The organism is Hymenobacter sp. HD11105, from assembly GCF_054051685.1.
Window position 1 is genome coordinate 572051 of the sequence record NZ_JBSWBR010000001.1, and the last position, 114211, is coordinate 686261.

Consider the following 114211-nt stretch of genomic DNA (forward strand, 5'->3'; position numbering starts at 1 on the left):
ACCGTGGGCAACTAAGTCAAATCCATCAATAACCGAAACACCCGCCAAAAAGCTCCCCAGCACCGAAATCCGGTAGTGCGGAAGCTACTCCAGCTTTGACTGATTAGCGCACGTATAGTAGCTTCCCTTATTCAAAGCTGTATACCTGCCCTGTATGCTTTCCGAACCCACCTATCTGGCGGCCCGAGTAGTAGCCCCAATGATTGAAGCCCACTTTGCCCGGCACCGTGCGGCCGCCAGCGTCGAGCAGGCAATTCATCTGGGGCCACCGCCGTCGGCGCATATAGTAGAGGTGATGATTGACGTGGCGTTTTGGGCTAGTCTGCGCCGGGAGGAGGGGCACCCACCCAGAATCTCGCTGGCTTTGCTAGAGCCCGCGCAGGCGGCTCAGGCCGTGGAGTTTACCAAGCGCCGACTTATTCCTTATAACCTGCTCAAGCTGGCGCCCGCCGTGGAAAAGCCGGGCATTCACTTAGGGGTGTGGTACGATGAGCAGGGCCTCTACGTGTGGGGCACGGCTACCGGTACGCCGCCCCTGAGCTTTGTACTGGAGGTGATTGAGCCCGGCCTGCTGGTAGCCAAGCACCGCCGCGCCGATGGCTTCGGCAAGTTTGTGAACGTGGCCATCCTGCGCGGCGAGCAGCTTCAATTGGTTGATGCGGAAAACACGGCCGTCGACGACTGTCCGGCGCTGCAGAAGTTTCTGCCAGAGCCGGGGCTGCCCGATGCTTCCGGGGAAATTGATAACGTGCTGGTAGAGCTGGCCGGCGTCATGCGCAGCCACGGCCGGGGCGGACTAGTGCTAGTAGTGCCCACCGAGTCGAATAAATGGCAGGAGTCGATTGTGCACCCCATGACGTATCCTGTGCTGCCCGTGTACACCGGTATTGCCGAGCTTCGGCAGAAAGAGCAAGCCAAATGGCAGTGGCGCGAAGAAATTCAGCGGGCCATTGGCATTGTGGGGGGCTTTACGGCCGTAGATGGGGCCACTATTATTACCCGCGACTACCATCTGCTGGCCTTTGGAGCCAAAGTAGCCCGCGCCAAAACCAGCGCGCCCGTCGATAAAATGGTGCTGACTGAGCCAGTCGTGGAGAGCGAGGCCAAGTATATGCACCCGGCCCAAAACGGCGGCACGCGCCACCTAGCCGCCGCTCAGTTTGTGTACGACCAGCGCGACGCTGTGGCTTTGGTGGCGTCTCAGGATGGCTTCTTTACTGTGTTTGCCTGGTCGACGGCGCTGGAAATGGTGCACGCCCACCGCATCGATGTGCTGCTGCTGTAGCATATGTTGCGCTGAATGACTACACGCAAAAGCGGCCTTAGGCCCTGTATTTTACATTTTATAATGTGCTTTTAATCTGATAGCGAGAAACTTATGCTCGGTTTTGCGTAAACCCTACAGTTGAGGCAGCAGCTAATTAAGAGTAGCTCGCCGATTGTAGTCAGGTTTTACCTTTACCCCATACCTAATGAATAAACGTCAATTATTCAGTGCTTCTATACTCCTTCTAGCGGGCCTCAGTGCCGCCTGCAACCGCTCCGGCCAAGAGCAGCGCGCTCAGGCTCAGGATGAAACCACAGCCCAGACCACAAACCAAAACGGCCGCACGCCACTCGAAACCCGGGAGGCCAACGTGCCCGACCAGCGACCTACTTTCCCCGAACAAAACCGGGCGCCGGGAATCAGCTCCAATGTAACTTTTGCGGTGACGGTGCTGGCTAAAGAGCTTAAAAACCCTTGGGCCGTGGAGCCCCTGCCCAACGGCGACCTGCTGATAACCGAGAAGCCCGGCCTGCTGCGCATAGTATCGGCTAAGGGACAGGTAGGAGAGCCCATCAAGGGTCTTCCCGCCGTGTACGCTACCGGCCAGGGCGGCCTGCTCGACGTAGCGTTGAGCCCAAGCTTTAGCACCGATCAAACTATCTATTGGTCGTTTTCTGAGCCTCGGGGCGATAAGGGCAACGCAACCAGCGTGGCGAAAGGCGTGCTCTCGGCCGACCGCCGGAGCCTGAGCCAAGTGCGGGTAATATTCCAGGCGCTGCCGGCTTATGATGGCGACAAGCACTATGGTTCCCGCCTCGCGTTTGGGCCCGATGGCATGCTGTACGTAAGCCTCGGGGAGCGGTCAGACAAGGAAATCCGGCCGCAGGCCCAGCAGATGAACAGCCACATGGGCAAAATCCTGCGCATCACCCCCGACGGCAAGCCGGCCCCCGACAACCCATTTGTCAAACAAGCTGGCGCTCTGCCCGAAACCTGGACGGTGGGGCAGCGCAATGTGCAGGCTACGGCTTTTGATGCGCAGGGGCAGCTTTGGTCCATAGATATGGGTCCGCAGGGCGGCGACGAACTAAACCGCATTGAGGGCGGCAAAAATTACGGCTGGCCCGTGGTGACATTTGGCGAAGAGTACTCCGGCGAGCCTATTCCCAACTCAGTTACCACCAAGCAAGGCTACGTAGATCCTGTTTACTACTGGGACCCCGTGATTTCTCCTTCGGGAGCCCAGTTTTATTCTGGCGACGCCTTTCCAGCCTGGCGCGGCAACTTGTTTGTGGGCTCACTGTCTGATCGGGAACTAGTGCGCCTTCAAATTGAGAATGGCCGCGTGACGGGCGAAGAACGCCTGCTCTCCGACCGTAAGCAACGCGTCCGCGACGTGCGCCAGGGTCCTGACGGCGCCTTATACATCGTAACGGATGCGGCTGACGGCGAATTGTGGAAAATTGCCCCCCAGGCCGGGACCTAAGCCCGAGAAGAGCCTATTGGGGACAAATTGTATCTGTTTATCTACTTTGAATAACTAAAAGCCCGCCGAGAATAAAATCTCGGCGGGCTTTTTCGTGCTGATTTGGTCTGGGAATTCAGGGAAGTTATTCTTCGAAATTCAGGTTTGTTGGCGTGGCCGACATTTGCCGCAGATCGGTGACAGGCACGCTTGCATCAACCACCTCGAAGCTTAGATTGTCGAACCAAATCTGGCCGGTGGCATGCAGCAGCGCACCATAGGCAATATTGGAGGCTTGAGCCGGTACATCCAACACGATTTCGTACTTCTGCCAGTCAGTGGTGCCCTTCACGGGGCGGTTGCTCATGTTGTCGAAGGCCAAAGATTTCTGGCTGCCCGCCTGATCGACGCGCAGCCACAGGCCGGCCCAGTTTTTTACATCCTTAGATTTTACATAGCCAGTCATGCGCACGCGCTTGCCCAAATACTGTCGGGCGGAGCTTGCCTGCATAAGGGTACCAAAACCGTCAATATCTGCCTCAATAGATTTGATGGTAGCAGCCTTTTTACCAGTTTGCCCTGCGCCCGCGTCGATGCCCATCTCATACTTTTTGGGCTGGCTGCCGGCCACAAACCAGCCGGCCGGAATATCAAACGAAAATAAACTCACGGCAGCGCCTACTAAGAGGCAGCTTCTAAGAATGGCAGTTCTCATAAGAGTATCAGGTTAACGTGGATAAGTGTAGGTAGGCATAAGATAAGCGTTTGAGCGAGAGTGTCCTAGCCGCCAATAGCATTGCTGGCCCAAACGTGATAATAGAATAAATGGGCTGCGTTTTTATAAGAACTCACTGCTCGTCACGATCTAAGAGAGCGGCGCGTACAGGCAGAAACTAAGGCGAAAGTTGACACTCGCGGGCCATGAAAAAGTCCCCAGCCAGCAAGTTGCCGCGCCTATTTTGCCCCCCAGCGCTTCTCCCGCCACGCCTGCTGTTGCTCGGCGTTCAGGAACGTCCAAGCTACAATGCGGCTACTTTTCTGGCCCTGCGCCATATTGATGGTGCGCACCTCCGCGGCACCCGCCTTTTCCAAGGACTTGTATAAGCCCGGCAGGGTTTCCTTCTTCGATACTAAAGTTGTGAACCAGAACACGTTGCTGCGCACCAGAAAGCTTTCCTGGGCCATGCGCCACAGAAAAGTAGCCTCGCCGCCCTGATACCACAGCTCATTGGGCTGGCCGCCGAAGTTTTGGGTGGGCTGGGGGGCTTTTTGGGTGCCCAGGTTTTGCTCTTTGCGTCGGCTGCTGGCCTCCACCTCGGCCTGAGAGGCGTGAAAGGGTGGGTTGCACATGCTCAGCTCGAAGTATTCCTTGGGCTCCAGCACGCCACTGAAAATCTGGGCTGAGATGGGTTGGCGGCGGATATCCACGGTGCCAGTCAGCGCGGGGTTGCTGGCTACAATCTGCTTGGCCATGCGGTAGGCTACTATATCAGCCTCGGTGCCCACGAAGCGCCAGCCATATTCCTTTTGGCCGATGATGGGGTAAATACAATTAGCGCCCACACCCACATCGAGCACCCGAATGCTCTTGCCCCGCGGAATCACATCGGCATTCACCGAACCCAATAGGTCGGCTATATAATGAATGTAGTCGGCGCGGCCAGGGATGGGCGGGCACAGGTAGCCAGCCGGAATATCCCAATTCTGAATGCCATAAAACTGCTTCAGCAGCGCCCGATTCAGAGCTTTTACTGCTTCGGGGTCGGCGAAGTCAATGCTGGTGTCATCGTATTTGTTCACCGCCACAAAAGGCGCTAATTCCGGCGAGGTCTTAATCAGCTGGGGAAAATCGTAGCGCCCCCGATGGCGGTTGCGCGGGTGCAGCGGATCTTTTTCGGCGGCATCCTGAAGCGGTTCAGTAGACATTGGGGCAGGGGGTAAGAGAAGGCAGCAGTATGTCTGCCAATCTAATAATGGGTAATAAGTTTATAGTGGCCGGTCATGCAGAGCAAAGTGAAGCATCTCGCGTGCTGACTCAGGATTAGTAACCTCACATCAGCACGCGAGATGCTTCACTTTGCTCTGCATGACCGCCTATTTCTATTTAAGCTACAGTAAGTAGTCGTATGATAGGCAATCGAAGTTAGAACAATGCTGCTCACGCGCTAGCAAACACAAAAGCGGCGGCAACTCCTGAGAGCTGCCGCCGCTTTCTTGCCGAAGGTTAGTACGCTGGCGTAGATCGTTTTTTCAAAGGCTAAGCCTCGGCCAATTTAACGGAAACGGCGGTTGGACCTTTCTGACCCATCGCAACCTCGAAGATTACCCGGTCGTTTTCCTTGATTTGGTTGATCAGCCCGTTGGCGTGCACAAAAATGCTCTCCTGGGTCTGCTGATCTTTGATAAAGCCGTAGCCTTTGGAGTCGTTGAAGAAGGACACGATACCCTTGCGAATTACGTCGGGCTGCTCCATGTCTTCCTGCTTCATGGTCGTAATCTGGATATCTTCCTGATTAATGACCTTTTTCTTTTTTGGATCCGGAGGAGTATCCACGATGTTGCCGTTTTCGTCAACATAAGCAAGCATGTCCTCTAGGCTCTGGCCTTTTTGGGCATTAGCTTGGCGCTCCTCTTTCTTCTCGGCCTTGTCGGTCCGCTTCTTTAATCGCTTTTTCTCATTTTCTTTTTTACCAAATGTCGCTTGTGATCTAGCCATTGTTATTTTTTGGGTTTAAGGATTATAAACTGTTATGCCAAGCAAAGCCAGAGGCTCAAAGCAGGCCATCATATTAAGACAGATGGCGAAATAGTTAAGTTCAGCCCTGGGCATAAAAGGCTAAGGGCGAAGCTGAACTGCGAAGGTGCTCATCGGGCGGACGGGCCGGCCGGAGTGGCGAATCACCAAAGTTACAGGAATTCAACTTCTTCCTGCGGAAGCGGCAGGGAAAATGTGGCCAGCTCCCGCACGGCGCCGGGGGGCAAATCGTGGAGGTGCAGGCTGCCTATCCGTACACGGAACAGGCGCAGCGTTGGGAAACCTACCGCCGCCGTCATTTTGCGCACTTGCCGGTTCTTGCCTTCGGTGAGCGTGATAGATACCCAACTGGTGGGGCCGTGGCGGTCGTCGCGAATTTTGCGGGTGCGGGGGGCAAATTCAGGCGCCTTTTCCAATCGGAAGGCCGTGCAGGGCGAGGTTTGGTACTTCACGTCGCGTATCCCTATTTCCACGCCTTGCTGCATGGCGGCAATGGCTTCGTCGGTGATGAGGCCATCGACTTGGGCGTAGTACTCCTTTTCTATCTTTTTGCTGCGCACCAGCTCACTCATTTTGCCGTCGGTGGTGAGCAAGAGCAGGCCCTCACTTTCCTCATCTAGGCGGCCAATGGCCATCGTTCCTTCCGGGAAATCATGTAAGTCGCCGAGCAGCTTCTTCTTTTTCAACTCACATACAAACTGGCTCAGATAGCCGTAAGGCTTGTGAATCATAAAATGGCGGTGCGTCATGGAAAGCTGTTTATTCTGACTGGCTGTGTAAGCGCACGGCCAGGTAAATGTTTGATGAAGAGACGAGCACGGCCTGGAATAGTTACTGGTTCAACTCATTAGCCCGGCCAGTGCCCGACGCTAGCGGGCATTGGACCACAAAGCAAGTCCGAAATTATGCAGGAAAGCAAGCCGTCAGCTGCTCCGCTTCTTTGGCTTACGGCCAACCTCAGCCCAACCGCTACCGTACAGCGGCCATTGGCTATGTATTAGCTAATGACTATCTTTTGTTTTTGTTTCTGCTCCCCATGAAATCCTCCCTACTTCTCCTTTCCTGCGCCACTGCCCTGTCGCTGGCTTCCTGTACCCCCGACAAACAGGCCGCCGTGGATGCGGCCACCACGCCCTCCGCTGATACTGCCGTCATAGTCGACGATGATGTAGTGATGCTCTACCGTGAGCAGGGCAACCGCGTAGCCAACCGCGTCACTACCGACCTCGGCATCACCGATACGGCCCAGGTGCGCCAGGTGCGCCGCGTATACGACACCCGCGCCACTCGCTTGGGCGAGGTAGATATTCGCTACTCCTCCGACACTACCGGCCGCACCACCGCCCTGCGTCAAATAAACCGCGAAACGGACACTGAAATCAAGAGCATCGTCAATGACAACGACCGCTACCTCACCTACGAGGAAAAGCGCGCTACTTACTACACCGGCGAGCAATATGCCGCTGAAACGGAAGCAGAAAAGACAACTACGGCTCCTGCCGCCGCGCCTGCCCCCGCCCGCCGTCAGGGCCCGGCCATCGTGAAGTCCAAGACAAAGAGCAACGGGGAATCGAAGACCGTATACGCCGACGGCCGCACCGTGAAGGTGGACAAAGACGGCGACCGTAAAATCGAATACCCCAACGGCACCAAAGTAAAGCGTGACGCTGACGACGGTAAGCGCAAGGTGAAAGACTAGGTTCTAACGAGGGCCTTACCTCCCGGCCTCCTCTCTTAAAAAGAGGGAGCCTCACGTTCGGCCTATGCGGCTACATCAGCTGGCCATCTGATTTTAAGTAAAAAGCCCCCCAATAGTAACTTGGGGGGCTTTTTTTGATACTAAGTTTAGCCTAAAGAACAGCTGAGTGTGCTTGAGGCGGTAGCTAAAAGCGTGGCGTAGAGCGACTAGCCTCACTCCCCAGCTACTGCACAACCCCAAATGCCTTTAGCTCCCGCGTTAGGCGCTCATTCCAGCGTGCCTGTGCGGCGTCGTTGGTGCCATTGCCCGTCTCGCCGTCGTAGGCTTCCTGTAGGCGGTTCATCTCCTGATAGGATAGCAGGTACTGGTACTGTAATCGACCCGCGTAGTAGTCAACTGCTAACGTGTCCTGTCGGATTTTCTGCTTGAAGCGTTCTACCACTAGCTTTACCACGTCGAAGTGGCGTTGCTCGTGGTTGAGGGTGGCGGGCGTGCGGGCGTGGTCGGCGACCCAGGAGGAACTGCGCACCACGAAGGTTTTCATAGTAATGCGCAGCTGCATTTTGCCCCCCACCACCTTGGTAGAGCCTTGGTAGGCGAAACTAGGAAACACTACCGCAGCGGTATTGCCGCCAGATTGGCGAGTACCCGTAAAATCAGAAAAATCGAGGGGGCGCTTAGGGTCGTAGAAAAGCGTGTCGGCCTCGTTGTTCTCGGTATAATCGGTAAAGAAAACCTCCACGCCGGTAGCCAGCTTGGGGCTGTGGGGGGCATTTTGTTTGACCCACGTATGCAGGTAACGCAGGCCCTCGGTCAGGGTCTGGCGAAGAGTAGGCTCCACTACCCCAATCTGGTTGGCCGGCCGGCCATAGCGCGCCGCACCCTGGTATTCGGTCAAGGTTACGGTTTGACCATCGCGCTGCCATTCGAAAGCCATTTTCAAACTCACCCGACCCTCCACACTCCAGGGCGTTTTAGGATTGGCTGTTTCGGTCACCTTACACTCGCGCAGGCGAATGGTAATGGGGCGTAGCTTTTTGTTGGTGTGCAGACTTTGGGAAATAAACTGGCGAATAGCGCTGAGCCCACCGCCTTCTAAGTCAACGGCTTGGGCTTTGGACACGGGCACCGCCGCAGTCGGCGGCAGGAGCAAGGAGGCCACGGCGCGCCGATCGGTGCGCTCATCGATAACCTGAGCTACGTAGAACTCCTGGGGGGCAAATTTCTCGGTCGCTGCCAGCAGCTTAATCGGCGCAAGCGGCCCCGTCGACTGCGCTGATAGCAGCAGTAAAACCGAAAGCGCAGCTATTATCCAGCGGGTGGCCGGACGCAGATAAATCAGCAGCATGTGGGGTGGAAAACGGGAAGCCAGGAGCCTGTACGTAAGCCTTCTACACCAGAGCCTTGGCAAAACGTTCCCGACCCGCCACTCGCGAAATGCCCCCAGCTTACGGCTACCTGAACTATAACCCTGCGTAGTGAGCCCCGTTGTTAGTTTTCAATCTAACCTATACACGCTATGGAAAACAAACCAACAACATTGCCGCCTCAAAAGCAGGACCAGCAGCCCGGCATAGAGCAAGAAATGACGCCCCAACCCGAGTATATTCGGTCCAATTATAAAGGCAGCGAAAAGCTCCAAGGCAAAGTAGCCCTCATCACCGGCGGCGACTCTGGTATCGGCCGTTCGGTGGCCGTGCATTTTGCCCGCGAGGGCGCCGATGTAGCCATTACGTACCTTCCCACCGAGGAAGAAGATGCCTACAAAACACGCCAGTTGGTGGAGGAAGCTGGCCAGCGCTGCCTCACCCTGCCCGGCGACTTACGCGACCGGCAGTACTGTCAGGAAATCGTGGAGCGCACGGTGGAGGAGCTAGGTGGCCTGAACATCGTCGTCAATAATGCCGCCGAGCAGTTTGTGAGCACCGACCTGACCGACACCTCAGATGAACAGTGGGAAGATACATTCCAGGTCAATTTCTTCTCTTTTGTGCGCGTGACGCGAGCTGCGCTCAAGCACCTGAAGGAGGGCGACTCTATCATCTGCACCTCTTCAATCAATGCCTACCGGGGTAATCAGCAGCTTGTCGATTACTCGTCCACTAAGGGCGCTATCACCGTCTTTGTGCGTTCCATGGCTCAGCAGCTGGCCGAGAAGAATATTCGCATCAACTCCGTGGCTCCCGGCCCCATCTGGACACCCCTCATTCCCGCCAGCTTCCCACCCGAAAAAGTGGCTTCCTTTGGCAAAGACACCACGATGAAGCGTCCCGGCCAGCCCTCCGAAGTTGGCCCGGCCTATGTGTTCCTCGCCTCCGACGACTCCACGTATTTCACCGGCCAAACCCTGCACCCCAACGGTGGCGAAACGGTAAATACCTAAGCGGCGGGCGGTTCGAAAGACAAATTGAGTCTCAAATGCTCATCTTGAAAAACTGAGCATGATAAGCTTTTAGAATAGCTATAGTAAAAAGCCTCCCAGAATGCATTTGGGGGGCTTTTCTGTAGTAAACCAAGCTGAAAGTAATCTTCAGCCAGCCAAACCAAGCATCTATAAACCAGTTATCTAACTGCGCAAATAGCCGAAGCACTAGAATTGTGTACCTTAGAAGACGCCCTGTACTGCCAGCCCTCACCCTATGGAAATTCTTGCTACTCCCACTGCTACCGTTCCCGCATCCTTTGATTTGGCTACGTTGCCAGAGGTGTTTGGCCGGCTCAAAACCCATAGCGAAGTGCTGCGTCGGGAGGGTGCTCCGGAGCGCATCGCCCGCCTGCGCCGCCTCAGCCAGTGGATCGAGAATAACCGCCCCCGTATTCAGCAGGCCATGTACACCGACTTCCGCAAGCCCCCGGAGGAAGTTGATATGTCGGAAATCTACGTGTCGCAGGTGGAGCTGAAACATACCATGCAGCACCTGGCTAAGTGGATGAAGCCGCGCCACGTGGGCACGCCGCTAGCTATGATGGGCGCCAAAGGCTGGGTACAGCCCGAACCAAAAGGCGTGGCGCTCATAATTGCCCCCTGGAACTACCCCTTCTACCTGGCCGTCGACCCACTGACTTCGGCCCTAGCCGCGGGTAACTGCTGCATCGTGAAGCCTTCCGAAATGACGCCCGCTACCAGCGCCCTTATCCGGCAGATGGTAGAGGAAGTATTCGACCCCAGCGAGGTAGTCGTCTGCGAGGGCGACAAAGATGTATCCACGGCCCTGCTGAAGCTGCCCTTCGATCATATTTTCTTCACGGGCAGCCCGCAGGTAGGCAAAATAGTCATGAGAGCCGCTGCCGAGCATCTTACCTCCGTTACGCTGGAGCTGGGGGGCAAATCGCCGGTGCTGGTGGATGAAACCGCCCATCTGCGCGACGCCGCCGAGAAAATCGTGTGGGGCAAATTCCTCAACGCCGGCCAAACCTGCGTTGCCCCTGACTACCTACTAGTACATGAGAAGGTGCGCGACAAGCTAATCGACGAAATCAGGGCCGCCACCCGCCGCCTCCACGACCCCACCGGCGAAGGCGTGCAACAGTCCAATACCTTCGCTCGCATCGTAAACAAGCATCATTTTCAGCGGGTTAGTCGCCTGTTGGAGGAAGGTCAACGCCTGGGGGGCGTTTTGGAGATGGGCGGCATCGTCGATTCGTCGGAGAACTTTATTGAGCCCACACTCCTGGCGGAAGTACCGCCGGAAGCGGACCTGTGGAAAGAAGAAATCTTTGGCCCCGTGCTACCCCTGCGCACCTACAGCACTCTCATGGAGGCCGTTGATTTCATCAACGACCGGCCCCGGCCACTGGCTCTTTACCTTTTCAGCCGCAGCGCCGAAAACCGCCGTTACGTGCTTAAGCGCGCCCCCGCCGGCGGTGTCGCCCTCAACGATACCATCATTCACCTCATGCACCCTGAGCTGCCCTTCGGCGGCCTCGGCAACAGCGGTATGGGCCGCGCCCACGGCCGCTACGGCTTTGATTCGTTCTCCAATCTGAAGGCTGTACTCAAACAGCGCATCGGTCAAACCTCGGTCAAGCTGCTCTACCCGCCTTACACGCCCAAGGTGAAGCAGATGATGGAGATGGTGATGAAGTGGTTTTAAGCGTTCAGTTCGGAGTATAAACGCCTATAGCATAAGCACACTATAAGCTTCTAAGGGCAAGACTAAGTGCTCAGGCTAGGAGTAAGTGTGTCAGCGTGCACCGGAATAGCCGTATCTGGTTGCTGACTTATCACTTCTCCTCTGCGCCGCCAGAAGTAGAGGGCAAAGAAAATGCAGATGACGGGCACCACGATGCCAAATTCCCCGCTGTAGTAATTGGTGCGGCCAGTATCCGCCGTCAACGGTGAAAAGAAGCTCTGGATAAATAAGTTGTGGCTGGCATGCAGTAGTGCGCCAGTCCAAAGGCTGTTGGATTTCAACCGAAACCAAGTAAATATAAAACTGATACTGACTACCATCGTGGTAAAGCAGGCCAAGCCATACCAGACTGGTGTACCGCTATTATAGTCGGCGAAAATCAGGATAGGGTAGTGCCATATGGCCCATACTATGCCTACAATCAAGCTTGTCTTGGTGAAGCTAGTGGTCTTAGCTAATTCTGGGACCAGGAAGCCCCGCCAGCCAATTTCTTCCCCAAGAGCCGTAGCCATGCTTCCCGCCATGCCAAATATGCCCAGAAATATAAAGGAGAGCATAATGGTCAGCCCGGATGGCAATGCCCCCCAACCGAAAGAGGTAGCCACTTGAGTCACGAATTTAGAATCGAAAAATCCACCCCAGCCCATGCCCCAGATCAGCAAATAAGCAATCAAGCTATAGAGAAGCGGCACGGTGTAACTCCAGAGCTGATACCGCGGATTCCCCCATTGCCAGCCTAGATCGGCAATTTTTCGGTGAATCAGCTTGCTAGTAATCAAGGCTGCGAGCCCCGGACACCACATTATCCCCGTAACGTACAGCCCAAAACCTGACCCAAGCTTACCAGTGTGAATTATCAGGGCATAGAAGATCGAGCTAAGCGCAAAGGTAATTCCTAGGAAGAGCAGGACATTTCGGCGTGTTGAGTGTGGAGCTAATTCCATGAAAATGTAGCCTTTATAGGTAGTGTCTATTTCGTAATGTTACTTAATTCTTAATGCATATAGATTTTAAATAATATAAAATTCGACAGCCCCTTAACCTTCTCACATCTCGTGAGGACCTCACTTAGTTGTTGCTATTTAAGCAGCTCCACTAATGCCCGTTACTAGAAGTTCGTGCTGAAGTCTTGATACACTGCTTTGAGGGTTATTAGGAGTATTTAATCTTGTCGAAAATCGATTATCTATACCTCAAACTACGCGGCATGCCGAGTATCTCGAAAAAAATACCGATATTTTCAGACCCGCAATCAGCCTGATTAATCGTTTGCTTCTGAATTGATTATGATTCCCACCGCCGCTCACCGTACCCTGCTACACGCTTTAGCCGATACTTTTATCCCCGGTATTGCAGGCAAGCCCGATAAAGCCGAGTTCTGGGCCCGCCGCGGCTCCGAGGGCGTGGATGTGGACAAAGCTTTTGCTGCCATTGACGCCCAGCCTGCAGCTGCCCAGCAGGAGTTTCAGCAGTTGCTGGGGCTGCTCGATAGTCCGGCCTTAGGCCTGACCTGGTTTGGGCCGCCCAAGTCGTTTGTGCGCCTGAGCGCGGCCCAACGCCAACAGATGCTGCAAAGCTGGGCCGGTAGCAACGTGCCCCAACTACGCAAGGGGTTTCATGCGCTACGTAAGCTGCTCACTTTTTTGTATTACGGCTCCTCATCGGCGGAGCAAGGTAATGCTACCTGGTCGGCTCTGGGCTACCCTGGCCCACTGCCCGATGAAGTGGTAAACACCGAAAAGCCGCTCAAAACCCTACGCCCAACCGCCGATGTGACCTACGACTGCGATGTGCTGGTAATCGGCAGCGGAGCCGGGGGCGGCGTAGTAGCGGCCGAGTTGGCCACAGCGGGCCACAACGTATTAGTTCTCGAGAAAGGCCCCTACTGCCACGGCTGCGACTTTACCCAGCGCGAAGTAGACATGATGGGCCAGCTTTACGACGCCCGCGGCGCCCTCTGCACCCAGGATGGCGGTGTGGCGCTGCTGGCGGGTAGCTGCTTGGGCGGCGGCACCACCGTCAACTGGGCTGGTTCCTTCCGTACCCCCGATTATGTGCTGGAAGAATGGGCCCGCGAGCATCAGGTGCCCCACTTCACCTCCGCTGAGTTCAAGCAGAGCCTTGATGCCGTGACCCGTGCCCTGAGCGTAAACACTGACTACACCCGCCACAATGGGCAGAACCAAGCGCTGATGAATGGCTCGGCCAAGCTCGGCCAACCTACGAAGCTGATTCCGCGCAACGAAAAAGGCCTCACCGACTCCGATGCGCACTTTCAGGGACTGGGTTACACCACCCTCGGCGACCGGTACGGCTTTAAGCAAGGCACTCTGAATACCTACTTGCCCCAAGCCTTTGCTCACGGGGCTCGCCTATTGGCCGACACCCGTGTGGAGCGCGTAACTGTGCAAGCAGGCCAAGCCACCGGCGCCGAAGCCGTGCATACTACCGCTGATGGCCGACAGGTGCGCGTGACCGTACGGGCCCGGCGCGTGGTAGTGGCGGGCGGCGCCATTCAGACGCCCGCTTTGCTGTTGCGCAGCGGCCTGCACCACCCGCATCTGGGTCAACACCTGCATTTGCACCCTACAGTGGCGGTTTCAGGCTTATACCCGCATCTTATGAACTCCTGGCACGGGCCTAGCATGTCGGTGGTAAATGACTGCTTTACTCGCCTCGATGGCACCAACTTCGGGGTGAAGCTCGAAACGCCCCCCGCCCACGCGGGCCTGATGGCGATGGTGCTGCCGTGGCTGTCGGGTGAGCAGCATAAGCAACTGATGCTCAACGCCGCTCACCTCGGCAACTTCATCGTGCTGACCCGCGACCGGGACGGCGGCCGCGTGACCGTGGACCAGCACGGCGCCCCATTGGTGGACTATGTGCTCAGCGCCTTCGACCGCAACACTATGCTGCGAGGCGTGCGCGCCGCGGCCGAAATTCATGCGGCGGCCGGCGCCCACACGGTGTATTTGCCTCATGGCACCTTGCCTATATTGCATGCCCAAGATGGGGTAATGCAAAACCCCGAAGTGCTGGACAAGCTGCCCCACTTAGGCTGGAAGCCCAACCAGTTCAGCTTGTATAGTGCTCACCAGATGAGCACCTGCCGCATGGGCGGCGTGCGAGCTACACACCCACTGGCCCCCAACGGCGAAACCTACGAGGTGCGCAACCTTTATGTGGCCGATGGCTCGGCGTTTCCGGCCTGTAGCGGCGTCAATCCCATGCTGACCATCATGGCGCTGGCCCACTATACGGCCCAGGAAATCAAGGCTGGATTGGGGGCTGGCACCGTTAAAGCTAGTCAGCAGCTGGCCGTGAGCGAATAGTGGCGAAAACCTCTGAAGGCAGCTTAAGCTGAGGTGGGTGGGCGCCGGATAGCCATGCAGTCGATTTTCGCGTATGCAGGGCACACTCCTACGTTTTTCCTATGCGTTCCGCCCACTTCTTCCTCGCTTTGGCTTTGCTAATGGCCACTACTTTCAGCTGTGCTCGTCGCAAAAAGGCCAACATCCCTAACGCTCCAACCACCACTGCTGCGCCAACGCCGGCTTCCGCGCCGGCCGTGCCCGTAGAGCGTCGCGCCGCCCGCGACCTCACCGACGTGATGACTGATGAGCTAAAGCTGCTCCCCGATCAGCAAACCAAAGTGCGCGCTATCCTTACCTCCACCGTGGAGCAAGTGAACGACGCCCAGAAAAAGCACGGCGCCGACCGCGCAGCCCTTATGACTGACTTGAAAGCCATTAACGCTCGCTCCGAAGGCCAGCTGAAGCAAGTGCTCACGCCCACCCAGTACCAGCAGTACCAAACCAAAAAGCGGGCAATGCAAGCCCAGATGCAGTCCCGCAAGGCCAGTGGGCAGTAAGGTGCCTGCTTAAATGCCCAAAACCAGATTAACCTTTGCCAGAAGCAAGGTATTCTTGTTAGTCTTATTCCTGTCTTTCCCTAAAAAAGCCCCCCAGCATCGTGCTGGGGGGCTTTTTTGATAAGAAAAATTCATTAGGCTCTATATAAATGAATTGCTAGGCAACTGTTGGGGGGCATAGTGCATCTTTTATGTCAGCGCAGCCAGGGTTATGGCCGCAAAGCACTTGGTTATCAGTACTTGTATGTAAATTATAGTGACTTGTATTTTGAAATCTAAATAAAACTAGTGTACTTTGTAATGCCTGCTACTGGGTTAGGCACTTAACCTAGCATTTGCTTTCTCCGCCATGATTGAGCTGCGCGATATTCGCAAAAGTTATGAAGTAGGATCCAACCGGTTAACGGTGCTGAAAGGCATCGACCTGCATATCCGGGAAGGGGAGTTGGTGAGCATTATGGGTTCGTCGGGGTCCGGGAAGAGCACGTTGCTCAATATTCTCGGCATCCTGGACGACTATGACAGCGGCGACTACCGCTTGGCTGGCAACCGCATTGACCGGAGCCTCTCGCAGACGCGGGCCGCGCAGTACCGCAACCAGTTTCTAGGGTTTGTTTTTCAGTCCTTTAATCTGCTGAATTTCAAAAACGCCATGGAAAATGTGGCCCTGCCGCTTTACTACCAGAAGGTAAGCCGGAAGGAGCGCAATCGCATGGCCCTCGAATACCTCGACCGCGTGGGCCTGCGCGAGCGCGCCGACCACTTGCCAAGTGAGCTAAGTGGGGGGCAAAAACAGCGCGTCGCTATTGCTCGCGCCCTCATCAGTCAGCCCAAGCTTATTCTGGCCGACGAACCTACCGGCGCTTTGGATACCCAAACTACCCAAGAGGTGATGGACATTTTCAAGCAGGTAAACCGCGAGGGCATGACGGTCATAATCGTGACCCACGAAAACGACATTGCTGCCCAAACCGACCGCATAGTTCGGGTGCGCGACGGGCTGGTGGTCAATGATGAAGTTGCTGCCGACGAGCCGATTCTTAAAACGCTATAAGTTTACCCTGACCTTTCTGAGCTATGAAAAAGACCTTACTTCTGTGGGCGTTGCTGCTAATAGTTGGCGCCGCCCAGGCCCAAGTCTCGACCACCGAGAAGCAAGCTTTGGCCAAGCAGATCACTCAATTGATGCGCAACCCCAAGAAGCCAAACCAAGACTTACAGTTTACGCTCAACGGCTGCCACGCTCAGCAGATAATCCGCGATAATAAAGCAGATGTGCAGATGTCGCAGCCAGTATCGGTGAGCTATAGCAAGGGCGAATCGGGCTGGGGCGTGAAGCTCAAGGACGGCCTATTTGAATTGAAGCTGGACTTTGAATGGGCCGACGTAACGAACCTAAGCTACGAGGCAGAAACCGATGATGACGACCAGAAATACTACGAGCTGAAAATAAAACGTCAGAAAAAAGGCGACACAATCACTTTCGATTTGCCTCTGTACACCACCAATGAGAGCGTAGTGAAAAACGTGATGCAGCGCCTGGAGAAAGTACGTCAGAGCTGTCAATAGGCTGGAACTCCCCAAGATGCAGCCTTTCGGCTTATTAGAAGCGCCCAAAATTCAATTCTTCATTACCTCATAAAGCAACACCAAAAGCCATGTTCGACATCGACAAGTGGCAGGAGATTTTGGGAACGATGCGCCGCAACAAGCTGCGCACTTTCCTGACTGCGTTTGGCGTGTTTTGGGGCATATTCATGCTGGTGCTTCTGCTGGGTGCGGGCAAAGGCATGGAGAATGGTATTTTCAAAGAGTTTGGTGCCGGCGCCCGCAATAGCTTGTATGTGTTTGGGGGGAAAACGTCGATGCCGTACAATGGCCTCAGCCCCGGCCGCGAAATCAAGCTCACCAACGTAGACCAAGAAGCCATTCGCCGCCAAATAGACGGCATCGACTTGCTGGCCGCACGCAACCGTCTTTTTGGTGAGTACACCATCATGCGGGGGACAAAAAACGGCTCGTATCAAGTGTTTGGGGCCAGCTCGGAGTTCTTTCAGATGAATGGGGAAGTGCTCAAGGAAGGCCGCCTGCTCAATCCCATGGACGTTATCGAGCGCCGGAAGGTGATGATAATGGGTGAGAAGGTGCGCAAAGTGCTGTTTGGCGATGAGCCGGCTATCGGCCAATACGTGCAGGTAAAAGGCGTCTTTTTTAAGATAGTGGGCATTTTTACTAATACCCAAAACCAGGGCCGCAGCGAGGAGCGAGCCTACACGCCTTTCAGCACTTTCCAAACGACCTTCAACCAATACAACCAGATACAGCTCCTAGGCCTAACCTCCCAGCCCGGCACTCCGGTAAAGCAGGTAGAGGATCAGGTGCGCGTGCTGCTAGCCGCTCGCCACAAGTTCGACCCGGCGGACAAACCAGCTCTGTATTTAGAAAACAACGAAGAGGAAGTTAAACGCTTTCAGGGTTTATTCACTGGTATTAAGCTATTTGTGTCAGTAATAGGCGTGCTAACGCTGGTAGCGGGCGTGGTGGGAGTGAGCAATATCATGCTCATCATTGTGCAAGAGCGCACCCGCGAAATTGGCGTGCGCAAGGCGCTAGGAGCTACACCTTGGAGCATTATTAGCATGATTCTGCAGGAATCGGTGGTGATAACCGGGCTGTCGGGGTATCTGGGGCTGCTGGCGGGCGTAGCGGTGCTGGATGGCGTGCGCTACGCTCTTGACCAAGCCGGAGGCACCACATCCTACTTCGACCGACCCGAGGTGGATGTCACGGTGGCCATCAGCGCTATTGTACTGCTGGTAGTTGCGGGTGCCATAGCGGGCCTAGTGCCGGCTATGAAGGCCGCGAATGTAAAACCAATAGAGGCACTGCGAGCAGAATAAGAGGATGTCAGAACGACCAGTTGCATTCCCTCATAGCAGGGACGCTCATCGTTCTTCAGGCCGCGCTAGTTTCATCATTCCCTAATTCCCAACCCCATGTTCGACCTTGATAAATGGAGCGAGATCTGGAGTACCGTGCGGCGGCACAAGCTGCGCACGGCCCTGACTGCGTTTGGCGTGTTCTGGGGAATTTTTATGCTGGTTGTGTTATTGGGCGCTGGCAAGGGCTTCCGCAATGGGGTAGAAAAGGAGTTTAGTGTAGCTAAAAACGCCATTTTTGTCTGGACCCAGCGTACGAGCGTTCCTTACATGGGGCTGAAAGCAGGCCGCTTCATTCAGCTCACCAACGACGATGTGGCGGCCATTGAGCGCGGGGTACCTGAAGCGGCTTTCATTTTACCGCGCTGCGAACTGCGCGGCACATTTACGGTGCAGGTACCGCCCAAAAGCGGTTCGTTCACGGTGAAGGGCGAATATCCTGGTTACCCCGCCGTGCAAGCCTTGGATTTGCAACAAGGGCGCTTTGTGAACGAGATGGACATCAGGGAGCGGCGCAAGGTGGCTATTATCGGCAATCGGGTGGTGGAGGTACTGTTTCAGGGTGCCAACCCGATGGGTAAGTATGTTAATATTAAAGGCATTTACTTCCGGGTGGTGGGTGTGTTCAAGGGCAGCGGTCGGCCTGAGGAAGCCCAGCAGAACGCCCAGACTATTTTTATTCCGCTGACAACCCTGCAAGTGGCTTTCAACCAAGTGAATAAGGTAGATTACTTTGCCTTTATTCCGAAGCCAGGCATCCGCTCAGCGGTGGTGGAAACCAAAGTAAAAGAAGTGTTGCGCCGCCAGCACAAAGTGGCCCCCACCGACGATCGGGCCTTTGGCTCGGCCAATGTGGAGGAAGAGTACGCCCGCGTGCAGGGCCTTTTCACGGGGATTTCGGGCTTTAGCTGGCTGGTGAGCATCGGGACTATTCTGGCTGGTATTATCGGGGTTAGCAACATTATGCTCATCGTGGTGAAGGAACGCACCAAGGAAATCGGCATCCGCAAAGCCTTGGGGGCCACGCCTTGGAGCATAGTGAGCTTGATTGTACAGGAAAGTATCGTGCTCACGGCCGTGGCCGGCATGATAGGCCTGCTCATCGGCACGGCCCTCATCGTTATTATCAATAACCTCATTGCCGGGCAGGATATGGGCTTTTTTGCCAATCCGCAGGTAGATGTGGGCGTGGCGCTTACGGCCGTTGTGCTGCTTGTATCGGCGGGTGCGCTGGCGGGACTGGTGCCCGCTACTATTGCCGCCAGGGTACAGCCCGTTGTGGCCTTGAAAGACGAGTAAAGCAAAAATTTGCCCCCCAGAACAACTAATTCAACTACTTACCCATGAAACGCATCTTCCTCGGTCTCTTGCTTTTACTGCTGTTGGCTGGTTTTGGCTGGTTGGGCTACTATTTCTACCGTCAGGCCAACGTAGACCCCATCGTGTACAAAACCGAGAAGCCCTTTGTGGCCGATATCGTGAAGAAAACGGTGGCAACGGGCAGCATCGTGCCGCGGCGCGAAGTACTGATCAAGCCCCAGGTGTCGGGGATTGTGGAGGAACTGTATGTGGAGGCCGGGCAGCCGGTAAAGGAAGGCCAACTGATTGCCCGCATCCGGACCGTGGCTAACGCGGCCAGCGTAAACAACGCCCAAACCGGTATTCAGGCCGCGCGCATCGCCCTCGACCTGAGTAAAACGGAGCTGGACCGCCAGCGGAAACTCTTCGAACAAAAGGTAATTGCTGAGCAGGAATACATTCGCGTGGAAGCCGATTACAAGGCGAAAAAGCAAGCCCTCGACGCCGCCGAAAGCAATCTTCAGATCGCCCAGCGCGGCGCCTCCCGCAACACCGGCGGCTCCCTGAACCTAGTACGCTCTACTATCACGGGCTTGCTGCTCGATGTGCCGATTAAAGTGGGCGCTTCCGTGGTAGAGCGGAACAACTTCAACGAGGGCACCACCATTGCCTCCGTAGCCGACATGCAAAGCTTGGTGTTTGAGGGCAAAATTGACGAGAGCGAAGTAGGCAAAGTACGCGAGGGCATGGACCTAAACCTGACCATTGGGGCCCTAGAGAATGAGGCGTTCCCGGCCACGCTCGAATACATTGCCCCTAAGGGCATCTTGGAGGAAGGCGCTATCAAGTTTCAGGTGCGCGCCCGCCTCAACCTCAAGCCTGGCCAGTTTCTGCGGGCCAACTACTCGGCCAACGGCGACATCGTGCTCGGCCGCCGCGAAGATGTGCTAGCTATTCGGGAAAGCTTGCTTCAGTTTGGCAAGGTTAACAAGGACAGCGTGTTCGTGGAGATAGAAAAAGCCCCCCAGCAGTTTCAGAAGCGCATGGTTAAGACAGGTTTATCCGATGGCATCAACGTCGAAATCGTGTCGGGTCTGAGCAAAGAGGACAAGGTAAAAGTACTGGGCCCGCCGGCCGAAGACGAGAAGAAAAAGTCGTAGAGATGAGCTAGGCGCCCGCTATTTCTTGGGGCTCGCGCCAGGCGCGTCGGCCGTGGTGGGTAGGCGCTGCACTACGTTGCCCGTCGCGTCCAGAAAGTCCAGGCGGGCCACGTTGTTGGCGTCTACTACTAGTTTGATGCGTGGCTGACCTTTGGTATCAAAGAGAAACACCGCGGCGTTGCCGTTGCTCTTGCCCACAAACACTCTGTCGGGAGCCCGAATGGGATCCAGAGCTGCTGCTTTTTCGGGGCCTTCCGGCATTTTCTGCCATTCAGCCAAGCGGCGGGCGTGCTCGGGCAGCGGGATGTTGGGGCGGTCCTTGATGCGCATACCTACCATGCGATTGGCGTCTTCTTCGGAGTAAACCAGTTGTAGGGTTTGGTCCTGCTGGTACTGGTCGAAGGTGAGGGACTGCGAAGCCTGCACTTTGCCGTCTACTTTGCGGCCCTGGAAAACGAGGCCGCCGCACTCATCACCTTCGTCGTTGTAAAAGAGAATACCGGGCGTTTTGGCGTCGCGAGGCAGGTCTTGCCCGGCGGCGCGGGGCGCGGGTTGGCGCTCTTGGTTGGCAATCACGAGCTTAAGCCGGCCATCTTTCTCCACCACGTTGATGCGCTCCACGTCGATTTCGCCGAAGCGTTGCTTGCGGCTGCCGGGCCCGAAGGCCATCAGCAGCACAGCCAGAAAAACCAAGGTGCTGCCCGCCGCATACAGTTTAAGCCACCGTACTTGCTTGTGCAGAGAAGCCAGCGTCACGTCGTTTTTCATAGCGAAGAGCGAAAGGGTGGAACGGCGACTATTTTACAAATTCATCTAGTCGGCGCAAGGTGAACTCGGGAGAATTTTCAACCAAGTGTTTAAGAATAGGCACGTGCCCGGCGCCAACGAGCACGAGTATTCTGTCGTTCTGGGCAGCCAAGCGTTGCACGTTGGCAAACATGCGGATATTCCGGTTGTACCAGCGCGTGACGAACCCATCGGCCCCAGCGGGCTCCGCGGCCGTGCCCACGGGAGTGTTTACGAAGTAGGCGCTGTGGAAGCGCCGCAGGGAATTGTCGCTGTTGAGATACAGCAAATAGTCCTTGAGGGTAGATTGGTAGGCGAGCGTGTCCTGGTATTTGTAAAAGGCGGCGTAGCGCGCGCCTAGGCGCTGCATGGCTGGGCTCTCGGGCTGGCTTTCCCGGGCGCGCATCCAAGCGGAGTCTTTGGGGGCTAGCTTGTACTTGAAGGGCTGAGCATCGATGGCAAATACGCGCGGATGGTTGAGCTGCCTGGCAAGCCGGAAGCCAATCTGGGTGATTTCGTTGCGGGTCGTTTTTAGCTTTTCACTGGTGTAGGCGGTGTAGTCTTTGTCGAGGCGCTCCTGCACTTCGGCGGGGTACTCCACCATTATCTTGGTGGGCTTAAAGCGGGCAATCAGCTGAGTTAGCTCGGCTATTTCCTTCTGCCGCTCCGCCGATAGCACATCGACTTCCAGCTTGCCGCTGGTTTTGTGCGCGTCGAGGCCTGGATAGCTGAAGTGGAATACGCCCAGCAGCAGCACGTCGGCTTTCTTCAGGGAGTCAGGAAACAAGGCTTTCTCCCGGCGGCTGGCCACTTTGGCGGGGAAGTTCTGGCTCTGGCCGGGCTCAGCCAGTGCGCCTAGCAAAAGAAGTACAAACAGTAAGCGGACAAGGCGTTGGGAGCTGCTTTTGGCGGTTTGCATACGGGTAGAAATGAGAGGTGGCTCCCCTGCGGGAGGAATGATAACTTAAAGGTGAGCCACTTCGCGCCCGGCCTCAAGTATATTATCCCAACTTCCTCAAACCCGATGCTAACCCGCGCTGGGGGCTTTTTTCGGGGTTGTAGTCTAAAATCAAGGCTTGCTCCGCCAAATCTGGGGTTGGGATAAAAAACTGCCGGCGTCTGGCTACTAACCGTAGTTTTGGGTATGAAGCACTGGTCAAAAAGGAATCTGCACATCCTAGGCTGGGTGGTGTACGCCGCCTACGTGTGGATAGGCGCCCGCCTCAACGACTGGCACCCGCTGGTGAGCAGCTGGCGCAGCAACTGGTTTCTGCTGTCTCATCTGTTCCTGCGCAGCGCAGAGTTTTATGTGTGCTACGGACTGCTGTTTCCGCGCCTTCTGCGCCCCGGCCGCATACCCACCTTGATCGTGGCTTTGCTCGGCGTAATAGGCCTGTACATCAGCGTGCGCTATGGTATCGAGGAGATGCTGTACCCGGCCGTGCTGGGTTTTCGCAACTATAACCCCGCCACCTCCACGCCCTATTATATCCTCGACAATATCTACTACGCCAGCCCCGCCATCGTGATTAGCGGGGTGGTGTGGAGCTTCGAGGAAACCCTGCGGCGGGAGCGCGAAAACCGACAGCTGCGCCAAGAGAAAACCCAAGCCGAAGAGGCCTTTCTGCGCACCCAAATCAACCCCCACTTTCTCTATAATACGCTCAACTACTTCTACTCCCTGGCTTACCCCATATCCGAACAGTTGGGCTCGGCCGTGCTCAAGCTCTCCGATCTGATGCGCTACATGCTGCACCAGCGCCCCGATGGCCAAGTAGAGCTAACCCGTGAGATTGACTACCTGCACAACTACATCGACTTGTACCGCCTGCGCTTTGGGGGGCAATTTTTCGTGGAGTTCACCGTAACCGGGGAGGCAGCCGGGCGGCGCCTCCCCGCTTTGCTCCTGATTCCCTTTGCGGAAAATGTTTTCAAGCATGGTGTGCTCAACTGCCCCGATACGCCCGTGTATATTCAGTTGACAATCAAGCCCAATGAGCTACTATTCGAAGTCGATAACAAGATTGGGCGGCACCATAAAGACGCTACTAGCGGTATTGGGCTGGCCAATGTGCGAAGGCGCCTGGAGTTGCTGTACCCCAATCGGCATACCCTGACGGTAAGCCAGACTTCGGAACGGTTTCATACGTTGCTTCGACTGCAGGAAGCGTAAGCTGGGGGGCTTTTTTAGGGGCGCCGACTCATCAACTTTTACACTCCCGTTCTTACGTCTATGATTCGTTGTATTGCCGTCGACGACGAGGCGTATGCCTCCGCTATTCTCGCCGATTACATCCGTAAAGTGCCTTATCTCACCTTGGTCGGCACCACTACCAATCCGATTGAGGCGCTGACTTGGGTGCAGCAAGGCCGCGCCGACTTGGTATTCCTCGACATCCAAATGCCCGAGCTGACGGGCTTGCAGTTCCTCAAGCTCTGCGGCACCCGCTGCAAAGTAGTCTTGACCACGGCCTACCCCGAATACGCTCTGGAAGGCTACGAAAACGATGTGGTAGATTATCTGCTCAAGCCTATTTCCTTCGAGCGTTTCCTGAAAGCGACCCAGAAAGTGCTGGCTTTATTGGCCGCGCCGGAGCCTGCTCCAGCCGCGGAGGCAATTGCCGCGGCGGATACTTACCTGTTTGTGAAGGGAGAAACCAAGAACAAGTATATCCGCATTGATCACGCTGATATTCTCTTTGTGGAAGGCCTGAAAAACTACGTTTCTATTCATCTGCCCACGCAAGTGTTTGTCACGTATCAGTCGCTCACGCAGCTGGAGCAGCAGCTGCCCCGGCCGCCCTTCGTGCGGGTGCACAAGTCCTATATCGTGTCTTTGAATAAGATTCGGATGGTGGACGGTAACACGCTCTATATTCAGGATAAGATGGTGCCCGTGGGGGAAACCTATCGGGAGCAGCTGTACCGGATGGTGCGCACACCGTAGAAACGGTCAGAACGACGACGTTGAACAGTCCGGCTGCAAACCGTGCAATGTCATTGTTCAGTGCCGAGACACAAATATGGGTTTCTACACGAGCAGCAATGCCCTGTAGTAGCTCCACTGTGGGCAGAGGCTGAGCACTATAGCCTGCGCAGGCTCTGGGGGGCAAAACTCTTCTGCACATGGGCCCGTTTGCACAGCACATACAACTCCCTCTAGCCGTGCGCCGCCAATCCTACACCCTTCATTTCAATCCGAAGCTCAGCTATAACGCTGATAAAAAGCACGTGCGCGACGGCCTCTCCACAGTATTGCGCACCGGCGACAACCTCTGGCTAAGCTGCGACGAGCGCACCACCATCGAGCGCCTGCGCCTCACCGGGCCGCACGAGTTTGGCGAGCATTGCTCCTACGAGCTGACCGACCTGCTCGACCTGCCTTCCGATGACGAGGAGGAAATAGATATTGAAGGCATGGGCGAGGCCAATAACTACCTCTGGCTGGTAGGCTCCCACAGCCTGAAGCGCAAGAAGCCCAATCACGAGGACGAGGATGTGGCCAAGCAAATTGCCCGCTTAGCCAAGATAGAGGAGGAGCCTAACCGCTATCTGCTGGCCCGCATTCCGCTGGTGCGCAACGCCGAAACCGGTGACTATGAGCTGCACAAGGAAATAGCCCATCCCACCGACCCCACCCAGACTCTCTGTGCTGCTCAGCTGCACAGTAACAGCGCCAGCACAGCCAACGACTTGTTCGATATCCTGGCCGATGACCCGCACCTGAAGCCCTTTCTCAAGATTCCAGGCAAAGACAATGGTTTCGATGTAGAAGGCCTGGCCGCTGCGCCCGATGGCCGCCTGTTTCTGGGCTTGCGTGGGCCGGTGCTCCGGGGCTGGGCTATCGTATTAGAAGTGTTGCCCGAGGAGGATAGAAAAGGCCATTTGCGTCTTGCCAAGCTGGAGGGAGCCGAGAACAAGTATTACAAAAAGCACTTCCTGTCCTTGGGCGGCATGGGCCTGCGTGAGCTACGCCAGCGCGGGACTGATATTCTGCTGCTGGCCGGCCCCACCATGGATCTCGACGGCACTATTGCCGTGTACCGCTGGCCCAATGCCCTAACGCATCCTCAGGACAGCCTCATTGGTCCCGATAAGGTGCAGCGCCTCTTCGATGTACCCCACGGCCACGGCCCCACATCCGGCAAAGACAAAGCCGAAGGAATGGCCGTACTCGACGATGCCCACGTACTCATCGTGTTCGACAGCCCCACCGACGCCCGCAAAAAAGCCCCCCACCAAGTAGTAGCCGATTCATTTTTGCTGCCGAAGTAAGGTGCTTTAGAGACACTTATTTGTGTCTCTTCGTAGAACAGGCTACTTGAACTACTTGGCTGTCAATCGCTCGATACGGAGACACTTTTACTTTTCAACTAATGCTAGTCCGCACGCCCGAAACCACCCACCGCATTCATTTTCAGGATTGTGATATGCTGGGCCACCTGAATAATGCCCGCTACCTCGACTATTTCCTGAATGCCCGCGAGGAGCACACAACCCAGCACTATGCCCTGAACCTGGGCGAGCTAGCCCGCGAGTCGCAGGCCGGGTGGGTGATTACCAAGCACCATATTGCCTACCTGCGTCCCGCGAACCACGCCGAAGTCGTGCGCATTCGTACCCAGCTCATTCATTTCGATAACTCCAACCTAGTGGTGGAAATGCAGATGCTGAGTGAGGATGGGGCCCGCCTCAAGGCTTTGCTTTGGTCGGAGATGGCCTTCGTGAACGTGCGTACCGCCACCCGCACCGACCACGCCGACGCAATGATGGATATGCTCGATGAGTTAGACATCGAAGACGTAGACTACGACCCCGACGGCTTCGATGAGCGGGTGCGCCGCCTGCGCAAGCAGCTCAAGCGTGAGCGGGGCGAAACCGAGAGTGCCGAATAACCTGTTCAGCTTATTTTGCGTTAAACCAAAACCGGAACCGCTCTGCGGCGCCGGTTTTTTGTTTGTGTATTGTTTAATCTAAAAAGCTAGTAACCATGTCATTATTTGAAAGCGATAAACTAAAAGGAAAGAAAATAGCCATCGTCGCCACCGACGGATTTGAGCAGTCGGAGCTAGAGGAGCCGAAGAAATATTTGGAGAATGAAGGTGCCGAAACCCACGTTATTTCCCTCAAAAGTGGCTCAATTAAAGGCTGGGACAAAGACGACTGGGGCGATAAAGTAAGCGTCGACAAGCTCATCGGCGACGCCCGCGTAGATGATTATGATGCCCTGGTGCTGCCTGGGGGGCAAATTAACCCCGATAAGCTGCGTGTAGAAAAGGAAGTAGTTGACTTCGTGACCGAGTTTATGCACTCGGGTAAAGTAGTGGCCGCCATCTGCCACGGTCCTTGGGTGCTGGTAGAAACCGGCTTGCTGCGCGGCAAAAAAGTAACCAGCTACCCCAGCATCAAAACTGATCTAAAGAACGCCGGCGCCCTCTGGGAAGACAACGAAGTGGTAGTCGATAAAGGTCTCATCACCAGCCGCAACCCCGATGATATTCCAGCTTTCAACAAGAAGATTGTAGAGGAAATCCTGGAAGGTGTGCACGCCATGCGCTAACCGGCCGTAAGTTGATAATCAATAAAAAGCCCCCCGGATACCGTCTGGGGGGCTTTTTTGTGTTTCGCCAAAACCATGTAGAGACGCGTATTCGCGTTTCATCGTTATTGAGTTGTTTAGTTAAACGACGCAGGTTCAATCGTTTAATGACGAGACACAATTATGTGCCTCTACCCAAGGAGCGCTAGTAGCTCGGCTGCAAACTGGTGATAGATAAAGTAGAAGCCTACATCAAAGACGAATAAAAAAGCCCCCTGCAGCCACAAGGAGCGCCCGAAACCGAGCAGCCGCTCCGGCCGACGGTCAGTAGTAGCGGCGCGGGCGCGGAGCCAGCTGCCCGTAGCAATATAAGCTACATCGAGGCCAGCATTGAAGAGCAGGATCTTCTCGAAGTTAAACTGGGCCGTGAGGCTATCAGCCAAGGTCATGCCGGCCACTTGGTTGGGGTGGGCGCTGAGCAGGCCGAACACCGCGAGTCCGACGTTCACCAAGTTCCAGGCTACGTTCATCTGATGAAAGTAATGCAGCTCAGTGCGTTTGTCGGTGCGGGGTGCGTAGTAGCCGCTCACGATTATATTCAACAGCGCCCAAGCACCCAGTACGCCCATGCCGCGCTCGGCCAGCAGCTCCCGGCTCCGGTTGAGCAGAGACAGCGCGTCGGTAAGGTCGGGGAGGGCGAGCAGGAGCGTGGTAAGCAGCATAAAGAGATGGGCAGCACAAAAAAAGGAAGCCGCAGCGGGCTTCCTTTTTGGAAAGAGAAAAGCAGGTGATTTAGTTAGAAATGCCGATGCCCAAGTACACCTGAAACACGCCGTTTTTCACGTTGTCGAAGGCATCGGCGCTGGCATCTTTGGGGTCGTTGTAGATGTCGGCTAGGCCAAGATCATAGCGGGCGCCGAGGCGGGCCGGACCTACGCGAGCTTCCACGCCACCTACCACGCCGTACTCCAAGCTATTAAGGTTAGAGCCAGAAATGGTGCGCTCCTGACCCGCGTATTTAGCATTGACGAGCAGCGACACCTGCGGCCCAGCATGAATGCTGATGTTGTCTACAATGTTGTATACCAGCAAAACAGGTACTTGTAAGTAATCGAGACGAGTTTGCTCCTTGGTAGTGGCGGGCTGCCCAGTGCTTAGGTTTAGCGCCTGAGCATCAAAGCCTTTGCGCGTAAACAGAAACTCGGGCTGAACGGAAAACTTATTGTTGAAAGCAAACTGAGCATATACCCCAGCGTGGTAAGATTTGAGGCTTTCCAGGCTTTGGTAGGCATCTTTGTCTTGGCCGCGTAAGTCGGCTAGGTTGAAGCCGGCCTTGATACCGAAGCCATTGTTGCGTGAGTCGCTGCTGCCAAAGCCATAATCAGCAGAGGAACGAACTCCGGCGGGGCCGGCCTCTTGGGCAGAAGCAGAAAGCGCCGCGGCGCAGAAGGTTAGAAGGAGAAGTAGTTTTTTCATAAAACAAGTCGAATAAATCGAGAAAAAGGGCCTTTACAGATAGCAGAAAAGCCCCACGCTAAGTCGGTATACATAAGGTTACGCGCCAAGACAGCAGAGGTTAAAAAATTTTGTTGCTCCGCCGAGTAGCAACAATACCTCAGGAGTGTATATTTGGCCCTTTCCGGCCGCCGCCAGTTGGCTTTGGGGTATTAGCTCAGTTGGTTCAGAGCACTACCTCGACAAGGTAGGGGTCACTGGTTCGAGCCCAGTATGCCCCACTTAAAGCCGAGCCCCGCTACGTGTAGCGGGGCTTTTTTCATGTCTTTTTAGTTTGCAAAACTCGAGGCGGTCATGCAGAGCGCCGCGAAGCATCTCGCGGGCTGACGTTGGACTACTATTGCAACGAAGCGAGCGAGATACTTCGCGGCGCTCTACATGACAGACAATTAAACCCGTTAGATCTTCGCGCTGTTGCTCTTTTTCTAAACCTACTACATGCTTTCTATTGCCTGGGCGCCGCTGTACGCTCATCCGTTGCCCGCTGACCACCGCTTTCCTATGCTCAAGTACGAGCTGCTGCCCGAGCAACTCCTGCGCGAAGGCACCATCGCGGAAGCCAATCTTTTTGCCCCCCAGGCTCCCTCAGCGGCTGATATTTTGCGCACGCATACCCCCGATTATTACCGCCGCCTGCGCTCGGGCCAACTTACGCGGCAGGAGGAGCGCGCTACTGGCTTTCCGTGGTCGGAGCAGCTGATAGAGCGTGAAGTCACAATTTTGGGCGGCACCATTGAGTGTGCCCGTCGAGCCTTGCATCATGGTGCGGCGGCCAACATAGCTGGTGGTACTCACCACGCGTTTGCTGAGCGGGGCGAGGGGTTTTGTTTGCTCAACGACCAAGCGGCGGCCGCGCATTACCTGCTGGCTAATGAACCAGCTGTGCAAAAAGTCCTGATTGTAGACCTTGATGTGCATCAGGGCAATGGTACGGCAGCCATTTTTCAGCACGAGCCGCAGGTATTCACGTTCAGTATGCACGGGGCCCGTAACTACCCGCATCGCAAGGAGCAATCGGACCTCGACCTGCCCCTAGCCGACCACACCGACGATGCCACCTACCTCAAGCTACTCGCCGATACGCTGCCGCGCCTACTGGATGAGGTGCAGCCCAACTTTGTATTTTATCTGGCGGGCGTTGATGTCTTGGCTACCGACAAGCTCGGCCACTTAGCCCTCACCCGCGAAGGCTGTCGGCAGCGCGACCAGCTGGTGCTTCAGCTCTGCCACCGCCACCAGCTGCCAGTGGTGGTATGCATGGGGGGCGGCTACTCCGAGCGCATCGCCGACATTGTGGAAGCCCACGCTAACACGTTTCGGGTGTTGCAGGAGGTGTTTTTCTAGAATACAACTTGCCAGCGAAAGGCCCAGCGCCAACTTAGCTCGTATTTATCAATGCTGGCTAGCTGCAGGATGCGCTGCCAATCGGCTTTGGTAAAGGCTCGTGCCACCGAAAGCGGCGCATCATTTTGCACCAAGTAGGAGCCCCGAAACAGGCGCGTCAGCCACTTGATGCTGTAATACGCCACCGGGTGCCGGTGCAAGTCGTTGATAATGACGGCCACGCCCGCCTGCTGGTGCAGCTGCCGCAACAAGCTAACTAGCTCAGCATCGGTGAAGTGGTGGCAAAATAAGCTGCACGTAATCACGTCGAAATGCTGGGCGCGAAACTCCGCCGCAAAAATATCCAGCTGCTGAAAGCTGATTTCGGGGTAGTCACGGCTTTTTTCCGCCGCATAGCTCAGCATAAACGGGTTAGCATCAATGCCAATGAGCTCCGTGGATAAATGGCGCCGCCGGGCCCAACGGGCAATGTGACGCAGGGTGTCGCCGCCGCCGCTGCCGAGGTCGGCCAGGCGAAGCGGGCGACTGGGGGGCATTTTGGCGCGTAGTCGGGCCAGCGCATCCGTTATTACCCGGTAGCCACCCAAGCGAGTATTAATAATTTCTAGCTCATCCAGATTCTGCCGCAACGCGTCGTTCGCCAGGGTCAAGTCGTCCATGAGCTCCGGTTCGGTAGCACGCTGACTGAATTTCATGCGTCTGGGGGGCTTTTTTATGGCTGTTAACTAAAGTGTAATCAGCCTTTCCTGCTTCAAAAAGCGAACTTCATAGTTAAGACTGGCAAGCCGCTTAATTCAGTACTTCAGTGTTTCCAAAAGCTACTTTCAGCAGCATAGCTTCTAGCGTAAGCCCTGGCCCGAAGGCGAAGCTGAGCACGGGTGCCGCCGCGTCAGTGGGCGTCAGCGACTGTAGGAGCTTGTGCAGTACGAAGAGCACCGTGGCCGATGACATATTGCCGTAGTCACGCAGCACCTCATAAGCGAAGCGGTTATCGTGAGTAGTAAGGCCCAGTTCCTGCTCAATGGTTTCCAGAATCTTGCGCCCGCCAGGGTGAATGGCAAAGTGCTCAATATCGGGGAGCTGAACAGGAAGATTTTCCAGCAAGCCATCAGTCAGCTCACGAATGCCTTTCTGAATAAGGCGGGGCACGTACGACGACAATGTCATCTCGAAACCAAAGTCGTTGATGTGCCATGCCATATCGGTATGACCGTTGGGCTCAATGCCGCAGTGAAACGCCGTCAGTGCTAGGCTAGCGCCCTGCGCCGCGGGTACGGCCCGCACCAGCGCTGCCGCCGACCCATCGCCAAACAGCGCGTTGGATACCAAGTGGTCTTCCTCGTGGTTTTTCTGGAAGTGAATCGTGCACAGCTCCGTACTTACAATGAGCACGTTAGCGCCCGCATCGGCCCGGCAAAAGGCGTCGGCTAGCTTGAGGGCGTTGAAGGCCGCGTAGCAGCCCATAAAGTTTACGCAGGTGCGTTGCACATTGGCTCGCAAGCCCAGTTTCTGCACCAGCTCCAGATCTAGGCCCGGGGCGTACATACCGGTGCAGCTTACCGTAATCAGATGGGTAATGCTGGCTAGTGTCACCTCGGGCACCTGCCGCAAGCAATCCTGTACCGCCTGCACCGACAGCGGCAGCGCACACTCCCGGTACACAGCCATGCGCTGTCCCACCGACGGAAATGGCTCTAAGTCAGGTGTATTTGGAAAAAAATCGAAGTTTCCATTCGAGCGGCCATAGTCAGCTAGCACAGAGTAGCGTTGGCCAATACCCGTTACGCGGTATAGGGCGCGTAGCTTGCGCGTCTCCTGGTCGCCGAGCTGTAGGGCCTCGGCCATAAAGGTGGCAATTTGGGGCTGCGGAATAACATGGGTAGGGTTGGCCGTGCCGATGGCACACAGGTAGCTGCTCATTAAACGAAGTATACGCAAATAACTGCCGCGTTGCCGATGCAAATTTTGGCAGGTCTAAAAACAAGTGCGAAAGCCGTATAGTCCTTGCACAAACGGGGTGGAATCTAGCTTCACAGGTTTGCTTACGCCTTTCTGTTCCTTTAACAAATGCGGTAAGCAAATGGCCCTCGCTCAAAATACTTCTCCGTGAGTACGGCGCATGAGGGCGCGCACCGCCCCGGGCCAATAGCTTAGACTACCCACGGCGGCCTCGCTTAAAAACGGCCGGCCAAACAAACCCTGCACTGCCCGACCAAGCCGCAAACGTCCCCCAAAGTGGGTTTGCCAGTCGCGCTGGTAGCGGACCTCCAGGGCCGAGCGCGTCGTACGGCCCGTGAGGAAATCGTGAATGTGGGTGCTGGCTATCTGGGCGCCGTGAATGGCCATAGCCATGCCGTTGCCGCATAGGGGCGTAATTAGGCCCGCTGCGTCGCCGCACATTAGGATGTGATTTTCGACGCAGTTTTTGGGAGCAAAGGAAATCTCGTTGATAACCTCTGGCTGGGGGTAAAGAAATTCCGCCTCGCGCAAAATGCTCCCCAACCGCGGATTTCGGGCCAGTACGTGCTCCTCCATGGCCGCAATAGTACCGTGGGTTTTCAGGTTTTGGCGCGTGGTAAGGTAACAGAAGCAGTGCTTGTCGTCTTCAATGGCCGAGATGCCCGCGTAGCCATTGGCGAAGTTGTGCAGGGCAATCAAGTTGCGGGGGAAGTCGAGGCGCAGGTGATACTTCACGCCCAGATACGGCGAGCGTTGGCTGAAAAACGGCCTTTGCAGTTGGCGGTCGAGGTTGGCGCGTTTGCCGTAGGCTCCTAGCACAACGCGGGCCTGCAACGTGCGCCCGTCGGCTAGCATTACTTGGTGCTGGTCGGCGGCAAACGTGACGTCGGTCACGGTGGCGCCCTGCTGAAACTCAACGCCCCGCGCTTCGGCCTGCTGATACAGGAAATAATCCAAAGTATAGCGGCTCACGCCAAAGCCACCCAGGTCGAGCGGGACTGTAAGCGTGCGGCCCGCGGGCGAGCTGAGCAAAAACTGCGTGATAGCGGCCGGCACCAGCGGTGCCGGATCTACACCAAGCCGGCGCAGGTAGGGCAGCACTTCATTGGACACATACTCCCCACACACCTTATGAAACGGGTAGCGCTTACGCTCCACCACGGTCACGCGGTGACCTCGGCCAACCAAGTCGAGGGCCGCCGTGAGGCCACCTAATCCGCCGCCGATAATGATAACATCCAAATTTTTTTTACAGTTAAACAAGTGAAAAACAGCGAGGAAAGACGTGATTATAGGAGATAAGTTATATTTTATGTATCTTATTGGGATTCGGGTGCTACCTTTGTAAACCAAATTGAGCGACTGACGTTAAGAAATTTAGCCGACGCGCCCAACGCCTTACGGTCTGAATATGATGAAAACTCTACGTTTATTATTAGTTGTAAGTGCCTTGGTGCTAGGCCCGCTGTGCAGCAGCATGCCCGCCGCCGTGGCCCAACCTGCTGTTGCTAGCACTACTAGCCGCTCGGTTGCCGATGAGAAAAAGCTGCTAGTGTACCCCAACCCGAGCAGTGGGATTGTTCATATTGACATCAACGGTTTCGAAGGTCGCAAAACCGAGCTGCGCATTCTCAACGTTATCGGTTCAGTAATTTACCGCGAATCGCTGACCGAACTGAACGACCGCTACACCAAAACGCTCGACCTGAGCAAATTTGCCAGCGGCCTATATTACGTGAAGCTTGAAACCGACAATGCAAGCGAAATGCGTAAGCTAGTAATCCGATGAAGCCCTAGCTACTTTAGCTATTAGAAAAGCAGCCCCGCCACCGTGGGGCTGCTTTTTTATGGGGTTAGATCAAAAAAATAGTCCCTGCGCAAGCGCAGGGACTATTTTTAGAAAGCGTAAACCAATCCGGAATTAGCGGTTTGGTACGCGGATCGGCTCAGGTTTCAACATCTCTTTGATGTTGTCAAAAGTATTGAGGGCAATGAGTGCCGTGGCCAGCATCAGCCCTATGAACAGAAGGAATGACATACGAGTGGGAGTTAGGATAAGATCAAACCCGGCAGCAACATATCAACAAGACATGACCGGTTAGTAAATGTACTCTCTTGAACCCCGGAATGCCTTATCTGGTTTCAGCATAATTATGTGCTTTTTGCCCTTTTATAGGTAAAAACCAAGCTGTTTTGCTCACTTCGACAGGCTCGAAGCTATATATGAGGCTTTAGCAGATGCTCCACTACGTATTGCGCATCAGGGCCGGCGCCACCCATCAGGGCCGAGCCACGACTATTCAGCCAAGGCAAACCCAGGAAAGCCAAGCCTGGAGCCGCTGTTAGGCCCCGGTGGTGGCGGGGAAACCCGTCGGAGTCGAAAATGGGGGCTTCAATCCACTTAAAGTCAGGTCCGTAGCCTGTGGCCCAAACCACGGCTTCCAGCGGCGGCGTGCTGAGCTTACGGCTCCGTAAAATGCCCCCCGGCTCCGTGCCCAGCGCTCGGCCAATGAAGCGTGCATTCGGAAAAGTGCGCAGTCGAGCCAAGTCGCCGCTCACGACGGGTTCGGGCTGCCGAATCATGTGGCCACCTATCAGGGAGTGGCGCGAGGCTCGGAGCAACCTAGTTACGGTCAGGAAGGCCCACATGAAGGTATTGTTCGGCATGGCTGGGGTGCGCTCATCGAAAGCCACGTATACAGGTCGGCCGGTGGTGGCTAGGTCAGCGGCAATCTGCAGGGCCGAGTTGCCGCTCCCGACTACGGCCACTGGCCCCGTACCCGCTACTTGAGTTGGCTGATGATAGTCGCGGCTGTGAAGCTGCACGACGCTTGTCGGAAGCTGGGGGGCAAATTCGGGTAGGCGGGGCGCGTTGTAAGCTCCCGTGCATACTACTATCCGCTGCGCCTGGTAGTTCTGGCCCGCGGCGGTCTGGATGGCGTAGCCATCGGGTGCAGGTGCTACGCGCGTCACGCGCTGGGAGAGATGAATCGGAAACTGGAAGTGGGCAGCGTAGGCTTGCAGGTAAGCAGCGGCTTCATCCTTGGTAGGGTAGCGCAGTTGGGCGCCCGGCCACTTGTAGCCCGGCAGGCTGCTGGCCCAGGCCGGCGAGAACAAACGCAACGCTTCAAACCGCGACGCCCACACGTCACCTACGGCCGGCCGCTCGTCCAAAATCACGAACGATATGCCCCGACGCTGCAGGTAATACGCAGCTGCCAAGCCGGTTTGTCCGGCCCCAATAATTAGCGTGTTGGTGGTGAAGATATCGGGCGAAGTCATAGAGTAGCTGGTGCGAAGGACTGCAAGGTAACCTAGTCAGCTTTAGGGCAAACACCGGATCAGTTATGCGTGTAGTTCAGTCTAAATATGAGATGCCAACCTTAACAGACAGTTCAGTTTATTGACACAACGCTGCCCTAATAATCTTCCTAGGATGAGTTTTACGATTGATTATTAACGATTTGTATTCATTCTGGAAGATGGTAATCTAGACGTAACACCCGTGTGGATTTGTCTAACCACCTTTAGGATACCATCTGCGCCGTTGCAGTGGACTACTCCACCCACTCCTTTATGAAACAAATTTTTCACCGTTTGTTGAGCTTTGGGCTGCTGAGCGCAATGCTTGTTTCCTGCGCTAAAGACGAAGCAGTTGCACCCGCGCCCATTGCCCGGCCCCAAACCCATGATGCCACCCGCGACAATCACTTGGCTATGGGTAACCCCAGCGGCGCGGTGGCCGATTCCTACTATTACTGGAATTACTTGATGCAGAAGCCTCAGTTCGCCATGTCGTATCACCGCGACCGGGGCACGCCTAACTGGGTAAGCTGGCACCTGAGCAAGGCTTGGCTGGGAAGTGCTGCCCGGCAAGACGACTTCCGCGCTGATGCTGCCTTGCCCTCCGGTTGGTTTCGGGCCGACGCCACTAGCTACTCAGGCTCAGGTTTTGACCGGGGCCACAACTGCCCCTCGGCCGACCGCACCAGCTCGGTGACCGACAACTCGGCTACCTTCCTGATGACCAACATGATACCCCAAGCCCCGAACAACAACCAGCGTACGTGGGCCGGCTTGGAAAACTATTGCCGCACCCTAGTCAATGCTGGCAATGAGCTGTATGTGATTATGGGTAGCTACGGTAAAGGCGGCACGGGCTCCAATGGTACGCTGAGCACCCTAGCGGGGGGCAAAATCACGGTGCCCAACCGCGTCTGGAAGGTGATTGTGGTGTTGCCGGAGGGCAGCAGTGACGCCAGCCGCGTCACGACGGGCACCCGCGTTATTGCCATCAACACGCCCAACACGAACACGCTCGATTCTAACTGGGGCACTTACCGCACCTCCGTAGACGCCATCGAGCAAGCTACTGGTTACGATTTGCTGTCGGCGGTATCCTCGTCGGTGCAGAGTGTAGTAGAAGCCCGTGTGGACAACGGTCCCACCAACTAAGAACTCAGGCTACCAAGTAAACTTCTGAAAAAGCCTTCCAACTTGTTTGGGGGGCTTTTTCGTTGAGTTGTAGGCAGTAGCCAAAGCACTAGGGCCAGAAAAAGCCCCCCAGAACTCACTGGTATATTTGTCTTTGCACCTTTGTGGAGCAATCCGTGTCCTTGGGTTGTTTCTTTTAGTCCCATCTGCCTTTTCTGTTCGATGAAGCGTACCCTCTACCAATTGCTCAGCATCAGTCTGCTGAGTGTGCTGACCTTTTCCTGCGGCAAAGAATCGGCGAAACCTGCCGACCAAATTCGTGATGACAACTTGGCCATGGGCAACCCCAGCGGCGCGGTGGCCGATGTCAGTTCTCCCTCCAATTACCTAATAGTCAAAGAGCAGTATGCGCTATCGTATCACCGCGACCGGGGTACACCCAACTGGGTAAGCTGGCACCTAAACAAAGGCTGGTTAGGCGATGCGCCGCGTCAGGACAACTTCACCTCCGACAATACGCTGCCTGCGGGCTGGTTTCGCGCTACTAGCGCCAGCTACTCAGGCTCAGGTTTTGACCGGGGCCACAACTGCCCCTCGGCCGACCGCACCAGCTCGGTGACCGACAACTCGGCTACCTTCCTGATGACGAACATGATACCCCAAGCCCCAAACAACAATCAGCGCACCTGGGCCGGGCTGGAGAACTACTGTCGCACGCTAGTAAACGCCGGCAATGAACTCTACATTATTTGTGGCAGCTACGGCCGAGGTGGAACGGGCTCGGATGGCCCCTTGAATACGCTATCGGGTGGTGACATAACGGTGCCCAACCGTTTGTGGAAAGTCGTGGTGGTGCTGCCTGCCGGCAACAACGACGTGAGCCGCGTGGCAAATGACACTCGGGTTATTGCCATCAACACGCCCAATAACAACTCCGTTGATCCAAACTGGGCCACCTACCGCACCTCCGTAGACGCCATCGAGCAGGCCACGGGTTACGACCTGTTGTCGGCCGTGCCGACGGCGGTACAGGCCGTGATTGAAGCTCGCGTAGACAACGGGCCCACCAATTAAAAAATCTTTTAAATCGTCTACTTTATCCTGCTGTATAGCTAGCCAGCGAACGTTAAGTTTATATTAAAAATTGATTAATTTAATCATGGAATTTTTATATTAAAACAAAGGCACTACTTTTGCACTGAGTGATATGAGTGAATATGAGAGGGAATGGAAAGCCGCGCTGCAACGCGGCTTTCTGCTTTTCTAGCTCAACCGCAATGCGCTAATACGCAGAAAGTAACGGTTTAGTAACAACGGCATAATCTGGGGCTAATCTACATTTCGGAAGTTTGGCTGACTGGGTAAGTAGCGTGCTAATGCAATGCGAAAGTACCCGGTGCTATGCTAGCCGATGGGTTTACTATTCGATACTAATTTCTTATTCTCTGGTACCTCTTTGGGTCCATCTCGGTACTTGCTGCGGCCCCTACTACATCAGTTTGCGCACATCCGGGAGTTCCAAGAGTTTTATGAGCAAAGCAGTCACCTACAGGGCCCTGCTTTTGTGGCTGAACTGCTGCGCCAACTCCAGATTACGATAAGCTTCGATCCAACCGAACTGCGACGCTTGCCCGCTAAGGGGGCATTTATTGCCGTTGCTAATCATCCCAGCGGCCTGCTCGATGGGCTAGTGCTGCTGCACCTGCTCGGGCAGCACCGCCCCGAACTGCGGGTGGTAGCCAATGAGCTGCTGGCTCCACTGTTACCCCACATCGACGATCAGCTTGTGTTGGTAAATGCCAACCGGACAACCGGGGGGCAAAATGCGCCTGGGCTGCGCCAGATGCTGCGCTACCTGCACAATGATGTGCCCTTGGCTTTGTTTCCGGCCGGCGAAGTGGCCCACCGCACTGCGCCGTTTCGCCCCAGCCTCGACCCTGATTGGCATCCGACGGCCGGTAAGCTGCTGGCTGCGGCGCGGGTACCGGTGGTGCCAGTATGGCTTAGTGGCCATAATAGTGCGCTTTTTAGTTGGTTGGGCTTGGTGCAACCGTGGCTACGTACCATGCGCTTGCCAGCTGAGCTGCTCAATAAGCGCGGCCAAACTATTCGGGTGCGTATTGGACAACCCATTGGCCCTCAGGAGTTAGCTTACTTGCCCGCCGATCATCGCCTGCCCTGCCTGCGGGCTCGGGTGTATGCCTTAGGTTCACCCGCCGAAGCACCTACCGTTACTTGGCCGCGCCTGCCGCCCCAAGCCATTGTAGCCGAAACCGCCGCCGACCTGATTGAAGCCGACTTAGCAGCTTTGCGTCCCGCTCGCCGCCTATTGGTGCATGGGCCTTGGGAAGTGTACGTGGCGCGCAAATCGGAGCTGCCCCACGTGCTGCCTGAAATCGGACGACTGCGTGAGTTGACGTTTCGGCGGGTAGGGGAGGGCACCCACCAGCCCACCGATTTGGATGCCTACGACGAGTATTATCGCCACTTGTTTCTCTACCATCGGAACGACCGGCGCCTGGTCGGTGCGTACCGGGTGGGGAAGGGGCGTGCTATTCTGCGCCAGCACGGTAAGCGCGGCTTCTACCTGCACTCGCTATTCCGGATGCAAAAGCCGCTGCTGCCGTTGCTGCGGGAGTCTCTAGAACTAGGCCGCTCCTTTATTCGGGAAGAATACCAGCGTCAGCCACTACCACTAGCTTTGCTTTGGAAAGGAATTGCCGAATACGTGGCCAATCATCCCGAGTACCGATATCTCATTGGTCCCGTGAGTATTAGCAATACGTACTCAGCCGCTTCTAAGGCGGCTATGGTCGACTACCTTACCCAGCACTTTATGGCTGCGGAACATGCCCAATGGGTGCGCCCACGCAAAGCCTACCGCTACCGTCCGCTCGATGCTGGTGAGGCGCCGGCTGCTCTGCAAGCTGGCCTGGCCAGCCTCCAAGATTTACAAAACTTGATTGCTCATTTGGAGCCCGGTGGTATGGGCGTGCCAGTGCTGCTTCGGCAGTATTTAAAACAAAACGCTCGGCTCTTAGGCTTCAATATTGACCCCAAGTTTGCCAATGCTCTCGACGGCTTTCTGCTGCTTGAGGCCCGCGATTTACCGCTGCGCACCCTCCGCCTCCTCGACCGCGCTACTTCTGGCGGGAGCTAGAAGTAGATGCAAAAAAGCCCCCCAGAAACTATCTGGGGGGCTTTTTTGCATTGTGATAGGGCTGCACCTGCTTACCACCCATCATTATCGTTTGTTGGCAAGCCTATTTGGCCGTCCTCCACTACGGGCTGGCTATTCATGTACGAGCGAAAAGCAGAAGCTACATCGCTGGCTACGGCGGTAGCCTGGGCGGTTACACGGCGGTCGTTGCGTGTGCGGGCGTTGGTGCGTTCCTGGCTAAGCTGCTGAATATATTCATCTAGCGCAACCGTTACAGCCGGCTGCTTCGGATCGGGTACCACCCGAAACGTACCTACCGTGTACGTATAGCCTTGCTCAGTAACGCTAAAAATAAAGTCGAAGCGGAGGGGTCGCTCTTGCTCCGCACCCGAGGCCGTAGCCGCTGCCATCTTGATCTTGCTGGTACCCGTGAGGCGAATTTGGTGAGCTTCTTTTTGAGCCTTTAAATCAGCTTTGGGGGTGTAGGAAAATGGACCCTCTACCCATGACAATGCTTGTTGGTACAGGGCAGTTGGGTGGCTATTCTCTACGGTTACCCTCTCGCTGTACTCTATTGGAGCTGGGGTTTGAGCTTGGGAAACAGAGGCAATAAAAGAAAGGATGACTAGTAAAGCAGTAGTAATAATTTTTTTCATAGCGACAGAACAATGGTGAAAACAAGCAATTCAGGATTCGGTCCGCAAAGATACGTTTCCAAATCCTTGGACATTACCGTGAGTATTAGGAATATGTTATGATATAACTACCACGCTGTGGAGGTTGCCGATTGGATGAAGAGCAGTTCAGCTTCCAAACACCAGCCCAACTTTTTATTTCCTATACTATTAAAGTATAGGGGCAAATATATGACAAATTTGAAAATTGTATTATTTCTGTAAATGACCATTGGTCTTACTCGCATATTTTTTAAAAAGTGGGAGTAAAGAGCTGAAGGTAGCGGGTTAGATTGAGGAGTGAGAGAAAAAACTGTTGTCTTATAAGGGTCTATTATTCAGTTAGTTGGATAATTATGATACAGGCACATAAGTCTACTCTTTTGTTAAGGCTTTTGACGAGTAAGTAACATTGCAGTAACATAAAATTAATTTGGCTTTTCTTGGAGGTGTGAAAACTATTGGTACTTTTGCGTCGTGCCTCACCCAAAAACCAACATCTAATGAAGCGCAGAACGCCCCATAGCGCCGTTCTGCGAGAGGACCGGAAGGTCTTTTCTCCCATTGACTTTTCTGTTTTTCCTGTTTTTACCCCGTTTGCCGCTCCGGTTTCCGCAGCGGTTTTTTTGTGTCCGGATCAATGGGCGGGCAGCGTAGAAACTGTGCGCTCAACTCTCTACTCATAAACTTCAATCTTCACGTCAACATGCAAGACAACATCGCCCTGGCCCCTCAAGCCGCGGCCTTCGCTGCCACCCGCAACGTGAATCTGAGCACCAATCCAAAGCGCATCGCCATCATCAAAGTATGGGATGCCATGTTCCGCGGTGCTCGTAAGTACGTGGAGTCGGAAGGGTTCATGGCCATCCACAACATGCTCCATCCTGTGGGGGTAGCCGGGGCCTGTGAGAAGATCGACACGCTGTCGGACTTCGACTGGTACCTCGACTTCCACAAAGAGCACGACGTGAAGCTGCACTCCGGTGCTGGCGTAGGTATGGCCCGCGTAGCCCAGTTTATCCTCGGCCAGAAGGACATCCGCGCCTGCGTTCCTTTCCTGATCAACCGCGACAACGTAATCTAAGTGACTGACCAACAAAGCGCCCGGTGATGAACCGGGCGCTTTGCTTTTGGGGTTATTTTAGTTGAGGCTTCCATAAGAGTCAATAGTTTAAAGTAAAATCAATCATGCAGTTAGGCGCAGTTACACTTCAAAATCCTATCTGCCTGGCCGCGGCCTCTTGGCAGTTGGATGGGCCGGGCTACGAGCGACTGGGGGCCATTTTTACTCGCACCGTGACCATGGAGCCCAAGCCAGGGCTTTATGAGCAAGGCATCTGGCAGGTAGCCGATCAAACGCTGCTCAACGCCACCAACATGCGCACCGAAAACGCGGAGATTCTGGTGCAGGAGCATCTGCCGAATCTGTTGCGCTACGGCGTGCCGGTGCTGGTAAGCATCACGGCGCCGGGCATTCCGGGCTTCCGTAAAATCGCTCGCTTCTTGAAGCGCGAGGCTGGGGGGCAAATTGCGGGCGTTGAGGTTTATATAACCTGTACTGATACGGCCAAAGGCGCCGAGATTACGCCCAAGTTTGTGCGCGACGCTACCGAAGCAGTACGCAATGAACTGGGGCCCGAGGCCATTATCGTAGTAAAGCTACCCCCGTGGCCTGACTTTATTCGCGGTCTGGCGCTAGGCGCGCAGGAGGGTGGCGCTTCGGCCGTAGCCGCTTGTAATACGCTTAAAGGCCTGCACTTACCCGACGATGCTAACGCTAAGCCGCTTGTCGGCGGTTTGTCAGGCGAAGCGTTGCGGCCGGTGGCTCTACGCTGCGTGTACGAGCTGGCCCACGATGCTCGCATTAAGTTGCCGATCTTTGGTACGGGGGGCATTTTTACCAGCAACCATGTCACCGATTACTTGCGTGTAGGCGCCAACGCCGTGCAGATTGCCAGCGGCGAGTGGCTGGATCCCGGCCTAACCGCCCGCCTGGCCGAAGAATGTGCCCCCGTAAACTCTGACTCTAATGTACAAGGTGCTTCCTTGTACAGGTAGCTAGCTTCTCTCTTAAAAAGTTACCCGCCGTTGATATTTCTGTAGCTATGAAAATGTCGGCCAGCATCATCAGCCGTGAGCACCACCACGAAATCCTGGTTCAGACGAATGAGTCAACCAAGGCAATCCAAATTCAGCCTAAACCAACTGGATTTGGATCATCAGTGAATGGAGGAGAACTGCTGCTGCTGTCCCTAGCTACTTGCTTTTGCAACGACATCTACCGGGAAGCTAGCAACCGGGGCATACCAGTCTCAGGGGTAGAGGTAGAGGTCACCGGTCACTTCGGGCAGCCCGGCGAAGCTGGTTCACATTTCACGTACAAGACTACTGTCGTGTCAGATGCGCCCGCCGCAGAAGTTGCCGAGCTGATTCGGTATACCGACCGCATTGCTGAAGTCCATAATACCTTGCGCCAAGGAATTGACATTAAACTAATTAGCTAGCACGTTTTTCCACCCGCTTATCACTGTTCTCGCAGGCCTTATGAACAAACTCACCACCCGCGTTCAGCAAGCTAATTCCTTACTCTGCGTCGGCCTCGACCCCACCGGCGACGATGCCTTCGTGGCCGAGCGCCTGCGTGAAGTCATAGCGCAAACCGCTGAGTTTGCTGCCGCCTTTAAGCCGAATCTGGCCTTCTTTCTCTCCCGCGAAAACGGCGTAGCTCTCTTGCGCGAAACCGTAGCCCTAATTCCAAAGGATATTCCCGTCATCCTCGACGGCAAGTTTGGCGACATTGCTAACACCGCCGAGCACTACGCCCAATTTGCCTACGACCGCATCGGCGCCGACGCCGTGACGGTGAACCCCTACATGGGCGACGACGCTATTGTGCCCTTCGCCCGTCCCGATAAAATGGTGTTTGTGTTGGCCAAAACCTCCAACAAACCCGCTCACTCTCTGCAAGATGTAGCCCTCACCCGCGGCGGCTACGTGAGTGATATGGCTGCCCAGATTTCCTGCGAACTCGACGAGCAGCACCATAATATTGGCCTAGTAGTAGGCGCTACCAATGCCGCCGCCGTAGCCCGCGTACGGGAAAGCTGCCCGACGCAATGGTTTCTGGTTCCAGGTATCGGCGCCCAGGGCGGCGACTTAGCGGCCACGCTCCACGCTGGCCTGCGTGCCGATGGGCTTGGACTGCTCATCAATGCCTCCCGCGCCATCTGGCAAGCAGCCGATGCTGGTGCCGCCGCCCGTGAATTAATGCAACAAATAAATGACCTCCGTCCCGTTTCCGCTCATGCCTGATTCTGCTCCTGAAATGACTTCTGAACCTCGTTTTGACGCTCCGCTTCTTGAGCAGCAACTGATGCAGGAAGATGCCTTGCTCAGGGGGCATTTTCGCCTCTCCTCAGGTTTGCACTCCGATACCTACGTGCAGTGCGCCCGCTTTCTGCGCCGCCCCGAGTTGGCTGCTCCGGCTATGGCTGAGCTGGCTCAGCGCATCCGCGAAGCTGGCTTGCAGCCCGATGTAGTAGTAGGTCCGGCTATGGGTGGCGTGGTGGTGAGCTACGAGCTGGGCCGGCAGCTAGGCGTGCCTGCCATCTTCACTGAGCGCGACGATACCGGCCAAATGACCCTACGCCGCGGCTTCACCCTGCAACCCGGGGAGCGAATTATTATCGCCGAAGATGTGGTGACTACGGGCAAGAGTACCAAAGAAGTAGCGCAAATTTTGGAAGGGCTGGGGGGCAAAATTTTGGGTGTCGCGAGTTTAATTGACCGCACGGGTGGCAAAGCAGAGCTTTCTTTTCCGACCTTTGCACTGCTGCCGGTCACGGCGGCTACCCACGCACCCGATGATTGCCCGCTGTGCCGGGCAGGTATTCCGGTAGTAAAACCTGGCAGTCGGCCGGAGAAAGCGTTTTCTTAAACCTACCTGCTGGCTTCGGCCCGCAGGCAAGGCATTTTCGGGTCCCGATTGTCGGGGCGCTTTTCCGTGGCCGGTGGTCGGCAGTGGGAAGTCGAAAAATAGCAAACCTTACCTGTTCCTTTTGGAAAATCATCTTCATTCCATTCAGCTGCTGCCCAAGCCCGGCATTCACGACGGCGACGGGCAGCGCGTAGCGGAAGCCGCGCAGCGCCACCTTGGCCTGCGCACGCGCCGGGTGCAAAGCACGGCCGTTTACTCGGTGCGCTACCCGCTCACCGCCCAGCAACTTCGCGATTTCGCCGAGCAGTGCCTCCAAGATCCGGTGTTGCATGAGGTGGCCCTAAACGAGTTTCGCCGCGACCCCCACTTTCAGTCCTATATATTGGTGGCCAAAGGCCCCGGCGTAACCGACGACGAAGGCACCTCGGCCCAAAATGCCCTCGGCGACTTCCTCAACCAGCCCCTCGACACGCGCACCCAGCATATTTTCAGCAAGCGTTTGTATCTGCTGGAAGAGAATTTGCCCCCCGCCGACCTGCGCCGCTTGGCCGAAGAGCTGCTCGGCAACAAGCTCATCAACCGCTTCGAAGTAGGCCCCGCCGACCAGATCCGCGACTTCACGCCCCGCCCCGGCACCTCCGTCGATAACACCACCCACACCATTGACCTGAATGTGTCGGATGAGGAGTTGGTGCAGTTATCCAAGGATAATCTCTACGCCCTGAATCTGGCCGAAATGCAGGCCGTGCGAGCGTATTATCAGCTGCCCGAAACTCAGCAGGAGCGCCAGGCCGCCGGCCTGCCCGCCGAGCCCACCGACTGCGAGCTGGAAATTATCGCCCAAACTTGGTCGGAGCACTGCAAGCACAAGGAGTTCAGTGCCTTAATCAACTACCACGACGCCGAAACGGGCGAGGAGTACCAAGTTGATTCCCTTTTCAAAACCTACATAAAGGACGCCACCGCCGAGGTTGACCGCCAGCTGCGCGCCAACGGCAACGACTGGCTCATCAAGGTATTCTCCGACAATGCTGGTGCCGTGCGCATCAACGACGAGTCGCTGTTTGTCTGGAAGGTAGAAACCCATAATTCGCCCTCGGCCATTGACCCCTACGGCGGCGCCATTACCGGCATTTTGGGCAACAACCGCGACCCGCTGGCCACTGGCATCGGTGGGGCTCGCTTGCTGTTCAATACCAACGTCTTGTGCTTCGGTAATCCTGATTACGACGGCCCGCTGCTGACTAATCAGCTGCACCCGCGCCGCATATTTGAAGGCGTGCGCAAGGGCATTGAAGACGGCGGCAATAAATCCGGCGTGCCGACGGTAAACGGCAGCATCGTTTTCGACGACCGCTACGCCGGCAAGCCGCTGGTGTACTGCGGCACCGGCGCCGTGATGCCCATGCAACTGGCCGGCCTCGATTCCTGGGAAAAGAAGATTGACGACGGCGACCGTATCATTATGGCCGGTGGCCGCGTGGGCAAAGACGGTATCCACGGCGCTACCTTCAGCAGCATTGAGCTAGACGAATCGTCGCCGGCCACGGCCGTGCAGATTGGCTCGCCCATCACGCAGAAGCTGGCCATGGATTTCCTCATCCTCGCCACCCGCCGTGGCCTCATCAAGTGCAGCACCGACAACGGCGCTGGGGGGCTTTCTTCCTCCGTCGGCGAGCTTGCTGGCATCAGCGGCGGGGCTGTAGTAGACCTCGAAAAAGTGCCACTGAAGTATCCTGGCCTACGTCCGTGGGAGATTTTTGTGAGCGAATCACAGGAGCGGTTTACGCTGGTAGTGGAGCCCGGCAAACTGGCGGAAGTGCTAGCTTTGGGTCGGGAAATGGAAGTAGAGCTAACCGACATTGGCTATTTCACCGCCGATGGCTACTTGGATGTGCGCTTCGCTAATGCACCAGTGGCCCGCCTGAACATGCACTTCCTGCACGAAGGCGTGCCGCGCAAAATCATGGAAGCCGAGTGGCAGAAGCCCACGGCTCAGGAGCCAGTTTTGCCCCCCAGCCTCGACTATACCGACGTTTTACATCAACTACTCGGCTCGCTCAACATCTGCTCCCGTGAGTCCGTCATTCGCCAATACGACCACGAGGTGAAGGGCCGCACCATCATCAAGCCGCTGATGGGCGCCACTGGCCAGGCGCCGCAGGATGCCGCCGTGGTGCGCTTCAACTTCGAGAGTTGGGAAGGCGTGGCCGTGAGCAACGGCATTCTGCCCCGCTTCGGCGACCTGGACGCTTATCATATGTCGGCTGGCGCTTTCGACGAGGCTGTGCGTCAGATAATCGCCGTAGGGGGCAAATTGCCTAACCTCACGCCCGGCGACAACATCTTCTGGTCAGTAAACGACAATTTCTGCGTTCCCGATTCGGATTTTCACCCCGTCACGAATCCCGACGGCAAGCAAAAGCTGGCCAAGTTGGTGCATATGTGCCAAGCCCTGCGCGACGCCACCGCTGCCTACTGCATCCCGCTCACCAGCGGCAAGGACAGCATGAAAAACGACTTCAAGGCCGACGGCGTGAAGATTTCCGTGCCGCCCACGGTTTTGTATTCCATGACGGCTAAAATCGAGGACGTGCGCCGCACCGTCACCAGCGACTTCAAGCAAGCCGGCGACGTGGTGTACTTGCTGGGCCGCACCTACGACGAGCTCGGCGGCTCCGAGTTTTACCAACTATTCGGGGAGTTGGGCGCCAATGTGCCGCAAGTGCGCTTCGCGGAAGCCAAAGAGCTATACACCCTCATGGGCCAAGCCAACGACCAGCAACTCATTCGATCCTGCCATGATCTTTCCGACGGCGGCCTGGCCGTAGCGCTAGCCGAAGCAACCTTCGGGGATGGGCTCGGGGCCAAAATTGAATTGACCGGCGAGCTGCCGCTATCTGCCCAGTTATTCTCCGAATCGCACTCCCGCTTCGTGGCCACCGTGGCGCCCGAAGATGTAGTAGCGTTTGAGAAGATTCTGGGAGATAAAGCCACGCGCTTAGGTGTTGTTACCAATGATAATTTCTTACTCGTAACGCATCAGGGCCAGCTCGTGATAGAAGCCGACACGGAAGAGCTACGTCAGACCTGGACCAACGGCCCAGTGAATCAGGCTATCGGTTTTGGCGAACACATAATGGGGGAGGGGAAATGAAAGAGAATATGAATCAACCCGCTGCTGTCCAAGCGCTTATTTTGACCGGGTTCGGGATCAACTGCGAGGAGGAAATGGCTGCCGCCTACCGCTTGGCCGGCGCAGAAGCAACCATTGTACACCTTAATCAAGTCCTGCACGGCGAGGTCAGCATTCACGACTACGACATCCTGAACTTTCCGGGGGGCTTTTCCTTCGGCGACGATCTGGGCTCCGGTGTGGTACTGGCAAAGAAGCTGCGCTACCGCCAAACTCCCGGCGGTTTCACCCTGCTCGACGACTTGCGCGAGTTTATCGCTCGCGGCAAGTTCGTGCTGGGTATTTGCAACGGCTTCCAAGTGCTGGTGAAGCTGGGCTTGCTGCCTAACCTGGGGGGCAATTTTCAGCCCGAAGTAACCCTGACGCACAACGCGTCCGGCCGCTACGAAGACCGTTGGGTACGCTTGAAGGTGAATGCAAATAACCGCAGCCCCTTTCTGCAAGGACTAGACTCCTTTGAAGTGCCCGTGCGCCACGGCGAAGGCCGCCTGCTCATCCCCGATGAAGCCACGCGCCAGCGCATCCTCGACCAAAATCTGAACTGCCTAACCTACTGCGACGCCACCGGCTGCGAGGTAACGCAGTACCCCCACAACCCCAACGGCGCCGACTTAAACTGCGCCGGCCTTACTGATACCACCGGACAGGTATTTGGCTTGATGCCGCACCCGGAAGCCTTCTTGTCGCTCTACAATCATCCCGATTGGGCGCGCCGCAAGCGCGTGAATAAGGAGTTGAGCGAGGAAGGAGATGGTCTGAAGCTATTCCGAAATATTGTGGAGCATGTGGCCTCGTTGCCGCAGCGCTCAGCTTCAGCACCTTCACTGCAATCAGTAGAAACGCCACTTCATTAAACCGCCTTTCCACACCAAGACACAAACCACTCACTGTCATCAGGCTTCCTCTTTGAAAAAGCCCCCCAGATGAAGTAACCCGCAAAGCGACCTACTAACCCCGCAAATGAACACCCTCAACCACTTCGATACTCCCCAGCTCGAGCTTCTCCACCGCGGCAAAGTCCGTGACTCGTACCGCGCTCCTTCCGGCGAGCGGCTCATCGTGGTTACCGACCGTCTGTCGGCGTTCGACTCGGTGTTGGAGACGCCCGTAGCCCACAAGGGCGCGGTGCTAAACAGGTTGGCGGCTTTCTGGTTTGAGAAAACTCAGCATATCATTCCTAACCACGTCATTGCCCTGCTCGACCCCAACGTGACGCTGGCTAAGGAAGCCGAGCCGATTCGGGTGGAGATGGTGGTGCGCAACTACCTCACTGGCTCCATGCTGCGCGGCTACCAGCAAGGTCAGCGCACCTTCTCGGGCGTGACGGTGCCCGATGGCCTAACCAAGCACCAGCAGTTTCCCGAGCCCATCGTGACGCCGACCACCAAGGAAGAATCGGACCGCGAAATCACGCCTGAGAACTTGGTGTCGGAAGGCTGGGTATCGGCTGAGCTGTATGAGCGGATGCGGGTGAAGTCGTTGGAGCTGTTCAATTTTGCCTCCCAGTGGATGGCCGAGCGCGGCATCATCCTGGTGGATACCAAGTATGAGTTTGGCTTGCTGAATGGCGAGCTGATTCTGATCGACGAAATTCATACGCCCGACTCGTCGCGCTTCTGGAGCGCCGAGGATTACGCCCGGAACCCGGAAACGGCCGAGCAGATGGATAAAGAGTACGTGCGTCAGTGGCTCATCGCCAACAAAGTAAATGGCCAGTACCCCCGCGCCCTCACCCCAGAAGTTTCCGCCGAAGCTACCCGCCGCTACCTCGATATCTACGAGCGCATCACCGGCAGTCCGCTGCCCACCGGCAACGAAACCACTCCCGACGGCGACGTCCAAGCCCGCCTGGTGGGCAACTTAGTGCGGGCCGGCATCATGCAAGAAGTCTGAACTCGTCGGTGATTATGCCTTCAACTACCATCGAACGCAATGCAAGCCTCTGATCCTAAGCAACTCGTGCAAGCCTACATCGAAGCGTACAACCGCTTTGATGTAGACGGGATGGTACACCATCTGCACGAGGATGTGGAGTTCAGAAACATTGCCAACGGCGAGGTTAATCTTACCACAACTGGCAAGGAAAGCTTCCGGCAGCAAGCTGAGCAGGCCAAGCAGTATTTCTCCCAGCGAGAACAGCGCGTCACGGACTGGCAGATAGCTGATAACCGCGTAGAAGTACTGATTGACTATATCGCAGTGGCCGCTATGGAATTTCCCAATGGCTTGAAACCGGGCGATACGCTGCAACTACAGGGTAAGTCAGTGTTCCAGATTGCCGATGGTCAGATTACTTCTATTGAAGATATCAGCTAAGGAGCCATGGAAGAATTACTTGCTGGATATGCTTTGAATGATGGAAAAATTTGCTCTATAAGATTAGAAGTAGAATATTCTTCGGTTACTAACTCTGCGGTTCGGCAAGCTTCAGTTCATTTACTGATTCGCAAGAAGGCAACCAATGGCAAATGGGAACCTTGCCTACTACAAATCCAACTAATTGGTATTCAAAAGCTCGTTATTAATGAAGAGTTTGATTCTACCTATTATTCTGATGTTGTATTTAAGAAGATAGAAAACGATATGTGGTATCTGTCCTTAGATCCCTACGGAAACTCTGGAGAACCGCAAGAAAAGGACAACCTAGTAATAGTAGCAGAGTCAGTGAAAATTGAAGAAGAAATACTTCAAGATAGATTTTAAGCATAAATAACCTTGAGCACCAACACCAAACATATAGTTCTTCTCGGCGGCGGTGCCCGTGAACACGCCATGGCGTGGAAGCTGACCCTCGACGGGGCCACCGTGCACGTGCTGCCCGGCAACGGCGGCATTCCGAATAGTCACCCCGAAATTAGCCCCTTAGACTTCCCTGCAGTAGAGAATTTCTGCCGGGAGCATGATATCAAGCTTATCGTGGTGGGCCCCGAGGCTCCGCTGGCGGCTGGTGTTACGGACTATTTTGCCAAGACGGATATTCGAGTGTTTGGACCAACGCGGCAGGGAGCAGTACTGGAAAGCTCTAAGGTGTGGAGCAAGAAATTCATGCGCCGCCACGGCGTCGCTACGGGCTTGTCCTGGACGTTTCGCAGCGACCAAATGGACACCGCTCGCGCCAAAGCAGCCGAGTTGGGGGGCAATTTGGTGATCAAATACGACGGCCTGGCCGCCGGCAAAGGCGTGTACGTATGCAGCTCCGTGGATGAGGCGAACGAGGCTCTGACCGAGCTACAGGACCAGCACCCCGAGTGGTTTTCGTTTCTGCTGGAAGAAAAGCTGAGCGGCCCCGAGATCAGCATCATCGGCATCACCGATGGCAACCGCATCCGCCTGCTGGCTCCATCCCAGGATCATAAGCAACTACTGGCCGGTGACAAAGGACCTAATACGGGCGGCATGGGCGCTTACTGCCCCGTACCCTTCGCCGACGACAACGTGCTAGCCGCCATCCGCCGCGACATCGTGGACCCCACCATGCGCGGTCTGCAAGCCGAGCCGTTCGACTTCAAGGGCTTTATTTATTTCGGGATTATGCTCACCCCGCAAGGTCCGAAGCTGTTGGAATACAACGCCCGCCTCGGTGACCCGGAAGCGCAGGTGCTGCTGCCGGCCCTGAAAAGTAGTTTGCTGGAACTGATAGAGGCCACACTCGACGGCAACCTAGCCCAAACGACCGTGTGGCAGCACAACGGCACTTTTATCGGTGTGGTGCTAGCCTCGGATGGTTATCCAGCCGCTAGTTTCCTAACTGGCTTTCCGATTAGTGGCCTAGACAATCCAGCCAATTTTGCCCCCCAGACCTTAATTTTCCACGGCGCAACCCGCCGCCAACCCAACGGACAACTCACTACTAGCGGCGGCCGGGTTCTGACAGTGGTTTCGCGAGGCCACGATTTGGAAGGTGCTGTGCAACAGGTGTATGCCGAGTGCAAAAAGGTTACCTTTGAGGGTGTTTATTACCGCTCCGATATCGGCCAGCGTCCCATCCCGGAGCTGACGGCCGCTAAATTTTAGTCCACTACTAAAATGAGCCAGACTCCTTCTTCCAGCGAAAACCAGCCAACGCCCTTCCTCCCCGAAGGAACGCGCGCTGAGCAAGCGCGAGGACCTGAGAGAGAAGGCGAGCAGCCCAGCACTCCGCGCAAGCAGCGGCTGGCCATTTTACTGTCGGGGCGCGGCTCCAACATGGTGGCGCTGGTAGATTCTATACAAATGGGCGCCCTGCGCGAACTTGCAGAGGTGGCAGTGGTGTTCAGCAACAATCCTGACGCGCCGGGCTTAGCCACGGCCGCCGCCCTAGGCTGCCAAACGGCTAGCCTGGCCCCGGCCGGCCGCAAGCGAGCCGACTACGACGCGGCAGTGGTACAAATACTAAGAGAGTATGAGCCTGATTATCTGGTGTTAGCCGGCTATATGCGCATTCTCTCGCCGGTGCTAGTGCGAGCTTACACCGGCCGCATTCTCAACATCCATCCCGCCGACACCCATTTGCACCAAGGCCTGCACGCCTACGAATGGGCCTTTGAAAACAAACTTTCCGAAACAAAAATCACCGTCCACCTCGTGGATGAAGGCCTCGATACTGGCCCCGTATTGGCCCAGCGCCCCGTTGACCTGCGGGGGGCAAATACGCTGTCTGAAGTCGAACGTCGCGGCCTGCTCGTAGAGCATGAGCTGTACGCCGACACGCTGGTGCGCTTATTTCGAGGCCAGATTTCCCCTTCCACCCCCGCCAGCTGCCCGGCCGCCCCGCCTGACAACCGGCAACTGACAACAGAGAATTGATATGTGCGGAATAGTTGGTTTTTACGGTCCTGAGCCAGTAGCAGCGGACATTGTAGTTGGCTTAACGGCCCTGCAACACCGCGGCCAAGATGCAGCTGGGATTGTCACCTTCGACGATAATTTCCACCTCTGCAAAGGCAACGGACTCGTCAACGACGTGTTCAAGCCCAAGCACGTGAAGAAGCTAAAAGGCAACATCGGCATCGGCCATGTGCGCTACACCACCCAAGGCTCCAACGACTCGGAGCTGGCCCAGCCCTTCACCACCAGCTACCCCTTCGGCCTGGGCATGGTGCACAACGGCAACGTGATCAACTTCCGGGAAGTGGCTCAGCGTCTACATGATAAGTACCATGTGTTGCCCAAAACCAGCAACGACCTGGAACTGATCATGTACACCTTCGCCTCGGAGCTGCGCATCAAGGACCTAGACCGCCTCTCGGTAATCGACATTTTCGACGCCGTTGAGACCACGCAGGAGCTGGTAAAAGGCGCCTATGCTACCATCACCGTTATTGCTGGTCACGGTTTGCTGGCCTTCAACGACCCGCTGGGTATTCGCCCCTTGGTGCTAGGCTGCCGCCAAACACCCGACGGTCCGGTATACGCCTTCGCTTCGGAGAGTACCTGCTTCGATTATCTGGGCTTCGACTTCGTGGAAAATGTAGGGCCAGGGCAAGCCGTGTTCATTGATAAAAACCTCAAGATTCACTACAAGAACCCCTACGAGGTGCCTAAGGCGTTCTGCGTGTTTGAGCACATTTACTTCGCCCGCGAAGACTCCGTTATTCATAGTCGCCTGGTAGCGCGGGAGCGGGTGAGACTCGGTAAAATGCTTGCTCGCAAGGTTATGGCTGCGGGGATTAAGCCCGATATGGTGATTGATGTGCCATCATCGGGATACTTTGCTGCTTCCGGCTTGGCCGAAGCCATCGGCGTGCCTTACCGGCGCGGCTTGGTGAAGAACAACCACATGGGCCGCAGCTTCATTGTGAGCAGTCAGGCCGGCCGCGAGGATGTAGTAAAGAAAAAGCTGAACCCCATCCGCGAATTTGTGGAAGGCAAAAAAATAGCGGTGGTCGATGACAGTATCGTGCGCGGCACTACCTCGCGGCGCATCGTGCGCATTCTGCGCGAAGCTGGAGCCTTAGAAGTGTACTTTATTTCCTCTGCGCCGCCCATCGTGAGCCCCTGCATTTACGGCATCGATATGGCCATGAGCACCGAGTTGATTGCTGCTAACTACACGGAGGAAGAAATCTGCCGCTACATCGAGGCTGATAAAGTTATTTATCAGGACTTGAGTGACTTACAGGATCTTTTTGCCGAGGAGCGTGGCCACGGCGGTTGCTTCGCCTGCTTCTCCGGCCGCTACCCCACCGGCGACGTCACCAAGTACCTGCGTCACATCCAAGAGGAGCGCGAAAGCCACCGCGACAAAAAAGATCGTCATAAAGTAGCTCCATCGGTAAGCGCGAAGGCCCCCGCCCCAACGGAACATTAGAACGACAACTCCCCTCCTCAGATGAGGAGGGGACGCGGCGGCGCAGCCGACGCTGGGGTGGTTGACCGGCGTTGCTGATGTTGTTTAGCTTGAGTAATAAAAAAGGGGCGGTCATGCAGAGCAAAGCGAAGCATCTCGCGTGCTGATGGCTGATTACTAATCCCACTAAACACGCGAGATGCTTCGCTCTGCTCAGCATGACGTTCTATTAAAAACAACCAAACAACGACCTCAACCACCCCAGCCTCTGCTGTGCGGTGGCGTCCCCTCCTCATCTGAGGAGGGGAGCTTGCTAAGTACCATTTCAACGATTACCTCACGCCCTATGTCCACTGCTTCCCCTAAACCTGCCGGCTACGACATCGACCTCGGCAATGCTTGCTCCCGCAACGCCTACGCCTGGGCCAAGAAAACCTTCCCCAACCGCGCCGGCCAGCCCGGCGAGCCGGCTCAGGATCTGGACGGTGGCTTCTCCAACGAAATCCGCTTCGGCCAGGAGCGCCTCGGCATTAGCTCCGACGGGATCGGGACCAAGATAGAAGTAGCCGAGCGCGTAGGTCGCTTCGACACCTTGGGCTACGACCTCATTGCCATGGTGGCCGACGACCTAATTGCCGGGGGCTTTGTACCTAGCAATCTGTCGAACATCATCGACGTGAATACTCTGGATTACGACGTAATCGATGAGCTAATGCGCGGTCTGCACGACGCGGCCAACTTCAGCCACATCGCCGTGACGGGGGGCGAAATTGCCGAACTGGGCAACCGGATTGGTGGCTGGCCCGGCGCCCGCATGAACTTCAACTGGTGCTCTACAGCCGTGGGCGCGTTGCATCCGTCGCTAAAAAGCCCCCTGAGCGGCGCTACCGCCCAAGCCGGCCACGCGGTAGTTTCACTCCACTCGCCCAGCTTCCGCTCCAACGGCTTCTCCCTGGCCCGCCGCACCCTACAAAGTCTCTACGGCGACAATTGGCACACAGCGCCCTACACCGGCTCCGACGCCGCTGAGCTAGGCAATACCTGGGGCGAAGTGCTGCTGGCGCCGTCTCTTATCTACGCGCCCGCCGTAGCTCGTCTGCTAGATGCTAACCTGATCCTGCACGGCATCGCCCACATCACCGGCGGCGGCATTGCCGACAACTTCCAGCGCGTACTCAAAAACAACGGTGTAGGCGCCGAGCTTGACAACCTGTTCGAGCCCCTGCCCGCCATGCAAAAGCTTACCAAGCTAGCCGGCATTTCCCCTGCCGACGCCTACCTCTACTGGAACATGGGCAACGGCATGCTGCTCGTAACCGAAGAAGCCCAAGCCGCCGCTGTTGTAAGCCAGCTGCAAGCCGATGGCTACCAGGCCCAAGTAGCAGGCCGCATCACTGCTGAGCCCGGTATTAAGCTGAGAGTAGCAGCAGGTGAGTTGACGTATTAGGTAGCGTCTCTGCTTAATTATTCACCAAAAAGCCCCCCGAAGAGAGTTGAGGGGCTTTTTCATATAACGACAATCAATCCTTGTTTAAGCAGTACGTCATGCAGAGCGGAGCGAAGCATCTCGCGTGCTGACGTCTGATTAGTAACCTAACGGCGCAAGCGAGATGCTTCGCTCCGCTCTGCATGACGGGCTATTATATTTGTATTAATCCTGAACAGCTCAAGCTACAAAAAAGCCCCCCAGAACCATTCTGTGGGGCTTTTTTATGGCTAGCAACGGCTGCTATAGCTTATAAAGCAGTTTTACTCCTTCTGTGAGTGAGGTAGGTTTTCGGCCTAATATCGTTTCCAACTGAGGGCTTACTTCGGTTTCTTGGCCCTGCTTGATGTCGGCCATGAAGCCGGCGGTACGCTCGATGGCTAGCTCAGGTACCCCGCGCTCCTGCATGCTGGCGGCAAAGGTGCCCTGCTCGATGGGCGTGTAGGCTACTGGTTTGCCGGAGGCGGCAGTCAGGGCGGCGGCTACATCGTCGAAGGAGTAGGCCTCGCTGCCGGTGAAATGGTAGGTGCGGTTGTCGCAGGTGTTTTCGAGTAGGACATTGGCAATGGCTTCGCCCATTTCGCTGCGGAGGGCGTAGGCTACCCGGCCTTGGCCCGCTGGCAGGCGAATGCCGGTTTCGAATACGCGGGGTCCGGTAAAGAGCGGCAGCGTATCCATGTAGAGGATATTGCGGAAGAGAATGTAATTCAAGCCGCTTGCCTGGATGTAGTCCTCCGTTTGGAAGTGACGCACCATCAGTTGGTTGACCAGCGTGCTGGGATCTTTGAGCGCCCGACCTGTGTAGGCCAGACAGCGTACACCGGCTCGCTTAGCCGCGTCTACCACGTTGTAATGTTGCTGTAGCGCATCGTCTTCGCCGCCACCAGAGATAAGCAGCACTTTTTCAACGCTTTGCATAGCCCGATCCAGGGAGGCTATGTCGTCGTAGCTGCCTACACGGATACTTACGCCCTGCGCTTGCAGGTCGGCGGCTTTGTGCTCGTCGCGCACGAAGGCGGCCAGCTGGGTGGCGGCGGTTTTTTGCAGGAGGGTTTGTAATACGGCCGAGCCGAGGTGCCCTGTCGCTCCAGTTATTAATATCATACCAAAAGGGGTTGTAGTTGATGTATGGCTTCGGTCCGCGCTGGCTTGGCCCGATTGGCGGCCGGCGGCTGGGACCCGAAGTTTACGCTACAAAATTCGGCGCTAGAGCTACCCAGCGGAATGGCCAGATTGCGGCAAGCTGTGGCAAAAAGGCGGCAAACGCGCTCAGGCCACTTGGCGGTAAGCCGTGGGCGAAAGGCCCGTGCTTTTCTTAAAGAATCGGCTAAAAGTGAACTGGTCAGTGAAGTGCAGGCTCGCCGCTACCTGCTGAATGGTGAGGGCGGGGTCTTGCAGTAAGGTCTTGGCTTCCAGCACAGCAGCGGCGTTTATCCAGTCGCTCGCGGTTCGGCCGGTTACGTCTTTGACCAGGTCCGTGAGGTGCTTGGGCGTGATGCACAGTTGGCTGGCATAAAACGCGACGCCCCGCGCGGTGGCGCTATGCGTCTGGACCAGCTGTTTAAAGGCCGTCGTCAGCAATTGGCTGCGGGGCTTGCCCGCTGCCGGGAGCGGCTCGGTTTGGTGTTCGTAGAGGGCGCCTATCTCGTAGAGCAGACTGTTAATAATGTTTTTTAGAATGTTATCTCGCTCAGCGACAGAGTAATAATACTTCTGCTGCAAAAAACGGAAGGACGCGGCTAGACTAGCGGCTTCCGCGGCCGAGAGTGGAAGCACGTAGGTGGTTGGCGCGACCAAAAAGCGAAGCTTGCCCGAAGCCGCGTTATTGGTCGTGATGAATTCCTTAGTGAAAAAGACGGACAAGGTTTCGTAGTCATCACTGATGTGCAGCCACTGCTTGATCACATCTGGCGTGGCTAGTAGTAGGCAGTTGGGGGCTACAGCGTACGTTTCCAGGTTTGCTTTTAGCTCGGCCGTACCCCGCAGGCACAGGCTGATTTTATAATAATCGCCGCGGTAGGGGCGGTCTAGGGGAATCTGGGGCTTCACCGTCGCGTAATCGGGAAAGTAGACCTCGGTGGGCGCGTTGTTGTAGCTGGCAAATGCCTGGAGCTGATAAGTAGGAATATGCTCGCTCATTAGGAAGGATATTGCTTATCGTAAGCTGATTATAATGGGTAAACTATCTTTTAGCGGAAGTTACTGCCAACGCCTCGCAATAGCCTAAAAAAGCCCCCTAGAACTTTTCTGGGGGGCTTTTTTAGCTAATAACGCTATGAGCTAAATGCAGAAAGAAACTTAAGCAGCTTGTCGAGGCTCGATATCGAAGCCGGCCTGGGCTACGGCTTTCATCACCTGCTCGGGAATGACGTTTTCGCCTTCCACGGTCAGGATTTTGTCGGGGTTGTTGGTGTCGACGTTCCACTTCTGCACGGTGGGTTCCGCATCCAGAAAAGGCGTAACGGCGCGCAGGCAGTTGGCGCAGTTGATAGAGGTTTTGAATTGTAGGGTAGGCATAGGAGCAAGGTTGAGCCGCCGAGGCAACCGAAGTAGCTTCAGCGGCGGGTGATGAAACACTGATATAGCAGTGAGAACGCTACAAAAGTACCAACGTGAATAAGGCTGAGAAGTATAGGCTTTGGCTGGCGAAGTGTAGAGTTTTGTGCTACTTCATGAAGTAACCAAAATCCTTCATCTTGTATACCTATGAGTTATCAGTTAGAAAAATGGATATGGACGGAAGCTGATTTCGAGCAGATGGGCTGGCACGATGCCAGGATCTATGCTGTGCAGTTTGGAAAAAGTATCAGCTTTGATCTCGACTACATTTTTGAATGGGTGCGAGATGGTAAAGATGATTTCTTCTCATTCATAGTAGCTCCCGTAACTCTTGTTTTTCTTGAACCAACAAGTATATTATTTAATGTCAATTTTCGGACTAGTCAAGAACTAGAAATAGAAGACATCCATCGGCGAACTGTAAGTGCAGCAAGTACGGAGTGGTGTATCGAAACACATCACGGCGATATAATTATTACCGCTAACACATTCCATCAAATAGTTAAGCGGCCTCCAACTCGTCAATTTGGCCAACAATTACTGCCCGAAGAGCGTGGTGAGCCGAACTTTAGCGTAGTACCCGACTATACGTTTGTTCAATCAGACGAAATCAATCGAATACATGCTGACCATTTTGCTCTGCGTCAGAAAGCGGCTGGAGTACGACAACTGAGGCGGCAACTTACGAAACTGCTGGAGCAGCGAAGTGCCGGAGTAATAGAAGTAAAACGGTATCTACTGGAAAAACGCGAGCTAGAAAAAAAGTTGAACCAGCTGTACGATGAGTTAAAGAACACTAAGTGGCAAGGCGATGTCTAAGCCGAGTATTGAAGTCGTAGACCTCCTACGCCGGCCGCACCGCCCGCTTCTCCAGAATCAACTGCATGCGGAAGTTGTTCAGGCTTTCTTCCAGCCCCACCGGGTACACGTGCGGATTGAGGAAGCGGCGGATGCTGGGGTCCAGGGCACCTACTTCGCGCTGGGCTTTGGTGCGACTTTCCTCTAAAGTGGGCAGCTCGGCCACTAGCTTGCCGGCTCGGAACACGGGCTCCAGCAGCTCCCGAAACTGAGTGGAACGGATGGGGCGGCGGCGCGTGGGGTCGAGCGGGTCGACGATGGTGAGCTGGTCGGGGAGGGGCTCGGCCGTGTTGTAGAGCATATCGGCGCGGGGCTGGCCTTTCTCGGTTTCGTAGCGGCGCACTTGCAGGATGCCGGGAATGCTGGTTTTGCCGAGCTGCTCGGAGAGCTTGACGCTATACTTCCACTCGTCGGCCGCGTTGGAGCGGAGGGCGGCGAGCTTATAAACGCCCCCCAGGGCCGGCTGGTCGTGGGCCGTGACGAGCTTGGTACCGATGCCCCAGGTGTCGATGCGGGCGCCTTGCTGCTTGAGGCTGGTGATAAGGTGCTCGTCGAGGTCGTTGCTGGCTACGATGCGCGTTTTGGAGAAGCCGGCTTCGTTGAGCAGGGCGCGAGCTTCGCGACTGAGGTAAGCCAAGTCGCCGGAATCAAGGCGAATGCCCCCCAGCTCGTGACCGTTGGCCCGCATCTGCCGGGCTACGCTGATGGCGTGGCGCACGCCTTCCAGGGTATCGTAGGTATCGACTAGGAAAACCGAGTCGTCAGGGAAAGCGTCGCCGTAGGCTGCAAAGGCCTGTTTCTCTTCCTCAAATGACTGTACCCAGCTGTGGGCGTGGGTGCCGCGCACCGGAATGCCGAAGCGCTGCCCAGCCAGCAGATTAGACGTCCCATCAACCCCACCCAAATAGGCGGCCCGGCTGGCGCTCATTCCGCCATCGAAGCCTTGAGCCCGGCGCAAACCGAATTCAAACACCTGATCGGAGCCGGCGGCTTCCCGAATGCGGGCGGCTTTGGTGGCAATTAGGGTTTGAAAGTTGATCAGCGTGAGCAAGGCAGTCTCCAGCAACTGGGCTTGCAGCAGGGGCCCGCGTATGCGCAGCAGTGGCTCGTTGGCAAATACCACCGTTCCTTCGGCAATGGCATCGATGTCACAGGTGAGGCGCAGCGTCCGCAGATACTCGAGAAAAGCCGGCTCAAACATGACCGTGTCGTGGGTGCCGCGCAGGCTTCCTAGATACGACAGGTCATCTTCGGAGAAGTGGAAGTTCTCCAACCAATCAACGGCATAAGCCAGGCCCGCGGCCACGGCATAACCACCATTAAAAGGGGGCTTACGAAAGTAAAGATGGAAAACAGCCTCCTGATCTTGTTTGCCCTGCTTCCAGTAGCCATAGGCCATGGTAAGCTGGTACAAATCGGTAAGCAGGCTAAGCGAGGGGCCGTACAGGCCGGAGAGGGGCGCAGCGTTCATGGGCCCAAAGTACGACGAACCCGGCAGTGAGTTGGGTTTATGGCTGTAGGGCTGCTAAAAGAGGCAAGCACCGCCACGCCACCGAGCGCTGGGCGGCTCAGTAGCATGGCGGTGCTCACTAACAGAAGTGTGGGTAATGACTGCTGCTAACCTTTTGTTGGTATCCTAGGATAAGGCTACGCCCCAGCCCGCGGTCGTCGTCGTGGGGCTTGGACCTATCGGCTTCTGAGCCGCATGGCAGTACAGGGCGGCGTCGAGGAGAGTGGGCACAACGGGCGGACAAGCATCCTCCGAGGAGGTTGCCCTCAGCGTGTCTTGCACTTCATCGGTCAAATGGCAAAGGACAAGTTGGGTATTGCGTTGCCGCAAGCGCTCGTAATATTTGGTCAGCAGGCTCATGGCCCGGATCGACATGTGGCGCAGGGAACTGCAATCCACCCAAATACTAGGTTTACCGCTCCGAGCGGCTTGTTGTAAGGCTTTAGCTAATCCGTATTCTTCGGGGTGACTATGATCTTCTGCTAAGATGAGTAAATAACTTTCGGGCAGTATTTCGCGATGAATCTCCATAAGGAGGGAATAGGGTCATTTGTTTTCGGGGCCATATAGCGCACAGCCGTACGGGAGGAGGGGCAGAGAGAGGGGCCGCATAACGCGACAGCGAGGAGCAAAGGGGGCCAGACCGATGGGTGGGGCACCAATGACTTACCTAATAATGGCCCGCTAGCCTAGATCGGTGCAGCACTTGTAGCCATAAGGGCTAGAGAAACTGCACGAAGCGGAGAGATAGAGAGAGCTACTTGGCCGCTAAGCCTGTTATTCTAATGACACCCATTAACGAACATGGATGCGTATTCGTACAAATTTAGAAATATAAGTCAGCTATTACCTCAGGCAATATACTGGTTTTCAGAAGAGTTAGCTATACCCGAAACTAGGTATTTATAACGGACGAATTCTGCATAAAAGTTAAAAATTTGTCACAAAAAAAGAGCGGCCACATTTCTGGCCGCTCTTTTTTTGTGAGCTTACTGATGTTAAGCCGACGCCAGATCCTGATTGGCAGGCCCGATGAGCAGCTTGCCCAGCGCATCAAAGCGTGAGCCGTGGCAAGGACAATCCCAACTGCTCTCCAAGCCATTCCAGTGCACCACGCAGCCCAGATGCGGACAAATGGCGGAGCACTCGTGGGTCTGGCCTTTGGGGTCGCGGTACACGGCTACTTTCGTGAGGCCCCGCCGCATCACGGCGCCGGTGCCGGGCTGTATTTCGTCAATGCTCGATACGTCGCCACCAGTGAGCAGCTCGGTGTACTCGGTAGCTACATTCAGGTTTTCTTTTACAAATTCATAAGCCGAAGCCGGCCGCAGCGTTACGCGGCCGGGCTCGTAAAGGTCCGCCCAGGGGTTTGAGCGGCCTTGGATAAGATCGGTGACAATAATGGCCCCCAGCGTGCTGTGGGTCATGCCGTGGCCCGAGTCGCCGGTGATGATGTACACGTTTTCCTTATCCAGCGGATTGTGGCCGGCATAGCCCAGGCTGTCGCTAGGCTCCTGCACCTGCCCCGACCAAGCATAGTCGATCTGCTGCACCATGGGAAAACGCTGGCGCGTCCAGGCTTCGAGTCGCTGCAAGCTAAGTTCGGGGTCGCCCTGGCCTACTTTGTGGTCCTCGCCCCCTACCAGCAGCAAGTCGTAGCGGGGCGTGCCGCCGCGGGGACCTTCGGCTACCTCCTGCAAGCGAATGTAGTGGTACGGGTCGGGCGTGTCCCAGTACAAAGCTTGCGTCACGGACCCTTTCGGTATGCGAGCCGCAATAGTATATGTCCGATAAGGGTGCTGCTTGGTATGCATCACTACGCGGTCGTTAACGGGCGTGTTGGTAGCCATCACAACGGCCTTAGCGCGTACAGTGTGGCCGTCGGCCGTCGTCACGTGAGCCTCAGAGCCGCCCTTAACTTCCGACACGTGGGTATTCGTGAAAATTTGCCCCCTGTGGCCCTTAAACCGTCCGATAGCCTCGGCTAACCCATAGAGGTATTTAAGAATATGAAACTGCCCCTGATTAGGAAACACCAAGCACTCACCGGTGCGGAAGCCATGAGTAGGGGAGTCGGGCAGGTGCTCTACGCCCGTCAGCCCAACCCGATGCGCCGCTTTTAGCTCTTTCTCCAGCTCTTTGGGGTCGCCATCCTCGGGCAGGAACAGGTAGCCATCGAGCCGTGTGAAGTCACAGTTGATGTTCTCTTCCACCACGATTTGCTCTATCCGGTCGATGGCGGTGCCGTGGCTTTCGGCGGCCAGGCGGGCGCCTTTCTCCCCAAACAAATGCTCCAGCCGCGTGTAGCGGTCGTCGAGGGCATTAGACAGGTGGGCCGTGGTGCGCCCCGATTCGCCGCTGGCTAGCTCTCCACTTTCCAGCACTATTACTTTTTTGCCTTCGCGCAGCAGGAGATAGGCTGTGGTAAGCCCCGCAATACCGGCTCCTACCACTACCACATCGGCGGTCATGTCTTTAGTGAGCGAGGGAAATGTGGGAGCAGGGGCAACGGTACCAAACCAAGAGGACCGGGTTTTAGCAGAAGTCTGTTTCATAGGTAAGGGTTGGATGGAACACTAGTTCTGCTTGTACGCCAGGCGCAATGGTTGAGTTGGTGAGCAGTAGCACCTGGTCTACAAGTGCAGCTCCGGCGGAATAGGCAGCTCGTATTTTTCTCCAGCACTCAAAAAATGCAGACGCAGGTCGCGGATGGTGAAGGGAGTATCAGGGCTGATCTCGTAGATATTATTTCTAGTGCATTCATTAGCTTCTAGAACAGTAACTAAACCACTACCAATTACTTCTAACTCGTAGCCGTTGCGCACTAATATGGCGGTATCTTCTTCTAGTCCTAGCCCCATACAAGTAGGATTGGTAGCAAGAATCTGCGCCATACGGGCAATGCGCCCCCGCGCAATGAAATGGGTGTCAATTGCTACATCGTGCATAAACTGTAGCCCGGTGGTGATAGATATTTCGCCTTTGCGGAAGCCGGCATCGTTGAGCCCCTGATATATCATGGGGGTGGAAAGGGCGGCCGCGCCGGCACTGGTGCCACCGATGAGAATTTCCTCGTAGGTGTAGCGCTCCTTCAGGCGGGTCAGCATTTTGGTGCCGCCGAGCAGGCCCGTCAGGCGAAGCTGGTCGCCACCCGTAAAGTAGAAGCCTGTAGCTTCATTAATCAGGTCGAGCGTAGCGTCACTGTTGGCCTCTTCCCGCTCACGGATATCCAGCACCTGAACCCGGTTGATACCCAACCGGGGAAAGACCTCCAGGTAATCTTCGGCTGCTTCCTTGGGCTCAGTAGAAGCGATGGGCAGCACCAACACCAAAGGATCGTTACCTTTCAGCTCCTCACAGAAGCGACGAAGAATGGATTCTGGCGCAAAATTGCGGTTTTTGTCCTGGTTGGAGCCACTTTCAGGGGTTTCCCCTTTGTTTTCGTGGCCTCCCACGGCCAGTAGCATCCCTTTGGGTGTGGGGCAGGTGTCTCTGTGACCACGTAAAGCGTCTGCAGCGGAAGTGGGACTTTTCTTTTTAGTAGGCATATCAGATGGGAATTGAGGGAGAGCTTTTGTGCATATAGCACACTTCCTGCATCCGTAATTCTACCCCTGTAAGTTGCCTACCTTGTTGGCTTAATTGCAATACCCAGGGAAAAGCCGGCTGGAGGACTTTTTTACCGTATTTATAACTGAGAGCTGATAGTCAATTGATTGAAGAAGCTAGTGAACTCGTCAGTTATAAAAGGTAGCTCCGCAGTTGTTGGTATATACCTATCTAAAAATCCGTACTACTCTCACCTAAAATAGGTATGTATTCGGTGGTCACTTAAATCCCTTTCCCGTTTATTCAATACTGAAAACAACCTCGCCCAAGCAGTGCTTGGCGCTGGGGGGCATTTCGGACTCCGCCCTCTTCCGCAGATCCCATTCGGGGAGCCTTTCTGCGCTGTGAAAACAACCAATACCTCCTAAAACCAGACCGGCCGCCAGATATCTGGCGGCCGGTCTGGTTTTAGACTATAAACGTCGTTATTCAATCAGCCCTTGGCTGACAGCGTACTTGATGAGGGCAGCCGTGTTCTTGGCCTGGGTTTTCTCGATGATGTTCTGGCGGTGAGTCTCGATGGTGCGCTTGCTGGTAAAAAGCTTGTCGGCAATCTCGGCATTGGTCATGCCTTCCGCAATCAAGGCCAGTACCTCCAACTCCCGCTTCGACAGATCGTTCGGTTTGCGCACCCCGTTATCCGGTAGTGGCGCCGCGGTCGAGACTTGTTGAAGCAGCGTTAAGCCAATTTCGGTACACAGATACTGACGGCCAGCGGCTACAGTGCGAATAGCGTGGGTGATTTCGGAAATGTCGGCGTTTTTGAGAACGTACCCCGAAGCTCCGGCATCCAGCATGCGCGCCACATAGTTGGGGTGGTCAAGCATAGATAGGATCAGCACCTTAACCTCTGGAAAGTCTTGGCGCAGGTGAGGCATGGCTGCAAAGCCATCCATCAGCGGCATGTTTACGTCCATCATCACCACATCACAAGGCGTGGTGGCTAGTATATCGAGCAACTCCTGGCCATTGCCAGCCTCAGCCAGCACTTCCAGCCCCTTGTCCTCTAATAGGAGCGCGCGGATTCCATCACGAATGATGGCGTGGTCATCGGCCAGAATTACTCGAATCATAGGATAGAAGAATAGAAGAGCAAAAGAATTAAGACAGTGCCAACGCCGGCAGGTTTAAATAATGTGGCTGAATTAGATAACAACTCGTCAAGCGGACTTGACCAGGTAGCCAAAGCATGCACTAGCGCAAAACACTAATGCCTCCGGAAATTGATGACCTAGTAACTACGAAAGCCTACTTTGGGTTCGATGGCCACGCGTAGCATACGTTGCTAGAGCAAATAGAGGGAAGTGGAACAATCACCGTCTGCAAACTTTTTGCGTAAAAGTAATATCCCCAGATTATACGTATTTATACGAGATAATAGGATGCTAGGCTACTATTTACTTCAGGGTTAATACGGGAATTTGAAGCTGAAATTATAACCCCCTTCCGTGGAGAGTTATCTTAGTTGAATTTATTGCCAAAAAGTGTCCTTTTACGTCAAACCTACGGTGCTTGCCTCGGTTACTTGTTCCACCACGACCTGTCTTCACCTAGTCAGTTTTCATGATTCGCATAATTCTTATTGATGACCACGCCATTATTCGTGACGGCGTCCGTTCCCTACTCCGCGAAGAACCTGGTTTGGAGGTAGTAGGAGAGGCTGGCAGTGGCACCGAGCTAGTGAACATGCTGGCCACCACGCCCTGCGACGTAGTGGTGCTAGATCTGAATATGCCAGGCTCGGATGGCTTCGCAACCATTCCACTGGTACGCGAACGCTTCCCAGAAGTGCGAATTCTAGTGTTGTCGATGCTGGATAATGAGCGCTACGTGGCCCAGGCTGTCGAGCTGGGAGCTTTAGGCTACGCCCTGAAAAGCACGGGCCGCACGGAGCTGATTTATGCCATCAACACGGTAGCGGCGGGCCATCCGTATTTGTGCACGGTTATCGGGATGGCGCTTCTGCGCAAAATGCACGCGCCTGATACGACTAGCAATATGGCGGCGAAGGCGGCCAGCGGCCTATCGAAGCGGGAGCTGGAAGTGCTGAACCTAATAGCCGAGGGGCTGACCAACGCGGAAATTGCTGACAAGCTCTTCACCAGCAAGCGCACGATCGAGACCCACCGCCAGAACATCATCGAGAAAACCCAGGCCAAGAATACCGCCGCCCTCATCAAGTACGCTGTCAGTCAGGGAATGCTGGCCGACTAAAAAGCCCCCCAGATTACTGGTAAACAATTAACTAGGATACCTAGCCGAAGACCTTTCCGCCGGAAAGGTCTTTTTTATTGTAAACCATCCTTCACAGCTTGTCCTGCCGAATCAAGGTGCGATACACCCGCAGCAGCTGGGGTTGCGAGAAACCTAGGCGGTAGAGTAAGGTAAGCACCGAAAATGCCCCTTGAAGCCGGAAAATGCCATTATCGAGGTACTTGCGGGCCGAGGTCACAACGGTGGCGGGCAATATTTGGAAGCGACCATGTCGCCTCAGCCGCCCGATTATTTCCTGATCTTCGAGCATAATCATATCGGCGCGGTAGCAGCCGGCCTGCTCAAACACCTCCCGGCGAACGAACAGGCTTTGGTCGCCGAAGCGCACGAGCTCTACATCGAAGCGGGTAAACCAAGCACTCACGCGCAAAAACCAGTGTGGGTAGTCGAAGGCAAGGCGGTAGCACCCGCTACCGTAGCCCGCCGGCCCCAACGCCTGCCGAATATCGGCTAAGAACGTGGGCGGTGGATAGGTGTCGGCGTGCAGAAAGTACAGAATTTGCCCCCCAGCCTGTGAGGCGCCGTAGTTGAGCTGGGCCGCGCGGCCTTTGCAGGGGCACAGCACCACGCGGGCGCCGGCCCGCCTCGCTACTTCAGCCGTAGCATCGGTGCTATGCCCATCAGCTACGATGATTTCCAGGTCCGCATTGGGCCCACTACTCTTTCTCAGGTAGGTGAGCAACTCCCCAATGCAATCAGCTTCATTGAAGGTGGGAATGATAATACTAACCGTTTCGGGGGAAGGTGTAATTAAGCCGTGGGGCATGGGGATCCTGAGCGTGGGTGAAAGATCAGGGGAGGGGCGCGGCAGACAGCGAAAAAGAAAAACCTAAATAAACGAGTAACATTCAGTACGTGGGCACTAATAAAATGACTCTAGTACAGTGTGGATCGTGTGTGAACTAATAAGGTGAACATATACTAATAGCCTAATCGTCAGTTTATAACAAAGCGCCTCTAGTGAGTTTATTAATGTTTTTGTTGTTAACACTGACTTCGTTAACATATCGCGTTTTAATAAAAAAACCACTATAAGTAGTTGACTTATAGTGGTTTGGTGGCCCCGGCGAGAATCGAACTCACATCTAAAGTTTAGGAAACCCTTATTCTATCCGTTGAACTACGGGGCCAGTGCAGAAGCTGAAACAAAGGTAGCCCCAAACCCTCGGCTTAGCCAAACCTACGATGAGGGTGCCTGCGTATAGGCGGCAGGCGTGGCGCGTGCCATAGCCATTTTTATATCCTTTTTTCGCTTCTGCATGGGCTTATTGGACGAGTTACATGCTTCGCGGCGCGTAGCAGGCACCAGACGAAAAGCACCCCCGGGTGCCGATGGTGATGGGATGCAGCCGGCCCTGCTTTTTATTCCTGATATCAGTGGCTTTACTCGCTTTATAGAGACCTCCGGGAGCCCACTTGCTCCTTATCTGATTGCCGACCTGCTGGAGATTCTCATCGAGGCGAATACGCTGGATATGGAAGTATCAGAGATTCAAGGCGATGCTATTCTGTTTTATAGGTTGGGGCCGCCACCGCCCGTGCACGAGCTGATAGCACAGTGCCGGAGTATTTTCCTTGATTTTCAGAACTACTTGCGCCTCGTAGAGCGCGACAATGCCTCCGAACTTGGAGCTGCCCTGCGTGCTCATGACCTGACGCTAAAGATCGTAGTGCACTACGGCCGCGTGAACGTGGCTCAGATCCGGCACTTCACCAAGCTAATGGGGCGTGATGTAATTGTGGTACATCGGTTGCTTAAAAACAACGTAGTCGGCAGCGAGTACATGCTGCTGTCGGAGGGGTACTTGAAAACGCAAAATCTCGCTGATTTGAAGCGCAGTTTTACCTGGACCCGCCTGCTGGGGGGCACAACTACCTACGAATACCTCGGCGACATTCACTATCGCTACGCCCATCTTACTCCTTTGCGCTTGCTGCTGCGGGGCCACAACGAGCCCAACGGCGCGCCGAGTGGTCGGGGCAACTCCCTGAAAGTACGCCATGCTATGCGGGTGCCTGCTGCTTATGCCTTCCGGCTGGTGCGCAACCTGCGCCTGCGGCGCGTATGGATGGAAGGCGCTACCGCTGTGCACTACGATATTAGCAAGGCCGACCGGCTGGGTACTAGCTATAAAGTAGATATCAATCGGGGCCAGATTGACTTTCAAACCGTGCAGAGCTTTGAAGGCGAGGAGCGCATCGAATACGTGGAAAAAATCTCCCACTTCCGACTGTTTCCCAACTCGCTGCTTTTCTTTTTTATCGAGGTGGTGGATGAGAAATCCTGCTTCCTCACCCTCGATTTTCGCTATGGCCACGTGGCCAGCCCCAGCCCATTGATTCGCTTTGGGCAATTACATCGGATGCACCGCTTTTTGTACCGCTCTATTAGCAACTTGGCCGTATTGGGTGAGCGTATGGCAAAGGTGTAACACCATAAAGCTTGCACTACATGGCATCTTGCTACTTACATTCCGCATCATAAAAAAGCCCCCTAGAAGTGTTCTGGGGGGCTTTTTTATGATGCGGAATGTAGCTAGGCTTTATACAACAGAACAATGCCAAACGATAAGGCCGTCAGAATCAAGCCGACCATGAAGATGGTGTAGCTGATGCGCAGCAGGCGGTACTTGCGACTTAAAACCTCGCCCAAATAATAAATGTCGGTTATCATGTTGGTGTACATGAGGTCTTTATTGCGCATTAGCTCGTTCATGCCACCCTGGAAATCATCGAGGCTGAGCTTGGTGAAGTTGCCAAAGAATAGAATGTTGATGCGGCGGTTGGTAGCAATGGCGGGGCTTTTCTTCAGCCATTTAAAAGTTGTCACATCGGGCTGGGCCGAGAGGATGGCCGAGACTACTGAGCCCAGCGCCGTAGTTACCAGCAACGCCATGGGCACGGTCAGGATAGGATTGCGCGTAAACTCCGGCCCAATAGACGACGTTTTGGCCCCCAGATAGGTGATAAGAATAGAGAGGATAACCGCGTTCAGGCTAATCATCATATTGGCCTTGTTATCAGCCATCTGTGAAAGCGAAACGTGATTATCATACGTCGTCCGAAACATGGTTTCGACGCCGCGCTTGCCCTCAGCGAAGGTGCCCTGTATTTCTTCCTTCTTCTTTTTCTCCTTCTTCTCTGTCTTCTTGAGCTTCTTCTTTTGCTCCTTTACGTTGGCCTCGTATTGCTCGTGGTAGCGGTCTTGAGCAGCCTTGGTGCGAAACTTAGACGTGAGCAGAAAGTTGAGCTGAAGTTCGGCCCATTCCGTGTTGCTATAGGTTTGGCCCAGCATGGTTTCCCACTCGGCACGCAAGAGCTCCCCACTGGCCCCGAAGTCTTCTCGACCCAGGCTGCTCAGGTCCGCATCCACGAGTAGTTGCTGAAGCTCCGTTTCGCGGGGCTCGTTGCGGTGCGTGGCCCGTATCATGTCCTGAATCAGGGCAATGCGCTCGGGCGGGTAGCCCTGTGCCTGTAGCCACTGCCCCGCCCGCTCCATGCTGCGGTACTCGTGGCCATCGTACGTATCGAGGTAGCCTGTGTCATGAAACCAGGCTGCCAGTTCCAAGGCCTCTAAGTCATCCGCACCTAAGCCCGCGCTCTCGCCCAGCGCGCGCGCTTCTTTCACAGTTGTTATAGTATGTTTGAGCGAATGGTAAACAAGCTGCTTAGGCAACTTTTCCTCGACAAGTGTCGTGATGTAAGCCTTTGCCTGTCGCAGGATGTCGGATTTAGCCTTTTTTATTACTGTGGTTGGTTCCATGAGGAAAAATGAGGTGCGGGGCTGACAGGACTAACCCTAAGCTACTAATTGGCTTAAAACGCGAATTGGTTCCGGAGGTTTTTAGCCAAGACTGAACCGTGTTCTTCCAGCTTACGTAGGGCAGGCACTACCTACAAGTGGTAAGGACGTATTAGTAAAGCATTAAGAATACAATTTTAAGTTTACCAATTTTTTCTTAAACTTTTGCTGGGTTTAATTAACTTAGGTATCCGTTGAAAAAGTTGTTTCTGTCATTAGCCGAGTTTATATAAAAGCTGTTTTACTTCCGTATGAGAAGGTTTTTTCTGTCTTGCTGCCTGCTGCTTGCTGGTCCATGGGGCTTGTCCGTGGCCGTAGCACAGAACCCCCAAACCCCCCGCCCCGAGCGCCCCAACTATAATCATGGAGGGGAGAACTGGCAATCCAAAACGCCCCCCGACAGCAGCACCCTTCGCTATTCGGTTTTTCTGATTGGCGATGTAGGAGCGCCGGAGCTAAAAGCACCTGGTGAGCCTTCTTTGAACTTTATGCGCCGGCAGATGCTGGCCGCCGGGCCGAAGAGCACTACTATCTATCTCGGCGACAACATCTACGAGTACGGCCTGCCCGAGGAGCAAGCCCACGACCGCGAGGTATCGGAGAAGCGCATTACGGCTCAGCTGGATATACTGCGCGAATACGCCGGCGAAAAGTATATGATTCCGGGCAACCATGACTGGAAGCAGGGACGCACCGGCAGCGTGGCGCAGGTAAACCGGCAGCAGCGTTTCGTGGAAGACTACATGATGCGCGACTCGGCCGCCTTCTCCTACACCGGCGACTTCTTTATTCCGCGCGACGCCTGCCCCGGTCCCTTTGAGGTGCGCCTCCAGGACGATCTGGTGATGATTGCCATCAACTCGCAGTGGTTCCTACAAACCAAAGAGAGGCCCTATGGCTCTAACAGCGGTTGTGGCGTAGCCAACGAAACGGACTTTTACACGCAGCTCGAGGATATCATTCAGCGCAACAGGGACAAGAATATTATGGTTATTGCGCACCATCCATTGTTCTCGGATGGTATTCACGGGGGCTATTTCACCCTAGCTGACCATATCTTCCCTATTTCCATCGTGTATAAGTACGCGTTTGTGCCGCTGCCCATCATCGGCTCCGTGTATCCGTTTGCCCGCAAGTACGGCGGCATCAGCCAGGATATTCCGCATCCATTATATCAGGCGTATAAAAAGAGCCTGATGGAGATTTTTACCAAGTATCCGAACGTGGTGTACGCCAACGGACACGAGCATAACCTTCAGTATTTCAAGGTTAACGATACCCACTTTATTACGAGCGGCTCGGGCTGCAAAACCCAGCACGTGCGTACTGGCCGCGACGCTGGCGCTACGTTCTCGGATAAAGAAAAGGGCTTTTCTCGCGTCAACTACTACGCCAATGGTGAGGTCTGGACGGAGTTTTGGGTTCCGTCCGGCAACGGTGAAACCGGGCGTATGGTGTTCCGCAGCCCACTGTATGCCAAAAAGCCGTTACCGCCGGTAGCCCAGGTAGGACTGGTAGATGAGGTAAATTTGCCCCCCAGCGCCGACTTCCGCGACAGCACCGTAACTGTGGCTATTAACCCACGCTACGCGCAGCGGAGCCGTTTCTTCCGCTTGTTCTTCGGTGACCACTACCGGGCCGAGTGGGCTACGCCCGTGCGCTTTCCGGTGCTGGACTTAGCAACCGAGAAAGGTGGCCTCACACCTTATAAGATAGGTGGCGGCAAACAAACAGCTTCCCTCAAAGTTCGCAACGAAGAAGGCCGCAATTACACCCTGCGGGGCTTGAACAAAGACCCATCGGCTGTACTGCCTGAAGCCCTGCGCGAGGGAGCGGCAAAGGATATTTTACAAGACCAGATTTCCTCGCAGCACCCTTACGGATCGTTTGTGCTGCCTCCCCTGGCCTCGGCGGCTGGTATTCTGCATACCAATCCTGAGCCGCGCTATATCCCGCAGGATCCACTGCTGGGGCAGTACTTTGAGAAGTTCTCGAATACGCCCGCCGCACTGGAAGAAGATCCCAAAGATGACCAGAGCGATGTAGCCTCCTTGGGTAATGCTACCAACTTGGTTGGCAGCGACCGGGTGCTGGAGCGCTTGATTGAGGATAATGACAACCAGGTCAGGGAAAAGGCTTTCGCCCGCTCACGCCTCTTTGATATGTGGGTCGGCGACTGGGACCGCCACGAGGACCAATGGCGCTGGGCCGAGCGGAAAGACGACGATGGCGACCGGAAGTTTACGGCCGTGCCCGAAGACCGCGACGTGGTCTTCTTTAAAGGCGACGGCCTGTTGCCTTACCTAGTAAGCCGGGGTTGGGGTATCCGTAACTTCCAGAACTTTGGCTACGATTATGCTGATTACAAAGGTCTTAACCTGACTGCGCTGGCCAATGACCGCGTATTTATGGCTTCCGTAACCAAGGAAGACTGGGTGAAGCACGCTGAGGAAATGAAAGCTGCCCTGACCGATGAGGTAATTGAGAAAGCTTTCCGCGAGCGCTGGCCCGAGCAGATTTATAAGCTACACGGCCCCGAAATAATTGCCAAGCTCAAGAGCCGCCGCGAATTGCTGCCTCAGCTAGCCGCCGATTACTACGCGGTGCTTTCCAAAATTACGGAGGTGAAAGGCAGCAGTAAGCGAGAGAAGTTTACAGTAGACCGCCTGCCCGACAACAAAACCCGCGTACAAGTCCAGAAAATCAACAAGGATGGGGAGCTGACCAAAAAGCTCTACGACCGCACCTTCGATAACAATGTTACCCAGGAAGTGCGCCTCTATGGCTTTGCCGGCAATGATATTTACAACATCAATGGCGACGTAAGAGACGGACTTAAGCTGCGCATCATCGCCGGTACCGACCGCGACTCCATCATCGACCGGTCGAATGTGCGCGGGCCTGAACATCAACTGCATATCTACGATGCCGATACGGGCAACGTCATCATTAAGGGCCGCGATGCCCGCCTGCGCTTAGAGCCTGGTACTGAGGTGAGCCGCTACGACAACCCCAACCGGGCCGACCGCAAAGACTACCGCCTCGATTACATAGGGCCCACGCTGTACTTCGGTTATAACGTAGACGACCGGCTGTTTTTTGGCGGTGGCGTTACGTACCGTAACTACGCATTCCGTAAAGAGCCCTTCGCATCCGATCAGTCGTTAGTCGCTAACTACTCGCCTTCCCAGAAAGCGTATAATGTGCGCTACCGCGGTGTGTTCACGGATATGTTTGGCAAGTATGATCTGAACGTGACCAGCCAACTGTACGGCCCACAGTTGCTGTACAACTACTTCGGCCTAGGTAACGACACCAAGAATGTGCTGGCTGACCGGGAAGGCCGCGTGCGCGCCCGCGACATCAACGAAACTTACCGAATCCGTTTCTCACGCTTCTATGTATCGCCGGTACTGGAGAAGGATGTATTCAGCTTCCTGAAAGTCGGATTTGGCCCCCAGTACGATCAGTTTCACGTTGAGCGCAACCCCATTGGCAGCGAGATCAACAACGGCCTCGACCCAGAAAGCGACAACGGCGTAAGTGGGGCCGCAGTAGGCATTCGGGCTTCCGATTTTGGCACGAACCGCTACGCTGGGGGGCGTTTTTACATGAACATCGACGCAGCCAGCTCGCCCAAGAATCCGCGCATTGGCCTGCGCTGGTACAACTCCGCCGAATATAACTTCCAGCTCAACGGCGAGCAGCTCAATTTTGGCCGTTTGGCATCAGAATTCCGCTTTTACCTAACGCCCAACTTTCCGTTCCAGCTCACTTGGGCCGGTCGTATCGGGGGCGCCCGCAACCTGGGCGACTATCGGTTCTTCCAGGCCAATACCTTGGGTGGCACCACCAACCTGCGCGGCTACCGGCGCACGCGCTTTGCCGGCCGCAGCACGGTGTTTGCCAACGCGGAGGTGCGGCTACAACTCTTTACTTTCAACGCTTATCTCTTCCCCGCTAAGTTTGGGGTAATGGGTCTGGCCGATGCCGCCCGCGTGTTTAGTCAATACGATCAGCGCACAGGCCTGCGGGCCTATCACACCGCCGTTGGTGGTGGCGTTTGGGCCGATATTCTGAAGCAAGTGGTAGTTAATGCCACTTACTCGGTCGGCGAGGAGAATCTGGTTTTTGTCGGCTTCGACTTCCTGTTTTAGAGAAACAGTCAATTTAAAAAATGGTCAAATGGCCGGTTGTTTAAACCGTTGCTGTTTGACCATTTTTTCTTGTGGCAGCACCCCAATTTATTGGCCGTTTTTTAATGAAAGACGTTAAGCCCACAATCAGCCATTTTGGGCTTTCTGACGAAGTTATTTCTAGTCTATTATGACAATGATTTCTGCCTTTTCGCGCCGTGGGGGGCAAATTTTAAGAGTAGCGCTTGTTCTCTTCGCTGCCAGCGGGGTGCAGGCGCAAGACGTGCCGCCTCCCACTGGGCCGCCCCGTACGCGGGTGTATCCGGCCCCCGCGCCCCTGCCCCAAGATTCGGCCTCCTTAGCGACAGCTACCCGAGAAAAAGAGTTTGCTAATCCTTCGGTTTTAGGACAAGGCCCCAGCAAGGGTCTCATTTTTCACTACGAGCGCACTTCCCGCTTTGGTATCACATCGGAGGCGCGGGACAACCCTATTTTCGCAAATCGGAAGGGAACAGTAAGCGATAATGACCGCTTCACGGTGAAGGGCTACATCCCAATCTGGAATCGGCCCCACCTTAAGATGGTGATTGGAGTAAATTATGAGCGAGAGGAGTTTGAGTTCACCGATAAGCCCACCGGCTACCAACTCTACGACGAGTTGGAGGAGAAGGGCCTCAAAACTTTGGGTACTCAATTAGTTGTGCTCCGCCCTATTGACGAAAATAATTTTGTGCTGGGCCGGGTGAAAGGCGAATTGAATGGCGACTATACTTCCTCAGAGCTAAAGCTTAAAGACTATCTGCGTATGTCCTATGAGCTGGTATACGGCTGGAAAAAGTCGCCCACATTTGCCTGGGGCATCGGTGCACAACTGGGCTACACATTTGGTCGCCGCAGCATTTGGCCGGCTATTATGTACAACCGCACCTGGAGCGACCATTGGGGTGTAGAGGCCCTGTTTCCGGCCCGCGTGCTGATACGGCACAATGCCTCGGCCAAGTCGCTGCTCTTTGCTGGCTATGATGTCAATGGCCTGAGCTATATTCTGAAGTTTCGCGAGCCTTCGCCCATCGACCCGACCCTTAGAACGGTGGAGCTACGCGAAACCGAGTTGAAGTTTCGCGGCCGCTGGGAGCGTGAAATCTATGACTTCCTGTGGTTTGGGGCCGAAGGTGGTTATCGCTACAACAACTCCTTCAACGTATTTGACCGTCGCAATGGCCGCACCAAAGTCCTTGATAATAAGCTGGCTGGCGCCCCGTATTTCAGCTTCGAGATATTCTTGGTGCCGCCTCGCAAATTCACGAAGCAGTAAAATTAATGCTATTGGTACACATAGAAAATGCTCCGCAGCCTGTAGCTGGGGGGCATTTTCTATAATACGAAGCTTGCGTATTGGTGCAAACAGTTGCCATCCGGATAGTAACAGTAAGCGGTGATTAGAAAATATAGCGTGTCAGAAATATTTAACACAGAATTAATGAATGCAACAATGTTTCATGTATACATTTGCAACAAAGATGCAAAAACTATGAAACAACAACTCCTCTATCCGTTAGCTACGCTGTTGCTAGCTACCACCCTTACATCCTGCGACAAAAGCAGCGAAATCGAGCCAGCCAAACCCGAAACCGAAAGCGCTTTCGCCCGCCTGCTCATCACCGACAAAAGCTCGACGACCGTCACGCTGCTGAACCCGGCTAAGAATGAGCAGACCAGCTTTCAAACCGGATTTGGGGGCAGCGCTGTGTATCCAGCCGGTAGCGGCCGGTTCGCGGCCGTCGTGAACTCCACTAATAGCTTGGTTGAATTTTTCGATACCGGTATTGAGGCTCACGACGACCATGTACATATCAAGGGTACGCCTAAGTGGGCCCTCACACGTTCCACAGCCCCGCGGCCCTCGCACGTTGTGGCCTCACACAACCGTTTCAGCATTTTCAATGATGGCGATGCCTCCATTAGCTATGTGCAGGAAGGGGAGCTGCACACCCGCGCTGTACCTACCAACGTGGTGACCGGCGCGGCTCATCATGGAGCCATGCTGCTGTTCAACAACGGTAACTATGTGGTGACGCACAAAGACAACACTGTATCGGGCACCTTGCCCGAGCGCGTGAAGATTGTGAATGCCCAGGGTGTGGTGGTGGCGCCTTCCACGGTGGCTACCAAAGGCATGCACGGCGACGCCACCGATGGCAAGCTGGCCTTGTTTGGGGCTCCAGATGGGGTATTGGCCATTACGAGCACTGGCGAGCAGCGCCTGATTCCGTACCCCACCGGCTCAGGCGACAATTGGCTTTCTACAATTTATTACGCCGAGGGTGCTCGTACTTTTCTGGGCTCGCGGGCTGGCTACGGGTTATTTCGCATCAATACTACTACTAACACGATGACCCGGGTAGGTACGGCCACGGCCCTAGTGCGCGTGAGCCTTGACGCGGCTGGTAAAGACATCGCAGTGCTGGAGGAGAATGGGCAGCTAACGGTATTCGACGCGGCCACCGGGGCGGAGAAAGCGAGCCGCTCGCTCACCAGCCTCATTCCCGACGCCAAAGCTGCCGGGCCCTACCTAGCAGCCAGTAACCGCTACGTGTACGTCACAAATGCCCCCCAGGGCAAAGTACACATGCTGGATAAAGCTACTCTGACCGAAAAGCAGACTTTTACCGTAGCTGGCGAGCCGCTGCGCCTGGCGTTTGTGGGCGCGGATAGTGATAGCGAAGACGGCGGTCATTAAGCCGAACGTAAACAATTAGCCCACTAAATACGCAAAGTGCCCGCCCAGCTTATGCTAGGCGGGCACTTTGCGTGTAACTGCATTATCCTAGATAATACACTAGGACAAACGGCCTGCTCATCGGGCAGTTATTGCTATGGTTTGAACGGGTCCGAGAAGCGCTTATCCTGCACGAAGGATGAATCGGTGAGGGTGTGCAGAAACTGAATGATCTGAGCTTTTTCGGTAGGTGTTAAGGCCAGGGTTAAGCCAAACTCTTCGTTTGACGCGTTAAGCATAAGCGGATCGGCGTTGGGCGTATTGCGCTCGAAGTGGTCGTTGTAGTGGTCAAGCACTTGCTCCAGGGTTTGGAAGCGGCCATCGTGCATATAGGGGGCCGTAAGGGCGATATTGCGCAGTGAAGGCACCCGGAACTTGCCATTGTCGGTGGGAAGCTGGGTGACTAAGGCGCGGCCCCGATCAGCAAAGGTCAAGTCCAAGCCGTTGTTGCGAAACTCGTGGTCGGTTTGCAGGTCGCCGCCGTGACAGTCGCCACAATTGCCCCCCCGAATGCCAAAAGACGGATCGGGATGCACATAAAACAGCTGCCGACCCCGTTCCTCATCACGGGTAAGGGCCGTTTGCTGACGCCGCCACCGGTCGTATTTGGAGTTGCCCGAAATGAGGGTGCGCTCAAACTGAGCTAGGGCTTTCAGAATTTGCTCTTCCGTAATGGGCGTGGTACCGAAGGCACCTTGAAATAGCTTTGGATACTGGGCATCCTGTTGGAGCTTACTCACGCTGGCCGCCAGGGATTGGTGCATCTCCACGGGGTTTTCCAGCGGTAGGCGCGCCTGTTGCTCTAAGCTAGAGCTGGCACCATCCCAATTTAGGCGAGGTTCCCAGAGCAGGTTGGCTAATGACATTGCCCCCCGCGGGTGCTCCAGTCCATCGACGCCTCTTGCCCGCGCCCGGCCATCGGTAAAGGCCAGCTTTTGTTGGTGGCAGCTTCCGCAGGAAAGCGTGTTGGTGCGCGACAGGCGGGGCTCGTGAAAAAGCATTCGACCCAAAGCCACGCCCTGCTCGGTGAGCGGATTATCGGCCGGAATAGTATAGCGCGAAGGAAAATGGGACGGCACTGCCAAAGTATAGGGCGTAGGCGCCGCCGGAACCGTAGGCTCTGGCATAGTAGGGCCGCCCGTTTCCTTCTCCGACCCGCAAGCCGCAAGCAGAAACCACAGCGCCAGCAAGCGCCACCCACCACAAGAAGCAAAAGAGTGCAGCATGAATAGAAATTTACGAAAAGCTACGTGGCTAATAGCATGTATTGTAGAAAGGCGTCTGGAGGCAGGTCGCTTATGGCGGATAGATAGCACCAATCTGGCTTACAAAATGCCCCCCAGGTAGTCAAATTGCCTTTCTAAGAACGCTTACTCAACCAATAGCGGCCTTGCTGTAAGCTGTAGCCTAGCGCTACTACCACCCGCCCCGCGCTGGCCGGATGGTCGGTGGAGGCGGTATACACCGGAAACTGCACGCTGGTATTGAGCGAAAAGTTCCGGTAGTACACATCCAGGCCCGGCCCGAGCAAAGCGTTATTCATGGCATGCTCACCGGTAAGGTGGCCATCGAGGGTTTCGCCAGCGGTTTTCTCATAAAAGACCTGCGCCGAAGGATAGACTTGCCACTTGCCTTTAAGCGGCACGCGGTAAAACAAGCTGGCAAACGTAGCCGTGCTGGGAGCCAGGCTATTCTCGAAGGCATTGCGGGTGGAGCGCCGGTAGCTGGTATTTAAGCTCAGGCCCACGTTGTGAAAGCTGCCGATGTAGTTGGCATACACAAAGCCATCGGTGGTGCCGGTGCCGGGCTGGTTAAGCAAGGCATAGCGCCGGCCGTTGGGGCTAGTGCGGCGGAAATCACCGGTAGGTAGCTTAGCGCCACCACCCACGATCAGGCGGCTCTGTACTCTTAAGGTTTCGATGTTGCGGATAACGTGGTAGCCCGCAAATACCGTCACGTCGCCGAGGCCCTCGGTATTCAGCTGGCGCCCGTTTATTTGGGAGGTATTCATCACGTAAGGTATAAACACGTTCAGATCCAGGCGCTTGGCCAGGAAATACTTGCCGCGCAGCTCCACTACCCGGAATATCTCATAGTCAGTGGGGGTCGCTAGTATGGTTGTGCGCGTAGCCATCGTCGTGGTTTAGTTGACGGGGAAAGAAGGGGCGGGCGCCCGTCGGAAAAAATCGGGCGACTGGCCAAGCAGTTGGTAGCCACTGAAGCTGCGGTAGCGGTGCATCAGGGCGAAGCTGCTTTGGTTATCGTAGGGCGTGATTTCCATAAAGCACCCGCAGATGTCGCAGGCCCAGCAGGAGGAGAAGGCAATATCTTTTCATAAAAAGGAATAATGGTAGAAATGGGCAGTGAAGCCCCGACTTTCCTCATGTGCAGCCTTAGGGTAGCTAGTGCCTATCATTAGCTTAAAAAGCCCCCAGACGTCATGTGCAACGATAGAGGTGCCCCGACCGAAAAAGCCGTGGTACTACGCGGGCAACTTAGCCGGTTAGGGTTGCTCAGCTAGGCGCTTATCGCGCAAAAACTGCTCGTCGGTGAGGGTATGCAGGAAGTCGATGAGGTCGCGCTTTTCCTGAGCAGTCAGGACTAGGCCCAATTTGCCCCCCGGCCCGCGCAACAGCGGATCGAGGGTAGGCGACGCCACGACGCCGCGCTCATAGTGGTCGAGCACCTGATGCAGCGTCTGGAAACGGCCGTTGTGCATGTAGGGCGCCGTGCGGGCCACGTTGCGCAGGGAAGGCACCTTAAAGCGGCCTACATCGGTGGCCCGGCCCGTAATATGCGCCCGGCCCGAATCGGCCTCGAAGCTGAAACTCAAGCCGTTGTTCCGAAACGAGTCGTCGCTAAAAAGATCGGTTGTGTGGCAAGAGGCGCATTTCTGAGTGAATACGGCTTGCCCGCGCACTTCCGCTTCCGAGAATACGCCGCCCGCTTCCTTACGCACGTAGCGGTCGTAGCGAGAGTTGGCCGACGTGAGCGAGGCAGTAAACTGCGCCAAGGAGCGCAGAAACTGGTAGGAGTCGATGGGCTGGGTGCCGTACACGCGGGCAAAGCGGCGCTTATAGTTGGGGTCAGCGTTGAGCTTGCGTAGCACATTTTCCAGGGTTTCATCCATCTCCACGGGGTCGGTGATAGGAGCCAGGGGCATCGTTTCCAGGTTTTTAGGCCCGCCATCCCAGAAGAAATCCCGCTTCCAGCGCAAATTCTGCAGGGCCGGGGCGTTGCGCTTGCCCAGTCTGCCATCTACGCCATGACTCACGCTGTGGCCGTCGTGGGCAAAGGCCGCAAACTGCTGGTGGCAACTCCCGCACGACACGCTTCCGTCGCGCGACAAGCGGGCGTCGTAAAATAGCGTGCGGCCCAACTCGAATGCCGCCTGATTGGGCGAGTTTTGGCTAAGAGCGTACACGGGCACTGGGAAATTAGTGGGCAGCACAGCACCCGGCACCCGCTCGACAGGGTGCACGTCGCGGTCGGGCTGGCAGCTGGTCAGCAGACAGCCCGTTAATCCGAGCACTAAGGCTTGCGAGTAGCTTATGCCCCAGCACAACGCTGGCTTAGTTGGCATGGATATGATCTACCCGAAACATCCCGTCGGGCGAGCTATAGTTGTTGGCTACGCGCACCGAGTTGGGGCCGCCCATGGTATTCGACAGCTCCGCGAAGCGTACGGGGTTGGGTCCCACAAACAGCTTGAGCACATCTACCTTGAAATGCACCTCCGGCGTATGGTCTTTGCGCACCAGAATGCTCTTGCCGTTCAGCGAGGGCGCCACCGTCCGGATCGTGTTATTAGGTGACTGAAAACCGCCGATGTGAAACACAAGGCCGCCCGTACGCGCCTGGGGTGAGGTGCCTTCCAGTTTCACGTAGATATAGCCTGAGTTCCAAGTCCAGAACATGTCGCTGGGAGCTAATGCGCCCTGCTGCACCCCCGACACGTTGCGGGCACTATCTACACCGATGGTGAAGGTAAGGCCGGTATAGTCGCCCACGGGCACGTCGGTGAGGGTGAGGTGGCGCGAGGCTTCATCAGCATGGTTTACCAAGTAATAACTTTCGGGCTGCACATACTCAGTGCCATCGGCCTTCTGCAGCTTGATATTGGACAGATAGTAGCGAAACGTGTTTACCGTGAACTGGTCGCCTAGGCCGGTATTATACGTGGTAGTGTTCAGCGTAAGTGGAATGGAGCCTACTACGTGGTCCATTTCCAGTTCCAGGGTCCCTACGCCGGCTTCAGGCTCGGCATTATTTTTCTCGCAACTGGTAAGTAGGCTAGTGGCTACGAGTATAGCAAAAAAGAAAGAGGATTGCTGATAAAACTTCATCCTTGGTAAAGTAAAAGGGTACAATCTGATACGCATAAGCACGTGCCAGCACGCTCCAGCGGAACGGCTGATCAGTGAGTGGTTGGCTGCCTTAATTAAGACTGCCAACGTGGCTCAGACCCAGGAAGGAGGATGAAAAATGCGGTGTACGAGAGCAAAAACGTAACGTACCGGCCGCTGGGGGGCAAATTTGTCTCCCGGCAGCGGCCACTGCTGCGGCTGCGTCAACCGCAACGTAAGCGGGGCTAGTACGTCCATTTTTACTTTCGCAAAGCCCGCCGCCGGGGCTTTACTTTCAGTGGCTTTGCGCAGCTCCTCGCTTAAGTGGCACCGCCCGTTGCATTGCATTTGGGGCTTGGCCTTGTTCACGCAAAACATTTCTGTAATGCGCGCTTTGTGGGCTTGATAATCCAACACCAAAAGCTCCCGACTAAAGGTCTGGAGCAACATAAGCGTGGTGAGAAGATAAGCCAGAAAGCGAGTCATGGCGAGCGGCCCGGAAAGCTACGGGCGCCTAAATATAAGCCCCGAATACCAAAGACACGCGCCAGCCTACCGCTCTAACGCTAGCTGCCAACTAAAGCAGCGTGCAGCCAGGCCCGCTTATAAGCGGCCCTGACTTGAGCAAATTACTACTTATGCGCTGCTTTCTTTGCACTGGACTTAGGGGCAGCAGTGGTGGTTGACTTGCTGGCCTTAGTCCCCGACTTCAGCTTCTTCAAATACTCGTAGGTGGCGAGCTGGGCTCGCACCTGGGGGGCATTTTTGTCGCCGTGACCGATGAAGTTGTTATGGAAATCGCGCGACTTCACGTTGTCTTGGCGCTGAAGGTCGAGCAGGTAGCGCACCTCGGCTCGTATTTTAGGATCGAGCAGGGGAAAGCCAACTTCCACGCGCCGGTCTAGGTTGCGGGCCATCCAGTCGGACGAGGCTATAAATACCTTTTCTTCGCCCCCATTGCCAAATACATACACGCGAGCGTGCTCCAAGTAGCGGTCCACGATGCCGCGCTGTTCAATGTTTTCGCTCTGGTCGGGCACCTGCGGGATAAGGCAGGAAATGCCCCGCACCAGCAGTTCCACCCGCACGCCGGCTGCACTGGCTTCGTAGAGCTTATGAATCATGCGCTCATCCTGTAAGGCATTTACTTTCAAGATGATGTAAGCGTCCTTACCGTCTTGGGCCAGCTTTATTTCGTGGTCAATAAGGGCGTTGAGTCGTTCGCGCAGCTCAAAGGGAGCTACTAGTAAGTGCTTGAAACCTTTTTGGGGCAGCCGATCCAAAAAGTAGTCAAACACTCGACTTACCTCGCTGGTCAGGCGCTCATCGGCCGTGAACAGACCATGGTCGGCATAAATCTGGCTGGTTACTTCATTGAAGTTGCCGGTGCTCAGGTAAGCGTAGCGCTTGGGGTGCCCATCCTCGGTGCGGGTGACCAAGGCCAGTTTGCTATGCACTTTCAAGTCAGGAATGCCAAAAATAACGTTGGCACCGGCGTCTTGCAGCTTTTCGGCCCAATACATATTCGATTCTTCGTCGAAGCGAGCCTTCAGCTCTACCACCACGGTCACCTGCTTGCCGTGTTTAGCAGCCTTCACCAGCGCCTTTGCCACCTCACTTTTAGCCGACACTCGGTACAAGGTCACGCTAATGCTGATTACATCCGGGTCGACGGCTGCGTCATTGAGAAAGCGCGTCACGTACTCGAAGGACTGATAGGGCAAATGCAGGATATGGTCGCGCTCGGCAATGGCGGCCAGCATGCTACCGCTCGTGCGCGGCAGCGTGGGGTGGGGCAGGGGCGGCTGGGCCGGGTATGTTAGGTCGGGGCGACCTACATCGGGGAAGCCGAAGAAGTCGCGGAAGTTGTGGTAGCGGCTGCCCTCCACTAGCTCTTCCTTACCAATACCGGTTTTCTGCATCACGGCGCGCAGCACTTCCTTCGGCATAGCTGGGTCGTAGAGCAAGCGGGCCGGATAGCCGGTTTCGCGCTTTTGCAGACTGCTCTTGATCTTGGCCATCAGGTTGCCCGACACTTCTTCCTGAATGTCTAACTCCGCATCGCGCGAGATCTTGATGGCGTGCACCTGCACCCGCTGGTACTGCGGAAATAGGTCGGCTGCGCAGCACCGAATCACGTCGTCCAGAAACAGCACATAGCGCTCCTCTTCTCTGGGGGGTAGTTGAACAAAACGCCCCCCATGGCGCTTAGTGGGCAATTCCATTACCAAAATACGCTCCTCAGGCAGCTTTTTCTTTTCCTTTACCGGCTCGGTAAGCATAAACGTGAGGTACACGCTCTGATCCTTCAAAAACAGATGGTGCAGGTTATCGTCGAGTATCACGGGCGAGAGCAAATCGCGCACCTTATCGCGAAAGTATGTGCACGCCCACTCGTGCTGCTCCTTGTCCAGGTCGTGCTCCGAGAGCAGATGAATGTGCTGGCGGTGCATCTCGGGTAATATGCTGCCCCGAAATGTATCGCCAAAGGCTTCCTGCTGCCGATTTACTTCCTCCAGTAAGTTTTTGAGCTGCTCGGCGGGGTCCTCACCCAGCTTGGCGCGGGTTTTCTTTTTGAGCTTTACCAGCCGGCGGAGCGTGGCCACGCGCACTTTAAAGTACTCGTCCAGATTAGACGAGAAAATGGCCATGAACTTGAGCCGCTCCAGCAGCGGTACTTCCGGGGTTTGGGCTTCTTGAAGTACGCGGGCATTGAAAGCCAGCCAGCTCAGCTCCCGGTTCAGCAAGGTGGGATGGGTCTTGGGGGGCATTTCCATGCTAAAATTTAGGGTGGAATGATGTTTCGGGCAAAATGCAGAAGTCAGCCCTTATACGCAGGGCCACCACAATGCCGGACATTCTTTTATTTATTAATTCCTGCGCTTACTCTTTCTCCCGCGGGTGGTCGTAGAAATAATACTCTGCATTATTGCGGTCGGCGTGGGCCCAGTGGTCGGTATCGAAGCGCAAACACACGATAGCGGCCGTTGGTAACTCAGGTAGTTTGCTGGGGGAGAGAAGGTTAGCAAAATCGGTAATGGTGTTGTTGTGGCCCACCAATAGCACCGAGTTGGCTTCATTAGGCAGCTCATGCATTATCCGCAGCAGGTCGCCCACGTCGGCTTGGTATATCTTCTCAATTACTTGAATCCGCTCGTGCGGGTACTTGATTACGCCTGCCACCAACGCGGCCGTGCTCATGGCTCGCACCGCAGGCGAGCTAACCAGCAGATCGATGTGAATGTTGCGTTTCGCCAAGGCCTCCCCCATAGCGGGCGCATCGGTGCGCCCGCGCCCGTTAAGCGGCCGTTCCCGGTCGCTCAAATCATCAAAACTCCAGCTCGACTTGGCGTGGCGCATCAGGTACAAGGTTTTCATAGAGGGGGTAGAGTAGTTAAGACTCCTATACTACAACTGATATGCGAGTTTTAATCAGGAAGAACGCTACGCATACGAATTTTGAGAAGATGTGCTGTGCTTTTCCAGCTCAAAACATAGCCATGAAACCAATTGGTCACAAAATCATAAACCCAACTTTGTATAAACCTTTTCTTAAAATATATAACCTAATATATCCTAAGAAGCAACTATTAAAATGTGTATGCTTGATATATTTCAATTTAATATTTGTGGCTATCCTATTCTATTTGTGTTTAAAGTAACATTAGTCAAAAAGGCTGCTCGCGTAGTCTGACTTTATTCATAAATAAAGTCAACAGCACCTTTTGTAATAAACTAGGAGGCAGTCAATTGAGAGTTGAAAACGAGCCTGATATTTGATATTGAGTAAAGGAATACAAGACGAAGCTCTTGACTTTGTAGCTTAACAGCAGCTCGTTTTTAACTTCTCGATTAATGATAACAAGGCATTTTGGGCTCTCGGCAACTTGTTTGTATAGGCTGCAAATAAAAGGTAATAGGTAAAGCGGTACGTACCGCCTTACTAAATAGATGGGGTAAGTTTTGATTGACGTGTCGATTATTATTTCACTTATTTATTGCTACAAAAAAGCCCCCCAGAAATCTCTGGGGGGCTTTTTTATGCCTTATATAAAGCGCTGGCTACTCTTCTTGATCTTCGATTACCGGCTGCTGATTAGGATAGCGCTGATAGTGCAGCTTGGCTACGTGGCGGGACAGTAAGCTTCGCAACTCATCGATATTCGTGCGCTCCTGGGCCGAAATGAAGATAACTGGGTCATGCATCTTGGCCATATAAGTGGCTTTTAGCTGCTCCAGAGTTGGCCGCACAGGAGCGTCTTCATCGGGGTTCATGCCCTCAAACTGCTCCCCAGCCGAGGCCGGCGCGTCGGTGCTGTATTGGTCTATCTTATTAAAGACTAACAGCATGGGCTTGTCAGACGCGTTAATGTCCTTTAGCGTGTCGTTTACAACGGCAATCTGCTCCTCAAACGAGGGATGCGAAATATCCACCACGTGCACCAGCAAATCGGCCTCGCGAATCTCGTCTAGTGTCGATTTAAAGCTCTCAATCAGGCGAGTCGGCAGCTTACGGATAAACCCTACCGTATCAGACAGCAGAAACGGGATGTTTTCGAGCACCACTTTGCGCACCGTGGAATCGACGGTAGCGAAGAGCTTGTTCTCGGCAAACACATCGGAGCGGGAAAGCATGTTCATGATGGTGCTTTTGCCCACGTTGGTGTATCCTACCAAAGCTACGCGCACCACGCCCGTGCGCGACTTGCGCTGGGTATTGCTCTGCTTATCAAAGTCCTCGAGTTTTTCCTTCAGAAAGTCGATCCGGTCGCGCACTACGCGGCGGTCGGTTTCTATCTCGGTCTCACCCGGTCCGCGCTGCGATACGCCACCACCACGCTGCTTGTCCAAGTGAGTCCAGAGGCCGGTGAGGCGGGGTAATAGGTATTGATACTGAGCCAGTTCGACCTGCGTGCGCGCCGTGGCCGACTTCGCCCGGCGGGCAAAAATATCGATAATGAGCAGCGACCGGTCCACGATTTTTACTTTCAACTCCGCTTCCAAGTTGCGCAGCTGAGAGGGCGACAGCTCATCGTCGAAGATGACCATGCTCGCCTGCGTGTGGTTGACGTAGGCCTTGATTTCGGCTAGCTTGCCCTCGCCCACAAACGTGCGGGTATCAGGCTTTTCTAGGCGTTGTACAAAGCGCTTGGTTACCTGGGCGCCTGCTGTTTCGGCCAGAAATGCCAGCTCATCGAGGTATTCCTGGGTAGTGGCGTCGGGCTGACGCTTGTCGGGTACGGCCACCAACACGGCTGTTTCGGAGCTCTGCGTAGTATCGTAGGTGCCCGTGACGGGGTCGCGGGTGGGCTGATTGGCCACGGGGGCATCAGTGGTATTGTGCCGGTTGCTGTTGGTGGGGCTCCAGCTATGTGACTTGGTTTTTTTTGCCATTTGGGTGGTGCTTAGTTGTGGGTGCTCAGCTGTTCGTGCTCAAAAAAGTGCGGTTGTTTATATCATTTGCCTTAGCACGAACATGCGCTACTGAAATCAATGCAGGGTTAAAGAGTAGGCAGCTACCTGCTCGATTTCCTGCTCCGTGAGTTGGTCTTTGAACGCTGGCATTTTGCCCAGGCCATTCGTTACTATGTACACGCGGCCATTGGTATTTAGGTTGCTTTTGGTGAGGTCGTGGGCACCATTATTTCCCAGCTTGCCATCGGGACCGTGACACACCACACACCGTTGTACGAAAATAGCCTCGCCCGCCGCCAACGCGTCGGTCTCCAAAGTGCCCAAAATAGCAGCCGGCGCGGCCGGGTCGGGGGCTGTCGGTGCCGTGGGGCCCGACTGCACAGGGTCGGAGGACTGGCAGGCGACCATATTCAGAAAAAAGCCCCCCAGCGCAAAAAAGCGCAGGAAAGTAGCAGCAGATGATTTCATTTCTGGACCTATAACAAACAAACGCGGCGCAAAGTACCATCCGCAGCTTAGGTCGGCATCATCTTTTCGGGCGGTGCCTTCTACCTTTGTCTGAAATACTGCCTGACTGATGCGCGTTGCCATAGTTATTAACACCTCCTGGAATATTTGGAATTTTCGGCGTAGCCTAGTGAAAGCCCTGCAGGCCGCTGGTCACGAAGTGCTAGCCGTAGCCCCCCCCGATGAGTACTCGGCCCGTTTGGAAACCGAATTAGGCTGCCGCTACGTGCCCATCCGCATGGAAAACAAAGGCACCAACCCACTGAAAGATGCCCAGCTCACACGGCGCTTTTACCAGCTGTACCGCCGCGAGCGGCCCGACGTAATCCTGCATTACACCATTAAGCCCAACATTTACGGTACGCTGGCGGCTAAGCTGGCCGGTATTCCGAGCGTGAATAATGTATCGGGGTTGGGGACGGTATTTATCATCCGCAATATGGTGAGCCGGGTAGCGCTGGGCTTGTACCGGTTCGCATTTCAGTTTCCGCGCCGGGTGTTTTTTCAAAACGACGACGACCGGCAGTTGTTTCTGCAACATGGCTTGGTGCGGGCCCAAATCACGGATTTGCTGCCCGGTTCGGGAGTGGATATCAAGCGGTTTCGGCCTGCCGCAGAGTTCACGCGCAACCAGCCATTTACATTTCTGATGGTGGCGCGGGTACTTTATGAGAAAGGCGTAGAAGAGTACTTCGAGGCGGCTCGCCTGGTACGCACCGCCGTGCCCGGCACCCGCGTACAGCTATTGGGTGGGCTGGATGAGTCGGGTAACATCGGCGTGAAGCGGGCGGTGCTGGAAGAATGGCTGCAGGCGGGCCACGTAGAATATCTAGGCACTTCTGACAATGTAGCCGAGCACCTCGCCCTAGCCGATGCCGTTGTGCTGCCCTCCTATCGTGAAGGCACGCCCAAAACCCTTCTCGAAGCCGCCGCTATGGCCAAACCCATCGTGACCACCGACGTGCCCGGCTGCCGCGAAACGGTACAGGACGGCGTAAACGGCCTGCTCTGCCAAGTCCACGACGCCTCCGACTTAGCTGAAAAAATGTTGCTGATGCTTCGCCTAAGCAACGTTGAGCTAGCCACTATGGGGCGCGCTAGCCGGAAGCTAGCGGAGCAGAAATTTGATGAGCAGCTAGTGCTGAATAAATACCTGCAAGTGGTAGCAGATGTAGATAATAAGCGTTCTTAGCCTTCGAAATGTCCTTATCTTGCCGCCGGACAACTGGCGTATTTATACTAGATCATCATTAGAAATGGAAGTTAAGGAGCACGCGCTAACCGGAGTATTTGAGTTTACCCCCCGCGTATTCACTGATGCCCGGGGGGCATTTTTTGAGTCGTTCAGTGCCCGTGAGCTGGCGAAGCTGGGCAGCACGGAAGAGTGGGTGCAGGACAATCAGTCGTCCTCGTCGCGCGGGGTTTTGCGCGGCTTGCATTTTCAGCGCCCCCCATACGCTCAAGCCAAACTAGTGCGCGTAGCTGCGGGCCGAGCGCTGGATGTAATCGTGGACATTCGGCCTGATTCGGCAACCTACGGGCAGCACCAGAGTGTGGTACTGGACGCCAAGCGATGCAATGTGCTGTACGTGCCCATCGGCTTTGCTCACGGCTTTGTTGCTCTCGAAGAGGACACACTATTTCTATATAAGTGTTCCAACTACTACCATCCGGGCTCTGAGGGTGGTCTGCATTGGAACGACCCCACGCTGAACATCAACTGGCAAGTAACCGACCCGAACGTATCGGATAAGGACCAGGTATTGCCATTTTTTAAGGATTTTGAGAGCCCCTTTTAGAAAAATGGCTTGTAACAAAAGCCGGTCACGCAGGGACGAATCCTATGCGTGGCCGGCTTTTTTGTTGAAGGAAAATCTTGTTGACTAAAGCAACGCCACTAACGTTTCCAACCCCATGCCCCTGGAGCCTTTTACCAGAATCTGGCAGCCTACTGGGGGACTTTTTTGAAGCCAAGTAGCAGCTTCGGCTTTGGTAGGAAAGTAATGAAAATTGTCACTGACAGCTGCGGCGTGGCGCATGTCGGTGCCGCAAAGGAGAATAGTATCTATGCTCTGCTTGGCAAGCAGCTCACCCAAGGCGCGGTGTTCTGCTTCGCTTTCGGTGCCAAGCTCAAACATGTCACCTAGAATAGCCACTTTTTGCCCCTCACCAGTTCGCGCCGCGAAGCTCCCAAGCGCGGCGGCCATGGAAGAAGGATTGGCGTTGTAAGCGTCTAGGATGATTTCGTTGTGTGCCGTGCGCATAAGCTGCGAGCGGTTATTAGTGGGCGCGTAGCTAGCCAGCGCGGCAGCTATGTCGGTGGTTGGTACGCCAAAAAAGCCCCCCACCGCCGCCGCTGCAGCAAGGTTCGGGAAGTTGTAGCCGCCCGTAATTTGGGCCTCTACGGTAGTGCCATCAAACAGGCGCAGTGTTACCATGGGCGCGGTGCTTAGCAACTCAGCGGGGTAAGTATCAGTGGGGCCGGGATAGGTGATGCGCTGACCAACGGCGGCAGCCAAAGTCGGCAGCTTAGGGTCGGCGGTGTTCACGAATCCTATGCCGCCGGTAGCGGCCAGAAAATTAAATAGTTCGCCTTTGCCTTTGGCTACGCCTTCTTCTCCGCCAAAACCTTCGAGGTGAGCTTTGCCGATATTAGTAATCAGCCCATGCGTAGGCTCGGCTAGTTGGCTCAGCATAGCAATTTCGCCCTGATGGTTGGCGCCCATTTCTATAATAGCCAGTTCGTGCTCCTCGGGGCGGATGGTGAGCAGCGTGAGTGGCACGCCAATGTGGTTGTTCAGGTTGCCGCGAGTGTACTGCACCTGGTAGCTCCGGCTTAGTACACTGTAGAGCAGCTCCTTGGTAGTGGTTTTACCATTGGAGCCCGTAATAGCCAGTACCGGAATGGCCAACTGCCGCCTATGGTACTGCGCTAGCTCCTGCAAAGCCACCAGCGGGTCGGGCGCGTAAGAGTAACGGTCGGGGTCGGTGGCGGCTAGGTCGGCGTCGTCCACTACGGCGTAGCGGGCGCCTTTGGTTAGGGCCTGGGGGGCAAAATCGCGTCCCCAGAAATTCGGCCCATTCAACGCCACAAACAGGGTGCCTTCCTGAGGCTGCCGCGAGTCGGTGCTGACGGCTGAACACTGCTGAAACCGGGCGTAGAGCGCCGTCACGTCTTTCATGCTTAATTAGTTATAACTTAAAGGACTAATGTTGGGTTATTAGACGTTACTTGTCTACTATGCCGCTACTTGTCCGTTTTCGCTGGTTTTTATTACTGTTAATAGGTGTGCCAGTGCTCCAAGCAGCGGCGCAATCGGGAATGCCGTTTGGGTTTGAGCAGCGGGCGGTGGCAAAAGTAACGCACGGCTCCCAGACCCTGTCTAACCCTTGGGCTGGGGGGCTAAATTCTCCGCAGTTCTCCGCTATCGACCTCAACAACGACGGCCAACAGGACCTTTATATTTTTGATCGGCAAACCAGCCGCTCGCTTACCTATCTCAACGTGGCCGTAGCCGGTGGCCGAGCCTGGCAATACGCACCCGAATACGAAGCCTTATTTCCCGCTGGCCTGCTTAACTGGGTGCTGCTGCGCGACTATGATTGCGACAACCGCCCCGATATCTTCACCTTCGCCAATGGCGGTGACGTGCGCGTATTCCGCAATGTAGCCGGCCCGAACGGACAGCCTACCTTCGAGCCGGTAAGCGACCAGCTTACTTTTTTCAATACGGCCGTCAACAGCGGCAACATCGTAACGGGGGGCTCCAATCTGCCGGCTATTCAGGATGTGAACGGCGACGGGCGCTTGGATATTCTGACCTATGACTTTGGCAGTAGCAGCCGGGTAGAGCTGTATCTGAACACTGCCACCGCGTGCGGAGGCCTCCAGTTTCGGCAGGAAACCAACCGCTGGGGCAACTTCTCGGTTTGTTTGCCGGGCTGCACGTCCTTCTCCTTTGGCACTGATGCCTGTATGGGGGGCAAAACCACCCACACCACCGGCTCTAATCTTTTGGCCCTCGACCTAGATGGCGACGGCGACCTAGATGTGCTCACCGCTCGCGACGGCTGTCCCGATCTAGTCAGCCTCACCAACTTAGGCACTGCTCTGGCGGCCAATATGACTGCGGCCAGCCTAAACGCTACTTTTCCCAGTGGCACTGCTCCCGTGCGCGTCACAAATTTTCCCGCCGGTTATTATCTGGACGTGACTTTCGACGGCCGCCCCGATTTGCTGGCTGCGCCCGCCTTGTTCGACAACCACGACCGCGTATCCACGGCGCAAACGGTGCGGCTGTACGAGAATAGTAGCACTACCTCTGTCCCAAGCTTTACCCTGCGGCATTCTGATTTCTTGCAGGCCGATATGATAGAGGTGAGTGAGGCCGCTGCACCCGCTTTTGGTGACCTCGACGGCGACGGCCTGCCCGATATGCTGGTGGCCGGCACCGACCGCCGTGCCGCCGGCTACGCCGCGTTTCTGCATTATTACCGCAATATTGGCACCGCGGCAGAGCCCAATTTTCAACTTGTGAGCAATGATTATCTGGCCTTAGGCGATAAGAAATACACCAGCTTAAAGCCCGTTTTGGTTGATTTGAACCGCGATGGTGCCCTGGATATGGCTTTTTCGGCGACCAATGGCACTGCCAGTCAGGTATTTTATGTGCTGAACCAAGCAGCTGCCGGCTGGCCAGTCGTATTTAATATAAATCAGGCCGTAGCGCTGACTAACCTGCCCAACCGTGCCGACGATGCGCCCTGCTTTACCGACGTAGACGGCGACGGTAATGTGGATCTGCTATTAGGAACCAATGTGAATACGGCGCCATCGGGCTCGCCGCGCTATGGTATTCAGTACTATCGCCACAATGGTGGGGCTTCGCTAACTCAGGCCTTCGAGCTAGTATCCGCTTCGTTTGGACAGATTCAGAGCGCAGCGGGCAATTTGCACCCCACCGTCGCCGACCTAGATGGCGATGGCCGCCCTGATTTACTTATCGCCGACGCCAATGGTGAACTGCGCTTATTCGCTGACTTCCGTACTCAGCTTTCAAATTCCGCTACGCCCTTCGTAGGTCGTGTCAATTTGATATACAGCAGCTTGTTCAATGAGTATCGGGCAACGCGCCTAGGCGTACAGCGGGGCTCAGAAGCTAAAAATCGGGTAGCTCCCATAGCCGCTGACCTCAATGGCGACGGCGCTCCGGAACTACTAGTAGGGCTAGAAAGTGGTGGTATCATAGCCTTTGCCGCTCGTGGGCGAGTGTTGAGCGCCAACCCGGCCGCCGAATTCGCGCTTGGGTTGCAGCTCTACCCCAATCCGGCCACCACTAGCACCAGCATCGAAGCAGCCCAGCCAGTCCGCCTTACCGTGCTGGACCTGACGGGCCGCCATATCCGCACCATTGCGGAGCCCGCTCGTCGTCACACCCTCGACCTCAGCGGCTTAGCGGCGGGCGTGTACTTGGTGCGCGCCGAAAGTACGAACGGTGAAGCTGCAATAGTGAAACGGCTGTTAGTGCGCTAATAAGCAAGGCGTTGACGGTTGCTTTTGCTCCCAGCGTGCTACTTGATGCCAGCCGCTACCGGCTGACCAATCACAAACTCGTCGGCATCGAGTAGGGCTGGAAAACGCTCCCGGAATTCGTCTAAGTCGCGGCGGCGAATGGTGCGGGTAATGCCAGTTTCCTGGTTTCCTACTTCTACCAGATACTCGCCGCACATATCAATAAGAGCAGAGTCGCCGGCATACGTGTGATTGTTGCCATCAGTTCCCACCCGATTTACCCCTATCGTGTAGGCTATATTCTCGATGGCACGAGCTCGCAGCAACGTCATCCAAGCCATACGGCGCACAGACGGCCAGTTGGCAACGTACAGCAGCAAGTCGTAGGGGGCAGTGGCCGGGTTGCGACTCCAAACGGGAAAACGCAAATCGTAGCACACCAGGGGGCAAATTCGCCAGCCGCGCCACTCCTCTATTAGTAGCTTAGTACCAGCTGCGTATACCTTAGTCTCACCCGCCATCCGGAATAAATGGCGCTTGTCGTAGTAGCTGAGCGTCCCGTCGGGGCGCGCCCAAATCAGACGGTTGTAGTATTTCTTGTCTTCGCGAATAATTAAACTGCCCGTTACCACTGCATTGCGAGTGGCAGCAGCGGCCAAGAGCCACGCCACGCTGGGACCATCCATGGTTTCGGCCAGTTCCGGTGCTTTCATGGAGAAGCCCGTCGTAAACATCTCCGGCAGCACTATCAGATCCGTAGGCACCGGAATATCCTGGATATAGCGAAGCAGCCCAGCTCGGTTGGCCTCCGGATTGTGCCACTCCAAATTGGCTTGGATAAAAGAAACAGTTAAGTCAGCCACAGGTGTGTAATGAGGTCAGGTTGGAGATCGGGGTGCTCGGCGCGCGATGTACTTTGAAAGCCCTATATACGACAATACTTTGATTTTGGTATAATGTCTATATAATTTTAAACTATATAGTGACACTTTCCCACTCTAGCAATCGGTTAGTGGCAGCAATGAGCGTTTCTTCCCGTTTGGCAAAGCAAAAGCGAACAAGCCCATGATCAGTTCCATCGTGGTAAAAAGCTGATACAGGTACCACCGCTACTCGTGCCTCACGGGTAAGCCGGCGCGCAAAGCTGACGTCATTTTCATTGGGCACAATGGCTGCGTAGCGCGCCAGCTGAAAATAAGCTCCCTGCGAGGGTAGCAGCTCAAAGCCAGTGGGGGCCATCAGCTCCACGAATAAGTCGCGCTTCTGCTGATAGAAAGTAGGCAGCGTATGGTAGTGGTCGGCGTCGGCGAGCACATCAGCTAGGGCGTGCTGGGTAGGCGTACTCACACTGAAGGTCACAAACTGGTGCACGCGCCGCAACTCAGCAGTCAGCAGGGGAGGAGCCACACAATAGCCAACTTTCCAGCCCGTAGCATGGTAGGTTTTGCCAAATGAAGACAAAACAAAGCTGCGCTCCGCCAGGGCCGGGTAGTGCAACGCGCTCCGGTGTGCTAGTCCATCAAAAGTCATGTGTTCATACACTTCGTCGCTGAGCAGCAGGGTAGGCGAGTCGGCGAGCAAGCGGGCGAGCTGCTGCCAGTCGTCGTCGGTGAGCACGGCCCCGGTTGGGTTGTGGGGCGTGTTGATGAGCAACAAACGAGTACGCGGCGTAAGGGCCGCGGCCACCCGCTCCCAATCGGGCCGAAAGTCAGGCAGCCGCAGGGGTACGTATACCGGAATGCCGCCTTGCAGCCGAATGGCCGGACCATACAGATCATAAGCTGGCTCAAGCACGAGCACCTCGTCCCCGGGCCGTACTACGGCGGCCAGTACAGCGTACAGTGCCTCCGTAGCCCCACTTGTAATGGTAATCTCCGTATCGGGGTTGGGGGGCAAAACGTCGTAGAGCTGGGCCGTTTTCTGGCTGATCAGCTCCCGCAGACGTGGCAGACCCGGCATGGGTGCGTACTGATGGTGGCCGCTCGTGCGGGCGTGGCGAGCCAAGGCCTCGGTCAGCGCCACCGGCGGGTCGTAGTCAGGGAAGCCCTGCGCCAGATTAATGGCTCCGCACTCAGCCGCCAACTGCGACATCACAGTGAAAATGCTGGTGCCTACGTCGGGCAGCTTGGAGGTAAAAGCAGGTAAAGCCATAGAGAAGAAAAGCCCAACAGGGCGTACAGAGCCACTACAATGTGTCCAGACTAAGGTGATTATCAGTAAAACAGAGTTTCAGCATACTGGGCTCTAAGTTTACGCAGCTTAGGATAGATTTCTGCACAAGCTTACAAATGACGTTAGCGCAGATTAGATAACCTTTTTTATATATCAAAAAAGCCCCCCACGTTTGCTGTGGGGGGCTTTTTCGTTGAGTTACACTCTATATATAACGCTACAAAGGCTTTTTAAGCAACTCCGGAAACATCTTTCGAAATTTTTCCACCTTAGGCGCAGATACTGCCTGTATATAGGAGTCGTTGGGGTGCAGCCGGTAGTAGCCCTGATGATAGTCCTCGGCGGGCCAAAACTCTGTGAAAGCCGCTACCTGCGTCACAATAGGGTTTGGGTATTGCTTAGCAGCATTTACGCGCTTAATAGCTGCCGTAATTTGCTCTTTCTCCTGGGGAGTGCGGTAGAAAGCCGCCGAGCGGTACTGTGTGCCTGCATCGGGTCCTTGCCGGTTGAGGGTAGTAGGGTCGTGGGCGGCGCGGAAGAAAACATCAAGCAGCGTGACGTAGCTTACTTGCTTGGGGTCGTAGTAAATCTGTACAGCCTCGGCATGACCAGTTTGCCCACGGCCTACTTGCTCGTAGGTTGGCTTTTTCTCGGGGCCACCCGCGTAGCCCGATACGACCTCGCGCACGCCGCGTACCTCCTCAAACACTTCCTCAGTGCACCAAAAACACCCCCCAGCGAAGGTGGCCACAGCTAGCCCCTGTAGGTTGGTAGGTGCCTTACCCGCCGTGGAGCGGGTGGGTTGGGCATCCGAGCGATTCTGGGAGCAGGCTACTGCTCCCAGCAGTAAGCCTAATAAGTAAAATTTCAAGTGACGTATCATGCGCTAATGTACGTAGCGGGTGCCCAACCGGACGCTCAACAGTAGCTTCTCAAGCCAATAAAACTGAGTGAGCCTCTAAGCTTAACTGTCAGACCCCGCTACGGTGAAAAATGGAAGAATATTTTTTGCAACAGAACATCCAATCAACCTTTCACATCGTAAATAGTTCAATTATTCATTAAGGAGCACATGTATATGCTCGGTCACATTTTGCAGGATACCTATATGAACAACTAGTTATAGGAGGACATCATTGAAGAATTGGAAAGGGCAATAATGGCTTCACTGGTTAATTGAATTAATTCACTTTCTGATTTAGATAAATTCTTAGAATGTAACCACGCTTAAATCAGCCTTAATTAGCTCAAAACTCATTTTCGATAATAAATAATTAGTTGAAACTAGTTCAATAAGAGATTTGGTCGATCGTTTGCCTAGGGCTATAGTATGATTATATAAACCTGCTAGCGCGTGTGAATAGTAAGAGCCTTTGGTTTTTTCCGCTCTGATTTGCTTTGGAATGCTTAGGGTAGATAGCAGTGCTTGCTTACTTTTAGAGTGAAAAGAACAGGCATTGTTATTGTTTTCATGATATTGCTTTTGTTCAATAATACATAAAATGGGCCTGCTTACGCTGCTCGACGAGCCGCACCTTACTATATCGTATGATAGTCGCAATCAGTGGTTGTACGCTGATTGGGCTGGCGTTCAGGATTTGCAGACCTTGCAGCGGGGAAGCGAGCAAATTTTGCTGCACCTACAGGCCGAGCATTGCAGCAAAATTCTGAATGATAATACCCGCGTGACCAGCATAAGCGCGCAGGCTAGAGGGTGGGTAGAGCAAGGGTTTCTGCAGCAACTAGCAGGCGTGGGCCTTGAGTACATGGCCTGGGTGTATGCCCCCGACTTTAATAGCCGCTTCTCCACCGACCTTACGTTTCTGCGAATTACTCGCCCTGTTGTAGTCGGTTTCAATGATTTGGTAGCCGCGTATGCCTGGCTCGAAAAATGTGAGGCACATCCGTCGTCGTTGCTTATTTAACGTTAAGTCAACAAAAGGACGTTAAGGATTACCTGGCTATCTTGCGTTCTGCTCTATTAGAAGTGTCTTATTCAGCTTGTTAGCCATCTTTTTTTGTTTGTTTTATGGCGTTGCATCCGCTTTTTGAGGCTTCCTATCTTTCCGTCTGGCACGACGGCGATAATCATTGGCTGTATGTTGAGTGGAAGGGCGAGCAAAGTCTGGACGTAATCCAGGATGGCTGTAACTACGCATTGCAGCACCTGCCCCTGTCGAATTATACCAAAGTGTTGAATGACAGCACCCAGGCTACCGGCAATTGGGCAGAGGCAGCCCAATGGCTGGGAAAGCAATTGTTTCCGCAACTCGCTACCACCGGTCTGACCTATATGGCTTGGGTGTACGCCACCGACTTTAATAGCCGCTTCGCTATCGATTCTACCTTGCGCTGCGCCACTGGCCTTACCATCGTTACGTTCGATGATCTGGACGCAGCCTGCTCCTGGCTGCAGCACGCTGATAAAACGATAAAGGTAGCTGTATAGCCCGCTCACGGCACTTCTCTATTCATAACCGCTACAAAGGTCGGCCGGTGGTAAATGTGGCTACCGGCGTACTCTGCCTCGCCGCATACAGCAGCAGGGTGTTATTAGCTATCTCAAAACGGGTGGTTTCCTCTAGCACGCTCAAATAGCGCAACTCCGTTTCGATAGCCTCGTCGTTGGAGCGCATCATCGCGCTGATAACGCGCGGCAAGTGCCTTAGTCGCTCCGTGATTGGGGGCTGAAATGAGCCCTTATATGGGTTTTGCTGAGGCTCACCATCAGCCGGCAGGACAAGGAAAGGCTGTGTTCCAACTCTTGAAGCAGGCAAGGGTTTGCCATCCAAAGTGGTAAGTACCCAATGGGTATATGTTGGCTGGGGGACAATTTGGTAAGTGCTAGAACTCCCCATGCCTAATCCCACGACAACGCACGCACAGGAGAATAAGCGAAATAGCATACGTACTGTTCACTAAATAAGCAGATAGCAGCAGGAGCCAAATTGCCTTTGATTAGTTGCATTACTTGGAAGCTATGATGTGCTGTTTTTTGTAAATTGTTTGAGGTAAGCTTCTTATAGAGGATTAAAGCTTGCTGAACCTAGTCGGGTATGCAAGGAGCATGGGTCTAGCTGCGCACAGTTTCAGGGGCAAATAGAACGATACCAGTGCTGGCCGGTGAGGTCGGATCCGGCTTGCTTTCCGGCTAGTAGTGGAGTTTCTTGCAGTAATCAAAACTGCATGATGCTGAAACACTTTCTGCCGGGCGCTTTTCTTCTGCTGGCCGCATATTTACCCCCCGTTCAGGCCCAAACCCTGCCGCTATTGGATCAGAATCCGTCTGCCTTGCGGTGGTACCAGGTGCGCACGCCTCACTTCCAGGTGTTGTACCCAACGGGGTTCGCGGCGCAGGCCCAACGCACTGCCCAGCGTCTAGAGCAAGTGTATGAGCCCGTAAGTGCCTCGCTGGAGCGCAAGCCCCGGCCACTGACGGTCGTGTTGCAAACCCAGACGACCATCGGCAACGGCTTCGCGACTGTGCTGCCTCGGCGCTCCGAGTTTTTCACCACCCCGCCCCAAAACCCCTTTCTGACCGGTACAATCGACTGGCTCGACCAGCTGGCTGTGCACGAGTTCCGCCACATTGTGCAGTACGATAAGGGTTTGCAGGGCCTGACGGGCTTCGCCTACAAGCTGTTTGGCAACGGTGCCTTGAGCACGGCTGCCATCGGTATGCCCGATTGGTTTTTTGAAGGCGACGCCGTTGGTACCGAAACCTTGCTTACCCGTAGCGGCCGGGGCCGTATTCCCAATTTTGATCTGAGTCTGCGGGCCAACCTGCTGGCGGGGCGCCGCTTCAATTACAGCAAGGCCGTGGGGGGCTCTTTTCGTGATAATGTGCCCAACCATTACGTGCTGGGCTATTTCATGACTACGAACCTCAAGCGCACCGACGGCCCTACGGCCTGGAGCAGCGTGCTCAACCGATTCTATCGCTTCCCGGTTTATCCTTTTTCTTTCTCCAATAGCCTGCGCCGGACGGCCGGAATACGGGTCGAGGGCCTGTACCAGCGCTCCATGGCAGAGGTAGATTCAATTTGGCGGGCCCAACAACAGGATTTGCAACTCACCACGGCCACTACCTTCCCAGTAGCCGCCAACCCCAAGATTTTCACCCAATACGAGTACCCGCAGTACGTAACTGATAGTACAGTGCTGGCCGTGAAAACCGGGCTGGGCGACATTTCTCAGCTGGTGCTACTCAGCAAGCAAGGCCGGGAAAAGAAGGTGTTTGTACAGGGCTTGGTTAATAACGCCGAGATGCTGTCGGTGGGTGGAGGACAAGCTTGCTGGCTGGAGTTTCGCTACGATGAGCGCTGGGGGCAGCGGGTGTACTCCGAAATCCGGCTGCTCGACCTGGCTTCTGGCCAACTCAGGCACCTTACCCGCCGCAGCCGCTACACTGCCGCGGCCCTCTCCGCCGATGGGCAGCGTCTGATTGCCGTGCGCAGCGACACCGCCTACCAAAACCGCCTGGTGGTGCTCAGTGCCCGTTCGGGCCAGGAAGAGCGGGTGCTGCCCAATCTCAACAATGACTTTTACCTTCAGCCCCGCTGGCTACCCGACCAGCGCACCGTGGCCGTAGTTATGCTGAAGCCGGGGGGCAAAACCCTGGCCCTGATTGATACCGACAACGGCCAGATTCGTGAGCTGCTGCCCGTCACCAACGACAATCTGAGTCATCCGCAGCCGGGGGGCAATTTTGTGTTTTACAATTCGCCCCAGTCGGGTATCGACAATGTGTACGCGGTAGACGTTGCCTCCGGGCAGGTTTCGCAGGTTACCTCGCGGCCTTTAGGAGCCTATCACGCAGCCCTTTCGCCCGACGGTCAACGTCTGGCTTTTCATGATTTTAGGGTAGAAGGGGCTCGTATCGCGGAAATGCCGCTGGAGCCGGCGCGCTGGCAAGTGGTGCCCGCGGTGCGTTCACAGCCCGCCGCTTACACCGATCCGCTGCTCAGCCAGGAGCCCGGTGCGCGCACCATCGGAGCCGTGCTGCCCGACTCGGGCATCACCCAGCCCAGCTTGGCCGTAGCGCGCTACAATCCGTTTGGTCACTTGTTTAATGTCTTTAGCTGGGGCTTGGTACAATCGCCGAACGGTCAAAGCGTAACCTTAGGAGTGCGCTCCCAGGATTTGCTGAGCACCACCGTGGCCGTAGCGGGCGTGGGCTACGACCAGTCGGAGCGCGTGGGTAATGTGTCGGCCGACCTCAGCTACCAAGGTTTTCTGCCCGTGCTCGATTTCAGTGTTCAGCACGGCGGCCGCCGCACGTCGGTTCCCCTAGATCGAGTTTCACCCATAGACAGCCTTGTATCAGACCAGTGGCGCTATACGCAGTTTACTACGGGAGTGAGGCTGCCGCTCAATTTTACACGGTCCAAATACCTGGAAGGCCTGACGTTGGGTGCGCATTACACCCAGCAACAAGTGCGCGATTACGACTTACCCCGGCGCCGAATCACGGAAATTGGTTTTGGCCGCTCCCTGCACGTGGCTCAGTATAGCCTCAGCTATTACCACCAGCTACTGCGCAGTCGGCGCGACGTGGCGCCTCGCTGGGCCCAAAGCCTAACCGCGGTGTGGCGTACTACTCCTTTCCGGGCCGGCTTGCAAAGCGAGCAGTGGGGCGTGCAAGGCAGCTTGTATTTTCCGGGCTTGCTCAAGCATCATTCGCTGCGCTTGCGCGGCGGCTATCAGGAGCATGATCAGGATCAGTACCAGTTCAACTCGCTCATCTTTTATCCGCGCGGCCAATCTTATGTGAGCTTCGATAAGCTACGAACGGGCAGCGTAGAGTACCGCCTGCCCGTAGCCGATACGCACTGGACGCTGGGGCGCTGGCTTTATATTCAGCGCATCAAAGCCACGGGCTTTATAGATGTGGCCTCAGGTCAGAACACAGTACAAACAAATCAGGGCGAGCAAACCCTACGCAGAAACTATCTCACTACCGGCCTCGACGTTTCGTTTGTATTCAACCCGATGCGTCTGCGTACGCCGTTGGAAGTAGGTGCCCGTACTATTTATAACGTTCGCACTCGGCAATGGGAGGTGCAGCCCTTAGTGTTAGATATTGGCTTTTAGGCTATCAATCATATAAAAGGCATTAAAATCCAAGGTAAGTTGTGGTTTATTGACTTATTGCTGAAACAAACCCAACAGTGAACAACTTTTACCTGCGGTTCTCGTCCACTGTGGATTTCCAGGGTACTCCACTAGCTGGGGCTACCTGAGGGCTATTTTGCCCACTACGTTGATTAATTGCTTCTCATGGCCCTTCATGTACTGTTTGAAGATGAGCATATTACTATTTCCTACGATTACGCCAACGAGTGGCTGTATGTAGATTGGCAGAAGGATCAAGATTTGCAGTCGGTGCAGGCAGGAGCGGAGAGAATGCTCGTGTACCTGAAGCAGGAGCAGTGCCACAAAGTGCTGAATGACAACCGACGAGTAGAAGCTATGTGGTCGGATGCGGCGGAGTGGGGCGGAAAGGTGTGGTTGCCAGCCATGGCTGCGGCGGGCCTGCAGTACTTTGCCTGGGTGTATTCGCCAAATCTCTACAGCCGCCTCTCCACCGACCTTACTATCCAACACGCGCCCGAAGTAGGCCCCTTAGTCTTCACCTTTGATAGCATTGATACGGCTAGCGCCTGGCTGCGGCAGATGTAAGCTTGCCTGCCGAGCGTAGCGCAAAAAAAAGCGCCGGAAATCGTTTTCCGGCACTTTTTCTGTTTCTATTGTTGGCTAAGCTTAGCTGGTAGTACCGCCCGCGCCGCCAACTTTGTTGGCGGGCAGCGGCGCCTTACGAACTGGCTGCTTGGAGTTTTTATCAACCATTTCTTGATTGCCGGACCCCGTGCCGCTTCCCTGGCCGGTGGAGGCGGGGCGCGTTTCCTTCAGGATGCGCCGACTCGATTCGGACATAGTACCAGTAGGGCTCGTGCGATTTTCAGGTGCTAAAGTTTCCTTTTGAGTCTTAGTTGATTGCTGACTCTGAGCCCGGGTTGGGGTGTTTTTCTTGGGTGGGTATGATTTGGCGGGAGAAGTATTCGATACCGACGTTTCGGGGTTGGAAGAGGAAGCGCCCGAGGAGTTGCCGGTTTGGGCAGCGGCCGTCGAGAGGCCCGCGGCCAAGGCCACAACAAAAGCAAAAGCAGTTTTCATAGAGTAGTGGGATGGGTGGTAGATACGTTGCGCGTAAGCTCAATTTTATGCGCAGAGTATTTACCATTTACGGTGGTCAATAGTTTACCATTTGCCAAACTATTCCTGAAAAACGCTGTCGGCGTCCGCGGTGCTGTTAAGCTTGCTTACAGGCTAGAGCCTCTTCGCCTAGCTGCGTCTGCCAGCACCTCATGCCCGAGGTTGGCTGTTTGCAAAGGCTTGAAGAGGTGGGTCTTAGAATGAAGATCAAGAGCTAAAAAAGCCCCCCAGTACGATTTCAGGAAGGGTGACAGGCCTGCTACCCCGCCGCGACGGGGAGTAATGGTGAGGCTACGGCATGGTGGTTAACTACTTGCGGCAGTAGTACCACCCGCGGGCCAAACGACCCATAGAGCGCGGCATTAGCATAGGCGACAGCAATGAATACAGCATTGAAGTATAAGTCAAACAAAGCATTTCTGCTGACTTACACAAGCTTAACCACAGTCAAGCCGGCCACCAAATTTGCCCCCCAGCTCAGCTTAGGAAGCATATTAACTACATCGCGACAGGAATAAACCAGCAAAACCTTCTACTATTCATCTATATTCAGACGCTTTTATACTTATTATTCTTAGTTAGATCTTATGCAAAGTGTAAAATTGGTAGCAGCACGTGTTTTTCTTGGTTTAACGCTCCTCGTTCTAGCTGGCTTTCAGCTCTCCGCAGCCGACGATTTTCTAAGCCGCGTCGCTAATCGTTTGCAGGGATTTTACGTGAGCAGCTTTCCCGAAAAGAGCTACTTGCATACCGATAAAGACTTTTACGCCATCGGGGAAACCATCTGGCTGAAGGCCTACGTGGTGGATGGCGCCCTGCACCGGCCCGATACGGTAAGCCGGGTGCTATACGTGGACCTGATTGGCCCCGACCAACGTGTGGTAGCCCAGCGCGTACTGCGTCTAAACCAAGGCACAGCCGCCGCCGACTTCGAGCTGGCCGACACCTTGGCCCAGGGTGCCTACACGGTGCGCGCCTACACCAACTGGATGCGCAACTTCAGCCCCGATTATTTCTTCTTTAAGCGCTTGCCCGTGTGGCAGGTTAGCAGCCCCGAGGCATCGGCTGCTGGCAGCAATGGCAAGCGCGGCGTCAGGCCTGCTGCTCGCAAAGCGGCCCCCGCACCCGCGCCCAAAACCGATGTGCAGTTTTTCCCTGAAGGCGGCAATATGGTGGCCGGGCTGCCAACCGTGGTAGCCTTCAAAGCTACTGATGCTTACGGCCGCGGCGTGGAAATAAGCGGGCAGCTCACCGACGATCAGGGGCAGGCAGTAAGCGCCTTCAAAACGGCGCACGCGGGCATGGGTACCGTGCTGCTAACGCCCCAGCCCGGCCGCCAATACAAGGCCGCCGCAGTGCTGCCAGATGGTACGCGTGCCGAGTATGCGCTACCTGCCGTGGCTCCCGCTGGCTTCGTGATGAAAGTAACCCAGACCAAGGACTTTGTATTTGTGGGAGTGCAGCGCCAAGCGGGCGCCGCGCCGGCTGCCGCAGAAAACGTAACGCTGGTAGCGCACGTGCGCGGCACTATGGCTTACGCCGCCAAGGGCCAGCTCACGGGCAATGAAGGCTACGCGGCGCGTATTGCGAAGGTTAAGTTTCCGACCGGTGTAGCGCACTTCACTCTGTTCGATGGGCAAGGCGCACCTCAGTGCGAGCGGTTGGCATTTGTTGACTCCCAGCCGGGCTTGCAAGTGCGTATTACGCCCGACAAAGCCTCATACGCCCCTCGCGAGAAAGTGAATTTGACGGTGGCCGTAACCGATGGCGCAGGCCAGCCTGTGGCCGCTCAACTCTCAATGGCCGTTACCAATAGCCAAGCGACCGGCGCAGCCGAAAGCCCCGAAACCACCATTCTGACCCACCTGCTGCTTACCTCCGATCTGCGGGGCTACGTGGAGAATCCGGGCTACTACTTTCTGAATAAAACCCTCGAAACTGCCCAGCACCTCGACAACCTGATGCTAACGCAGGGCTGGCGCCGATTTGTGTGGCAAGAGCTGCTCAGCGACAAAAAGCCCCCCAGGCCGTTTGCTTTGGAGCAAACGTTGAGCATTGGCGGCAAGGTGGTGCGCCCCAATGAAAAAGCGGCCGGGGTTAGTCAGCTCACCATTTTTCAGGCAGGGCCCAGCCGGGGTATGGCTGTAGCCAATACCGATACCGACGGCACCTTTGTGGTGGGCGGCTTTGAGGGGAAAGACACGGCCCGGGTAGTGGTGCAGGCCAATACCCCCAAGGGTGGCCGCAACCTACTTATACAGCTGAATCCGCGCTGGCCGGCCGTTACGGCGCTTTCGTGGCCGCTGCCCCCGCAGCCCCAGCCGGCCGTGGTAGCGTACCTAGAGCAAAGCAAAAAGCAGCTGGTCGCCCAGCGCCAATACCGAGCCGATACGACCAAGACTATTCTATTAAAAGGCGTGACGGTGGAAGGTCGCAAAACGCCGCCCCCTACCGACGCCCGCCGCCTATATTCCCGCGCCGATGCGGTGCTCAAGCCAGATGATATTCCGGGCAGCAGCTCCTTCCAAAGCGTACTGCAACTCTTACAGGGGCGGGTTGCAGGCGTAACGGTGGGCGGCGCCCCCGATTTTCAGGTGCAGATTCGGGGTGCCTCGTCTATCATGGGGTCTAGTGCGCCATTGTTTATTCTGGACGGTATTCCGGTTGATGTGACGGCTATCAACTCGATTCCAGTGATGGATGTCGAGACTATAGAAGTATTGAAAGGTGCTTCGGCGGCTATTTATGGTAGCCGGGGCGCGGCGGGCGTTATTGCCATCTTCACCAAGCGCGGCAATAACAACTATGACTATTCCAAAGCTCCTGCCCTCGGCGTCGTGACGGCGGTGCTGCCGGCCTATTACAAAGCCCGCGAGTTTTATGTGCCGCGCTACGAAGGCGCTGCCAAGCCCGCGCAGCCGCGCCCCGACTACCGCAGCACCACGCTCTATTGGGCGCCCAACCTGCGCACCGATGCCACGGGCCAAACGCAGGTGTCGTTCTACTCCTCCGACGACGTCAGCACGTTTCGAGTGTCCGTAGAGGGCTTATCGAATAGCGGTACGCCCGGCACAGGCACAAGCGAGTTTAGAGTAGGTAAGTAAAAAGCCCCCAGTTAAGCTGGGGGGCTTTTTTGGGCTAAAACTTTTGGGGTCGGGTATGGTAAAGGAGAGGATAAAAATACGGTCCGGAGCAGGGTTAACGAGGCAGAATCTACAGTTGAGGTCGGCATCAGTATCTAGCTCGACACTCGGAACCACTTGCCGGAGAGACCGTAGGTACTGATAGTTTCCGACCATCTATCCTAACCAAAAACCTACTATTATGGCTGATTTGAGAACCTTAGAAGACTTACTGACCCACGAAATTCAGTGCTTGCATAGTGCCGAAACGCTATTGCTCTCGGGCGGTATGCCCCGCATGGTACAGAAAACCGAAAACCAGGAGCTGAAAGAAGCTTTTGAGCTGCACATGAAGGAAACGGAGCAGCAGGTAGAGCGCCTGAAGCAAGCCGCCCAAATACTCGGCATCGATCCTGACGGTGACGCTAGTGCGGGCATGAAAGGCCTGATTGCCGACGGCGAGAAGGCCATGCACAAAGACGCCGAGCCCGAAGTGCTAGACGCGGCCTTGATTGGCGGTGCCCAAAAGATTGAGCATTACGAAATAGCCAGCTACGGTACGGCCATTGCTCTGGCCCGGCAGCTAGGTCGGCAAGAAATAGCTAGCCTCTTGCACACCAGCTTGGAGGAAGAAAAAAAGACCGACCAAATTCTGACGCGCATCGCTGAAGGCAACATCAACAAGCAAGCCGCGCAAGTGTAAGCTAGCTTGGCTCATGATTAATTGACTTTCCAAAAAAGCCACTTACTACTATCAGTAAGTGGCTTTTTATATACCAAGGCAACGGCTAGCTGTTCAGCTTGGGAGCTTGCGAGTAGCAAATAATAATCAACAGCACCTGGTTAGCGCACCAGTCGGAGGCGGCTGCCGGGCGCGATGGGTATTCGTTTGATCAGGTCAAATTTGGCGGTGGCTTTATCGTTCTGCACTGGACGTTTGAGCACGTGCAAGGTTGTATCGTTAGCGCGGAGCACGGCTACGTCGGTGCCGGAATCGATGTTGTAGGCCCGAAAGCCGAGCAGTGCACCTTCCGGAAACTGCCGCTCCGCTAGGCTGTCGAGCACGGTGGCCCGGCCATCGAAGCTGCCCAAAACGACACGCTCAATAGGCGCGCCCTGCCGAGTCATGAGCAAAGCCGCCTGCGTGACCGGCCCGGAGGGCTTGGGAGGCGCGTACGGAAAAACCAAGCCCAAAAATAGGCTGTCGGATACGGCTGTGGGCTCTACGGCGAGTGTATCGGCCCTGTCTTGCTCCTCCACTGGTGCCTGCCCCGACTGCTGACACGGTCCCAGCACACCAGCTGCAAGCAGAGTACAAAGCGGCAATAATGTTAAGCCATAGTATCGCATAGGATAGCAAAGTAGATTGCGGGATAATAGATAACATACGGGTTATTAGAAGCTTATGGCTAAAGCGCCAAGGCAAAGCACTCCCCTGATCAGCTTGGATATTGATACTAAGGCAGGTGTGTGATTCGCTCCGGAGGTAAGAGGTGGCTCAGTAGATAGAGGATAGCATACGTGGCTAGCAAACAGAATGGACAGCTATCCGCTGCTCCGTACTCGAAACGTAAACTTTTTGCCCCCAGCGCGCTTATATCCACTCCTCTCCTTATTTATTTCCTCGCATATGAAAGTCGAAATCTGGTCTGATATAATGTGCCCGTTTTGCTACATCGGCAAGCGGCGGTTTGAAGCGGCGCTGGCCGAATTTGCCCCCCAGCAGGATGTGCAGGTGCAGTGGCGCAGCTTCGAACTCGACCCTAATATGAAAACTAACCCCAGCCAAAGCATTCACGAGCTTTTGGCTGAGCGCAAAGGAATGTCGGTGGCCCAAGGCCGCCAAATGAACAGCCAAATGGCCCAAACGGCCACCGAAGTGGGCTTGGCCTTCAACTTTGACAAAACCATTCCCGCCAATACCTTCAATGCTCACCGCCTCATTCATCTGGCCGCCGCCCACGGTCGCCAGGATGCGGCCAAGGAGCGCATTCTCTATGCTTACTTCACCGAGGGCCTCAACATTGATGACGCTGCCACCCTCACCCAGCTTGGTACGGAGCTAGGTTTGCCGGAAGCGGAAGTTGCCCAACTCTTCCAAACTGACGCCTACGCCCAAGACGTGCGCCACGACGAGTACCAGGCCCGGCAGATTGGCGTGCGCGGCGTTCCCTTCTTCGTCTTCGACGATAAGTACGCCGTATCGGGTGCTCAGCCTAAGGAAGTGTTTCTGGAAGTATTAGAAAAAGTGTGGGAAGAAAGTAACCCCAAGCCCATACTGATAGCCGACGGCGCCACCTGCGGCCCCGACGGTGTGTGCGACTAAGCATTACCGCTTTACTCCGCAGTACGTACCCACGGCCGTCCTACCACAAATAGGGCGGCCGTTTGGGTTTTATGCAAGGCGCTTATTTCTCCCCGGACACTATCACGGCTCCAAAGTCGAGTGCGGCTTTATGGTCGGGGTATTTTTGGTCAACCAAATCAAATACCTGCTGCTTGATTGTCTGCTTAGTGGCTTCATCGGCTTTGCTTAGGGCGGCTACCACCGGCGCGGCGACCTCGTTCATGAAGGTCCAGTAATTATCGTTAGAGCCGCAGGATATCTGGCCGGTTACTTCCTTTTCGGATACGTTTTTCAGGCCCGCCTGCCGGAATAAGTCGGCCAGGAAGCCCGGGCTGCCGCAGCGGAACATGCCCGGGGCGCCGGGAGTTGGAGCCGGCAATTGCATGTTTTTGTTGATGGTGCCCATGATGGCGGTGACCCAAACGTTCTTATCTGGTGTGCCCCAAACGGCCGCGGCCAGCCGGCCACCGGGCTTCAATACCCGCGCCATTTCCTGGGCCGCCATAAGCATATCGGGAAAAACATAAAGCCAAACCGGCAGCTGACTGCGTTAAAGGTTTCGTCATCGAAGGGCAGTTCGCTTACATCGCAAACCACGGTTTCGTAGTTGGTAATGCCTTGACTGGCAGCTTTGTCGCGGGCTACGGTCAACATCCCTTCGGCCAGATCGGTGATAACCACTTTGCCTTTGCTGGCTAGCCGGGCTATGCTCAGGCCGGGCTCTCCGGTGCCGGCCGCCACATCCAGCACCATATCCGTTTCCTTTATTTGCAGCGCCCGGATAATTTCCTCTCCCATGGGCCTGAGCCAGTTCATGGTAAAGTCGTCCCATTTTCGCCAGCCCGGCGAAAACTTGTTCCACGTCTCTTTTTGCTGCTCCCGAATTTGTTCCAGTTGTAGTTCCATGGCTTGAGCTTGGTTTATGGAAGTGTGTACTGTCTCCGGCTGATGAGCGGAAGCCCTTCCTCGCAAGGCTAAATAGGATCTGTTGGCTTCGGCTGTTGATTGTAGTTCATGCCTTTCTCAAACGACATGTGTTTGCCCTGCAAGTGCAAGGAACCCGCGACGCTGCTAGGGGCGTGGGGTTGAGGCTCATATCCTCCCATCTCTCTTACCTACTTTAAATATAGCCTTTTTCGATATACAATCCGACTCTTCGCCAAGCCGCCAGCGAACGGCCTCAGCGTGCTTAACAATAAGGGGCTGGGGGGCTTTTCCAGCCCAAAAAAGCCCTTCAGCAGCGGGTTAGCATCTCGTAACCTGCCCTGAAGGAGTTGTGAAGGCGCATTGATTGTCGCTCATTCCTTACAAAAAAGCCCCGCTCGATATATGAGCGAGGCTTTTGCTGCTACAAACTGTTGGTATTAGGCGCACTATGAGGCCTGAGCAGCTAATCTTGAAGCGTCGTCAGTGGAGGCGGACTGGGCGGGGGCTTTGCGCAGCTTGTGAGAATACAGATAAGAGCCGCCGATAATCAGGAAGCCAATCAATATAGGAGCCCACTGACTAACCGGAACACCGATGGCAATGTGCGAATACAAGGCGCCTGCCAGATCGAAGAAGAAGCCCGCGTAGGCCCATTCCTTGAGGCGATAGAAGCCGGGCGTCACGATGGCTACCACGCCCAGCGCTTTGGCTACGCCCAGAAAAGGCAGCAGATAGGCCGGGTACCCCAGAAACTTAAAGTACGCCACGCTTTCGGGCGAGCTCATGATGTTTGGAATCGCAGAAGCGGTCATCAAAGCGGCCAGCAGGCCAGTGAAAACCCAGTAGATAATCTTCGACTTTTTCATTGTAGTAAGTATGATTAGAGATGGTAGTAGCTGTGTGTGCTTGGTATCCGTATTTGCTAGGCGGCCTGGGAGCTGAAATTTTCAGAGGTAGTTAAGGTCATAGACGTAGGATGCGCTGATTTTCGCTGTTCATGCTTTTTCCAGAGGAAGTAAGAAAAAAGCATAATGCCCAATGCAATCAGCGGCGGCAACAGCAGGCTCAACTCGTCGCCAACGAAGGCGCGGGAGGCAAAGGCTCCTAGGAAATTAAAGGTGAAGCCGGCGTACGCCCACTCTTTAATAGTGTGAAACGTGGTTTGCACTAGCGCCATGGCGCCCAGTAGTTTGGCCACTCCAAAAATGCTGAGCACATACTCTGGGTAGCCTAGGTGCAGCATCACTTCCTTGCCGGCTTCGGCGCGCATCACCCCGCCAATGCCATCGAGCAGCATAGCAATAGCGACCAAAAGGGTGATTTTCCAATAGAAGGTGGTGGCAGGTCTGACTTTCATGATTTCCAGCATTTTGAGGTGAATTATTCCGTTTGATTACATACCAAAATTATTAGCAATTCGCCTTAAAAAGCGGGTGTAAATGCGACCAAGAAAGGGTAAATTGCGACAGGTAGTTTTGTTAGCATCAACCCTATGAAGCACATCACCATCCTGGTTCCCAAGGGGGCTATTCTGGGCAGCATCGAAGGCCCGCGTCTGGTATTTACGGAAGTGAATTCCTTGCTCAAGCGCATGGGCAAACCGCCCTTATTCGATATTCAGCTAGCTGGCCTCACCGACGAAACCCCCATGTGCGGCGGCATGTACTCGGTGTATACCAAGCTGGGCGTGCATGATATCGCCAAAACGGACCTAGTGGTAATTCCTGCCTTCGATGGAGACTTAAGGCATGCTCTGGAAATGAACCGCGATTTTATTCCCTGGATAATTGAGCAGTACAAAGCAGGAGCAGAGGTGGCCAGTTTGTGTGTAGGGGCCTTCCTACTGGCTTCCACCGGCTTAGTAAAGGGTCGGCAGTGTACCACGCACTGGGCGGCTGCTAATGATTTTAGGAAAATGTTTCCGGAGGTGGAGTTGGTCGAGGATAAGCTTATCACCGACGAGCACGGTATCTATTCGAGCGGGGGGGCATTTTCCTACCTCAATCTGGTGCTATACCTCATCGAGAAGTACGCTGGCCGCGACATTGCCATCATCTGCTCTAAGGTGTTCCAGATTGATATTGAACGCGTCAGCCAATCGGCTTTCGTTATTTTCAATGGGCAAAAAGAGCACGGCGATGAGCCCATCAAGAAAGCTCAGACTTATATAGAGGATAACTACCAGGAGAAAATAACTGTCGATCAACTGGCCGATATGCTAGCCCTTGGCCGCCGCAACCTGGAGCGCCGCTTCAAAAAAGCCACTGCCAACTCGGTAGTCGAATACATTCAGCGGGTGAAGATGGAAGTGGCGAAGAACAGCCTGGAGTCCTCGCGCGAAAACGTGACTGAGGTTATGTACAACGTTGGCTACACCGACCCTAAAGCCTTTCGGGCCACTTTTAAGCGAATTACCGGACTCTCGCCCAACGAGTACCGCAGCAAGTACAACCGGGAGAAAATGGTAGCGGCCTAAACGGGGTGAGCTGCCCGCTACTCTACCACCTTCACCAGCGACTTATCATAAAGCTCCAGCCAGTCGCGGCGCAGAATGGCGTATAGATACTCGTCTTCAAATTCGCCGGCGTCGTTGATGCCCGACTCGCGCATGATACCCTCGAACTGAAAGCCCCGGGTTTTCTCAATGGAGCGCTTCGACGATAGGTTAGAGACCCGCATTCCGGTAGCTACGCGGTTGAGGCCCAGTAGCTCGAAGGCCAGATAAAACAGGTGGGGCTTGCTGCGCGGGGTAATGCCGCGCCCGCGCATGTGCTGGAATACATCGGCGCCCGTAGAGCCAGCGCGCTCCTCCCAACTGTCCACCGTCAGCAGGGTCATGCCGGCTAGCTCCGTGCCTAGCAGCGAGTAGAAGCCGAAGTTGGTGCGGCGGCCTTGCTCGTAGCGAGGCAGGTAGTTGCGAAACATCTCTTCCAGCATCTCCCGTGAGTCGGGAAAGCCCTGAAACAGCTCGTACACCTCAACTAGATTGTCCTCGTTGATCAGATGCAGCGTAATACCGTCGGAGTAGAGCGCCTTAACCATGGTCAGGTTAGATAAATAGTTCGCTGCACTTAGGTAAGGGAGGCGCGCGAGTCAATAGAAACAATGCTTCCGCTCTTACTTAAAAGTAATCGTTCTGCCTACACAGTTGACTTTCAGTGAGAGGGCAACCGTAGCGCTTCACTCGCGAAGCTTGGAGCGCTACGGTTGCGAGGCTTTGGCGGCCTGCTCTATGCGGTAAGCTTCCGCAAGAGTCGTTGGCTTGTATTCTATGTTGAGACGCTTGGCATTAGCTTCCACCGTCGAGTCGAAGCCGGCCTTTTTGCGGCGCTCATTCACGTGGGCCGCATCCTGAATGGGCCAAATAAACGAAACCGTTTCTCGCTGCCCAGTTTTCGTATTTAGCACGCCATAGGAGCAGCCTTGAGTGCCGTAAAGCTGCTCTTTGCCCTCGTGCATCAGCTGGCGGTCCAGCATACGGGCGTAGAGATAAAATGGTATTTCGCCTTGGCTAGCGGCTTTTTTAACCAAGGGTAAGTACTGCGGAATGCGAGTAGAGTGTTGAATTACGTCCAGCGCCACTTCGTTGGTAGGCGTTCCTACCATGCTTTTGCCGGGGTAGCCTACTTGCCGAATAAGCTGGCCGATACGCTTTATGTTCAACGAATCGATAGCCACCATGCGCTGGCTCACATATTCGCCTACTTGATCCGCTGGTATCATTGCTGCCTTCGCTACCGAGTCCAGTTTTGGTGAAGCGCCGTTCACCATTGGGGCCATAAGTATTATCCGGTACTTCTGATCCTCAACTCCTATGCTATCCAGTTCGCGCTTTAGTCGTTGGTTGAGCTTGCTTTGCCCGTGGGCGGCAAACGTGAAGATTAAGGCAATAAAAGCGAGACAATAGCGGAGTAATAACATTCTGATTTAGGTGGAGGTGTGTTTGCTAAGACAAGTATCGCTGAATACCTGGCAAAAACTAAACACGAGGTTGTTGCCCTTGCTCAAGGCTTGCCGGCTTATCATTCAGGTAGCGCCTGATATCACTGGAGCAGCACAGAATACCCAAGGCAGCTAGGTTCAGGGTGTTGATGATCAGATGGCCTAGAATAGGGCCCTCATCGGCTATATTATGGTAAACAATAGACGCGCTTAAGCAGAAGCGTACGATCAACCAAACAACCATAAGTCCGAACGCATGGCGCCAACGCTTAAATAACGCTACCACCAGCAACAGGCTTACAAAGGCGCTAGTACTGAAGTTGCCAGTCTCGGTTACGAACCACAGCTTATGCCACCTCGGCAGAAAGTCGGCGACAAATAAGCACCCGGCTATTAGATACAAGTGTAGCTCAGCGGTTTTTTTAGAATACATCACGGTTAGAAATAGAGATAATCGATAAGGCCGTTACGCAAAGCACGAAGCAGTTCAATATACAAAAACTCGGAAAAAGCCCCCCAACTATCTGACACCGAGGCAACCATCTATAGTTCAGGTGGTGTTAGTAGTTTGAATATATATGCTGCAAAATATTTAACTTACTATAAAGGAGCCGCAACAGTGCGACTTCTATAGCTGCTGGAGGAGCTACCCGATGAAGCACGTTCTACTCATACTTGGGCTGGGTCTAGGACTAACACTGCGGGCGCTAGCCCAGTCGGGGCCGGCGGATATGGTATTGCTGAACGGCAAGTTCTTTACCGCCGACCCAGCGCGGCCCGCGGCCGAAGCTCTAGCCATTCGGGGGGAGCGAATTATAGCGGTGGGCACCGTAGCCGAAGTAAGTAAGCTAGCAGGCCCCAAAACGCGCCGCCTCGACTTGCAGGGCCGAGTTGTCACGCCGGGCTTCAACGATGCCCACAATCACTTCGACCCCGTGCCAACTGGCCTCGTACGGCTAGCCTTCACCAGCATGGAGCCCACCTGGGCCGAAACGGCCGACGCCGTCCGGGCGGCCGCGCAGAAGGCTCCGGCTGGCACTTGGATTCTCGGTACCGTGGGCCACACCGTGGTGCTAGACCCGCAGGTAACCCGCGCCGCTCTCGATGCGCTGGCGCCCAATCATCCGGTGCTGCTCGGCGCCTACTACGGTCACGGACATATTATTAATAGCAAGGCGTTACCCCTTTTGCAACTCGACCCCGAGCAGCCCGACCCGCTGGGGGGCAAATTTGAGCGCGTAGCTGGCACCCGCCAACTCAATGGGCGCATGCATGAGTACGCGGAGTGGCGCCCCAACCTGATTTTGGCTGAGCAGGTCCCTGACACCGCCGCCATTCGAGCCCTGCGGGCGCTGTCGGCGGAGGCTGCTGGCTACGGCATCACGTCTATTCAGCTGTTTTCCACCATGCCCATTGCGCGGTTTGTGCGGCTGCTTACGCAGGCTCAGCTGCCGGTGCGAATACATGCCCGACCTTTTCCCCTCACCACCGAGCAGGGCCGCGAAACAACCGCCTTACGGCAACTAAGTCAACTCAAAACTAACCCCCGCGTGCAGGTAAGCGGCCTGAAGTGGGTGCTCGATGGTACACCCTACGAGCGGAGCGCCGCCCTGCGCACTGACTACCGCGACCAGCCCGGCTGGAAGGGCGAGCTGAACTTTAAGGAAGCCGAAGTAGCTAAAATGGTGCAGGAAGGCCTCGATTTCAAGCAGCCCATGCTCTTTCACTGCGCCGGCGACCGGGCTGCCGAAGTAGTGTTCAATGCCCTCGATGCCAATAAAAAGACGAGCTGGCCGACGCAGCGCGTGCGCATCGAGCACGGCGACGGTGTAATCGGCGACCTGATACCGCGAGCCAAGCGTCTGGGCGTAGTGGTGGTGCAGAACCCGACGCACTTCTCCGAGCCAGCTGTATTTGCGCCGCGCTGGGGCACCCAGATGCAGCCGCTCCGGTCGTTGCTGGCGGCGGGCATACCCGTGGCCCTGGGCTCCGACGGACCGATGAATCCGTTTCTGAATATCATGTTTGCCGTCATCGACCCGGCTAATCCGGCGGAGGCTATTACCAGCCAGCAGGCCGTGCAGGCGTACACCGCCGGCTCGGCTTACGCGGAGTTTGCGGAAAAAGACAAGGGCACCTTGAGCGTAGGCAAGCTAGCCGACTTGGCTGTGCTGTCTCAGGATATTTTTGCCGTGCCTCCCCCCGAACTACCCAAAACAACCAGCGTGCTGACCCTCATTGGCGGCAAAATAGTGCACGACGCTAAGGTGGTAAAGTAGGCTGGGGAGCAATT

The 114211-nt window shown here is 55.2% G+C and carries 102 protein-coding genes and 2 tRNA genes; 55 read left to right on the forward strand and 49 right to left on the reverse strand.

The window, feature by feature from the left end; all coding sequences use genetic code 11:
* Positions 1–154: 154 nt before the first annotated feature.
* Both ACW9KT_RS02610 and ACW9KT_RS02615 read left to right on the forward strand, forming a co-directional pair.
* Complete coding sequence (locus ACW9KT_RS02610; RefSeq protein WP_457077830.1) at positions 155–1285, forward strand: putative sensor domain DACNV-containing protein; 1131 nt, start codon at positions 155–157, stop codon at positions 1283–1285.
* A gap of 187 nt (positions 1286–1472) precedes the next feature.
* Positions 1473–2753: a PQQ-dependent sugar dehydrogenase gene (locus ACW9KT_RS02615; RefSeq protein ID WP_457077831.1), complete on the forward strand. Its 1281-nt coding sequence runs from the start codon at positions 1473–1475 to the stop codon at positions 2751–2753.
* A 124-nt stretch (positions 2754–2877) separates the two neighbouring features.
* Here the strand turns inward: ACW9KT_RS02615 and ACW9KT_RS02620 are convergent, their stop codons facing one another.
* The 4 genes from ACW9KT_RS02620 to ACW9KT_RS02635 form a co-directional block, all read right to left on the reverse strand.
* Positions 2878–3447 carry a hypothetical protein gene (locus tag ACW9KT_RS02620; RefSeq protein ID WP_457077832.1) on the reverse strand — a complete coding sequence of 190 codons (570 nt, stop codon included), beginning with the start codon at positions 3445–3447 and terminating at the stop codon, positions 2878–2880.
* 239 nt (positions 3448–3686) lie between these two features.
* The gene (rlmF, locus tag ACW9KT_RS02625; RefSeq protein ID WP_457077833.1) at positions 3687–4658 is read right to left on the reverse strand and encodes a 23S rRNA (adenine(1618)-N(6))-methyltransferase RlmF; all 972 of its coding nucleotides are present in this window, start codon (positions 4656–4658) and stop codon (positions 3687–3689) included.
* A gap of 331 nt (positions 4659–4989) precedes the next feature.
* Positions 4990–5448: a cold-shock protein gene (locus ACW9KT_RS02630; protein WP_457077834.1), complete on the reverse strand. Its 459-nt coding sequence runs from the start codon at positions 5446–5448 to the stop codon at positions 4990–4992.
* Between the two features lie 191 nt (positions 5449–5639).
* Positions 5640–6218: a pseudouridine synthase gene (locus tag ACW9KT_RS02635; protein ID WP_457077835.1), complete on the reverse strand. Its 579-nt coding sequence runs from the start codon at positions 6216–6218 to the stop codon at positions 5640–5642.
* 305 nt (positions 6219–6523) lie between these two features.
* Here ACW9KT_RS02635 and ACW9KT_RS02640 point away from each other — a divergent pair, with 305 nt between their 5' ends.
* Positions 6524–7186, forward strand: coding sequence for a T-complex 10 C-terminal domain-containing protein (locus tag ACW9KT_RS02640; RefSeq protein WP_457077836.1), 663 nt, complete (start codon positions 6524–6526; stop codon positions 7184–7186).
* 223 nt (positions 7187–7409) lie between these two features.
* On the opposite strand, the gene ACW9KT_RS02645 is transcribed toward ACW9KT_RS02640, so the two are convergent.
* A complete protein-coding gene (locus ACW9KT_RS02645; protein ID WP_457077837.1) occupies positions 7410–8534 on the reverse strand; it encodes a hypothetical protein in 1125 nt (374 codons plus the stop codon).
* A 171-nt stretch (positions 8535–8705) separates the two neighbouring features.
* Between ACW9KT_RS02645 and ACW9KT_RS02650 the strand changes: the two genes are divergently transcribed.
* Together ACW9KT_RS02650 and ACW9KT_RS02655 are read left to right on the forward strand one after the other, a co-directional pair.
* A complete protein-coding gene (locus ACW9KT_RS02650; protein ID WP_457077838.1) occupies positions 8706–9569 on the forward strand; it encodes an SDR family oxidoreductase in 864 nt (287 codons plus the stop codon).
* A 256-nt stretch (positions 9570–9825) separates the two neighbouring features.
* Positions 9826–11280: an aldehyde dehydrogenase family protein gene (locus ACW9KT_RS02655; protein WP_457077839.1), complete on the forward strand. Its 1455-nt coding sequence runs from the start codon at positions 9826–9828 to the stop codon at positions 11278–11280.
* A gap of 62 nt (positions 11281–11342) precedes the next feature.
* On the opposite strand, the gene ACW9KT_RS02660 is transcribed toward ACW9KT_RS02655, so the two are convergent.
* Positions 11343–12011, reverse strand: coding sequence for a CPBP family intramembrane glutamic endopeptidase (locus ACW9KT_RS02660; protein ID WP_457077840.1), 669 nt, complete (start codon positions 12009–12011; stop codon positions 11343–11345).
* 594 nt (positions 12012–12605) lie between these two features.
* On the opposite strand from ACW9KT_RS02660, the gene ACW9KT_RS02665 reads away from it, so the two are divergent.
* From ACW9KT_RS02665 to ACW9KT_RS02695, 7 genes are all read left to right on the forward strand, one after another.
* Positions 12606–14651: an FAD-dependent oxidoreductase gene (locus tag ACW9KT_RS02665; RefSeq protein WP_457077841.1), complete on the forward strand. Its 2046-nt coding sequence runs from the start codon at positions 12606–12608 to the stop codon at positions 14649–14651.
* Between the two features lie 101 nt (positions 14652–14752).
* Entirely contained in the window at positions 14753–15190 is a 438-nt protein-coding gene (locus ACW9KT_RS02670) for a hypothetical protein (protein WP_457077842.1), read from the forward strand.
* Positions 15191–15539: 349 nt separating this feature from the next.
* Positions 15540–16244: an ABC transporter ATP-binding protein gene (locus ACW9KT_RS02675; protein WP_457077843.1), complete on the forward strand. Its 705-nt coding sequence runs from the start codon at positions 15540–15542 to the stop codon at positions 16242–16244.
* A 23-nt stretch (positions 16245–16267) separates the two neighbouring features.
* Positions 16268–16759 carry a hypothetical protein gene (locus ACW9KT_RS02680; protein WP_457077844.1) on the forward strand — a complete coding sequence of 164 codons (492 nt, stop codon included), beginning with the start codon at positions 16268–16270 and terminating at the stop codon, positions 16757–16759.
* A gap of 89 nt (positions 16760–16848) precedes the next feature.
* A complete protein-coding gene (locus ACW9KT_RS02685) occupies positions 16849–18090 on the forward strand; it encodes an ABC transporter permease (RefSeq protein ID WP_457077845.1) in 1242 nt (413 codons plus the stop codon).
* A 96-nt stretch (positions 18091–18186) separates the two neighbouring features.
* Positions 18187–19428: an ABC transporter permease gene (locus ACW9KT_RS02690; RefSeq protein WP_457077846.1), complete on the forward strand. Its 1242-nt coding sequence runs from the start codon at positions 18187–18189 to the stop codon at positions 19426–19428.
* Positions 19429–19472: 44 nt separating this feature from the next.
* Complete coding sequence (locus tag ACW9KT_RS02695; protein WP_457077847.1) at positions 19473–20588, forward strand: efflux RND transporter periplasmic adaptor subunit; 1116 nt, start codon at positions 19473–19475, stop codon at positions 20586–20588.
* A gap of 18 nt (positions 20589–20606) precedes the next feature.
* On the opposite strand, the gene ACW9KT_RS02700 is transcribed toward ACW9KT_RS02695, so the two are convergent.
* Entirely contained in the window at positions 20607–21356 is a 750-nt protein-coding gene (locus tag ACW9KT_RS02700) for a hypothetical protein (RefSeq protein WP_457077848.1), read from the reverse strand.
* Between the two features lie 28 nt (positions 21357–21384).
* Positions 21385–22293, reverse strand: coding sequence for a DUF5694 domain-containing protein (locus tag ACW9KT_RS02705; protein WP_457077849.1), 909 nt, complete (start codon positions 22291–22293; stop codon positions 21385–21387).
* Positions 22294–22518: 225 nt separating this feature from the next.
* Between ACW9KT_RS02705 and ACW9KT_RS02710 the strand changes: the two genes are divergently transcribed.
* The 5 genes from ACW9KT_RS02710 (at position 22519) to ACW9KT_RS02730 (ending at position 26934) form a co-directional block, all read left to right on the forward strand.
* Complete coding sequence (locus ACW9KT_RS02710; RefSeq protein WP_457077850.1) at positions 22519–23547, forward strand: sensor histidine kinase; 1029 nt, start codon at positions 22519–22521, stop codon at positions 23545–23547.
* A 60-nt stretch (positions 23548–23607) separates the two neighbouring features.
* Complete coding sequence (locus ACW9KT_RS02715; protein ID WP_457077851.1) at positions 23608–24321, forward strand: LytR/AlgR family response regulator transcription factor; 714 nt, start codon at positions 23608–23610, stop codon at positions 24319–24321.
* A 179-nt stretch (positions 24322–24500) separates the two neighbouring features.
* Positions 24501–25649, forward strand: coding sequence for a DUF3616 domain-containing protein (locus ACW9KT_RS02720; protein ID WP_457077852.1), 1149 nt, complete (start codon positions 24501–24503; stop codon positions 25647–25649).
* A gap of 101 nt (positions 25650–25750) precedes the next feature.
* Entirely contained in the window at positions 25751–26269 is a 519-nt protein-coding gene (locus ACW9KT_RS02725) for an acyl-CoA thioesterase (RefSeq protein WP_457077853.1), read from the forward strand.
* Between the two features lie 95 nt (positions 26270–26364).
* Complete coding sequence (locus ACW9KT_RS02730) at positions 26365–26934, forward strand: type 1 glutamine amidotransferase domain-containing protein (protein WP_457077854.1); 570 nt, start codon at positions 26365–26367, stop codon at positions 26932–26934.
* Between the two features lie 170 nt (positions 26935–27104).
* Here the strand turns inward: ACW9KT_RS02730 and ACW9KT_RS02735 are convergent, their stop codons facing one another.
* Entirely contained in the window at positions 27105–27635 is a 531-nt protein-coding gene (locus ACW9KT_RS02735) for a DUF6992 family protein (protein WP_457077855.1), read from the reverse strand.
* A 70-nt stretch (positions 27636–27705) separates the two neighbouring features.
* Entirely contained in the window at positions 27706–28389 is a 684-nt protein-coding gene (locus tag ACW9KT_RS02740) for a porin family protein (RefSeq protein ID WP_457077856.1), read from the reverse strand.
* Positions 28390–28574: 185 nt separating this feature from the next.
* Between ACW9KT_RS02740 and ACW9KT_RS02745 the strand changes: the two genes are divergently transcribed.
* Together ACW9KT_RS02745 and ACW9KT_RS02750 are read left to right on the forward strand one after the other, a co-directional pair.
* Positions 28575–28649 (forward strand) — tRNA-Val (locus ACW9KT_RS02745).
* Between the two features lie 217 nt (positions 28650–28866).
* Positions 28867–29772, forward strand: coding sequence for a histone deacetylase family protein (locus tag ACW9KT_RS02750; protein WP_457077857.1), 906 nt, complete (start codon positions 28867–28869; stop codon positions 29770–29772).
* Here the strand turns inward: ACW9KT_RS02750 and ACW9KT_RS02755 are convergent.
* The 3 genes from ACW9KT_RS02755 to ACW9KT_RS02765 all read right to left on the reverse strand — a co-directional run bounded on the left by ACW9KT_RS02755 (position 29769) and on the right by ACW9KT_RS02765 (position 32973).
* Positions 29769–30467 carry a methyltransferase domain-containing protein gene (locus ACW9KT_RS02755; RefSeq protein ID WP_457077858.1) on the reverse strand — a complete coding sequence of 233 codons (699 nt, stop codon included), beginning with the start codon at positions 30465–30467 and terminating at the stop codon, positions 29769–29771. The genes ACW9KT_RS02750 and ACW9KT_RS02755 overlap by 4 nt on opposite strands.
* A gap of 94 nt (positions 30468–30561) precedes the next feature.
* Entirely contained in the window at positions 30562–31692 is a 1131-nt protein-coding gene (locus ACW9KT_RS02760; protein WP_457077859.1) for a type III polyketide synthase, read from the reverse strand.
* A 171-nt stretch (positions 31693–31863) separates the two neighbouring features.
* Positions 31864–32973 (reverse strand): NAD(P)/FAD-dependent oxidoreductase, encoded by a 1110-nt coding sequence (locus ACW9KT_RS02765; protein WP_457077860.1) that lies wholly within the window; start codon positions 32971–32973, stop codon positions 31864–31866.
* A 169-nt stretch (positions 32974–33142) separates the two neighbouring features.
* Here ACW9KT_RS02765 and ACW9KT_RS02770 point away from each other — a divergent pair, with 169 nt between their 5' ends.
* Positions 33143–33520: a T9SS type A sorting domain-containing protein gene (locus tag ACW9KT_RS02770; protein WP_457077861.1), complete on the forward strand. Its 378-nt coding sequence runs from the start codon at positions 33143–33145 to the stop codon at positions 33518–33520.
* A 428-nt stretch (positions 33521–33948) separates the two neighbouring features.
* On the opposite strand, the gene ACW9KT_RS02775 is transcribed toward ACW9KT_RS02770, so the two are convergent.
* Positions 33949–35013 carry a flavin-containing monooxygenase gene (locus ACW9KT_RS02775; RefSeq protein WP_457077862.1) on the reverse strand — a complete coding sequence of 355 codons (1065 nt, stop codon included), beginning with the start codon at positions 35011–35013 and terminating at the stop codon, positions 33949–33951.
* 294 nt (positions 35014–35307) lie between these two features.
* On the opposite strand from ACW9KT_RS02775, the gene ACW9KT_RS02780 reads away from it, so the two are divergent.
* From ACW9KT_RS02780 to ACW9KT_RS02790, 3 genes are all read left to right on the forward strand, one after another.
* Complete coding sequence (locus ACW9KT_RS02780; protein ID WP_457077863.1) at positions 35308–36186, forward strand: DNA/RNA non-specific endonuclease; 879 nt, start codon at positions 35308–35310, stop codon at positions 36184–36186.
* A gap of 201 nt (positions 36187–36387) precedes the next feature.
* Positions 36388–37239 (forward strand): DNA/RNA non-specific endonuclease, encoded by an 852-nt coding sequence (locus ACW9KT_RS02785; RefSeq protein ID WP_457077864.1) that lies wholly within the window; start codon positions 36388–36390, stop codon positions 37237–37239.
* Between the two features lie 382 nt (positions 37240–37621).
* Entirely contained in the window at positions 37622–39325 is a 1704-nt protein-coding gene (locus tag ACW9KT_RS02790; protein ID WP_457077865.1) for a lysophospholipid acyltransferase family protein, read from the forward strand.
* Between the two features lie 71 nt (positions 39326–39396).
* On the opposite strand, the gene ACW9KT_RS02795 is transcribed toward ACW9KT_RS02790, so the two are convergent.
* Positions 39397–39981: a DUF4468 domain-containing protein gene (locus tag ACW9KT_RS02795; protein ID WP_457077866.1), complete on the reverse strand. Its 585-nt coding sequence runs from the start codon at positions 39979–39981 to the stop codon at positions 39397–39399.
* Positions 39982–40705: 724 nt separating this feature from the next.
* On the opposite strand from ACW9KT_RS02795, the gene ACW9KT_RS02800 reads away from it, so the two are divergent.
* From ACW9KT_RS02800 to ACW9KT_RS02865, 14 genes are all read left to right on the forward strand, one after another.
* The gene (locus ACW9KT_RS02800) at positions 40706–41083 is read left to right on the forward strand and encodes a hypothetical protein (RefSeq protein WP_457077867.1); all 378 of its coding nucleotides are present in this window, start codon (positions 40706–40708) and stop codon (positions 41081–41083) included.
* A 104-nt stretch (positions 41084–41187) separates the two neighbouring features.
* Positions 41188–42057, forward strand: a complete 870-nt coding sequence (locus tag ACW9KT_RS02805) for a dihydroorotate dehydrogenase (protein WP_457077868.1) — start codon at positions 41188–41190, stop codon at positions 42055–42057.
* Positions 42058–42104: 47 nt separating this feature from the next.
* Positions 42105–42503: an OsmC family protein gene (locus tag ACW9KT_RS02810; RefSeq protein ID WP_457077869.1), complete on the forward strand. Its 399-nt coding sequence runs from the start codon at positions 42105–42107 to the stop codon at positions 42501–42503.
* Between the two features lie 40 nt (positions 42504–42543).
* Complete coding sequence (gene pyrF, locus ACW9KT_RS02815; protein ID WP_457077870.1) at positions 42544–43311, forward strand: orotidine-5'-phosphate decarboxylase; 768 nt, start codon at positions 42544–42546, stop codon at positions 43309–43311.
* A complete protein-coding gene (gene pyrE, locus ACW9KT_RS02820; RefSeq protein ID WP_457077871.1) occupies positions 43304–43936 on the forward strand; it encodes an orotate phosphoribosyltransferase in 633 nt (210 codons plus the stop codon). The genes pyrF and pyrE overlap by 8 nt, the downstream gene beginning before the upstream one ends.
* Positions 43937–44057: 121 nt before the next feature.
* A complete protein-coding gene (locus ACW9KT_RS02825; RefSeq protein WP_457077872.1) occupies positions 44058–47093 on the forward strand; it encodes a phosphoribosylformylglycinamidine synthase subunit PurL in 3036 nt (1011 codons plus the stop codon).
* A gap of 8 nt (positions 47094–47101) precedes the next feature.
* Entirely contained in the window at positions 47102–47986 is an 885-nt protein-coding gene (locus tag ACW9KT_RS02830) for a phosphoribosylformylglycinamidine synthase subunit PurQ (RefSeq protein ID WP_457077873.1), read from the forward strand.
* Positions 47987–48092: 106 nt separating this feature from the next.
* Positions 48093–49025: a phosphoribosylaminoimidazolesuccinocarboxamide synthase gene (locus tag ACW9KT_RS02835; protein ID WP_457077874.1), complete on the forward strand. Its 933-nt coding sequence runs from the start codon at positions 48093–48095 to the stop codon at positions 49023–49025.
* Between the two features lie 39 nt (positions 49026–49064).
* Positions 49065–49448: a nuclear transport factor 2 family protein gene (locus tag ACW9KT_RS02840; RefSeq protein WP_457077875.1), complete on the forward strand. Its 384-nt coding sequence runs from the start codon at positions 49065–49067 to the stop codon at positions 49446–49448.
* A 6-nt stretch (positions 49449–49454) separates the two neighbouring features.
* Positions 49455–49835: a hypothetical protein gene (locus ACW9KT_RS02845; protein WP_457077876.1), complete on the forward strand. Its 381-nt coding sequence runs from the start codon at positions 49455–49457 to the stop codon at positions 49833–49835.
* A 12-nt stretch (positions 49836–49847) separates the two neighbouring features.
* Positions 49848–51146 (forward strand): phosphoribosylamine--glycine ligase, encoded by a 1299-nt coding sequence (purD, locus tag ACW9KT_RS02850; RefSeq protein ID WP_457077877.1) that lies wholly within the window; start codon positions 49848–49850, stop codon positions 51144–51146.
* Between the two features lie 12 nt (positions 51147–51158).
* A complete protein-coding gene (purN, locus tag ACW9KT_RS02855) occupies positions 51159–51917 on the forward strand; it encodes a phosphoribosylglycinamide formyltransferase (protein ID WP_457077878.1) in 759 nt (252 codons plus the stop codon).
* 1 nt (position 51918) lies between these two features.
* On the forward strand, positions 51919–53421 hold the full coding sequence (gene purF, locus ACW9KT_RS02860) for an amidophosphoribosyltransferase (protein WP_457077879.1): 1503 nt from the start codon (positions 51919–51921) through the stop codon (positions 53419–53421).
* Between the two features lie 325 nt (positions 53422–53746).
* The gene (locus ACW9KT_RS02865; protein ID WP_457077880.1) at positions 53747–54847 is read left to right on the forward strand and encodes an AIR synthase-related protein; all 1101 of its coding nucleotides are present in this window, start codon (positions 53747–53749) and stop codon (positions 54845–54847) included.
* Between the two features lie 282 nt (positions 54848–55129).
* Here ACW9KT_RS02865 and ACW9KT_RS02870 read toward each other — a convergent pair whose 3' ends face one another.
* The 3 genes from ACW9KT_RS02870 to ACW9KT_RS02880 all read right to left on the reverse strand — a co-directional run bounded on the left by ACW9KT_RS02870 (position 55130) and on the right by ACW9KT_RS02880 (position 57403).
* Positions 55130–55990 (reverse strand): SDR family oxidoreductase, encoded by an 861-nt coding sequence (locus ACW9KT_RS02870; RefSeq protein ID WP_457077881.1) that lies wholly within the window; start codon positions 55988–55990, stop codon positions 55130–55132.
* Between the two features lie 165 nt (positions 55991–56155).
* Positions 56156–57025: an AraC family transcriptional regulator gene (locus ACW9KT_RS02875; RefSeq protein WP_457077882.1), complete on the reverse strand. Its 870-nt coding sequence runs from the start codon at positions 57023–57025 to the stop codon at positions 56156–56158.
* 159 nt (positions 57026–57184) lie between these two features.
* Complete coding sequence (locus tag ACW9KT_RS02880) at positions 57185–57403, reverse strand: heavy-metal-associated domain-containing protein (RefSeq protein WP_457077883.1); 219 nt, start codon at positions 57401–57403, stop codon at positions 57185–57187.
* 189 nt (positions 57404–57592) lie between these two features.
* Between ACW9KT_RS02880 and ACW9KT_RS02885 the strand changes: the two genes are divergently transcribed.
* Positions 57593–58264, forward strand: coding sequence for a hypothetical protein (locus ACW9KT_RS02885; RefSeq protein ID WP_457077884.1), 672 nt, complete (start codon positions 57593–57595; stop codon positions 58262–58264).
* A gap of 25 nt (positions 58265–58289) precedes the next feature.
* Here the strand turns inward: ACW9KT_RS02885 and ACW9KT_RS02890 are convergent, their stop codons facing one another.
* The 5 genes from ACW9KT_RS02890 to ACW9KT_RS02910 all read right to left on the reverse strand — a co-directional run bounded on the left by ACW9KT_RS02890 (position 58290) and on the right by ACW9KT_RS02910 (position 64495).
* Positions 58290–59774 carry a nicotinate phosphoribosyltransferase gene (locus tag ACW9KT_RS02890; protein WP_457077885.1) on the reverse strand — a complete coding sequence of 495 codons (1485 nt, stop codon included), beginning with the start codon at positions 59772–59774 and terminating at the stop codon, positions 58290–58292.
* Positions 59775–59939: 165 nt separating this feature from the next.
* On the reverse strand, positions 59940–60344 hold the full coding sequence (locus tag ACW9KT_RS02895; RefSeq protein ID WP_457077886.1) for an STAS domain-containing protein: 405 nt from the start codon (positions 60342–60344) through the stop codon (positions 59940–59942).
* Between the two features lie 467 nt (positions 60345–60811).
* The gene (locus ACW9KT_RS02900; RefSeq protein WP_457077887.1) at positions 60812–62368 is read right to left on the reverse strand and encodes an FAD-dependent oxidoreductase; all 1557 of its coding nucleotides are present in this window, start codon (positions 62366–62368) and stop codon (positions 60812–60814) included.
* Positions 62369–62446: 78 nt separating this feature from the next.
* Positions 62447–63361 (reverse strand): cyanophycinase, encoded by a 915-nt coding sequence (locus ACW9KT_RS02905; RefSeq protein ID WP_457077888.1) that lies wholly within the window; start codon positions 63359–63361, stop codon positions 62447–62449.
* A gap of 486 nt (positions 63362–63847) precedes the next feature.
* Positions 63848–64495, reverse strand: coding sequence for a response regulator (locus tag ACW9KT_RS02910; protein ID WP_457077889.1), 648 nt, complete (start codon positions 64493–64495; stop codon positions 63848–63850).
* A gap of 490 nt (positions 64496–64985) precedes the next feature.
* Here ACW9KT_RS02910 and ACW9KT_RS02915 point away from each other — a divergent pair, with 490 nt between their 5' ends.
* On the forward strand, positions 64986–65636 hold the full coding sequence (locus ACW9KT_RS02915) for a response regulator (RefSeq protein ID WP_457077890.1): 651 nt from the start codon (positions 64986–64988) through the stop codon (positions 65634–65636).
* Positions 65637–65727: 91 nt separating this feature from the next.
* Here ACW9KT_RS02915 and ACW9KT_RS02920 read toward each other — a convergent pair whose 3' ends face one another.
* Positions 65728–66462: a TIGR04283 family arsenosugar biosynthesis glycosyltransferase gene (locus tag ACW9KT_RS02920; protein ID WP_457077891.1), complete on the reverse strand. Its 735-nt coding sequence runs from the start codon at positions 66460–66462 to the stop codon at positions 65728–65730.
* A gap of 289 nt (positions 66463–66751) precedes the next feature.
* Positions 66752–66826: transfer RNA gene (locus ACW9KT_RS02925), tRNA-Arg, on the reverse strand.
* Between the two features lie 129 nt (positions 66827–66955).
* On the opposite strand from ACW9KT_RS02925, the gene ACW9KT_RS02930 reads away from it, so the two are divergent.
* Positions 66956–68128 carry a DUF2652 domain-containing protein gene (locus tag ACW9KT_RS02930; protein ID WP_457077892.1) on the forward strand — a complete coding sequence of 391 codons (1173 nt, stop codon included), beginning with the start codon at positions 66956–66958 and terminating at the stop codon, positions 68126–68128.
* Between the two features lie 104 nt (positions 68129–68232).
* Here the strand turns inward: ACW9KT_RS02930 and ACW9KT_RS02935 are convergent, their stop codons facing one another.
* Positions 68233–69459, reverse strand: a complete 1227-nt coding sequence (locus tag ACW9KT_RS02935) for a Pycsar system effector family protein (protein WP_457077893.1) — start codon at positions 69457–69459, stop codon at positions 68233–68235.
* A gap of 290 nt (positions 69460–69749) precedes the next feature.
* Between ACW9KT_RS02935 and ACW9KT_RS02940 the strand changes: the two genes are divergently transcribed.
* The 3 genes from ACW9KT_RS02940 to ACW9KT_RS02950 all read left to right on the forward strand — a co-directional run bounded on the left by ACW9KT_RS02940 (position 69750) and on the right by ACW9KT_RS02950 (position 76374).
* A complete protein-coding gene (locus ACW9KT_RS02940; protein ID WP_457077894.1) occupies positions 69750–73655 on the forward strand; it encodes a metallophosphoesterase in 3906 nt (1301 codons plus the stop codon).
* Positions 73656–73830: 175 nt separating this feature from the next.
* Positions 73831–74949, forward strand: coding sequence for a DUF6268 family outer membrane beta-barrel protein (locus ACW9KT_RS02945; RefSeq protein WP_457077895.1), 1119 nt, complete (start codon positions 73831–73833; stop codon positions 74947–74949).
* 216 nt (positions 74950–75165) lie between these two features.
* On the forward strand, positions 75166–76374 hold the full coding sequence (locus tag ACW9KT_RS02950; RefSeq protein ID WP_457077896.1) for a YncE family protein: 1209 nt from the start codon (positions 75166–75168) through the stop codon (positions 76372–76374).
* A gap of 134 nt (positions 76375–76508) precedes the next feature.
* Here ACW9KT_RS02950 and ACW9KT_RS02955 read toward each other — a convergent pair whose 3' ends face one another.
* From ACW9KT_RS02955 to ACW9KT_RS03000, 10 genes are all read right to left on the reverse strand, one after another.
* Complete coding sequence (locus ACW9KT_RS02955; protein WP_457077897.1) at positions 76509–77639, reverse strand: cytochrome-c peroxidase; 1131 nt, start codon at positions 77637–77639, stop codon at positions 76509–76511.
* Positions 77640–77773: 134 nt separating this feature from the next.
* The gene (locus ACW9KT_RS02960; protein WP_457077898.1) at positions 77774–78547 is read right to left on the reverse strand and encodes a hypothetical protein; all 774 of its coding nucleotides are present in this window, start codon (positions 78545–78547) and stop codon (positions 77774–77776) included.
* A 9-nt stretch (positions 78548–78556) separates the two neighbouring features.
* Positions 78557–78694: a hypothetical protein gene (locus ACW9KT_RS02965; protein WP_457077899.1), complete on the reverse strand. Its 138-nt coding sequence runs from the start codon at positions 78692–78694 to the stop codon at positions 78557–78559.
* Between the two features lie 222 nt (positions 78695–78916).
* On the reverse strand, positions 78917–79996 hold the full coding sequence (locus ACW9KT_RS02970) for a cytochrome-c peroxidase (protein ID WP_457077900.1): 1080 nt from the start codon (positions 79994–79996) through the stop codon (positions 78917–78919).
* The gene (locus tag ACW9KT_RS02975) at positions 79986–80759 is read right to left on the reverse strand and encodes an MbnP family protein (RefSeq protein ID WP_457077901.1); all 774 of its coding nucleotides are present in this window, start codon (positions 80757–80759) and stop codon (positions 79986–79988) included. Before ACW9KT_RS02975 ends, ACW9KT_RS02970 begins: the two co-directional genes overlap by 11 nt.
* 114 nt (positions 80760–80873) lie before the next feature.
* Entirely contained in the window at positions 80874–81245 is a 372-nt protein-coding gene (locus ACW9KT_RS02980; protein WP_457077902.1) for a hypothetical protein, read from the reverse strand.
* A gap of 146 nt (positions 81246–81391) precedes the next feature.
* Positions 81392–83536 carry a polyphosphate kinase 1 gene (gene ppk1 / locus ACW9KT_RS02985; protein ID WP_457077903.1) on the reverse strand — a complete coding sequence of 715 codons (2145 nt, stop codon included), beginning with the start codon at positions 83534–83536 and terminating at the stop codon, positions 81392–81394.
* A 106-nt stretch (positions 83537–83642) separates the two neighbouring features.
* Complete coding sequence (locus ACW9KT_RS02990) at positions 83643–84137, reverse strand: SixA phosphatase family protein (protein ID WP_457077904.1); 495 nt, start codon at positions 84135–84137, stop codon at positions 83643–83645.
* Positions 84138–84821: 684 nt separating this feature from the next.
* Positions 84822–86153 (reverse strand): GTPase HflX, encoded by a 1332-nt coding sequence (hflX, locus tag ACW9KT_RS02995; protein ID WP_457077905.1) that lies wholly within the window; start codon positions 86151–86153, stop codon positions 84822–84824.
* A gap of 96 nt (positions 86154–86249) precedes the next feature.
* Entirely contained in the window at positions 86250–86765 is a 516-nt protein-coding gene (locus ACW9KT_RS03000; protein ID WP_457077906.1) for a c-type cytochrome, read from the reverse strand.
* Here ACW9KT_RS03000 and ACW9KT_RS03005 point away from each other — a divergent pair.
* Positions 86752–87873, forward strand: coding sequence for a glycosyltransferase family 4 protein (locus ACW9KT_RS03005; RefSeq protein WP_457077907.1), 1122 nt, complete (start codon positions 86752–86754; stop codon positions 87871–87873). The genes ACW9KT_RS03000 and ACW9KT_RS03005 overlap by 14 nt on opposite strands.
* A 64-nt stretch (positions 87874–87937) precedes the next feature.
* Positions 87938–88480: a dTDP-4-dehydrorhamnose 3,5-epimerase gene (gene rfbC, locus ACW9KT_RS03010; RefSeq protein ID WP_457077908.1), complete on the forward strand. Its 543-nt coding sequence runs from the start codon at positions 87938–87940 to the stop codon at positions 88478–88480.
* A gap of 84 nt (positions 88481–88564) precedes the next feature.
* Here the strand turns inward: rfbC and ACW9KT_RS03015 are convergent, their stop codons facing one another.
* A complete protein-coding gene (locus ACW9KT_RS03015; RefSeq protein ID WP_457077909.1) occupies positions 88565–89863 on the reverse strand; it encodes a UDP-N-acetylmuramoyl-tripeptide--D-alanyl-D-alanine ligase in 1299 nt (432 codons plus the stop codon).
* 59 nt (positions 89864–89922) lie between these two features.
* Here ACW9KT_RS03015 and ACW9KT_RS03020 point away from each other — a divergent pair, with 59 nt between their 5' ends.
* Positions 89923–92214, forward strand: a complete 2292-nt coding sequence (locus ACW9KT_RS03020; protein WP_457077910.1) for an FG-GAP-like repeat-containing protein — start codon at positions 89923–89925, stop codon at positions 92212–92214.
* Between the two features lie 38 nt (positions 92215–92252).
* Here ACW9KT_RS03020 and ACW9KT_RS03025 read toward each other — a convergent pair whose 3' ends face one another.
* The 3 genes from ACW9KT_RS03025 to msrA all read right to left on the reverse strand — a co-directional run bounded on the left by ACW9KT_RS03025 (position 92253) and on the right by msrA (position 95248).
* The gene (locus ACW9KT_RS03025) at positions 92253–93056 is read right to left on the reverse strand and encodes an amidohydrolase (protein WP_457077911.1); all 804 of its coding nucleotides are present in this window, start codon (positions 93054–93056) and stop codon (positions 92253–92255) included.
* 112 nt (positions 93057–93168) lie between these two features.
* Positions 93169–94344, reverse strand: coding sequence for a methionine aminotransferase (locus ACW9KT_RS03030; RefSeq protein ID WP_457077912.1), 1176 nt, complete (start codon positions 94342–94344; stop codon positions 93169–93171).
* Between the two features lie 238 nt (positions 94345–94582).
* Positions 94583–95248, reverse strand: a complete 666-nt coding sequence (msrA, locus tag ACW9KT_RS03035) for a peptide-methionine (S)-S-oxide reductase MsrA (RefSeq protein ID WP_457077913.1) — start codon at positions 95246–95248, stop codon at positions 94583–94585.
* 619 nt (positions 95249–95867) lie between these two features.
* Between msrA and ACW9KT_RS03040 the strand changes: the two genes are divergently transcribed.
* Both ACW9KT_RS03040 and ACW9KT_RS03045 read left to right on the forward strand, forming a co-directional pair.
* Positions 95868–96290: a hypothetical protein gene (locus tag ACW9KT_RS03040; protein ID WP_457077914.1), complete on the forward strand. Its 423-nt coding sequence runs from the start codon at positions 95868–95870 to the stop codon at positions 96288–96290.
* 104 nt (positions 96291–96394) lie between these two features.
* On the forward strand, positions 96395–96814 hold the full coding sequence (locus ACW9KT_RS03045; RefSeq protein WP_457077915.1) for a hypothetical protein: 420 nt from the start codon (positions 96395–96397) through the stop codon (positions 96812–96814).
* Positions 96815–96845: 31 nt separating this feature from the next.
* Here the strand turns inward: ACW9KT_RS03045 and ACW9KT_RS03050 are convergent, their stop codons facing one another.
* Positions 96846–97271, reverse strand: a complete 426-nt coding sequence (locus ACW9KT_RS03050) for an META domain-containing protein (protein WP_457077916.1) — start codon at positions 97269–97271, stop codon at positions 96846–96848.
* A 280-nt stretch (positions 97272–97551) separates the two neighbouring features.
* On the opposite strand from ACW9KT_RS03050, the gene ACW9KT_RS03055 reads away from it, so the two are divergent.
* On the forward strand, positions 97552–100458 hold the full coding sequence (locus ACW9KT_RS03055; protein ID WP_457077917.1) for a hypothetical protein: 2907 nt from the start codon (positions 97552–97554) through the stop codon (positions 100456–100458).
* Between the two features lie 186 nt (positions 100459–100644).
* Entirely contained in the window at positions 100645–101046 is a 402-nt protein-coding gene (locus ACW9KT_RS03060) for a hypothetical protein (RefSeq protein ID WP_457077918.1), read from the forward strand.
* Between the two features lie 81 nt (positions 101047–101127).
* Here ACW9KT_RS03060 and ACW9KT_RS03065 read toward each other — a convergent pair whose 3' ends face one another.
* Positions 101128–101541: a hypothetical protein gene (locus ACW9KT_RS03065; RefSeq protein WP_457077919.1), complete on the reverse strand. Its 414-nt coding sequence runs from the start codon at positions 101539–101541 to the stop codon at positions 101128–101130.
* A gap of 626 nt (positions 101542–102167) precedes the next feature.
* On the opposite strand from ACW9KT_RS03065, the gene ACW9KT_RS03070 reads away from it, so the two are divergent.
* Positions 102168–104684: a TonB-dependent receptor plug domain-containing protein gene (locus ACW9KT_RS03070; protein WP_457077920.1), complete on the forward strand. Its 2517-nt coding sequence runs from the start codon at positions 102168–102170 to the stop codon at positions 104682–104684.
* 220 nt (positions 104685–104904) lie between these two features.
* On the forward strand, positions 104905–105405 hold the full coding sequence (locus ACW9KT_RS03075; protein ID WP_457077921.1) for a YciE/YciF ferroxidase family protein: 501 nt from the start codon (positions 104905–104907) through the stop codon (positions 105403–105405).
* Between the two features lie 140 nt (positions 105406–105545).
* Here the strand turns inward: ACW9KT_RS03075 and ACW9KT_RS03080 are convergent, their stop codons facing one another.
* Positions 105546–105998 carry a hypothetical protein gene (locus ACW9KT_RS03080; protein WP_457077922.1) on the reverse strand — a complete coding sequence of 151 codons (453 nt, stop codon included), beginning with the start codon at positions 105996–105998 and terminating at the stop codon, positions 105546–105548.
* 334 nt (positions 105999–106332) lie between these two features.
* Between ACW9KT_RS03080 and ACW9KT_RS03085 the strand changes: the two genes are divergently transcribed.
* Positions 106333–107028, forward strand: coding sequence for a DsbA family oxidoreductase (locus ACW9KT_RS03085; protein ID WP_457077923.1), 696 nt, complete (start codon positions 106333–106335; stop codon positions 107026–107028).
* Positions 107029–107110: 82 nt separating this feature from the next.
* On the opposite strand, the gene ACW9KT_RS03090 is transcribed toward ACW9KT_RS03085, so the two are convergent.
* The 4 genes from ACW9KT_RS03090 to ACW9KT_RS03105 all read right to left on the reverse strand — a co-directional run bounded on the left by ACW9KT_RS03090 (position 107111) and on the right by ACW9KT_RS03105 (position 109333).
* Positions 107111–107554, reverse strand: a complete 444-nt coding sequence (locus ACW9KT_RS03090; RefSeq protein WP_457077924.1) for a hypothetical protein — start codon at positions 107552–107554, stop codon at positions 107111–107113.
* Positions 107524–107955 (reverse strand): class I SAM-dependent methyltransferase, encoded by a 432-nt coding sequence (locus ACW9KT_RS03095; RefSeq protein WP_457077925.1) that lies wholly within the window; start codon positions 107953–107955, stop codon positions 107524–107526. The genes ACW9KT_RS03090 and ACW9KT_RS03095 overlap by 31 nt, the downstream gene beginning before the upstream one ends.
* 467 nt (positions 107956–108422) lie before the next feature.
* Positions 108423–108842 (reverse strand): DoxX family protein, encoded by a 420-nt coding sequence (locus ACW9KT_RS03100; RefSeq protein ID WP_457077926.1) that lies wholly within the window; start codon positions 108840–108842, stop codon positions 108423–108425.
* 56 nt (positions 108843–108898) lie between these two features.
* A complete protein-coding gene (locus tag ACW9KT_RS03105) occupies positions 108899–109333 on the reverse strand; it encodes a DoxX family protein (protein ID WP_457077927.1) in 435 nt (144 codons plus the stop codon).
* Positions 109334–109468: 135 nt separating this feature from the next.
* Between ACW9KT_RS03105 and ACW9KT_RS03110 the strand changes: the two genes are divergently transcribed.
* Positions 109469–110452 carry a GlxA family transcriptional regulator gene (locus tag ACW9KT_RS03110; RefSeq protein ID WP_457077928.1) on the forward strand — a complete coding sequence of 328 codons (984 nt, stop codon included), beginning with the start codon at positions 109469–109471 and terminating at the stop codon, positions 110450–110452.
* 17 nt (positions 110453–110469) lie between these two features.
* Here the strand turns inward: ACW9KT_RS03110 and ACW9KT_RS03115 are convergent, their stop codons facing one another.
* On the reverse strand, positions 110470–111018 hold the full coding sequence (locus ACW9KT_RS03115; RefSeq protein WP_457077929.1) for a GNAT family N-acetyltransferase: 549 nt from the start codon (positions 111016–111018) through the stop codon (positions 110470–110472).
* A gap of 159 nt (positions 111019–111177) precedes the next feature.
* Positions 111178–111897 (reverse strand): DUF6624 domain-containing protein, encoded by a 720-nt coding sequence (locus ACW9KT_RS03120; RefSeq protein WP_457077930.1) that lies wholly within the window; start codon positions 111895–111897, stop codon positions 111178–111180.
* Positions 111898–112571: 674 nt separating this feature from the next.
* Between ACW9KT_RS03120 and ACW9KT_RS03125 the strand changes: the two genes are divergently transcribed.
* Positions 112572–114197: an amidohydrolase gene (locus tag ACW9KT_RS03125; RefSeq protein ID WP_457077931.1), complete on the forward strand. Its 1626-nt coding sequence runs from the start codon at positions 112572–112574 to the stop codon at positions 114195–114197.
* Positions 114198–114211 lie beyond the last annotated feature (14 nt).

Coding starts and splice junctions, on each gene's coding strand:
- ACW9KT_RS02940 (WP_457077894.1), top strand. CDS start 69,750: ATGAGAAGGTTTTTTCTGTCTTGCTGCCTGCTGCTTGCTGGTCCATGG.
- ACW9KT_RS02785 (WP_457077864.1), top strand. CDS start 36,388: ATGAAGCGTACCCTCTACCAATTGCTCAGCATCAGTCTGCTGAGTGTG.
- ACW9KT_RS02990 (WP_457077904.1), bottom strand. CDS start 84,137: ATGAAAACCTTGTACCTGATGCGCCACGCCAAGTCGAGCTGGAGTTTT.
- ACW9KT_RS02775 (WP_457077862.1), bottom strand. CDS start 35,013: ATGACTTCGCCCGATATCTTCACCACCAACACGCTAATTATTGGGGCC.
- ACW9KT_RS02610 (WP_457077830.1), top strand. CDS start 155: ATGCTTTCCGAACCCACCTATCTGGCGGCCCGAGTAGTAGCCCCAATG.
- purF (WP_457077879.1), top strand. CDS start 51,919: ATGTGCGGAATAGTTGGTTTTTACGGTCCTGAGCCAGTAGCAGCGGAC.
- ACW9KT_RS02700 (WP_457077848.1), bottom strand. CDS start 21,356: ATGAAAAACGACGTGACGCTGGCTTCTCTGCACAAGCAAGTACGGTGG.
- ACW9KT_RS03120 (WP_457077930.1), bottom strand. CDS start 111,897: ATGTTATTACTCCGCTATTGTCTCGCTTTTATTGCCTTAATCTTCACG.
- ACW9KT_RS03060 (WP_457077918.1), top strand. CDS start 100,645: ATGGCCCTTCATGTACTGTTTGAAGATGAGCATATTACTATTTCCTAC.
- ACW9KT_RS02890 (WP_457077885.1), bottom strand. CDS start 59,774: ATGAACGCTGCGCCCCTCTCCGGCCTGTACGGCCCCTCGCTTAGCCTG.
- hflX (WP_457077905.1), bottom strand. CDS start 86,153: ATGGCAAAAAAAACCAAGTCACATAGCTGGAGCCCCACCAACAGCAAC.
- ppk1 (WP_457077903.1), bottom strand. CDS start 83,536: ATGGAAATGCCCCCCAAGACCCATCCCACCTTGCTGAACCGGGAGCTG.
- ACW9KT_RS03045 (WP_457077915.1), top strand. CDS start 96,395: ATGGCGTTGCATCCGCTTTTTGAGGCTTCCTATCTTTCCGTCTGGCAC.
- ACW9KT_RS03090 (WP_457077924.1), bottom strand. CDS start 107,554: ATGGCGGCCCAGGAAATGGCGCGGGTATTGAAGCCCGGTGGCCGGCTG.
- ACW9KT_RS02835 (WP_457077874.1), top strand. CDS start 48,093: ATGAACACCCTCAACCACTTCGATACTCCCCAGCTCGAGCTTCTCCAC.
- ACW9KT_RS02780 (WP_457077863.1), top strand. CDS start 35,308: ATGAAACAAATTTTTCACCGTTTGTTGAGCTTTGGGCTGCTGAGCGCA.
- ACW9KT_RS02840 (WP_457077875.1), top strand. CDS start 49,065: ATGCAAGCCTCTGATCCTAAGCAACTCGTGCAAGCCTACATCGAAGCG.
- ACW9KT_RS02725 (WP_457077853.1), top strand. CDS start 25,751: ATGCTAGTCCGCACGCCCGAAACCACCCACCGCATTCATTTTCAGGAT.
- ACW9KT_RS02705 (WP_457077849.1), bottom strand. CDS start 22,293: ATGCAAACCGCCAAAAGCAGCTCCCAACGCCTTGTCCGCTTACTGTTT.
- ACW9KT_RS02960 (WP_457077898.1), bottom strand. CDS start 78,547: ATGGCTACGCGCACAACCATACTAGCGACCCCCACTGACTATGAGATA.
- ACW9KT_RS02870 (WP_457077881.1), bottom strand. CDS start 55,990: ATGATATTAATAACTGGAGCGACAGGGCACCTCGGCTCGGCCGTATTA.
- ACW9KT_RS02630 (WP_457077834.1), bottom strand. CDS start 5,448: ATGGCTAGATCACAAGCGACATTTGGTAAAAAAGAAAATGAGAAAAAG.
- ACW9KT_RS02690 (WP_457077846.1), top strand. CDS start 18,187: ATGTTCGACCTTGATAAATGGAGCGAGATCTGGAGTACCGTGCGGCGG.
- ACW9KT_RS02750 (WP_457077857.1), top strand. CDS start 28,867: ATGCTTTCTATTGCCTGGGCGCCGCTGTACGCTCATCCGTTGCCCGCT.
- rlmF (WP_457077833.1), bottom strand. CDS start 4,658: ATGTCTACTGAACCGCTTCAGGATGCCGCCGAAAAAGATCCGCTGCAC.
- ACW9KT_RS02655 (WP_457077839.1), top strand. CDS start 9,826: ATGGAAATTCTTGCTACTCCCACTGCTACCGTTCCCGCATCCTTTGAT.
- ACW9KT_RS03000 (WP_457077906.1), bottom strand. CDS start 86,765: ATGGCAACGCGCATCAGTCAGGCAGTATTTCAGACAAAGGTAGAAGGC.
- ACW9KT_RS03100 (WP_457077926.1), bottom strand. CDS start 108,842: ATGAAAAAGTCGAAGATTATCTACTGGGTTTTCACTGGCCTGCTGGCC.
- ACW9KT_RS02975 (WP_457077901.1), bottom strand. CDS start 80,759: ATGAAGTTTTATCAGCAATCCTCTTTCTTTTTTGCTATACTCGTAGCC.
- purN (WP_457077878.1), top strand. CDS start 51,159: ATGAGCCAGACTCCTTCTTCCAGCGAAAACCAGCCAACGCCCTTCCTC.
- ACW9KT_RS02675 (WP_457077843.1), top strand. CDS start 15,540: ATGATTGAGCTGCGCGATATTCGCAAAAGTTATGAAGTAGGATCCAAC.
- ACW9KT_RS02695 (WP_457077847.1), top strand. CDS start 19,473: ATGAAACGCATCTTCCTCGGTCTCTTGCTTTTACTGCTGTTGGCTGGT.
- ACW9KT_RS02680 (WP_457077844.1), top strand. CDS start 16,268: ATGAAAAAGACCTTACTTCTGTGGGCGTTGCTGCTAATAGTTGGCGCC.
- ACW9KT_RS02640 (WP_457077836.1), top strand. CDS start 6,524: ATGAAATCCTCCCTACTTCTCCTTTCCTGCGCCACTGCCCTGTCGCTG.
- ACW9KT_RS02735 (WP_457077855.1), bottom strand. CDS start 27,635: ATGCTGCTTACCACGCTCCTGCTCGCCCTCCCCGACCTTACCGACGCG.
- ACW9KT_RS02915 (WP_457077890.1), top strand. CDS start 64,986: ATGATTCGCATAATTCTTATTGATGACCACGCCATTATTCGTGACGGC.
- ACW9KT_RS03085 (WP_457077923.1), top strand. CDS start 106,333: ATGAAAGTCGAAATCTGGTCTGATATAATGTGCCCGTTTTGCTACATC.
- ACW9KT_RS02885 (WP_457077884.1), top strand. CDS start 57,593: ATGAGTTATCAGTTAGAAAAATGGATATGGACGGAAGCTGATTTCGAG.
- ACW9KT_RS03095 (WP_457077925.1), bottom strand. CDS start 107,955: ATGGAACTACAACTGGAACAAATTCGGGAGCAGCAAAAAGAGACGTGG.
- ACW9KT_RS02920 (WP_457077891.1), bottom strand. CDS start 66,462: ATGCCCCACGGCTTAATTACACCTTCCCCCGAAACGGTTAGTATTATC.
- ACW9KT_RS02740 (WP_457077856.1), bottom strand. CDS start 28,389: ATGAAAAAACTACTTCTCCTTCTAACCTTCTGCGCCGCGGCGCTTTCT.
- msrA (WP_457077913.1), bottom strand. CDS start 95,248: ATGATACGTCACTTGAAATTTTACTTATTAGGCTTACTGCTGGGAGCA.
- ACW9KT_RS02980 (WP_457077902.1), bottom strand. CDS start 81,245: ATGACTCGCTTTCTGGCTTATCTTCTCACCACGCTTATGTTGCTCCAG.
- ACW9KT_RS02895 (WP_457077886.1), bottom strand. CDS start 60,344: ATGGAGATTCATCGCGAAATACTGCCCGAAAGTTATTTACTCATCTTA.
- ACW9KT_RS02910 (WP_457077889.1), bottom strand. CDS start 64,495: ATGATTCGAGTAATTCTGGCCGATGACCACGCCATCATTCGTGATGGA.
- ACW9KT_RS02710 (WP_457077850.1), top strand. CDS start 22,519: ATGAAGCACTGGTCAAAAAGGAATCTGCACATCCTAGGCTGGGTGGTG.
- ACW9KT_RS02845 (WP_457077876.1), top strand. CDS start 49,455: ATGGAAGAATTACTTGCTGGATATGCTTTGAATGATGGAAAAATTTGC.
- ACW9KT_RS02965 (WP_457077899.1), bottom strand. CDS start 78,694: ATGGAAATCACGCCCTACGATAACCAAAGCAGCTTCGCCCTGATGCAC.
- ACW9KT_RS02615 (WP_457077831.1), top strand. CDS start 1,473: ATGAATAAACGTCAATTATTCAGTGCTTCTATACTCCTTCTAGCGGGC.
- ACW9KT_RS02865 (WP_457077880.1), top strand. CDS start 53,747: ATGTCCACTGCTTCCCCTAAACCTGCCGGCTACGACATCGACCTCGGC.
- ACW9KT_RS02945 (WP_457077895.1), top strand. CDS start 73,831: ATGATTTCTGCCTTTTCGCGCCGTGGGGGGCAAATTTTAAGAGTAGCG.
- ACW9KT_RS02760 (WP_457077859.1), bottom strand. CDS start 31,692: ATGAGCAGCTACCTGTGTGCCATCGGCACGGCCAACCCTACCCATGTT.
- ACW9KT_RS02905 (WP_457077888.1), bottom strand. CDS start 63,361: ATGCCTACTAAAAAGAAAAGTCCCACTTCCGCTGCAGACGCTTTACGT.
- ACW9KT_RS02650 (WP_457077838.1), top strand. CDS start 8,706: ATGGAAAACAAACCAACAACATTGCCGCCTCAAAAGCAGGACCAGCAG.
- ACW9KT_RS02830 (WP_457077873.1), top strand. CDS start 47,102: ATGAATCAACCCGCTGCTGTCCAAGCGCTTATTTTGACCGGGTTCGGG.
- ACW9KT_RS03040 (WP_457077914.1), top strand. CDS start 95,868: ATGGGCCTGCTTACGCTGCTCGACGAGCCGCACCTTACTATATCGTAT.
- ACW9KT_RS03020 (WP_457077910.1), top strand. CDS start 89,923: ATGCCGCTACTTGTCCGTTTTCGCTGGTTTTTATTACTGTTAATAGGT.
- pyrF (WP_457077870.1), top strand. CDS start 42,544: ATGAACAAACTCACCACCCGCGTTCAGCAAGCTAATTCCTTACTCTGC.
- ACW9KT_RS03015 (WP_457077909.1), bottom strand. CDS start 89,863: ATGAAAGACGTGACGGCGCTCTACGCCCGGTTTCAGCAGTGTTCAGCC.
- ACW9KT_RS02900 (WP_457077887.1), bottom strand. CDS start 62,368: ATGAAACAGACTTCTGCTAAAACCCGGTCCTCTTGGTTTGGTACCGTT.
- ACW9KT_RS02770 (WP_457077861.1), top strand. CDS start 33,143: ATGATGAAAACTCTACGTTTATTATTAGTTGTAAGTGCCTTGGTGCTA.
- ACW9KT_RS03065 (WP_457077919.1), bottom strand. CDS start 101,541: ATGAAAACTGCTTTTGCTTTTGTTGTGGCCTTGGCCGCGGGCCTCTCG.
- ACW9KT_RS02880 (WP_457077883.1), bottom strand. CDS start 57,403: ATGCCTACCCTACAATTCAAAACCTCTATCAACTGCGCCAACTGCCTG.
- ACW9KT_RS02955 (WP_457077897.1), bottom strand. CDS start 77,639: ATGCTGCACTCTTTTGCTTCTTGTGGTGGGTGGCGCTTGCTGGCGCTG.
- ACW9KT_RS02620 (WP_457077832.1), bottom strand. CDS start 3,447: ATGAGAACTGCCATTCTTAGAAGCTGCCTCTTAGTAGGCGCTGCCGTG.
- ACW9KT_RS02875 (WP_457077882.1), bottom strand. CDS start 57,025: ATGAGCGAGCATATTCCTACTTATCAGCTCCAGGCATTTGCCAGCTAC.
- rfbC (WP_457077908.1), top strand. CDS start 87,938: ATGGAAGTTAAGGAGCACGCGCTAACCGGAGTATTTGAGTTTACCCCC.
- ACW9KT_RS02810 (WP_457077869.1), top strand. CDS start 42,105: ATGAAAATGTCGGCCAGCATCATCAGCCGTGAGCACCACCACGAAATC.
- ACW9KT_RS02685 (WP_457077845.1), top strand. CDS start 16,849: ATGTTCGACATCGACAAGTGGCAGGAGATTTTGGGAACGATGCGCCGC.
- ACW9KT_RS02665 (WP_457077841.1), top strand. CDS start 12,606: ATGATTCCCACCGCCGCTCACCGTACCCTGCTACACGCTTTAGCCGAT.
- ACW9KT_RS03030 (WP_457077912.1), bottom strand. CDS start 94,344: ATGGCTTTACCTGCTTTTACCTCCAAGCTGCCCGACGTAGGCACCAGC.
- ACW9KT_RS03055 (WP_457077917.1), top strand. CDS start 97,552: ATGATGCTGAAACACTTTCTGCCGGGCGCTTTTCTTCTGCTGGCCGCA.
- ACW9KT_RS02635 (WP_457077835.1), bottom strand. CDS start 6,218: ATGATTCACAAGCCTTACGGCTATCTGAGCCAGTTTGTATGTGAGTTG.
- ACW9KT_RS02800 (WP_457077867.1), top strand. CDS start 40,706: ATGCAAGACAACATCGCCCTGGCCCCTCAAGCCGCGGCCTTCGCTGCC.
- ACW9KT_RS03110 (WP_457077928.1), top strand. CDS start 109,469: ATGAAGCACATCACCATCCTGGTTCCCAAGGGGGCTATTCTGGGCAGC.
- ACW9KT_RS02755 (WP_457077858.1), bottom strand. CDS start 30,467: ATGAAATTCAGTCAGCGTGCTACCGAACCGGAGCTCATGGACGACTTG.
- ACW9KT_RS03050 (WP_457077916.1), bottom strand. CDS start 97,271: ATGCTATTTCGCTTATTCTCCTGTGCGTGCGTTGTCGTGGGATTAGGC.
- ACW9KT_RS02930 (WP_457077892.1), top strand. CDS start 66,956: ATGGGCTTATTGGACGAGTTACATGCTTCGCGGCGCGTAGCAGGCACC.
- ACW9KT_RS02715 (WP_457077851.1), top strand. CDS start 23,608: ATGATTCGTTGTATTGCCGTCGACGACGAGGCGTATGCCTCCGCTATT.
- ACW9KT_RS02645 (WP_457077837.1), bottom strand. CDS start 8,534: ATGCTGCTGATTTATCTGCGTCCGGCCACCCGCTGGATAATAGCTGCG.
- ACW9KT_RS02795 (WP_457077866.1), bottom strand. CDS start 39,981: ATGAAAAAAATTATTACTACTGCTTTACTAGTCATCCTTTCTTTTATT.
- ACW9KT_RS03115 (WP_457077929.1), bottom strand. CDS start 111,018: ATGGTTAAGGCGCTCTACTCCGACGGTATTACGCTGCATCTGATCAAC.
- pyrE (WP_457077871.1), top strand. CDS start 43,304: ATGCCTGATTCTGCTCCTGAAATGACTTCTGAACCTCGTTTTGACGCT.
- ACW9KT_RS03125 (WP_457077931.1), top strand. CDS start 112,572: ATGAAGCACGTTCTACTCATACTTGGGCTGGGTCTAGGACTAACACTG.
- ACW9KT_RS02950 (WP_457077896.1), top strand. CDS start 75,166: ATGAAACAACAACTCCTCTATCCGTTAGCTACGCTGTTGCTAGCTACC.
- ACW9KT_RS03105 (WP_457077927.1), bottom strand. CDS start 109,333: ATGAAAGTCAGACCTGCCACCACCTTCTATTGGAAAATCACCCTTTTG.
- ACW9KT_RS03070 (WP_457077920.1), top strand. CDS start 102,168: ATGCAAAGTGTAAAATTGGTAGCAGCACGTGTTTTTCTTGGTTTAACG.
- ACW9KT_RS03005 (WP_457077907.1), top strand. CDS start 86,752: ATGCGCGTTGCCATAGTTATTAACACCTCCTGGAATATTTGGAATTTT.
- ACW9KT_RS02970 (WP_457077900.1), bottom strand. CDS start 79,996: ATGCCAACTAAGCCAGCGTTGTGCTGGGGCATAAGCTACTCGCAAGCC.
- ACW9KT_RS02720 (WP_457077852.1), top strand. CDS start 24,501: ATGGGCCCGTTTGCACAGCACATACAACTCCCTCTAGCCGTGCGCCGC.
- ACW9KT_RS02730 (WP_457077854.1), top strand. CDS start 26,365: ATGTCATTATTTGAAAGCGATAAACTAAAAGGAAAGAAAATAGCCATC.
- ACW9KT_RS02670 (WP_457077842.1), top strand. CDS start 14,753: ATGCGTTCCGCCCACTTCTTCCTCGCTTTGGCTTTGCTAATGGCCACT.
- ACW9KT_RS02935 (WP_457077893.1), bottom strand. CDS start 69,459: ATGGAACCAACCACAGTAATAAAAAAGGCTAAATCCGACATCCTGCGA.
- ACW9KT_RS03075 (WP_457077921.1), top strand. CDS start 104,905: ATGGCTGATTTGAGAACCTTAGAAGACTTACTGACCCACGAAATTCAG.
- ACW9KT_RS02805 (WP_457077868.1), top strand. CDS start 41,188: ATGCAGTTAGGCGCAGTTACACTTCAAAATCCTATCTGCCTGGCCGCG.